Source organism: Skermanella stibiiresistens SB22 (assembly GCF_000576635.1).
In the GTDB taxonomy this organism is placed as follows: Bacteria; Pseudomonadota; Alphaproteobacteria; order Azospirillales; family Azospirillaceae; genus Skermanella; species Skermanella stibiiresistens.
Map to the genome: position 1 here is coordinate 341,419 of NZ_AVFL01000002.1, position 112,837 is coordinate 454,255.

Genomic DNA, 112,837 nt, shown 5'->3' on the forward strand with positions numbered 1-112,837 from the left:
GCCTACCTGTTCTACATGTTCATGCCGCAGCTGCCCGGCATCGTGGCCTCCAAGCTGGGCGGCGTCTACCGGTTCGTCTATCGCAAGTGGATGTTCGACGAGCTGTACGACAAGCTGTTCGTTCAACCGGCCAAGTTCCTGGGCTATGGCCTGTGGAAATCCGGTGACGGCGCGATCATCGACGGCGTGGGTCCCGATGGGATCGCCGCCGCCACCCGCGACGTCGCGTTCCGTGCCGCCCGCCTCCAGTCCGGCTATGTCTATCACTACGCCTTCGCGATGGTGATCGGTGTGGTGCTGCTGGTCGGCTGGTTCTATTTCTTCGGTTGATACGGCGAGGCAAGACTGATCATGGCTGGCTGGCCCATCCTGTCGCTAACGACATTCCTGCCGCTCGTCGGAGCCGCGTTCATCCTTCTGATCCGCGGTGAACCCGACGTGGTGGCGCGCAACGCCCGAAGTGTGGCGTTGTGGACCTCGCTGATCACCTTCGTGCTTTCGGTGTTCATCTGGTTGAACTTCGACAACTCCACGGCCGCGTTCCAGATGGTGGAGCAGGTCGAGTGGATCCCGGCGTTCAACGTCAACTACCACATGGGGGTCGATGGCATCTCGGTGCTATTCGTCCTCCTGTCGACCTTCCTGACCCCGCTGTGCATCCTGGCGAGCTGGGAGTCGGTGAAGGTCCGCGTCAAGGAATACATGATCGCCTTCCTGGTCCTGGAGACCTTGATGGTCGGCATGTTCTGCGCGTTGGACTTCATCCTCTTCTACATGTTCTTCGAGGGCGTGCTGATCCCGATGTTCCTGATCATCGGGGTGTGGGGCGGCGCGCGTCGGGTCTACGCGGCGTTCAAGTTCTTCCTCTACACGCTGCTCGGCTCGGTGCTGATGCTCCTGGCGATCCTGGCCATGTACTTCGTGGCTGGCACGACCGACCTGCCGACGCTGATCCAGACCGACTTCCCGCGCAGCATGCAGATCTGGCTGTGGCTGGCGCTGTTCGCTTCCTTCGCGGTCAAGGTTCCGATGTGGCCGGTCCACACTTGGTTGCCCGACGCGCACGTCGAGGCGCCGACGGCCGGCTCGGTCATCCTGGCGGGCGTTCTGCTGAAGATGGGCGGCTACGGTTTCCTCCGCTTCTCGATCCCGATCCTGCCGGAGGCGACCGAGTACTTCACCCCACTGATCTACACACTGAGCGTCGTCGCGATCATCTACACCTCGCTCGTGGCGCTGGCCCAGGAGGACATGAAGAAGCTGATCGCCTATTCGTCGATCGCGCACATGGGCTTCGTCACGATCGGCATGTTCACCATGACCCGTCAGGGTGTCGAGGGCTCGCTGTTCCAGATGCTGAGCCACGGCATCGTTTCCGGCGCCCTGTTCCTCTGCGTCGGCGTCGTCTACGACCGTCTCCACACCCGCGAGATCGCGCGCTATGGCGGTCTGGTCCAGAACATGCCCAAATACGCGATCGTGTTCATGCTGATGATGCTGGCCTCGGTCGGATTGCCCGGCACCAGCGGCTTCGTCGGCGAGTTCCTGATCCTGATCGGCGCGTTCCAGGACAACACCTGGGTGGCATTCCTGGCGACCATCGGCATCATCCTGGGTGCCGCCTACATGCTGTGGCTCTATCGCCGCGTCGTGTTCGGCAAGATCACCAAGGATGACGTCAAAGGCATGCTCGACCTGAACCCCCGCGAGATCGCGATCTTCGTGCCGCTGGTCGTGCTGGTGCTGTGGATGGGGATCTATCCCGCCACCTTCCTGAACGTCATGTCGGTTTCGGTCGAGGCCATGATCAAGAACTATCAAACCGCTCTGGCTGACGGTGTCAGCGCCGCCGTCGCGGTGCGATAGGGCCGGGAGGAAGAATTCAAATGACCGAATTTCCAGTGCTGACACCGGCCTTGCCGGAGATCTTCATGGCCCTGTCGGCCATCACCCTGCTGATGCTGGGCGTCTTCCGGGGCGATGGCGACACGCGGCTTATCTCGTATCTGACGGTCGGCGTCGAGGTGGTCGCGGCCGTACTGGTGCTGACCGGGTCCGGGGTCCGGGAGGTCACCTTCAGCAACCTCTTCGTCATGGACAGCTTCGGCGCCTTCATGAAGGTGCTGGTGCTGATGGGGTCCGCCCTCTCGGTGCTGGTCTCGATCAACTACATCGAGCGCGAGCAGATGAAGCGGATCGAGTTCCCGGTGCTGATGCTGCTGGCCACCCTCGGCATGATGATGATGGTGTCGGCCAACGACCTCATCTCGCTCTATGTCGGTCTGGAACTGCAGAGTCTGGCCCTCTACGTCCTGGCCGCCTTCCGCCGCGACCACGCGAAATCCAGCGAGGCGGGCCTGAAGTACTTCGTCCTGGGTGCCTTGTCGTCGGGCATGCTGCTGTACGGCGCTTCGCTGGTCTACGGCTTCGCCGGCACCACCAACTTCTCCGTGCTGGCGGATCTGTTCGCCGGCCATGGCCAGCAGGCCGGCCACACCTCGATCGGCTTGATCGCCGGCTTGACCTTCGTCGCGGCGGGTCTCGCCTTCAAGATCTCGGCGGTGCCGTTCCACATGTGGACGCCCGACGTCTACGAGGGCGCTCCGACGCCGGTCACCGCCTTCTTCGCGGTGGCTCCCAAGGTCGCGGCCATCGCCCTGTTCGTCCGTCTCCTGATCGAGCCGTTCGGTTCGATGGTCGACCAGTGGCGCCAGATCATCTACTTCACCGCCTTGGCGTCGATGGTGCTGGGCTCGTTCGCGGCGATCGGACAGACCAACATCAAGCGCCTGATGGCCTATAGCTCGATCGGCCATATCGGCTTCGCGCTGGTTGGCTTGGCGGCCGGCACGGAATTGGGCGTGCGCGGCGTGATGTTCTACATGGCGATCTACATCTTCATGAACATCGGCACCTTCGGCATCATCCTGTGCATGCGCCAGAATGGCCGGATGGTCGAGGAGATCACCGATCTCGCCGGCTTGTCGAAGACGCATCCGATGCTGGCGCTCGCCATGCTGATCTTCATGTTCTCCATGGCCGGCATCCCGCCGGCGGCGGGCTTCTTCGCCAAGCTGTTCGTGTTCCAGGCGGCGATCCAGGCCCACCTGTACTCCCTGGCGATCCTGGGCGTGCTGGCGAGCGTGGTCGGCGCGTTCTACTATCTGCGGATCATCAAGGTCATGTACTTCGATGAGCCGGTGGAACCGCTGGATCGCAACATCAGCGGCGAGATGACCCTGGTCATCGCGGGCACCAGCCTGTTCACGCTGTTGTTCTTCTTCTTCCCGTCGCCGTTGCTCAACGGCGCCGCAGCCGCCGCCGCGTCGCTGTTCGCTGGATGATGGGATCGCCTCCCGCCGACCGGGCGCTCAAGGGCGAGGCGCTCAAGGGGTTGCCGCCGGAATATCGGCTGGTGGCCTACGAGAGCCTGGATAGCACGAATGAGGAAGCCAAGAGATTGGCGCGTGACGAGGGTGCCGGTCACGGCACTCTCGTTTGGGCTTCGCGGCAGACGGCGGGTCGAGGTCGGCGGGGTAGGCCTTGGGCTTCGCCCGAGGGAAATGTCTACGCGAGTTTGATCCTGCGGCCCGGCTGCATGCCGGCCCAGGCGGCCCAGCTATCTTTCGCGACGGCGGGGGCCTTGGCCGACGCGCTCCAGCCATTGCTCCCCGAGGCGGTCTGCCGGTGCAAGTGGCCCAACGACGTGTTGCTGGATGATCGCAAGGTAGCCGGCATCCTGTTGGAGTCGGAGACCGACGCGTCCGGGACCGTCGACTGGCTGGTCGTCGGCGTCGGCATCAACGTCCAGCACTATCCCCCAGACGCCGAGTTCCCAGCCACCTCCCTCCGCGAGGAGTGCGCGCGTCTCGATGAGCCTCGCGCCGTTCTGGTCCGCTTCGCCCAGGCTTTCGCGACATGGTACGAGGTCTGGAAGACCGAGGGTTTCGAGCGGATTCGGGAAGGATGGCTGGAAACGGCGCGGGGTGTCGGTGGCCCGATCACGGTCAGGCTGGCTCACAGTACCCTCGAAGGGGTCTTCGCCGATCTCGACACGGATGGCGCGCTGCTGCTGGAGATGGAGAATGGCGAGCGCCGGCGGATCACCGCCGGCGATGTCTTCTTTCCGGGATTGACCGCCGTTCCGACCGGGAAGGACTGACATGCTGCTCGCGATCGACGCTGGCAACACGAATGTGGTGTTCGCGGTATTCGATGGGGATAGCAAGCAGGGTCAATGGCGGATCTCGACGGATGGGCGCCGCACCGCCGATGAATACGCGGTCTGGCTGACCAGCCTGATGACCATGAAGGGGCTGCGCCGGGAGGACATCGACGCCGCCATCCTCGGCAGCGTCGTGCCCGCCGCGACGTTCAACCTCCAGCGCCTGTGCCGCGATCACTTCGGCGTGGAGCCGATGCGGATCGGCGCACCGGGAGTGCGGCTCGGCATCGAAATCCGGATCGACAATCCGAGGGAGGCCGGCGCCGACCGATTGCTCAACGCGATAGCGGCGGTCGCGACCTATCCGGCGCCGCTGGTCGTGGTCGATATCGGCACGGGGACGACCTTCGACATCGTCGATCGTGATGGTGGCTTCTGCGGCGGCGTGATCGCGCCCGGCCCCAGCCTCGCCCTCGATGCCCTGCACCGTGTGGCGGCGCAGCTGCCCAAGGTCGATATCGTCAGGCCAGCGACCGTCATCGGCAAGGGAACGGTCGGCGCGATGCAGTCGGGCATGTTCTGGGGCTATCTCAGCATGATCGAAGGTCTGCTGACGCGGATAGAGGCCGAATTGTCGCCGACGGGAGACCCGCCCGTGACAGTGATCGTCACCGGGGGACTTGGCGCCCAGTTCGCGGAAGCCACTTCCATGATCGATCACATCGACAACGAACTGACCCTGCGGGGTCTCCTCCTTGTCCATCAACGCAACACGGCTTCATGACATCATCTCCCGATCTCCACCGCCCCGGCTCCGACGAGATCCACTTCCTGCCTCTCGGAGGCTCCGGTGAAATCGGCATGAACCTCAATCTCTATGGTCATGCGGGCAAATGGCTAATGGTGGATCTGGGGATATCGTTCGGCGACGAGACAATGCCGGGCGTCGACGTGATCATGCCTGATCCAACGTTCATCCGCGACCGGCGGGACGATCTGGTCGGGCTGGTGCTGACGCACGCCCATGAGGACCATATCGGTGCCGTGCAATATCTGTGGCCGGAACTTCGCTGCCCCGTCTACGCGACACCGTTCACCGCGTCGGTCCTGCGAGCCAAGCTGGTCGAACGGAACCTCGCCACCAAGGTGGAGATCATCGAGGTACCGCTGTCGGGGCGGTTCCGGGTGGGCCCCTTCGACGTCGAGCTGATCACCGTGACCCATTCCGTCCTGGAGCCGAATGCGCTTGTCCTGCGCACTCCCCTGGGCGCCGTACTGCACACCGGGGATTGGAAGCTCGACCCCGATCCCGTCGTGGGTGCCACCACTGACGAGGCCGCGCTGCGCCGGTTGGGCGACGAAGGCGTGCTGGCGATGGTCTGCGACAGCACCAACGCCATGGTCCCAGGATCCTCGGGTTCGGAGGCGGCCGTCCGGGACAGCTTGGTGAAGCTGTTCGCCACCCTCGAAAACCGCATCGCGATCAGTTGCTTCGCCACCAACGTGGCCCGGCTGGAGAGCATCGCCACCGCCGCGGCGGCGGCTGACCGCAACGTGGCCCTGGTCGGACGCTCCCTCTGGCGGATCAACGAGGCCGCCCGGGCGAACGGCTACCTGAAGGACGTCGCGCCCTTTCTGAGCGAGCGCGACGCCGGGTTCCTGCCGCGCGACAGGACGGTTCTGATCTGCACCGGCAGCCAGGGGGAGCCTCGTTCCGCCTTGTCGAGGATCGCGGCCGACGACCACCCCGAGATCACCCTGGAACGCGGCGACACGGTGATATTCTCGTCACGCGAGATCCCGGGCAACGAGCGGGCGATCGGCAGGGTACAGAACATGCTGATCGGGCAGGGTGTGGAGGTCATCACCGCCGACACGGAGTTCGTCCACGTCTCCGGGCATCCGGCGCGGGACGAACTCACCCGCATGTACCAGTGGGTCCGCCCGAAGCTGGCGGTGCCGATCCATGGCGAGATCCGCCACCAGACCGAGCACGCGCTGCTGGCCCGCAAATGCCAGGTTCCCGACACCATCATTCCGGAGAATGGCTCCATCATCCGGCTGGTTCCCGGTCCGGCCGAGGTGGTAGGGCAGGTCCAGCACGGCCGCCTCGCACTTGACGGCAAGCGGATCGTGCCCTTGGACGCCGGAGTGATGCGGGGCCGGCATCGCATGATGTACAACGGCGCGGCGGTCGCCACCCTGGTGATGAACGCCGCCGGTGAGTTGGTGAGCCCGCCGCAGGTCACCGCCATGGGCGTGGTCGAGGGACCCGAGGCGGCAGATATCCTGGGCGAGGTCGCCCACGCCGTGGGCAAGGCGGTGGAGGAACTGCCCCAACCGACCCGACTGGACGACGAGGCGGTCCGCCAAGCCGCCCGTATCGCGGTTCGCCGCGCCTTCAACGCCAGCCAGGGCAAAAAGCCGCTCACGGAAGTGCATCTGGTTCGGCTATAGGAAGGGCGCTCCGGCCGCGATACGCCGGCTTCGATTACGAAAACAGGGGAACCCGCGCATGATCGGCAAACTCAACCATGTGGCGATCGCCGTGCCTGATCTCGAAAAGGCGACGGCGCTCTACCGCGATACTCTTGGTGCCACCGTCTCGGCTCCGATCGACCAGCCAGCCCATGGGGTCACGGTGGTCTTCGTGGAATTGCCGAACACCAAGATCGAGTTGCTGTATCCGCTGGGCGAGACCAGCCCGATCGCCAAGTTCCTGGCCGGCAACCCGTCGGGCGGCATCCATCACGTCTGCTACGAGGTGCCGGACATCCTTGTGGCTCGCGACAAGATGAAGGCGGACGGCGCCCGCGTATTGGGTGATGGCGAGCCGAAGATCGGCGCCCACGACAAGCCGGTGCTCTTCCTGCATCCCAAGGATTTCCTAGGCACTCTGGTGGAACTGGAACAGGCCTGACACATGGGTTGGATCAGTGGCATCGCCGTCTACTTCGTCGTTTGGTGGACGGTTCTCTTCGCGGTTCTGCCGTGGGGATCCCACGCTCCGGAACGGGCCGAGCCCGGCATGGCGGATGGCGCTCCCGCCAAGCCGCGGATCGGCCTCAAATTCGCCGTGACCACGGCGGTATCGGCCGTGATCTGGCTGCTCATCCATCTGACCGTCACGTCCGGTCTGATCTCCTTCCGGACGTGAGCCCACCAGGGAAAGCATCGTGGCATGGCCATGACCTATTGCGAGGCGGCGCCGGGACATCCTTGGCACGGCCCCTATCACGACACCGAATACGGCTTTCCGTCGGCTGACGAGCGCGTGCTGTTCGAGCGCCTTGTCCTCGAGATCAACCAAGCGGGTCTGTCGTGGCTGACGATCCTGAAGAAACGGGCGGCCTTCGCCGCCGCCTTCGAGAACTACGACGTGGATCGGGTCGCGGAGTATGGCGAGGAGGAGCGCGCCCGATTGCTGGCCGACGCGGGGATCATCCGCAACCGGCTCAAGGTGGACGCGGTGATCGAGAACGCCAAACGCGTCCGCGCCTTGCGGGACAGCCATGGGGGATTCGCAGGTTGGTTGGACGCCCACCACCCGATGGACAAGGCCGGTTGGGTCAAGCTCTTCAAGGGCCAGTTCCGCTTCACCGGGGGGGAGATCGTCAACGAGTTTCTGATGAGCCTCGGTTACCTGCCGGGCGCCCATCATTTGGGCTGCCCAGTCGAAACACAGATCGCAACGCTCGATCCGCCCTGGATTCGAGCCCGACGGGCTGGGTACACCGGTTACGGAGCCTAAAAAACAGGCTTAACCATGGATGAAACTCGCTCAATCGCATACAAAATGGGCAAAAGAGCAAGAAAATGAGCAAAAGAAAAGGCGAGCCCCATTTTGTGGCTTGCCTTGCTCAGTCGCTCATACAATAATTTTTATCGCTGAGAGGGTTTATCCCTCTTACCGACGCCTGGTGGCGATTCCTCCCTAACTTCGGGCCGCGCTGCGGTGACAGCGCGGTCCTTTTTCTTTTTGTGGGCGAGACACTACGCCTTCACTTGGGCAACGTCACCCATTTTTTGCCTAAAATCACGATGTCATGCCGCGTCCCTAACCAAAACTCGGCCAGGATCCCCCGTGGCTTCCGGTTGGTGGCGGCTTGGTCGAGTTGATGCGACGAGCGTTAGGTCCTTCATCGAAATCACCGCTTCCAAGGTCGCTCGCGGGCATTCATTCTGCATCACGGCACGCGCGGCGTTATATCAAACCGGACCGCGCCTAGATCGGCTTTCTCGGAGGGAAAAACAAAAATGCTCAACAGACGTCAGTTCGGACTTTCGGTGGCTGGGACCGCCGCGGCTCTCGGTGTCGGTCCGATGGTGGGACGGGCGATCGCCGCCGATAAGCTGAAAGTCGGATTCGTCTATGTCGGCCCGGTGTCGGACCATGGCTACAGCTATCAGCATGATCTTGGACGGAAGCACGTCGCCGAGCATTTCGGCGACCGGGTCGAGACGACCTATGTCGAGAACGTCGCCGAGGGCCCTGACACCGAGCGCGTCATCAACCAGCTCGCCGCCGGCGGCTGCGGCCTGATCTTCACCACCTCGTTCGGCTTCATGAACCCGACCTTGAAGGTCGCCCAGCGATTCCCCAAGGTCAAGTTCGAGCACGCGACGGGATACAAGCGAGCCGCCAACGTCGCGACCTATTCCGGCCGATTCTACGAGGGACGCACCGTCTGTGGCCTGATCGCGGGCAAGCTGACCAAGTCGAATATCATCGGCTATATCGGCTCCTTCCCGATCCCCGAGGTCGTCAGCGGCATCAACGCCTTCACGCTGGCGCTGCGGAGCGTCAACCCGCAAGCCCAGGTCCGCGTCGTATGGGTCAACAGCTGGTATGATCCGGGCAAGGAGGCGGCCGCCGCCAAGGCGCTGATCGACCAGGGCGCCGACATCCTGTCGCAGCACACCGACAGCCCGGCGCCGATCCAGGAGGCGGAGGCCCGAGGCATTTACGCGTTCGGCCAGTCGTCCGACATGTCGCGCTTCGGACCCAAGGCGCATCTCACCTCCATCGTCGACGACTGGACGCCTTATTACATCCAGCGCGTCCAGGCGGTGCTCGACGGCACCTGGAAATCCGAGGACTACTGGGGCGGCCTCGCCACGGGGACGGTTATCCTGCCGCCGTTCAATCCGTCGATCCCGGAGGACGTCAGGGCGCTTGCCACCAAGGCGGTCGAGGATATCAAGTCCGGCGCCCTGCATCCCTTCACCGGACCGATCAAGGACCAGTCGGGCAAGGTCGTCGTCGCGGAGGGCAAGACCGCGACGGATCCCGAGATCCTGTCGATGGCCTACTACGTCGAGGGGGTCCAGGGCACGCTGCCCAAGTAACCACCTTCCTCGTTCTCCGGCGCCGGGGGTTCGCTGACCACCCCCGGCATGGACTTAACCGCCGCCATTGCCTACAGTCCCCCTCGATCGGACTGGCCATGGGCCGGTCGTCCCCGAGCCCGTGAGTATTCCAATGCGGTTGTCCGCCTACTTCCTGCCCACCCTCAAGGAAAACCCCAACGAGGCGCAGATCGTCTCGCATCGGCTGATGCTGCGCGCCGGCATGGTCCGGCAGACCAGCGCCGGCATCTACGCCTGGTTGCCGTTGGGGTTTCGCGTCCTCAAGAAGATCGAGCAGATCGTCCGCGAGGAGCAGAACGCGGCGGGCGCGCAGGAACTGCTGATGCCGACGATCCAACCGGCCGAGTTGTGGAAGGAGAGCGGGCGCTACGACGATTACGGCAAGGAGATGCTGCGCATTCGCGACCGGCATGAGCGCGAGATGCTGTTCGGCCCGACCAACGAGGAGATGATCACCGACATCTTCCGTTCGGCGGTCAAGAGCTATCGTGATCTGCCGCGCAATCTCTACCACATCCAGTGGAAGTTCCGCGACGAGATCCGCCCCCGATTCGGCGTGATGCGCGGGCGCGAGTTCCTGATGAAGGACGCCTACTCCTTCGATCTGGACGCCGACGGCGCCCGCCGGTCTTATCAGAAGATGTTCCTGGCCTATCTGCGGACTTTCGCCCGCCTGGGCATGAAGGCCATCCCGATGCAGGCGGACACCGGGCCGATCGGCGGCGATCTCAGCCACGAGTTCATCATCCTGGCGGAAACCGGCGAGAGCGGGGTGTTCTGCGACAAGGAGTGGCTGGACTTGGACGTGCTCGCCAGCGCGCCGGGGTTCGACGACGACCTGACGCCCTTCTTCGAGAAATACACCAACATCTACGCGGCGACCGACGAGAAGCACGATCCCGCGACCTCGCCGCTCAAGCCCGAGGAACTGGTCAGCGCGCGCGGAATCGAAGTTGGCCACATCTTCTACTTCGGCACCAAATACTCGGCCCCGCTTGGCGCGGTGGTGGCCGGGCCGAACGGTGAGCAGATCACCGTCGAGATGGGCTCCTACGGCATCGGCGTGTCCCGCTTGGTGGGTGCCATCATCGAGGCCAGCCACGACGACGCTGGCATCATCTGGCCGGACGAGGTGGCGCCCTTCAAAGTCGGCTTGATCAACCTCAAGACGGGCGACGCCGACTGCGACCGAGCTTGCGACGAGCTCTATCGCGACCTCCAGGCCGCCGGGGTCGAGGTGCTGTACGACGACCGCAACGAGCGGGCGGGCGCCAAGTTCGCCGACATGGACCTGATCGGCCTTCCTTGGCAACTGACCGTCGGGCCGCGCGGCCTGAAGAACGGCGTCGTCGAGATGAAGCGGCGGGCCACGGGCGAGCGCGAGGAACTGCCGCGCGACGCGGCGTTCTCCAAGTTGACCGCCGCCTGACCCGGTCCATCACAGCGAACAAACGTCCATAAAGGCCTTCAAGGCATGATCTTCGGCGCTTTCGAACGCATGGTCGCGATGCGCTATCTCCGCGCGCGGCGGCAGGAAGGCTTCATCTCGGTGATCGCGGGCTTCTCGCTGCTGGGCATTGGCCTCGGCGTCGCGACCCTGATCATCGTGATGGCCGTCATGAACGGCTTCCGCTCCGAACTGCTTGGCCGAGTCCTCGGGCTGAACGGCCACATGAACGTCTACGCCTTGCAGGGGCCGCTGCCGGATTACGGCCCGCTGGCCGATCGGCTGCGGCAGGTACCCGGCGTCCGATCGGTGACGCCCACGGTCGAGGCGCAGGCATTGGTGACGGTGCGCGGGGTATCGTCCGGGGCGATCGTTCGCGGCATCAAGCCGGAGGATTTCCGCGTTCGTCCCACCGTGTCCAACCACGTGGTCAGGGGATCGCTCGATAATTTCGAGGGCGAGACCGTGGCGATCGGCATCCGCATGGCCCAGCGGTTGGGGCTCGCCATCGGCGACCAGTTGACGCTGATCAGCCCACAGGGCAACACCAGCGCGTTTGGCACCGTGCCCAGGATGCGCGCCTACACCATCGGCGCCATCTTCGACGTCGGCATGTTCGAGTACGACAACAACTTCATCTTCATGCCGCTTCCGGCGGCTCAGCTGTTCTTCCGGGTGCCGGATGCCGTCACGACGCTGGAACTGATGGTCGACCAGCCGCGGCTGATCTGGCAATACCGGGCTCCGGTCCAGGAGATCCTGGGTGGACGGGCGCGGCTGGTCGACTGGCAGCAGTCCAACGCCAGCTTCTTCAACGCCCTGCAAGTCGAGCGGAACGTCATGTTCCTGATCCTGACGCTGATCATCGTGGTCGCCGCGTTCAACATCATTTCCAGCATGATCATGCTGGTGAAGGACAAGGGCAGGGACATCGCCATCCTCCGCACCATGGGGGCGACGCGTGGCATGATCCTCCGCATCTTCTTCCTGAGCGGCGCCAGCATCGGCGTGATCGGGACCCTGTTCGGCTTGGTCATGGGCGTCGCCTTCGCCGACAATATCGAGGCGATCCGCCAATTCATCCAGAACATCATCGGGACCGAGCTATTCTCCGCCGAGATCTACTTCCTGACGCAGCTTCCGGCGGAGATCGACTGGGGCGAGGTGGCCCGGGTCGTGCTGATGGCGCTTGGGCTGTCCTTCGGTGCGACGATCTACCCGGCCTGGCGGGCGGCCAAGCTCGATCCGGTCGAGGCGTTGCGCTATGAGTGACAAACCCACAAGTGTCTCCACCTCGGCCGCCGAGCCGATGATCCAAATCGATGGGCTGGTCAGGACGTTCAAGCAGGCCGGCGAGACGCTCAACGTGCTGCGCGGCGCCTCGCTGCGGGTCGAGGGAGGCGAGTTGGTGGCGCTGGTCGGGCCCTCGGGCGCCGGCAAGTCGACCTTGCTGCACATCGCGGGCTTGCTGGAAAAGGCTGACGCCGGAGAAATCCGGGTCGGCGGCAAGCTGGCCAACGCCTTGTCCGACGCCGAACGGACGGCATTGCGCCGGCAGTCGATCGGCTTCGTGTACCAGTTCCACCACCTGCTTCCCGAATTCAGCGCGGTCGAGAACATCGTGCTGCCGCAGATGATTTCCGGCATCGCGAAATCGGTCGCGCGAAAGCGGGCCATGGAACTGCTTGAGCTGGTCGGATTGGGCGCCCGCGCGTCGCACCGGCCCGCCCGTTTGTCGGGTGGCGAGCAGCAGCGGGTCGCCATCGCCCGCGCGCTGGCCAATCGGCCCAAGCTGCTGATCGCGGACGAGCCAACCGGAAACCTCGACCACAAGACGGCGGAGGATGTCTTCGCCGTCCTTGCCAACCTTGTCCGTGGCGGCGATTTCGGCGCGCTGGTCGCGACCCACAACCTGGATCTCGCCGCCCGGATGGACCGCATCCTGGAGCTTCGGGACGGTGTGCTGGTCCAGCACTGAGCGATGCGTTACCCTCCTGTTGGGCAGGCTCCCGGACCTCGCCAGGATTTAGGGTGCCGGCCCCAACATGACGGGAGGGAGACGCGGCGATGGACCAGAAAATCATCGAGCTTTATGACGAGTACACCCACGCGCCGCTGGACCGGCGGGTCTTCATCCGCAGGCTGACGACTCTGGCCGGGAGCGCCGCCGCCGCTTCCGCGTTGCTGCCCCTCTTGGAAAACAACTACGCGCAGGCCCAGATCGTACCCGCCGACGACGACCGTCTGGAGACCTCCCGCGTCACGTGGCCGGGCGCGTCCGGTGAGCTGAAGGGCTACCTGGCCAAACCGAAGGGGGCCGACAAGCTGCCGGCGGTCATCGTCATCCACGAGAACCGCGGCTTGAACCCCCATATCGAGGACATCGTCCGCCGCATGGCACTCGAAGGCTTCCTCGTGCTGGGTCCCGATATGCTCAGCCCCCTGGGCGGCACGCCAGCCGACGAGGATCAGGCGCGAACCATGATCGGCCAGCTCAATGGTCGGCAGACCGTGGACAACCTTACCCAGACCATCGCCTATCTGCGCGGCCACGCGGACTCCACCGGGAAGGTCGGCGCTGTCGGCTTCTGCTGGGGTGGCGGCATGGTGAACGCGCTCGCGACGGCATCCCCCGATCTGGCGGCCGGGGTGGTCTACTATGGCCGCACGCCGCCCTTGGAGTCGGTGCCGAATATCCGCGCCAAGCTGCTGCTCAACCACGCGGGGCTGGACACCGGCATCAACGAGAACCTGCCCGCCTATGAGGCGGCCCTGAAGAAGGCGAACGTCGATTACCGGCTTCACGTCTATCCCGATGTCAATCACGCCTTCAATAACGACACCAACGCGGCGCGTTACGACGCCACGGCGGCGCGGCTGGCCTGGGACCGGACGACCGCGTTCTTGAAGCAAAATCTGTCAAGCTGATCGCGCTCAGGGGGCTGGCCGGCTTGCTGGAAACGCGCGTCAAGCGAAACTTGAGCATGACGTGGCCCCCAACGCTTGGCATGCTGCCGCCTTCCAGACCGGAACCATCAGAGATACGACCGCATGCCGATCGCCGATTTCGTCCATCTGCGCGTCCACTCCGCCTATTCCCTCTCGGAGGGGGCGATCAAGATCAAGGAATTGGTCAAGATCTGCCAGAAGAAGGAGATGCCAGCGGTTGCCGTGACCGATACCGGCAACCTGTTCGGCGCGCTGGAGTTCTCGCTGGCGGCGATGGACTCGGGCGTGCAGCCGATCCTGGGCTGTCAGCTCGGCATCCGGCGTGTCGGACCCGCCGCCAATGGCGGTGGCAAGCCTGTCGGCAAGGGCCTGAACCTGCCCGATCAGCTGGTGCTCCTGGTCCAGTCGGAGGTCGGTTACCAGAACCTGATGAAGCTGATCAGCAAGGCGTTCATGGAGAGCGACCCGATGTCGGCTCCCCAGTTGACGCTGGATGATCTGGAGGGCTTCACCGACGGCTTGATCGCCTTGACCGGCGGCCCGTCGGGCTCGATCGGCCGTCTGTTCGGCGAGGGGCACAAGCCCGCCGCGCGCGAGGTCGCCGAAAAGCTCGCCCTGTTGTTCCCCAACCGACTCTATGTCGAACTGATGCGGCATGGCTTGGCGATCGAGGACAGGATCGAGCCGGACTTGGTTGATCTGGCCTACGCCCTGGATTTGCCGCTGGTCGCCACCAACGACTGCTTCTTCTCGACCGAGGATATGTACGAGGCCCACGACGCGCTGCTCTGCATCGCCGAGGGCTCCTACGTGGTCGAGGCCGAGCGGCGCCGGCTGACACCGGAGCACCGCTTCAAGTCGGCCGAGGAGATGCGGGCGCTGTTCGCCGACCTGCCCGAGGCGGTTGACAACACGCTGGTCATCGCGCGCCGCTGCGGCTACCTGCTGAAGCCGATCAAGCCGATCCTGCCAGCGTTCCAAGCCGCGGCCGAGGGCGGGCGGACCGAGCCGGAGGAACTTCGATTGCAGGCCCACGAGGGCCTGACGATGCGGCTGGAGAAGCAGGTCCTCACGGCGGAGATGACCGCGGAGGAACGCGCCGAGGTGGAGAAGACCTATCGCGACCGGCTCGACTTCGAGCTGAACGTGATCGAGAACATGAAGTTTCCCGGCTACTTCCTGATCGTCTCCGACTTCATCAAATGGGCCAAGCGGCACGACATTCCGGTCGGGCCGGGCCGCGGCTCCGGTGCCGGGTCGGTGGTCGCGTGGTCGCTGACCATCACCGATCTGGACCCCCTGCGGTTCGGCCTGCTGTTCGAGCGGTTCCTCAACCCCGAACGCGTGTCGATGCCCGACTTCGACATCGACTTCTGCCAGGACCGCCGGGACGAGGTGATCCGCTACGTGCAGGGCTATTACGGTCACGACCGGGTCGCCCAGATCATCACCTTCGGTAAGCTCCAAGCGCGCGCCGTGCTGCGCGACGTCGGCCGCGTGCTTCAAATGCCCTATGGGCAGGTCGACAAGATCTGCAAGCTGGTGCCCAACAACCCGGCCAACCCCGTGACGCTGGGGCAGGCGATCGACGGCGAGCCAATGCTGCAGCAGGCGCGCGACTCCGACGATTCGGTGCGCCGATTGATCGAGATAGCTCTTCGCCTGGAGGGGCTGTTCCGCCACGCCTCGACCCACGCGGCGGGCGTGGTGATCGGCGACAGGCCGCTCGACCAGCTGGTGTCGCTCTACCGCGATCCGCGGTCGGACATGCCGGTCACCCAGTTCAACATGAAATATGTCGAGCAGGCCGGGCTGGTCAAATTCGACTTCCTCGGCCTGAAGACGCTGACCGTGCTCCAGCGCGCGGTCGAGCTGATCGTCGAGCGCGGCGACGAGATCGACCTGACCAACCTGCCGCTGGATGACGTCAAGACCTACGAGATGATGTCGCGCGGCGAGACGACCGGCGTGTTCCAGCTTGAAAGTTCGGGCATGCGCGACGTCCTGCGCCGCCTCAAGCCGAACCGGTTCGACGACATCATCGCCTTGGTGTCGCTCTATCGTCCCGGTCCCATGGACAACATCCCGACCTACATCGCCGTCAAGAACGGCGAGAAGGAACCGGACTACATGCACCCCTGGCTGGAGCCGATCCTGAAGGACACCTTCGGGATCATGATCTATCAGGAGCAGGTCATGCAGATCGCCCAGGTGCTGTCGGGTTACTCGCTCGGCGGCGCCGACCTGCTGCGCCGCGCCATGGGCAAGAAGAACCAGGCCGAGATGGATGCCCAGCGCAAGCAGTTCATCGACGGTGCGGTCTCCAAGGGAGTCGATGGCGATCAGGCCGGGCTGATCTTCGACCAAGTCAACAAGTTCGCCGGCTACGGCTTCAACAAGTCCCACGCAGCCGCCTATGCCTTGGTCGCCTATCAGACCGCGTTCTTGAAGGCCAATTATCCGGTCGAATTCCTGGCGGCGTCGATGACGCTCGACCTCGGCAACACTGACAAGTTGAACACCTTCCGGCAGGAACTGGTCCGCTTGAAGATCCGGCTGCTGACCCCGGACATCAACAAGTCCAATCCCGTCTTCCGGGTCGAGGTGGCGCCGGACGGCGAACGGGCGATCCGCTACGCCTTGGCGGCGGTCAAGGGCGTCGGCATGCCGGCGATGGAGGCCCTGGTCGCGCAACGCGAGTCCGGCGGCCGGTACACCGACCTGTTCGATCTGGCCCGCCGGCTCGACACCAAGGTGATCAACAAGCGCCAGCTGGAGAACCTGACCTGCGCCGGCGCGTTCGACGCCCTCAACGCCAACCGGCGTCAGGTTCATGGCGGCATCGAGACGCTGATCCGCTACGCCCAGGCGGCGGCCGCCGAGCGGGACAGCGGGCAGTCCAGCCTGTTCGGTGGAGGCGGCGGAGTCGCGCTGACGGTGCCCGACCTTCCCAAGGTGCCTGATTGGGACCAACTCGACCGGCTGTCGCATGAGTTCGCCGCAATCGGCTTCTACCTGTCGGCGCACCCGTTGGACGGGTTCGCCAAGCCGCTGTCGCGGCTGCGTGTCGTCAACTCGGCGGACCTGCTGAAGCGGGCCACGGGCGGTGGCTCGACCCGCTTCCCGATGGCCGGCGTGGTGATCAACCGGCAAGAGCGGGTGGCCAAGAGTGGCAACCGGTTCGCCTTCGTCAGCCTGTCGGATGCCACCGGCGTCTATGAGGTGACCCTGTTCTCCGAACTGCTGGCGACCTCGCGGGAACTGCTCGAGCCCGGCAAGAGTGTCGTCCTGCTGGTCGATGTCCAGGTCTCGGGCGAGGATCTGCGGCTGACCTGCCACGACGTCAAGCCGCTGGAGGACGAGGTCGCGAGGGCGGCCGAGGGACTACAGATCATCCTCAGCCAGCCCGACGCGGCGCCCCACCTGCGGAAGATCCTCGACCAGATCGGCCGGGGGCGCGGCAAGATCTCGATCCTGGTTGATGTCGGCGGCATGCGGGAGGCGGAAATCGCCCTGCCCGGAGCCTACGCCGTGTCGGCGAAAGGCAGGGCGGCGATCAAGGCGATCCAGGGTGTCGCCGACGTGCTCGATCTCTAGGCGGCGACCCTCGCCGCCTGCCACGGCGCACGCGGATATGGTTGCCAAACGCGAGGCGGCGGGCTATCTATCGCGCGTCGCAAAACCTCACGCGGGCTTGCGGTTCACCGACCCATAGGTCGGCGACCCGCTCCGGTGTCCACATTCCGTGGACCACGCCCGCGGCGGAGTAACCGGAAAAGGACTGTTTTCCATGCCGATGCCCTCATTCACCATGCGCCAGCTCCTGGAAGCCGGCGTCCACTTCGGCCACCACACGCGCCGTTGGAACCCGAAGATGCAGCCGTACATCTTCGGCATCCGCAATGGTGTCCACATCATCGACCTCGAGCAGACCGTCCCCATGCTGCACCGCGCCATGACGGCGGTGCGTGACGTGGTGGCCGGTGGCGGTCGCGTCCTGTTCGTCGGCACCAAGCGCCAGGCTCAGGAGAAGGTCGCCGACTCCGCCTCGCGTTGCGGCCAGTACTATGTCAACCATCGTTGGCTCGGCGGCATGCTGACCAACTGGAAGACGATCTCCCAGTCGATCAAGCGCCTGCGCGAGATGGAAGAGCGCCTTCAGGACACCAACATCGGCCTGACCAAGAAGGAAACGCTCCAGCTCACCCGCGAGCGTGACAAGCTCGAGCGCGCGCTCGGCGGCATCAAGGAGATGGGTGGCCTGCCGGACATCCTGTTCATCATCGACACCAACAAGGAGTCGATCGCTGTCCAGGAAGCCAACAAGCTGGGCATTCCGGTCGTCGCGGTGATCGACAGCAACTCGAACCCGGATGGCATCGCGTTCCCGATCCCGGGCAACGACGACGCGCTGCGCGCCATCGATACCTACTGCGAACTCGTCGCCGGCTCCGTGCTCGACGGCCTGCAGGCCGAGATGATCGCGTCCGGCATCGACGTGGGCGAGCAGGAGGAAGGCGTCGAGGAAGACCTGCCGACCGAAGAGGAAGCCGCCGCCGCCCCGGTCGAGGGCGAGGCCGCCGTCTCGGAAGGCGCCCAGGCCTGATCCGCCAGATCGGGCAACCGGGCGCTGGAAGGCGTCCGGTTGCCCTTATTTTTATGCTTAGATTAGACTGATCATTCAGGAAGAGGTCCCAGATGGCCGAAATCACAGCCTCTCTCGTCAAGGAACTGCGCGAGAAGACCGGCGCCGGTATGATGGACTGCAAGAAGGCGCTGACCGAGACGTCGGGCGACCTTGAAGGTGCCGTCGACTGGCTGCGTAAGAAGGGCCTCGCCGCCGCCGCCAAGAAGGCTGGCCGGGTCGCCGCCGAGGGCTTGGTCGCGGTCGCCACCGCCGACACCGTCGGCACCGTGGTCGAGGTGAATTCCGAGACCGACTTCGTCGCCCGCAACGATCGTTTCCAGGCGTTCGCCTCCCAGGTGGCGCAGCTGGCGCTTCAGGGCGACGGCACGATCGAGTCGCTGCAGCAGGCGGCCTTCCCCGGCACCGAGCGGACCGTCGGCGAGGAAGTCACCAACATGGTGGCGACCATCGGTGAGAACATGAATCTGCGCCGCGTCTCCCGGATCGCCGTCGGCGACGGCGTCGTCGCCAGCTACGTCCACAACGCGCTCGCTCCGAATTTGGGCAAGATCGGCGTCCTGATCGGCCTGGAGTCGACTGGTGACCGCGCCCGTCTGCTCGATCTCGGCAAGCAGATCGCCATGCACATCGCCGCCGCCCGCCCCGAGGCGGTCAATATCGAGGATGTCGATTCGACGGCTCTCGATCGCGAGCGGAACGTCCTGGCCGATCAGGCGCGCGCCAGTGGCAAGCCGGAAGAGATCATCGCGAAGATGGTCGAAGGCCGGTTGCGCAAGTACTATGAGGAAGTGGTCCTGCTGGAGCAGGTCTACGTGATCGACGGCGAGAACAAAGTCCGCAAGGTTGTCGACGCAGTCGCCAAGGAGATCGGCGCCCCGATCAAGATCGTGGGCTTCAGCCGCTTCGTCCTCGGCGAAGGCATCGAGAAGGAACAGTCGGACTTCGCCGCCGAAGTCGCCGCGCAGGCGAACGTCGGCCGCTAAGGCCGGCCACTGGGGCCCTCCGCCGCCGGGATTCGACGACCGCTGACTTGGGGAATATTGCTGATGACTGCGATGGAGGGGGCGATGCCCACCAACGCCCGGTATGGTCGCGTCTTGCTGAAGATCTCGGGCGAGGCGCTGATGGGAAATCGGGAATACGGGCTCGACCCCGAGATCGTCGCTCGCGTCGCCGACGAGGTTCACTCGGTCGTCGGCATGGGCGTCGAGGTTTGCCTCGTGATCGGTGGTGGCAATATCTTCCGTGGCGTCTCGGGTGCCGCGACCGGTATGGAGCGGGCGACCGCCGACTACATGGGAATGCTGGCGACGGTGATCAACGCGCTCGCGATGCAGAGCGCGCTTGAGCGCCGCGGCGTCCAGACCCGTGTCCAGTCGGCGATCCCGATGGCCAGCGTCTGCGAGCCCTATATCCGTCGGCGCGCGGTGCGCCACATGGAGAAGGGCAGGGTGGTGATCTTCGGTGCCGGAACCGGTAACCCGTTCTTCACGACCGATACCGCCGCCGCGTTGCGCGCCTCCGAAATGGGCTGCGACGCGCTGCTCAAGGGAACCAAGGTGGATGGCGTCTACTCCGCCGATCCCAACAAGGATCCGTCGGCTCAGCGTTTCGAGACGTTGACCCACCTCGAGGTCCTGGCGAAGGATCTACAGGTGATGGACGCCTCCGCCATTTCGCTGGCGCGCGAGAATAAAATTCCCATCCTTGTGTTCTCGATCCACACGGCCGGGGCCTTCGCCGAAGTCATGGCGGGGCGCGGCAAGTTCACGATCATCACGGAAGAGGGCTGAACCACCGTGGCCGACCCTGATATTGACGATCTAAGCCGCCGCATGGACGGCGCCTTGGACGCGCTGTTCAAGGAATTCGGCGGACTGCGCACCGGACGCGCTTCCGCCAGCCTGCTGGACCCCATCACCGTCGAGGCCTATGGCCAGCGGATGCCACTCAACCAGGTCGGCACCGTCAACGTGCCCGAAGCGCGCCTGATCACGGTCCAGGTTTGGGACCGCGGCATGGTCAAGGCCGTGGAGAAAGCCATCCGCGACGGCGGATTGGGCCTCAACCCCCAGACCGACGGGCAGAACGTCCGTGTGCCGATTCCCGACTTGAACCAGGAACGCCGCACCGAGTTGTCGAAGGTGGCGTCGCGCTACGCGGAACATGCCCGTGTCGCCGTGCGCAACGTGCGCCGCGATGGCATGGACATGCTGAAGCGCCTGGAGAAGAATGGCGACATCAGCCAGGATGAACAGAAAACTTGGGCCGACGAGGTCCAGTCCATGACCGACGCTCACATCAAGAAGATCGACGAAGCGCTTGCGGCCAAGGAAAAAGAGATCATGCAGGTCTGACCTCGATGCAGGGGACTTCGACCACCACGGGCGCTTTACCGCGGCACGTAGCGATCATCATGGACGGTAACGGCCGTTGGGCGAAAGCCCGGGGCCTGCCGCGGACCGCTGGCCATCGCAAGGGCATAGAGGCGGTTCGGCGGACGGTCGAGGCCGCCCGCGAGCTGGGCATCCCCTATCTCACCATGTTCGGCTTCTCGTCGGAGAACTGGCGCCGGCCGGAAGGCGAGATCTTCGACCTGATGCAATTGCTGCGGTTCTATCTGCGCAGCGAGATCGCCGAACTTCACAAGAATGGGGTCCGCCTGCGGGTGATCGGTGATCGCTCGCGCCTGTCCGCCGACATCGTCACGATGATCGAGAAGGCCGAGGAACTGACTTCGGGCAATCAGGCGCTCAATCTGGTGATCGCGCTGAGCTATGGCGCACGGCAGGAGATCGTCGGCGCCGCGCGCCGGATCGCCCGCGATGTGCTGGAGGGGCGGTTGAGCCCCGAGGATATCACCGAGGAAAGTTTCGCCGCCAATCTGCTGACCCGCGACATCCCGGATCCGGACCTGCTGGTCCGCACCAGTGGCGAGCAGCGGATCAGCAATTTCCTTTTGTGGCAATCGGCCTATACCGAGTTGGTCTTCGTCGATACGCTGTGGCCCGACTTCACAAAGCGTGATCTTGAAGATGCAATCCGAGAGTTCAACCAGCGCGACAGGCGCTACGGCGCCGTCGGGACACGTTAAGACGGGAAACCTGCGTACCAGGATCCTGTCGGCGCTGGTTCTCGGGCCGATCGTCCTCGTGGCCGTCTATCTGGGCGGCTGGATATTCGAAGTCCTCATCCTGACCTTCGCCGTGCTGGCGGTGGCCGAATGGACCCGCCTAGTCGAACCGAACCGTTCGGTCCCGATGGCGATCTTGCCGGTCATTGCTGTCGGTGCCGTTCTCTTCGTCGATTTCGTTTACGGCGCGGGACTCTCGCTCCTGCTGGCCGCGGCCCTGACGGCGGCGCTGCTGATTTACGCTTGGGTTTCCCACGCCGCGCACCGCTGGCTGCTGGCTTTCGGCATACCATACATCGCCTTCGGCAGCGTGTCCCTGATCTGGGTCAGGGAGCAGCCGGAGATCGGGTTGGGGCTGCTGATCTACGTGCTGTTCTGCATCTGGGCCACCGATATCGGCGCCTACGCCGCCGGCAAGAGCATCGGCGGTCCCAAGCTGGCGCCTCGCCTCAGCCCCAAGAAAACCTGGGCCGGCCTGATCGGTGGCATGGTCTCCTCGGCCCTGTTCGGCGCGGGCGTGGCGATCGCGTTCGGCGCGGCGATGCCGTGGCTGGCGGCGCTGCTCGGCATGGTTCTCGCGGTCATCGGGCAGATCGGCGACCTGTTCGAGTCGGGCATAAAGAGAAAATACGACGTCAAGGACAGCGGTCACCTCATTCCCGGACATGGCGGCCTGCTCGACCGCGTCGATGGGCTTATCGTCGCAGCGCCGGTCTTCGCGCTGTTCCACGCGACAATTGGGAAAGCTCTCGGATGGTGGTAGCAGGCGCGCGCATGTCCGGCCGGGCCGGAAGTACATCCGACCGGGCGGGAAATACGTCTGGCCCGGAGGGAAGTCCCCGGAGCGTCACGATCCTTGGATCGACGGGATCGGTCGGGCGCAACACGGTCGACCTGATCTCCCGAAACCCCGGGGCCTACACCGTCGAGGCTCTCACGGCGGGTCGCAATGTCGTGCATCTGGTCGAGCAGGCCAAGGCGTTGCGGCCGGCTCTGGCGGTGATCGCGGATCCCGCCGGCTACGAGCCACTGCGGGACGCGCTGGCGGGCAGCGGCATCGAGGTCGCGGCCGGGCCGGAGGCGGTGGTGGAAGCCGCCCAACGGCCCGCCGACTGGGTGATGGCCGCCATCGTCGGCGCCGCCGGCTTGGAGCCCACGCTGGCCGCCGCCCGGCGTGGCGCCATCGTCGCCTTCGCCAACAAGGAGTGCCTGGTCTGCGCCGGTCCGTTGATGATGGATCTCGTGCGGGACTGCGGCGCCACGCTGCTGCCGGTCGACAGCGAGCACAACGCGATCTTCCAAGTCTTCGACTTCGAGCGCCGCTCCTCCGTCCGCCGGCTCCTGCTGACCGCGTCGGGAGGTCCCTTCCGGCGCGCCGACCGCGCCGTGATGGCGGCGGCGACGCCCGAACAGGCTTGCGCGCATCCGACCTGGACGATGGGAGCCAAGATCTCGGTCGACAGCGCCACCATGATGAACAAGGGGCTGGAGATCATCGAGGCGCACTTCCTGTTCGCGCTTCCCGAGGACCGCATCGACGTGGTGGTGCATCCCCAATCCGTCATCCATAGCATGGTCGAATACATCGACGGCTCGGTCCTGGCCCAGCTCGGCACTCCGGACATGCGGACGCCGATCGCTTTCGCCCTGGGGTGGCCGGAACGGATCGAGACTCCGGCGGCCCCGCTTGACCTGATCGGCGCCGGAACCTTGACCTTCGAGGCGCCGGATCCCGAGCGGTTCCCGGCTCTTCGGCTGGCCCGTCACGCCTTGCAAGCTGGGGGCGGCGCTCCTACGATATTGAATGCCGCGAACGAGGTGGCCGTCCAGGCTTTCCTGGAAAAGCGCATCGGTTTCCTGGATATCGAGCGGGTGGTGGAGCGGACGCTGGAGCTGCTGCCACATTCCCGCCTTGATGATCTGGACCATGTGCGCCACATCGACGCGGACGCGCGACGCGAGGCGACCGGGATGTTGACCCGTTTCGCCACTAAAACCTGAGCCGGGGGCGGCGGGAGAACCAAATGGAATTCCTCACTGGTCTGTGGACCTACGTCATCCCTTTCCTGGTCGTCCTGACCGTGCTCGTGTTCGTGCACGAACTCGGCCATTACTGGGTCGCGCGACGCAACGGCGTGCGGATCGAGACCTTCTCGATCGGATTCGGTCCCGAATTGTTCGGGAGAACCGATAAGGCGGGAACCCGCTGGAAGTTCAGCGCCATACCGCTGGGCGGCTACGTCAAGATGTTCGGCGACGCCGACGCCGCGAGCACGCCGAGCGGTGCCGTTCGGACCATGACGGCCGAGGAGAGGGAGGTATCCTTCTTCCATAAGCGCTTGGGCCAGCGCGCGGCGATCGTCGCGGCCGGTCCCATCGCCAATTTCCTGTTCGCGATCATTGGCTTGGCGCTGCTGTTCTCGCTCTACGGCCAGCCCTTCACGCCTGCCGACATCGGCACGGTCCAGGAGAACAGCGCCGCCGCCCGGGCCGGGCTGTTACCGGGCGATGTCATCGTCGAGATCGACGGCCAACCGATCGAACGGTTTGAGGAAGTCCAGCAGATCGTCCGTTTCAATCAAGGCACCGCCCTGGCCGTGGTGATCGAACGGGACGGCGGCCGTCAGCCCATCAGCGTCACACCGGAGATCACCACCGTGACCGACCGGATGGGTAACACCCATTCCATCGGCCTTCTGGGCATCGGCCGCGCCGGCATGGAGTACCGTCGCCACGACCCGCTGACCGCGCTCTGGCAGGCTGGCCGCGAGACGGTCAACCTGACCACAGGGACGCTGGGCGCCGTTGGCCAGATGATCTCGGGCGCGCGGGGCACCGAGGAGCTGGGCGGACCACTCCGTATCGCGCAGATGTCGGGCGAGGTGGCCCAGAGCGGGATCGTCGCGCTGATCTGGTTCATGGCGATCCTGTCGGTCAATCTCGGCCTCATCAACCTGTTCCCCATTCCCATGCTGGACGGCGGCCACTTGTTGTTCTATGCCGTTGAGGCGATCCGTGGTAAGCCGCTCGGCGATAGGGCTCAGGAGTATGGCTTTAGGATTGGATTGGCCTTGGTGCTCACCTTGATGGTCTTCTCGACCTGGAATGATCTGGTGCACCTCCGCGTGGTCGACTTTTTCCGGGGCTTGATTTCCTGAGGGCATTCGGAAGTTATTGGGGGATTCAGTTGGGGCTGAACAGGTTTTTGGCGGCCTGCGTGCTGGCTGCGTGCACGACGACGGCTACGTCGACAATCGCGCTGGCCCAGGGGCAGCCGACCACGGTGGCGCAAGCCAATTTTTCTGGCGGCACCATCTCCGACATCAGGGTCGACGGCACCCAGCGAATCGAGCCGGCCACCGTACGCTCCTATCTGGTGGTGCGCCCGGGGGATCCGTTCAATCCGGCCAGGATCGACGATTCGCTGAAGGCCTTGTTCGCGACCGGCCTGTTCGCGGACGTGACACTGCGCCGCGACGGCAACGTCCTAGTGGTCAACGTGGTCGAAAATCCGATCATCAACCGGATCGCCTTCGAGGGTAACCGACGGATCGAGGACGCCGACCTGGAGCGCGAGGTCCAGCTTCGGCCGCGTGTCGTCTATACCAGGACCCGCGTGCAGAACGACGTCCAGCGCCTGCTCGAGATCTATCGGCGCAGCGGCCGCTTCGCCGCGACGGTCGAGCCGAAGGTCATCCAGCTCGACCAGAACCGCGTCGACCTGGTGTTCGAGATCGACGAGGGGGCCCGTACCGGTGTCCAGCGGATCAACTTCATCGGCAACGAGATGTTCAGCGACAGCCGGCTGCGCGAGGAGATCCAGACCCGCGAGTCGCGCTGGTACCGCTTCCTGACGACCGATGACACCTACGATCCCGACCGTCTCACCTTCGACCGCGATCGCTTGCGGCGCTATTACCTGTCGCGCGGCTACGCCGATTTCCGCGTCGTGTCGGCGGTGGCGGAGCTGACACCCGACAAGGACGGCTTCTTCATCACCTTCACGGTGGAGGAGGGAGAGCGTTACAAGTTCGGCAAGGTCGGCTTGGAGACCGAACTGCGCGACCTCAACGTCGAGGGACTGCGCTCGCAGCTGACCACGACCGAAGGGGACTGGTACAACGCCGATCAGGTCGAGAGCTCGATCACCAACCTGACCAACGCGGTCGGCGACCTGCAATACGCCTTCGTCGACATCCAGCCGCGCATCGTCCGCAACCGCGAGGAGCGCACGATCGACGTCGTCTACGAGATCGCCGAGGGACCCCGCGTCTTCGTCGACAAGATCGACATCACCGGCAACGTCCGCACGCTGGACCGGGTGATCCGGCGCGAGATGCTGCTGGTCGAGGGTGACCCGTTCAACACGTCCAAGCTGCGCCGGTCTGAGCGGCGCATCCGCGATCTTGGATTCTTCGAACGCGTCAACGTGACGACGGCGGAAGGATCGCAACCGGACCAATCGGTGATCCAAGTCAATGTACAGGAGCAGTCGACCGGCGAGATCGAGATTGGGGCCGGCTTCTCGACCATCGATGGCCCCTTGGCGAACTTCGGCATCCGGGAACGCAACCTGCTCGGCCGCGGCCAGGATCTGCGGTTCTCCGCGACGGTGTCCGGCCGGACCCAGGAATTCGACCTCAGCTTCACCGAGCCCTATTTCCTGGAGCGTGATCTCGCGGCGGGCGTCGACCTGTTCCGCATCACCCGTGACAACCAGGATGAAAGCTCGTACGACGAGGCCAACACCGGTATCGGCTTCCGGCTCGGCTATCCGCTGACCGAGCGGTTGCGCCAGAAGCTGAACTACACCTTGCAGCAGACCGAGATCGAGAACATCGCGTCCGACGCCTCACGGTTCATCCGTGAGCAGGCGGGGACACGGATCGTTTCGCTGGTCGGCCAGGAACTGCTGTACGACGCGCGTGACAGCCGGATCAATCCAACCGAAGGCTATTTCATCCGCCTCAACAACGAGGTCGCCGGTCTTGGTGGCGACGCTCAGTTCTCGCGCAACCGCCTGGGTGCGGGCGTTTACTTCCCAGTCACCGAAAACACCGTCCTGAGCTTCCTGGGCGAGATTGGCTTCATCGTCGGTATTGGCGAGGATGTCGCGATCTCGGACCGCTTCTTCATCGGCGGCGACAGCCTGCGCGGCTTCGCGCCGGCCGGCATCGGTCCGCGTGAGTTGAACAGCGACGACAGCCTGGGCGGCAATCGCTTCGCCCGCGGCAGCGTCGAACTGGCGTTCCCGATCGGTCTGCCCGATGAGTTCGGTGTCACGGGGCACACCTTCTCCGACTTTGGCACACTGGGCGATGTCGACGCCACGCCGGTCGGCAGCGAGCGGCTGGTCGATGACGACTCGCTCCGGCTATCGGTGGGTGCCGGCATCTCCTGGCGGTCGCCTCTCGGACCAATCCGCGTCGACTTGGCCTTCCCGATCCTCAAGGAAGACTACGACAAGAAGGAGCAATTCCGCTTCAGCTTTGGTACCAGGTTCTAGGCATGGTGTTCGAACTCCGGACAATCCGGCGCTCTCTGATTGGCTCCGTCACCGCCCTGGCACTCACCCTGGCGGTGGCGCCGACGCGCGTTGCCACGGCGCAGCAACTCCCCACCGCGATGGTGGCTGTGGTCGATGTCCAATTGATCATGCAGGAGTCGGTGGCCGCGAAGAGCATCCATAAGCAACTCGACGCCCAGCGGCAGACCTATCAAAAGGAGATCGCGAAGCAGGAGGACAAGCTTCGCGGGGCGGAGCAGGAACTGGGCCGGCAACGCGCCGATCTGCCGCCGGACGCCTTCGAACAGAAACGGCGCGAGTTCGAGCAACAGGTCGCCGAGGTGCAACGTTCAGTCCAAACACGGAAGCGCGTGTTGGATCAGGCCTTCAACGAGTCCATGAAGAAGCTGCATGACGGCATGCTTCAGGTCGTCGCGGAGGTCGCGGGCGAACAAAAGGCCAGTCTGGTCTTGGCCAAGCAGCAAGTGGTCCTGGCGGAGAAATCGCTGGACCTGACCAACCCGGTGCTCGAGCGCCTCAATAAGAAGATGCCCACCGTGGCAGTGACCGTACCCAAGAGTTGACTTGACCCAACGGCCAGATTTGGGAACAAGCATCCGACCAGAACCGCACGAAGAACGGAGCCATGCCGGACCCTCGCTTTTTCACCGTCGCAGGCCCCTTTACGTTGGAGAGATTGGCCAGCATCGCTGGCGCTGAACTGGGACCAGGAGCCAGCCCCCACGCCGAATTTTCGGATGTGGCGCCTTTGGACGCGGCCGGGCCGAACCACGTCAGCTTCCTCGACAACAAGAAGTATGTCGGTGCTTTCGAGGCGAGCCGCGCCGGTGCCTGCCTCGTCCACCCCGACCTTGTCTCCAAGGCGCCGGCGGGCATGGCCTTGCTGGTGACGCGCAAGCCTTACATGGGGTATGCGCTGGTCGCCCAGGCCTTTTATCCGGTTCCGCCACCACGCGCGGGCGTGGCGCCGACCGCCTTCATCGACCCGACAGCGGAGATCGGACAAGGTACCGAGGTTGGGCCGGGCGCCGTGATCGGCGCCGGTGTCCGGATCGGAGCCCGCTGCCTGATAGCACCGAACGCGGTGATCGGAGATCGGGTGGAGGTTGGCGACGACTGCATCGTCGGTGCTTGCGCCTCGCTCAGCCACTGCCTGATCGGCAACCGGGTCAACATATACCCGGGTGCCCGGCTCGGAACCGACGGTTTCGGTTTCTCGATGGATCCGTCAGGGTATGTCCGGGTGCCGCAGCTCGGCCGCGTCATCGTCGAGGATGACGTCGAGATCGGCACCAACACGACCATCGACCGCGGCGCCGGTCCCGACACGGTGATCGGGCGCGGCACGATGATTGATAATCTGGTTCAGATCGGGCACAACGTCACCATCGGACCCGGGTGTGTGATCATCGCTCAGGTCGGTATCTCGGGCAGCACCAAGCTCGACCACCATGTGGTGCTCGCCGCCCAGTCCGGTTTGGCTGGGCATCTCAAGATCGGGGTCGGGGCGCGTATCGCCGCGAAGGCTGGCGTGATGCGTGACGTTCCCGCCGGTGCCGAGGTGGGAGGATACCCAGCGGTTCCCGTCAAGCAGTGGCTGCGTCAGGTCGCGGTTTTGGCGAATCTGACTCGCGGGAAGCGTACCCGCCTCAAGGAAGAATGACATGGAAGTCACCTCTGATAACCAAACTGGCGAGACTCAGCCGGGCATCGACATCGATATCCTCCGCGTGATGGAGATGATTCCCCACCGTTACCCGATGCTGATGATCGATCGGGTGACGAACGTGGTGGCCAATGTCAGCGCCGTCGGCGTCAAGAACGTCACGATCAACGAGCATTTCTTTCAGGGTCATTTTCCGCAGCGGCCGGTGATGCCTGGCGTTCTGATCGTCGAGGCCATGGCCCAGACGGCGGGCGTCCTGGTGGTGCATACCCTCGGCTCCGACGCGGAGGGCAAGCTGGTCTACTTCATGTCGATCGACGACGCCCGGTTCCGGCGTCCGGTCACCCCGGGCGACACCGTCCACATCCATGTCACCAAGTTGCAGCACCGGCGCAATGTGTGGAAGTTCAAGGGGGAGGCCAAGGTCAACGGCGTGCTGTGCGCGGAGGCGACTTTCGCCGCGATGATCCTGACCGAGTGAGCACCGCAACAGCCATGACCCAATCCATCCATCCCACCGCGATCATCGATCCGGCCGCCACACTCGGTTCCGCCGTCGTGATCGGCCCCTTCTGTGTCGTCGGCGCCGACGTGGTGCTGGCGGATGGGGTCCGGCTGCACTCCCATGTGGTGGTCGAGGGGCGGACGCGGATCGGCGCGGGAACGCAGATATTCCCGTTCGCCTCGATCGGCCACGCTCCCCAGGACCTGAAATTCCACGGCGAGCCGTCCGAACTGATAATCGGCGCCAACAATCGCATCCGCGAACACGTCACGATGAATCCGGGCACCGAGGGCGGTGGCATGGTGACGAGGGTCGGCGACAACTGCCTCTTCATGATGGCATCGCACGTGGCGCATGACTGCGTCATCGGAAACAACGTGATCCTGGCGAACAACGCCACGCTGGGTGGCCACGTCCATGTCGGCGACCACGCGATCCTGGGCGGCCTGTCGGCGGTCCACCAGTTCGTCCGGATCGGTGCCCACGCCATGATCGGCGGCATGTCGGGAGTGGAGCAGGACGTCATCCCCTTTGGTCTGGTGATGGGCGAGCGGGCGCGTCTCAACGGCCTGAACCTGATCGGCCTGCAGCGCCGCGGCTTTGGCAAGGAGGATATCCGGGCCTTGCGTGCCGCGTACAAGGCCCTGTTCTCAGCCGATAAGACATTGGCTGAACGGGTCGAGCAGGTCGGTTCCGAGTTCGGCGAGCAGCCTGTCGTCGGCGATATCCTGTCCTTCATCCGCGCCGACGCGTCCCGTCCGCTCTGCCAGCCGCGCGCGGAGCATGCTTCCTAAGCTTGGCATCATCGCGGGCGGAGGGGATCTGCCGACCCGTCTGGTCGAGGCGTGCCGCGCCGCCGGGCGCGAGATCTTCGTCTTGGGATTGGAAGGCCACGCCGAGCGAGACAATCCGGCGCTGCCGGTCGACCTTTGGTCACGCCTGGGGGCGGGAGGCGCCATGCTCGACGCGTTGCGCCGTGCGGAGGTGCGCGACATCGTGCTGGCCGGACGGGTGCGCCGCCCCAGCCTATTGGAACTCAAGCCCGACTGGTACGCCACCAGGCTGTTCGCCCGCATCGGCGCCCGCGCGCTGGGAGACGATGGGCTGCTCCGCGCGGTCACCACCGAGTTGGAGAAGGAGGGTTTCCGCGTCGTGGCTTCCCAGGATGTGTTGCGCGATCTGCTGACCCCGACGGGCCATCTCGGCGCCCATGGCCCCGACGAACAGGCCGAGGTCGATATCGCCCGCGGAATCGACGTGATCCGGGCGCTCGGCGGGCTGGACGTCGGCCAAGCCGTGATCGTCCAGCAAGGTCTCGTCCTGGGAGTCGAGGCGGTGGAGGGGACCGACGCGCTGATCGATCGCTGCGCCACCTTGCGCCGGGATGGTCCGGGTGGCGTGCTGGTCAAGATCAGCAAGCCCGGACAGGATACCCGGTTCGATCTGCCGACCATCGGAAAGGCCACGATCGAGCGGTGCGCCGCCGCCGGTCTGCGCGGCATAGCGCTGGAATCCGGCAAGAGCATCACGCTGGATCGCGAGGCCGTGATCGCCACCGCCGACGCCCGGGGCATGTTCGTTGTCGGCCTGGACGTGTCCTCGTGAGGGAGCGCGGCCCACTGATCTTCCTGGTCGCCGGCGAGCCTTCGGGCGACCTGCTGGGCGCCCGGCTGATGGCCGCCTTGAAACGTCAATCGGATGGCCTGATCCGGTTCGCCGGTGTCGGTGGCGAGCGCATGATCGCCGAAGGTCTCGATACGCTGTTCCCACTCTCCGATCTCTCGCTGATGGGTATCGCCGAACTGGTGCCCCGCTTGCCGAACTTGATCCGGCGGCTGTCCCAGACGACCGAGGAAATACGGCGGCTTCGGCCCGACGTGGTGGTGACGATCGACGCCCCCGATTTCTGTTTCCGGGTCGCCAAGCGGCTGAAGGGGCAGGGCATCCCGTTCGTCCACTACGTCGCCCCCAGCGTCTGGGCTTGGCGGCCTGGACGCGCCCGAAAGATCGCCCGGATCCTGGACCACCTCCTGGCGCTGCTGCCGTTCGAGCCGCCTTACTTCGAGAAGGAGGGTCTGCCCTGCACCTTCGTCGGCCATCCGATCGTGGAAGGTGGCGCCGCGTCCGGGGACGGCGCCCGCTTCCGCGAGAAGCACGGCTTGGCACCGGCTGATCGGGTTCTCACCGTTTTGCCCGGCAGCCGGCGTGGCGAGATCAGCCGCTTGTTGCCGGACTTCGGCGCGACGGTGGCGAGGCTGGCGCCACGCTATCCCGGCTTGGTCGTCGCCGTGCCCACGGTGCCCCACGTGCGCGACACGGTCGCGGCGGCGGTGGCGGGATGGCCCGTGCGTACCGTCTTGGTGGAGGGGGATGCCGACAAGTACGATGCCTTCGCCGCGTCGGAGGCCGCCCTGGCCGCTTCTGGCACCGTAGCACTGGAACTGGCGCTCGCCCGCCTGCCGGCCGTGATCGCCTATCGCATGCACCCGGTCACGCTCGGGCTCTATCGGCGCTTCATCTATGCCAAATACGCCAATCTGGTCAACATCATGCTGGATCGGATGCTGGTTCCGGAACTGCTTCAGGAAGACTGCACCCCGGAAAAGCTCGACGCCGCCATCACGCGGCTGCTTGACGATCACTCCGCGCGGGTGGAACAACAGACGGGAGTCGCCGAGGTCGCCAAGTGGCTGGGCGTCGGCGGGGTTCCGCCCAGCGATCGCGCCGCCGAGGTGGTGCTTGGCATCGTGAAAGGCACGACGCGACGCGGCCAATAACCTCCCCGGCGCGTTATTCGGTAATCATAATAATGGAGGGACAGTCATGGCCAATTTCCGCATGCTCCATACCATGCTGCGGGTCTACGACCTGGACAAATCAAGCGACTTCTACACCCGTCTGCTCGGCATGAAACTGCTGCGCCGCACCGATTTCGAAGGCGGACGCTTCACCCTCGCCTTCGTCGGCTATGGTGAGGAGTCCGACCATACCGTCCTCGAACTGACCCACAACTGGGATCAGAAGGAGCCGTATGATCTCGGTAACGCCTATGGCCACATCGCCCTTGGCGTTCCCGACATCTACGCGACCTGCAAGGACCTCGAGTCGGAAGGCGTCAAGATCCCCCGCCCACCGGGTCCGATGAAGCACGGCACCACGGTGATCGCCTTCATCGAGGACCCCGATGGCTACAAGGTCGAGTTGATCGAGCGGAGCTGAGCGGCTTCGTCCGGGAAGAATGACAACGGCCGCGCCTCCCGGGAGGCGCGGCCGTTGTCATGTCAGCCTCAGGCGTGACGGGGACCGTCACGGACGAAGCAGATACCAGAGCATTCCGGCGGTGGCCGCCAGCAGCGCCACGAGCTTGACGACGCGTATCAGGCGCAACCGCATCGGCGCCTTGTTGTCATTGGCCGCCGTGGGAAGAGCCTTGGCTCTCCGTCTGGTCGCGATCGTCACAGGCGGTTGGCGGGCGGATCCATCGGACCCACCCGACCCAAATCGAGGCGTGGCGCGCCGGTCAGCCACGCTCGTTCTGCGGGACGAACTTCCGCTGCGTGGCGCCCGTGTAGAGCTGACGCGGCCGGCCGATCTTCTGTCCCGGATCCTCGATCATCTCCTTCCACTGGGCGATCCAGCCGACGGTGCGGGCGACGGCGAACAGCACGGTGAACATGCTGGTCGGGAAGCCCATGGCCTTCAGGATGATGCCGGAATAGAAGTCGACGTTCGGGTAAAGTTTCTTCTCGATGAAGTAATCGTCCTCGAGGGCGATCCGCTCAAGTTCCATCGCGATGTCGAGCAGCGGGTCGTTGGTGATGCCGAGTTCGCCGAGAACCTCGTGACAGGTCTTGCGCATGACCTGGGCGCGCGGATCGAAGTTCTTGTACACCCGGTGGCCGAAGCCCATCAGGCGGAAGCTGTCGTTCTTGTCCTTGGCGCGCTTGATGAACTCGGGGATGCGGTCCTTGCTGCCGATCTCCTGGAGCATCTTCAACACGGCTTCGTTGGCGCCGCCATGCGCCGGACCCCACAACGAGGCGATGCCCGCCGCGATGCAGGCGAAAGGATTGGCGCCCGAGGAACCAGCCAAGCGAACCGTGGAGGTCGAGGCGTTCTGCTCGTGGTCGGCGTGCAGGATGAAGATGCGGTCCATCGCGCGCGACAGGATCGGGTTGACCTTGAAGGGCTCGCAGGGCACGCCGAAGGTCATGTATAGGAAGTTCTCGGCGTAGCTCAGGTCATTGCGCGGATACATGAACGGCTGGCCGACCGAATACTTGTAGGCCATGGCCGCCATGGTCGGCAGCTTGGCGATCAGCCGGTGGGAGGCGATCATCCGCTGGTGCGGATCCTCGATGTCGGTGCTGTCGTGGTAGAAGGAGGAGAGGGCGCCGGTCACGCCGCACAGGATCGCCATCGGGTGGGCGTCGCGGCGGAAGCCACGCAGGAAGTAATTGATCTGCTCATGGACCATCGTGTGATAGGTGATGGTCTTGTCGAAGGTCGAGAGTTGTTCGGGGGAGGGTAGTTCACCGTGGAGCAGAAGGTAGCAGACTTCCAGGAAATTGCAGTTCTCGGCCAAATCCTCGATGGCGTAACCGCGGTGCAGCAGAATTCCCTCGTCGCCGTCGATGTAGGTGATCTTGGATTCGCAGCTGCCGGTTGAAGTAAAGCCCGGATCGTACGTGAAGTATCCGGTTTCGGCGTAAAGCTTGCGAATATCGATCACTTCCGGACCGGTCGTGCCTTCGAGCACCGGGAATTCAAATGATTTTCCGGTGCTGTTATCAGTCAGCGTAACCGTTTTCTGGCTCATCTCGGCACTTCCTTGTGATTGCGGCCTCGGATTTCCCCGGACCGTCTCATATCAGGAGAGAATAATGCTGCAAAGCGGTCTTGGCAACGCAGCGCTTGGGCCTTAGCGCGGTTGCGCAATATCCGCAATGCGCGCGAGCGTTTCTGTTTTACCTAATAACTCCGCAACCTCGAAAATCGGTGGTGAAACCGTCGATCCCGCCAGCGCCGCCCTGAGCGGCTGGGCGACCTTGCCCAATTTCAAACCCTTGTTTTCAGCGAATTGCCTCGTTTTCGCCTCGATTTCCCCTGCATTCCAAGCGTCGAATGGCCGCAGTTCCTCCGCCAATTCCGTCAGCAACGCGACACCCTCAACCCCTAACAGATCAACGGCCTTACCCGTCACCGGCAGGGGACGGGGAGCAACATAAAATTGTGCGGACTCCGCCAACTCGACCAAGGTCTTGGCCCGCTGCTTCAGTCCCGGCATCGCCCGCGTCAGTAGGTCGCGCCCGGCGTCGCCGATCCCGGCGCCGAGCTTGGCCTCTATCAGTGGTGTGATCAGGTCGGTCAGCCGCCCGTCATCGGCCAGCCGCATGTAATGACCGTTCAAATTGTCCAGCTTGGCGAAGTCGAAGCGCGAAGGGGAACGGCCGATGCCACCTAGGTCGAACACCTCGATCGCCCGCTCGGTCGGGATGATCTCCTCATCCCCATGTCCCCAGCCAAGGCGCAGCAGGTAGTTCCGCAAGGCTTCCGGCAAGTAGCCCATGTCGCGGTAGGCCTCGACGCCCAGCGCGCCGTGCCGCTTCGACAGCTTGGCGCCATCGGCGCCGTGGATCAGTGGAATATGCGCGAACTCGGGAAGATCCCAGCCCATCGAGCGGTAGATCTGGACTTGGCGGAAGGTGTTGGTCAGATGGTCGTCGCCGCGGACCACATGGGTCACGTTCATGTCGTGGTCATCGACCACGACCGACAGCATGTAGGTCGGCGTGCCGTCGGCCCGCAGCAGCACCATGTCGTCCAGCTGCGAGTTCTGGACCCGGACCTCGCCTTGCACGTGGTCATTGACGATGGTCTCACCGTCGCGGGGCGCCTTGAGCCGCACGACCGGAGCCACCCCGGCGGGCGCCTCCGACGGATCGCGGTCGCGCCAGCGTCCGTCATAGCGCATCGGCTGACCGGCGGCCTTCTGTTCCGCCCGCATCGCCTCCAACTCCTCCGGGCTGGCGTAGCAAGGATAGGCGTGCCCCGACGCCACCATCTGGTGGGCGACCTCGGCGTGGCGGCCACGGCGCTCGAACTGGGACACGGCGTCGCCATCCCAGTCGAGCCCCAGCCACTTCAGCCCGTCCAGGATCGCCTCGACCGCCGCGTCGGTGGAACGGGCGCGATCGGTATCCTCGATGCGCAACAGGAAGGTGCCGCCATGGTGGCGGGCGAACAGCCAATTGAAGAGGGCCGTACGAGCCCCGCCGATATGGAGAAATCCGGTGGGCGAGGGCGCAAAACGCGTGACGACGGACATCGTTACCGCAATTCCGATCTGCACTGATAAAATGGTAACCGGTGACATAGCACATGGGGATCGTTCGCGCACCCCAACCGGCTGGAAGCCAACCGGCAAAATGATGGCCACCCTCTCGATTTCAGCATATCTGGCCCGGGCGCTCGCCGACCGCCTCATGGCGGAGCGGGAGCGTTGGATACTCTGGCTGCCGGTCGGCATCGGACTGGGAGTGGCGTGGTACTTCGCGCTGTACACCGAGCCGCCGGCATGGGCCGGCGCCGCCGCGACCACTTTGTTCGTCACCGCGTCGCTTCTGGCGCGTCATCGTGCGATCGCACCCTTGGTTTGTCTGGCGGCGTTGAGCGTGGCGCTGGGCTTCACCGCCGCGCAATTCCGCACCGCGCGAGTAGCGGCGCCCATCCTGGCGCGGGAGATCGGACCGGTTCCAGTGACGGGCAGGGTGCTCGGCGTCGACCGCCTGGAGAAGGGTGTCCGCGTCCTGCTGACCGAGCTCTCGATCCCCCGGTTGGCCGCCGACGCGACGCCCGGGATGGTCCGGATCCGGCTGCGCGACGCCGCCCAAGCGGCATCTCCGGGAGAAAGGATCCGCGTCAAGGCCGTGCTCGCCCCGCCGGGCGCTCCGGTGGCTCCGGGTGCCCATGACTTCGCCCGCACCGCGTTCTTCGCCGGGATCGGCGGCAATGGCTACGCGGTCGGTCAGGTCGAGCGGGTAGAGCCGGTGCCGGTCGGAGAGTGGGCTGACGCCATGGCGGCGGTGGAACGGTTTCGGTTGCGCATGAGCGACCGGATCAACTCCCTGATCGGCGGCTCCGAAGGCAGGGTGATCGACGCGCTGATGACAGGCGAGCAAACCGGCATTCCAGAACATGTCATGAACGATTTCCGCGTTTCCGGCTTGGCCCACCTGCTGTCGATCTCCGGCCTTCATGTCAGTCTCGTCGCCGGCCTGATCTTCGTTCCGGTGCGGGCGTTGCTGGCCCTGATCGAACCGGTGGCGCTGAACTGGGCGATCAAGAAGATCGCGGCGGTCGCCGCCATGGCGGGAACCGTCTGCTACATGCTGCTGGTGGGGTCCCCGGTGCCCACGGAACGTTCCGTGCTCATGACCGGATTGGCACTGGGCGCCATCCTGATGGACCGAAATCCATTCAGCATGAGGCTGATCGCCTTCGCCGCGACGGTGCTGCTGTTGAAGGAACCGGAGAGCCTGCTGGGAGCCAGTTTCCAGATGTCGTTCGGCGCCGTCACCGCGCTGATCGCTGCCTATGAGGTGATCAGTCCGGCGTGGCGGAGACTACGGCTGAACAGGGGACCTTTCGGGCGTGCCATGCTCCAGATCGCCGGTATCGTGGTGACATCGGTGGTCGCCAGCCTCGCGACCACGCCGTTCTCCATGTTCCACTTCCAGCAGATCCAATACTACGGCGTGCTCTCCAACATGATCGCGGTTCCGGTGACCTCGTTCTGGGTGATGCCGCTTTGCCTGATCTCCTATCTCGCGATGCCGTTCGGACTCGATCAGCCGTTCCTGGTGCTGGTGGGATGGGGTGCCACCGCGATCCTGGAGACCGCGCGCCTGACCGCCGCCTTGCCGGGAGCATCCCAGCTGATCGAGGCCATGCCGGCGCTCGCCTTGCCGCTGGTGGCCCTGGGAGGCTGTTGGCTCACGCTCTGGCGGAGGCGATGGCGGCTGCTGGGAGTGCCCATCATCCTCGGTGCCTTGCTGACCGCCGCGTTCCACGACCCGCCGGACATCCTGGTCGATGAAGAGGGAAAGCTGATGGCGGTTCGGGATGCCGACGGTGGGTTGTCCCTATCGTCTCGGATCGCCGGACGCTTCGACGCCTCGATATGGCTGCGCCGTGACGGGCGGCTGGAGGGGGGCGTCTGGCCGAGGGAGGGAAAGGGCGCCGGCGGATTGCTCGACTGCGACCGCTCCGGCTGCCTGTACCGCGCCAAGGGGCGCACCGTCGCGCTGGCGCGGGTCCGGCAGGCGTTGACCGAGGATTGCGGCGTGGCGGATGTCGTGATCTCCGCCGATCCGGCGCCGCGTGCCTGTTCGGCCAAACTGGTGGTGGATCTTTGGCGCTTGCGCCGCGAGGGAGCCCATCAGATCTGGCTTTCTCCCGGCGCCATGCGCGTCGCGACGGTGGCCGCCGAACGCGGTGACCGGCCTTGGACCAAGCCTTCACACGACAAGGGACTGGCGAGGCAACCTGACTGACCTTCTTTGCCGACACCTCGCCACTACCTCTTTCGAGCGATGGCTTGAATGGGCGCTTCGGGTGTTTATCCGGGTGACGTCCAATTCAGAGGTGCATTATGCGTAAGCTCGTCCTGTCGATTTTCCTGTCGGGGTCACTTTTGGCCACGGCCGGATGCGCCGACGGTATTGGAACCAAGCAAGGCGTGGGCACGCTGGGTGGCGCCGCGGCTGGTGGCCTCGCGGGTGCCCAGTTCGGCAAAGGCAAGGGACAGTTGGCGATGACGGCGGGCGGCGTGCTGCTCGGCGCGCTGCTGGGTGGCGAAGTCGGCAAGTCGCTCGACAGAGCGGATCAGTCCTATGCGACCCAGGCGGCGGACCGCGCCTACACCGCCCCGATCGGCGAGCCGATCAGCTGGTCGAATCCCGAAAGCGGCAACTCCGGCATCGTCACCCCGATCCGCGAGGGCCGCAACAATCAGACAGGCCAGTACTGCCGCGAGTTCAACCAGACGATCTATGTCGGTGGACGGGCGGAACAGGCGACCGGTCGTGCGTGCCAGCAGCAGGACGGAACCTGGCAGATCGTCCAGTAAAATCCTGACGTCGGCGCGATAGCCGAAAACAACCAGCCCGAGGAGGATGTCATGAGAAGAACGATCGCGGCGATCGCCGTCCTGGCACTCGTCTCTGGCTGCGCCCCTTACGCCAATGTTGGCTACGGCACCGGATTCGGGGGCTTCAACGTCGGGACCGGCGTCAACCTGTATCCGGGAGGAGGTGGCTATCACGGCCCCTCCGCCCTTGGGTTCGGATCCGGCGCCAAACAGACGGTGGGCACCTTGGGTGGCGCCGCCCTCGGTGGCCTCGCCGGATCAAGGATCGGCGGCGGAACCGGCAGGCTCGCGGCTGTCGGCGCCGGGACCTTGCTCGGGGCGTTCGTCGGCTCGGGTATTGGCGGGTCGCTCGACCGGGCGGACGAGGTTTACGCCCGGCAGGCGGCGGCACGGGCCTACGCGGCACCGGTCGGGGTGCCGATCCAGTGGAGTAATCCCCACACGGGAAATCTCGGCGCCGTTCAGACGACGCGGGACGGCTGGACGACTTCGGGCGCCTATTGCAGGGAATTCCAGCAACAGGTGGTCGTGGCCGGTAGGGTCCAATCCGCTTTCGGCCAAGCCTGCCAACAGCCGGATGGGACTTGGCGGATCGTTGGCTGACCCGTGTGGGACGAACCCGCCTTGGGGTGATGTGACCATAGCCGTATGCCTGCGTTGTGGCGGCCGCGATAAGGCCCGATAATCGGTCTCCGGGAGCGAAACGCGAGAGAGCCGAAATGCCGGCGTACCGAATATTGATAGCCGACGATCACCCCTTGATGCGGGCCGCGCTTCGGCAAGCGGTCGCCCAGACCCTGCCCGACGCGGAGTTGATCGAGGCTGGAGGCTTCAGCCAAGTCATGGAAACGACGGCGGCCCGGCACGACGGCATCGATCTCATCCTGCTCGACCTTCACATGCCCGGGATGAACGGCTTCATCGGGCTGTTCCTGCTGCGGGGCGAACATCCCGCTATACCGATCATCGTGGTGTCGGCGCTCGAGGATACGGTGACGATCCAGCGTTCGCTGGAATACGGCGCGTCGGGCTTCGTTCCAAAATCGGCACCGATAGAGACCATCGCCAAGGCGCTCCACACCGTCCTGGACGGCGGCGACTGGTTCCCAGAGATGGAGGGCGCGTCACCCCCCGTCGCCAACCCGCCGGAACCTGGCTTCGCCGATCGAATCGCGTCGCTGACGCCGCAGCAACTCCGCGTCCTCGCAGGCATCACTTCCGGCAAGCTGAACAAGCAGATCGCCTATGAGATGTCGGTGTCGGAAGCCACGGTGAAGGCCCACGTCACCGTCATCCTGCGGAAACTGGGCCTGCATAGCAGGACCCAAGTGATCATCGCCGCTGGCCGCCTGGTGGTCGAGGCGCCAGGCGACGAGGCGCCGGGGCCCTCGGCCCGAAGGGTTTCCTGACACGGTATCATTCGGCGGCTTGCCGCCTCCGGGCGATCAACTGGCTCACCAAGGCCCGTAACGCTCCGGGTCGAAGCGGCTTGCGGGCGAGGGCGTAGCCGCGCGAGGTAGCCGCCTCCAGGATCTCGGCACCGTGGTCGGCCGTGATCAGGGCGGCGGGTATGGAGACTCCCAAGCGCGATTCCAACCCCGCCAGCGCCTCCAGACCATTCGATCCGTAGTCCAGATGGTAATCGGTCAGGATGGCGTCCGGCGTCCGTCCCGCCAGCGCCGTCAACGCGGCCTCCGCGCTCGCCGCCGTGACGACATCGCAACCCCAGCCCTCCAGGAGGACCGCCATGCCACGCGCCACCGTCGGGTCGTTGTCGACACATAGCACCAGGGCGCCGGCGAAATCACGCCGGGGCCGCCGCGCGCGGGGATGCCGTTCGGCGACGGCGTCACCGGTGCGCGGAACCTCGATCGCGAAGCAGCTGCCCCGGCCCGGTGTCGAGCGGACCGTGACCGGATGCCCCAGGATCGCCGCCAACCGCTCGACGATGCTGAGACCGAGCCCCAGGCCCTTGCCACGGTCGGCCGAGACCTCCTCCAACTGGCGGAACTCCGTGAAGATGTCGCGCAGCTTGTCGTCGGCAATGCCGATCCCGGTGTCCCACACTTCGATCCTCAGGTTCCCGCCTCGCCTTCGGCACCCCAGCAGGATCCCGCCCGACACCGTGTAGCGGACGGCGTTGCCAAGGAGGTTCTGGAGGACACGGCGGAGCAGGGCGGGATCGCTGTTCACGGCGGCGCTCGACCGCACCATCCGAAACTTCAAGCCGTGCCTCGCCGCCAGGACGGTGAACTCGTCGCACAGCGGCGCCATCACGTCATCGACGCGGAACGCCGCCATCTTGGCGGTCACCACGCCGGAATCCAATTTCGAGACGTCAAGCAATTCGCCCAGCAACTCCTCGACCGACCGTAGCGACGCGTCCACCTGTCCAATCAGCGGATCCCCGTCGCCGGCCCGATCCGCGAGGGCCGACAGGAAAAGGCGGGCGGCATGCAGCGGCTGCATGAGATCATGCCCCGCCGCCGCCAGGAAACGCGTCTTCCCCAGGTTGGCCCGGTCGGCTTCGGCCTTCGCGGCCGCCAAGTCGCGGGTGCGTTCCTCGATCCGCCGTTCCAGACCCTCGTTCGCCTCGCGCAACGCCGCGGCCGTCCGGTGCCGCTCGGTCACGTCGGTGCAGGTCATCACGAAGCCGCCGCTGGGCATGGGGTTCGCGGCCATCTCCAGGACGATGCCATCGGAACGCCGCCACTCGCGGACACCAGAGCGCGTCGGATCGCGGCCCAACAGATCAGCCAAGTTCAAGTCTGCCTTCAACGCCCCATCGGGCAGGCCGTTCAGGCTGGTGAAGCGCTGGTTCCACGTCACCACGCGGCCCTCGCGGCCGACCACGCAGATGCCTTGGTCGATGCTCTCCAGGGTGGCGCGCAGCAGGTCGTGCTTGGCCAGGATCGCCTGGGACGCCTCATCCAGCATCGACCGGGCGGCGACCGGCGACATCCTGCCGCCCTTCAGCATGCCGGCGACCACGACGCGGGCCGACGCCGAACCCAGGGCTCCCGCCAGCAGGGTCTCGGTCAGCCGGACGGTCTCGGCGTCCGCCTTGTCGAGCCAGCCTTCCCGCCCAGCGAAGGCGGCGTCCGCCCTCTCGACTCCGACATAACGCGCGGCCATGGCGTGGAGGTCGGCCACCCGCGTCATGCCCCAAATGGCGCCGGAGGTGCCGTCGGACCGCATGGCGACGAACCGCTCCGCTTGGTGGCGCTCAACCCCGCTCTGGCGCGTGGTCACGGACAGCAGCAGGTAGCAGGCCAGATTGAGGCCGAGACTCCAGAGCACCGAGTGGGTCAGCGGATCGGGGCCGGGCAGACCGAGCAACGCGCGGGGATTGAGCCAACCGACGCCGAACGGCCCCTCTAACAGCAAGGCGCCATCCATCCAGCCCGCGTCAGCCACGGAGGGAAGCAAAGCCGTGTAGCTCCAGACGGCGAACCCGACCGCGATGCCGGCGATGGCGCCCGTCCGGTTGCCGCGGCGCCAGACCATGCCCCCGAACAGGGCCGGTGCGAACTGCGCCACGGCGGCGAAGGAGACCAGCCCGATGGTGGTCAGGGGGTAGGCGGCTCCGATCACCCTGTGGAAGCCATAGGCCATCGCGAGGATGGCGATAACCGCCGAGCGCCTGACCAGGAGTAGCATGCGCGCCGGATCGTCGCGCCACGCGGCGGTGGCGGGCCGCAGCCGCAGCCGCAGCAGCAGCGGGACCACCACATCGTTCGAAACCATCGTGCTGAGGGTGACGGCCGCGACGATGATCATGCTCGTGCTCGCGGACAGGCCACCAACGAAGGCCACCAGCCCCACCAGCGGCCAACCCTCGGCCATCGGGATGGACACCATGAAGGTATCTGCGCTGATGTCGCCCTCGGGGAACAGCAGCACCCCGGCCAAGGCCACCGGCATCACGAACAGGTTGATGACGATCAGGTAGAGGGGGAAGAGTCGGGCGGCCATCTTGACGTCGTCGACATGGACGTTCTCGACCACGGCCACGTGGAACTGACGCGGCAGGCAGAGGATCGCGAAGGCTGACAACAGCGTCATGGTCCACCAACTCCAGTTCCCCAGGTCGGGAACCAGCAGGTCGGGCAGCCGGGGGTGCGCCATTACCCGCTCCAGCAGCGTCGCCGGACCGCCCATGATCGCGAAGGTGACGACGGCACCGACGATCAGGAACGCCGCGAGCTTGACGACGGACTCGAAAGCGACCGCCAGGACGAGCCCGCGGTGATGCTCGTTGGCGTGGATGTGGCGGACTCCGAACAGGATGGAGAAGGCCGCCATGGCGGCGGTCACCAGCATCACGGTGTCGGTCGATACCAAGCGGTCGCCGCCCCCCGCTCCGGTCAGCGCCTCGAAGCTGATGGTGATCGCCTTCAGCTGCAAGGCCAGATAGGGCATCACCCCAATGACCGCCGTCACGGTGACCAACGCCGCCACGGCTTGGCTCTTGCCATAGCGGGCGGCCAGGAAGTCGGAGATCGACACCACGTTCTCCGCCTTGGCGATCCGAACCATGCGGGCCAGGACGCGGGAGCCGAGCCCCAGCATCAGGATCGGTCCAAGATATATGGGCAGGAAGTCGAAGCCACTGACGCTGGCGCGGCCGACCGAGCCATAGAAGGTCCAGGACGTGCAGTAGACGGCGAGGCTCAGCGTGTACAGGATCGGCGCGCGGGCGGCGCTCCGCCCGGCCGCCGCCCAGCGGTCCCCTTGCCACGCGACCGCGAACAGCGTCGACAGGGTGCCAAGGGACACCAAGGCTACGATCCAGGTCTCCATCGAATTCCAGCCACTCCAGAAAAGGCGCACCCTAGACCAAGGTCGGGGCTCCCAAGCACGGGATGTATCATTAAAGCTAATTTCCGATGAGGGCGGAGACGAAAAAACAGCCTTCCGAGGAGACCCCAGATGCAACAAGAACTGACTCGAAAGATCAGGAACAATCCAAAATTCGCCGAGTTAACGCAAAAGCGAACTAAATTCGGCTGGCAATTGTCCATCCTGATGCTCCTGCTCTACTACGGCTTCATTCTTATCGTCGCCTTCGTGCCTTCCCTTCTCGGCGTCCCGGTGTATGGCGTCATCACGCTGGGTATCCCATTCGGTCTCGTGATCATCGTCTCGGCCTTCCTGCTGACCGGTATCTATGTCCGACGGGCGAACACGGAATTCGACGAGTTGAACCGTCAGATCATCGAGGAGAGCAGGCGATGAGGCGCATCCCGCACGCATTGGCGGCACTCACCGCGGCACCGGTCCTGACGCTGTCGGGCGGCGTGTTCGCCGCCGACGCGATCAGCGGCGCGGTCCAGCAGCAGGCGACCAATTGGACCGCCATCGTCATGTTCCTGATCTTCGTGGCGGGCACGCTCGGGATCACCTACTGGGCGGCGTCCAAGACCAAGTCGGCCAAGGATTTCTACGCGGCCGGCGGCGGCATCACCGGCTTCCAGAACGGCTTGGCGATCGCCGGCGACTACATGTCGGCGGCCTCGTTCCTGGGCATCTCGGCGCTGGTCTACACCTCGGGCTTCGACGGGTTGATCTACTCGATCGGCTTCCTGGTCGGCTGGCCGATCATCCTGTTCCTGATCGCGGAGCAGCTGCGCAACCTCGGCAAGTACACCTTCGCCGACGTGGCGTCCTACCGCCTCCAGCAGACCCCCATCCGCACCTTGGCGGCCTCGGGCTCGCTGGTCGTCGTGGCGCTCTACCTGATCGCCCAGATGGTCGGCGCCGGCAAGCTGATCCAGCTGCTGTTCGGCCTGCAATACATCTACGCCGTGGTGCTGGTGGGCGTGCTGATGATCCTCTACGTCACCTTCGGCGGCATGCTGGCCACCACCTGGGTGCAGATCATCAAGGCGATCCTGCTGCTGTCCGGCGCCTCGTTCATGGCGCTGATGGTGCTGGTCAACTACAACTTCAACATCGGGGCCCTGTTCCAGGCCGCGGTCGACATGCATCCGAAGCACGTCGCCATCATGCAGCCGGGAACGCTGGTCGCCGATCCCATATCCGCGATCTCGCTGGGCATCGCGCTGATGTTCGGCACCGCCGGCCTGCCGCACATCCTGATGCGCTTCTTCACCGTCGCCGACGCCAAGGAGGCCCGCAAGTCGGTCTTCTACGCCACCGGCTTCATCGGCTACTTCTACATCCTGACCTTCATCATCGGCTTCGGCGCCATCGTCCTGCTGATGAACAATCCGGAGTTCTTCCGCCCCGGGCCGGACGGCACGATCAACCCGATCACCAACATGCTGGGCGGCACCAACATGGCCGCCATCCACTTGGCCCGCGCGGTCGGCGGCGACCTTTTCCTGGGCTTCATCTCGGCCGTCGCCTTCGCCACGATCCTGGCCGTGGTGTCGGGCCTGACGCTGGCGGGAGCGTCCGCCGTGTCACACGATCTCTACGCCTCGGTGTTCCGCCGCGGCCGGGTGAACGAGCAGCAGGAGATCCGGGTTTCCAAGATCGCGACCGTGTGCCTCGGCATCCTGGCCATCGTGCTGGGCATTGCGTTCGAGCAACAGAACATCGCCTTCATGGTCGGCTTAGCCTTCGCCATCGCCGCCTCGGCCAACTTTCCGATCATTTTCCTGTCGATGTTCTGGAAGAAGCTGACGACGCGCGGCGCCTTGATCGGCGGCTTCATGGGCTTGATCAGCGCCACCGTGATGGTCATTCTCGGCCCGACGGTATGGGAAAGCGTGCTCGCCCACCCCAAGGGCAGCGCTCCGTTCCCCTACGACAACCCGGCGATCTTCTCGGTCCCGCTCGCCTTCATCGCGACGTGGCTGTTCTCGGTCACCGACAAGAGCCGGAACGCGGCCAGCGAGGAGGCGGCCTTCGAGGCCCAGTATATCCGCTCGCAGACGGGAATCGGAGCGGAGGGAGCTTCCGCCCACTGATACCGACGGCCCTGATAACGTTGGAAACTCCCTGACTTAAGACATAGACGCCCCCGGAAGAATACTTCCGGGGGCGTCTTGTCGCTGGCTTTGAACGCGGTGGTGATCCGTTCTCGCGTTACTTAGCGCTATAAACGTCGATTTCGCTTTCCTGGAACATCGTGAGGTGGCATGTGTTTTCGGCCGAAACACCATACGCTAGAACCACTTGCCGAGGAGGTCGTCATGTCGCCGGAACAGGAAGAGCGGATCAAGAATCGCGCCTATGAGATCTGGGAGCGCGAAGGTCGGCCGGACGGCCGCGGCGACGACCACTGGCGGATGGCGGTTCAGGAAATCCGGGCCGAGGATGGCTGGGTCGATGACGCGGCGGATCCCGCCGGACCGACCAGCTCCCCCGTCGCCGCGGAGCAACCAGCCGAAGCGCCAAAACCCGCGAAGCCCCGGGCGCGCAAGGCGGCCGCTCCCAAGAAGGAAGTGGCTCCCAAGGCCGCCGCGCCTGAAGTGACAACCGAGGAGCCCGCGGCGGAGGCGTCGAAGGCGAAGCCCCGCAAGGCCGCTTCGAAGGTGAAGGAGCCCGCGGTCATCGAGGAGCCGGCGGTCGCGGAACCGAAGACCAAGTCCCGCAAAGCGGCCGCACCCAAGGTGGCCGCCGAGAAGCCGAAGAAGTCAGCGAAGTCCTGAACCGCCAAGTCCCGAACGGATAGTCGCGATGAACCCGGAGACCGCCACGACCTTTGGTGGTCTCAACCCTTCTCCGGGTTCATCACCTGATCGAGGCTGGTCGCTTCCATGGCGCGGCATACCCAGGTGGAGATCCGGTCCGAGTCCGACCGTGAGATTCTTGCCCTGACGTCGTTCGGCACCGGGCCGAAGCGGTATTCGAGGATGTCGAGCAGCAGTTCGGCTTTGCCCTTGGCCTCGCCTTCGGCCAAGCCCTCGGCCACACCCTGCGCCCGCCCCTCCGCCTTGCCATCGGCTTTGCCGTCGGCATAAAGCCTTTCAGCCAAAGTGGTCACTTCACCACGCTCCTCTTCCGTCAAGGGTGCCGACAGAAGTTCGACGGTCGCCCTGTCCAAGTCATTATATACGTTGATCATGTAGATCAAAAGCTGGACCATCCGGTCGTCGCGATAGACCTCGGTGGTCGCCAAGGCGAGCAGGCGCCGCCGGAAGTCGGATGGTCCTCGCGCCAGCTTCATGACGGCGAACCCGAATCGCAGGAATGGATCGCGCGATAGGTCACGGTCCTCGACAGTCCGCATGTCGAACAGGACATAGGAGAACGTCGGCACGAAGGGGCGGAGTTCCGGGCCGACGTCGTAGAGCCCGGCATAGTTGGGTGGCTCCGACCATGGCTTGGTTCCGTGACAGATCACCAGCGGAATCCCCGGAGGCAAAGGCGTTCCGCCGCCTCTGGCGAGATGGCTATGAAGAAACAAACTAACGGAATAGTAGCCGTAGGTCGGGTAGAGCGCGGCGGCACCCGACACCAACTCGCCTGCTTGTCGGGTGCCGCCGCGCTCTACCCGACCTACGGTTAATCCCGGTTCGACGAAACAAACGTTGGAACTGTCTCATCCGAGGCTGGTCAAATTTCGGCACCGGTGGCCACTTTGACCCGACAGCGCAATGAATCGTTCTGGACCGCATGCCTCCGTAGGCGCAAGGGGCCACGGCCGCGCCAAACCGTCGCTGATGATGACCCCCCCCTGGCGCCCGCTACTGCTGCTGGTTCAACAGCTTACGCTCCACCGTCTGTAGGTGTTGCCGCATCATCCGGGCCGCCCGGTCCATGTCCCGATCCGCGATGGCGGCGACGACCTCCTCGTGTTCGGCGTAGCTGTGGTGTCCGGGATCGGGCTTGGTCCGGTTCACCCGCAGCCTGCCCCAAACCACCGCGCGCCGGACGGCGTTCAGCGTGTCGAACATGGCGAGCAACAGCGTGTTGCGGGTCGACTCAGCGATCAGGCGGTGCAGCCTGTTGTCCCAGCTCTCGTATTGCCGCCAAGTCGCTGCGGAGCGCGAGCGCGCCATGCAGGTCCTCATCTCCGCGATGTCGGCGGCGGTGGCGTTCAGAGCGGCGACGCGGGCGATCTCCGGTTCGATCAGCAGCCGGGTCTGCATGACCTCCGCCGGATTGGTTCGGCTGGTGGTTACCGACAGGTCCGCCAAGCTCTCGGTCGGGCGGCTGCCGATGAAGGTGCCCTTGCCGACATGGCGCCATAATTGACCTTCCGCCTCCAGGGTCGCCAAGGCCTTCCGCAGTTCACCCCGGCTGACGCCGAGTTGCTGGCAGAGGTCCCGCTCCGGTGGCAAGCGGCTGTCGACCGACAGCGGCGCCTGCGCCAGCAAGGCTCGGAGTTGGGTCAGCGTGCCCTGTGGATCGACACCATTCATGATCAGTGACCTCAACCAATAAAGGGATTGGTTTCGATCATCCTCATACATGTGGCTGGAATCAAGCCAAATCCGTTGACTCTCCCTCGGACCAATGCGTACCATTAATTAATTGGTGAATAATGGTTGGGATCAACCCGACCGGCGGGCTCGGCCCGCACTAAACCAATGACTGGCTCATCTATAGGGAGGAAGCCAAGACCATGTTCAACAGCAACCCCTTGTCCCATGCGGCTCGCGCCGCGGCGGCTTTGGCCTTGACGCTCGGCTTGTCCCTGGCGCCGATGGAAGCGGACGCGGCCGGCAAGATCCGGATCGCCTTCGGCGATATCGCGTCGGTCGAAGCCCTGGGCTTCCTGACGGCGATAGAGCGCGCCAAGGAGCGCGGCGTCGATATCGACATCTCGTACCTGAAGTCGGAGGACATCGCGGCCCAGGCCGTGGTCGGCGGGCAGGCCGACATCGGGGTCGGAACACCCTACGCGTTGCTTCAGAAGGTGCGGGCGCCCATCCGGATCTTCTACCAGATGAGCACGCTGCGCTTCTATCCAGTGGTCAACACGGAATTCTACCAGGACTGGAAGGACTTGAACGGACAGGAGATCGCGGTCCACTCCCGCGGGTCGGGCACCGAGGCGATCATGACCCTGCTGGCGCGCAAGAACGGCATCAAGTACGGCCAAGTCAGCTACGTTCCAGGGTCGGAAGTCCGCACTGGCGCGCTGCTCCAAGGCAATGTCAAGGCGACCATCGTGGACTCGGCCGGCTGGCGCTTGCTCCAGGCGAAGGCTCCCGGCAAGTTCAAGGTCCTGCCGGTCGAAGGCATCGACGCCAGCGACGAGGCGCTCTATGCCAACACCAACTTCCTCGATAAGGAAAAGGAGTCGGTCGCGATCCTGACCGAGGAACTGCTCAACACCTTCCGCGAGATCAACGCGAAGCCGGAGGTGGTCACCGAGTTCCGCCAGAAATACAACCTCGCCCCTGATCTGCCGTCCGAAGTGGTCGAAGATATCGGCCCCTACTACAAGGACGCCGCCGATGTCGGACTGTTCCCGGCCAATGGCGGAGGTGAGGACGCGGCCAAGGACGATTTCGAGTTCTACACCGTCGCCGGGCAGTTGCAGGGCGAACCGGCCAGCCTGAAGGTGGCCGATTTCTGGACCCTGGAGCCACTGACCCAGGCGCTCCAGAAGGTCGGCCAGCGCTAGCGGTGCCGCACGGACGGATAGGAACACTCCACGATGTCCCAGCTTCTCGCCCGTGGTACGGGGATGCCGGTGGGGCCAACCCCCTCCTTCATCCGCTGGATCGCCACCCGCGACCACACCTTGTTCTGGCGGTTGCTCTCCCTGGCGCTGTTCTGCGGCGCCTGGGAGGTGGCGGGCCAGATCCCGGTCAATTACGCCCTGCCGCCGTTCTCGCAAACCTTCATGGCTTTCGTCGGCATGCTGGCGGATGGCAGCCTGCTCTCCGCCTACGCCACGACGCTCCAGCCGCTGGTGATCGGCATCGTCATCTCAGCCGTCATCGGCGTGGCCGTCGGCGTCCTGATGGGGCTCCGACCCCTGGCCGAGTGGCTGGCCGCACCCGTGTTCATCGTGATGCAGGCTGCGCCGATGGCGGCGCTGATACCGCTCATCACCTTCGTCTACGGCATCGGCATGACGTCGAAGGTGCTGGCGGTGACGGTGCTGGCGCTGCCGGTGATCGTGCTCAACTGCTACAAGGCGGTTCGCAACGTCAACCCGTCGCTGGTCGCCATGTGCCGCTCGTTCCAGGGAACGCGGTGGCAGCAGGTGGCGAAGATCGTCATCCCCGACGCCAGCCCGCTGATCTTCGCCGGTCTCCGGCTCGGCATCTCCGCCGGGTTCATTGGCATCGTCCTTGCCGAGTTGCTGATCACGCCGACCGGCATCGGCGACCTGATCACCTATCACCGCTCGGTCGCCAACTACGCCGAGATGTACGCGACCATCGCGTCCATCATCGTCTTTTCCGCGGTCACGGTCGGGGGCTTGCAGCGCCTCGAAGTGTCCCTGTTCCGCCCTGAGAAAAGGGAGATCGCCTGATGCAGGCCGTCCTGCCCCGAGCGTGGGAAACCCCCGTTCCAGCGAAGCCCGACAACATCGTCGAGGTTCGCGGCCTGTCCAAGTTCTACGGAAGCTTCGAGGCCCTCAAGGAGATCGATCTCGATTTCCCGCGCGGCGAGTTGATCTCGCTGCTGGGTCCCAGCGGCTGCGGCAAGACCACCTTGCTGAAGATGATCGCGGGTCTGCTCCAGCCGACCGCCGGCCAAGTGCTGGTCAAGGGCAAGCCGGTCACCGGTCCTGGTCCCGAACGCGCCTTCGTGTTCCAGGACTTCGCCCTCATGCCGTGGGCGACCGTCATCCGCAACGTCGCCTTCGGACTGGAACTACGGGGGATGCCCAAGGCCCAGCGCCACGAGATCGCGCGGCGCTACATCGCCGAGGTCGGCCTCGCCGGTTTCGAGGAGCGCTATCCCCACGAGCTGTCGGGCGGCATGCGCCAGCGCGTCGGCCTGGCGCGGGCGCTCGCGGTCGACGCCGACGTCCTGCTGATGGACGAGCCATTCTCGGCCGTGGACGAGCAGACCCGCCGCAAGTTCCAGGAGGACCTGCTCAGCCTGCGCCGGGTCCAGCGCAAGACCTTCATCTTCGTGACCCACAGCATCGAAGAGGCGGTCTACGTCTCGGATCGGATCGTGTTGCTGTCGCGCCGGCCCGGCCGCGTCTCCCGCATCATCGAGCCCGATATCCCGCGTGACGGTACCCCCGACGAGATCCGCCGCGACCGCCGTTACCTCGACACGATCGAGGATATCTGGGACGGTCTCAAGCGGTTCGTCGATTGAACGGGGTGGGGGAGCACACGCCATGACGCTGTTTGGCCACCGCGTTCCGATGATGTCCTCGCTGCTTGTCTGGTGCCTGCTGTGGGAGTTGATTGGCCGCCTCGACCTGATGTTCCTGGTGCCGCCGTTCACCGCCGTGCTGGCGGCGATGGTGGAACTGGTGCAGTCCCGCCAGTTCCTGGCCGCGACCGCCATCACGCTCCGCAGCTTCGCCGTGGGCATGGCGCTGGCGATCGTGGTCGGCGTGGCGCTGGGCGTGCTGATGGGCAGGTTCCGCGCCGCCGACCGCCTGCTCGGCATGTGGGTGAACCTGTTCGTCAGCGCTCCGCTCTCGGCGCTGGTGCCGATCCTGATGATCCTGTTCGGCTTGGGCGACACCACCATCATCGCGACGGTCTTCATGTTCGCGGTCTGGATCATCGTCCTGGACACCCAGGCCGGGGTGAAGCACATCTCCGGTTCCCTGGTCGAGATGAGCAAGTCGTTCGGCGCCAAGCCGCGCGACGTCTACCTGAAAATCCTGCTGTGGGCGGCCCTGCCGGAAATCCTGGCCGGTATCCGCCTCGGCATGATCCGCGGGGTGAAGGGAGTGGTGATCGGGCAGTTGCTCGTCTCGGTCATCGGCTATGGTGAGTTGTTCGAACTGTACTCCCGCAATTTCCTGATGGAGCGGTTCTGGGCCCTGACCATCCTCGTCTTCGCTTTCGCCATCCTGGTGTCCGAATTGGTCGGCGCCATCGAGAAACGCATCGAATATTACGCTGGAGTCCGTCAATGAGTGTCAACAACACCGGCCGCTGGGCCTTCGAACCCGCCGCCATCCCCAGTCTGCCGATCCGCGGCTCCGACGCGCTGTTCCCGGTCCATCGCATCTACTGCATCGGCCGCAACTTCGCCGCCCACGCCATCGAAATGGGCCACGATCCCAACCGCGAGCCGCCGTTCTTCTTCCAGAAGAACCCGGACAATCTGGTGACCGACGGCAAGTTCCCGTATCCGGACAAGTCAGACGACGTGCATTTCGAGATCGAGCTGGTGGTGGCGCTGGCCAAGGGCGGCAAGAACATCCCGATCGCCCAGGCGCTCGAGCATGTCTATGGCTATGGCGTCGGTCTCGACATGACCCGGCGCGACCTCCAGGGCGAGGCCAAGAAGCTGGGCCGCCCGTGGGAGATCGGCAAGGCGTTCGACGCGTCGGCTCCCTGCACGGCGATCATCCCGGCGTCCGAGATCGGCCATCCCGCCAACGGCCGCGTCTGGATGCGGTGCGATGACGAGCAGCGGCAGGAAGGCGACCTGAACCAGATGATCTGGAAGGTGCCGGAGATGATCAGCTACCTGTCGGACTACTTCACGCTGGCCGCTGGCGACTTGATCTTCACCGGAACGCCGGCGGGTGTCGGTGCCGTCAAGCGCGGCAACGTGCTGGTCGGCGGTGTCGACGGCGTCACGGAGTTGACCGTCACCGTGGTCTGATCGCTGGCGGTTCGAACCTTGGGAGAGGGAGCATCGTTCGTTAACGATGCTCCCTGGATTTCACCTGTGTGACGCTGTATCAGGGTATGACCGGCCGCTTCGAAGTCCCGCGCCTGGAGTACCCTGGTGACACGCGTCAACCCACTTCTCCTCGACACATCCAGCCCGCCGATCCCCCTGGCGCAAGGCTGGGCCAGGCGCTACGCCGGCACCCGCGGCCCGTTGATCGACTTGGCGCAGGCGGTGCCCGGGTATCCTCCGCATCCCGAGATCCTGGAAGCCCTTGCCGCTGCGGCCTCGTCGCCACTGATGGCGGGTTACGGTGCGATCCTAGGCGACCAGGACCTGCGGGACCGCTACGCCGCCCATGTCGGCCAGACCTTCGACACCGCCATCCGGCCCGGTGAGGTCGCGATCACATCCGGCTGCAATCAGGCGTTCTTCGTCGCGGTGCTGGCGCTGGCGAAAGCGGGCGAGGCGATCATCCTGCCGACGCCGTGGTACTTCAATCACAAGATGACGCTGGACATGCTCGGCATCGAGGCGCGGGCGGTGCCGGCCTCGGCGGAGGACGGCTTCGTCCCCGACCCCGACCGGATCGCCGCCGCGATCGACGAGCGGGTCCGCGCCGTCGTCCTGATCAGCCCGAACAATCCGACCGGCGCCGTCTATCCGCCTGAGACGCTGGCGGCGATCTTCCGGGTCTGCCGGGAACGGGGCGTGGCGCTGGTGCTGGACGAGACCTACCGGGACTTCCTGGCCGACGCGGGGACGAAGCCCCACGGGTTGTTCGACGATCCGGATTGGCGCGACACATTGGTCGAACTCTACAGCTTCTCCAAGTCCTTCTGCATTCCCGGTCACCGTCTTGGCGCCGTCATCGCGGGCGAGGAGTTCCTGGCCGAGTTCGCCAAGGTGATGGACTGCGTCCAAATCTGCGCGCCGCGCGCCGGACAGCACGCGCTGGCGGCGACGCTGGAGCCCATGACGGCGTGGCGCGAGGAGAACCGCCGCGAGATCATCGGCCGGGCCGCCGCGTTCAGGCAGGCGGCAGGCCGGCTCGATGGCTGGCGGCTCGACGCCATCGGCGCGTACTTCGCCTTCCTCCGCCATCCGTTCGACGCCAAGGCAGCCGATGTGGCGGAGCGTCTGGCGGTGGACCGCGGCGTGCTGTGCCTGCCCGGCAGCTATTTTGGCCCTGGCAACGAGCACCATCTCCGCATTGCCTTCGCCAATGCCGACAGGGCCGCGATCGAGAGCCTGCCCGACCGCTTCCTGAACCTGACCACAGGCTGGAACCAATAGGAAGTTTGCTTGATGAACCAGGACGAATTGGAGCGCCTGCGCGCGAAATACGGCTCCCTCGACGGCGGCGGGGTCTTCGATCCAACCTTCCGCAAGGTGGCCGACACGATCTTCTCCAAGTCCGGCACCCGCGTGGCTCCCTATGCCGGGATGCCGACTCTCCTGGCGGCTCCGCACCGCGCGATCGACCCGGAGGCGCCCGACTTCGGCGACCTCCAAGTGGCGATGTTGGGCGTGCCGATGGACCTGGGCGTCACCAACCGGACCGGCTCCCGGTTCGGCCCGCGGGCGCTTCGGGGCATCGAGCGGATCGGGCCCTACAATCATGTGCTCCAAGCCGCACCGCTGGCGGAGTTGCGCGTGGCCGACATCGGCGACGTGCCGTTCCGCAGCCGCTTCAGCCTGGACCTGTCGCACGAGGACATCGAAGCCCACCTGGGCAAGATCGTCGGGGCCGGCGTCGCTCCCCTGTCGGTCGGCGGCGATCACTCGATCTCGCTGCCGATCCTGAAGGCGCTGGGCAAGGATCGTCCCGTTGGCATGATCCACATCGACGCCCATTGCGACACCAGCGGTGGCTTCGACCAGACCAAGTTCCACCACGGCGGCCCCTTCCGGCAGGCCGTGCTCGAAGGCGTGCTGGATCCCAAGCGGACCATCCAGATCGGCATCCGGGGCTCGTCCGAGTTCCTATGGGAATTCTCCTACGATAGCGGCATGACGGTCATCCACGCCGAGGAGTTGGGCGGCCTGGGCATGGCGGCGGTGATCGAGCGCGCGCGTTCGGTGGTCGGCGACGGCCCGACCTATGTCTCGTTCGACATCGACAGCCTCGATCCCGCCTTCGCGCCAGGGACCGGAACACCCGAGATCGGCGGCTTGACCACGCGCGAGGCGCAGGAACTGCTGCGGGGCTTGAAGGGCCTGGACATCGTAGGCGGCGATGTCGTCGAGGTGGCGCCCCAGTACGACTCCACCACCAACACGGCGCAGGCCGGCGCTCAGATGCTGTTCGAGATACTCAGCCTGATGGTCTTCAGCCCCTCGATCGGCTCCCGGCGATAATAAAGACCCTAAGAAAAATCGAGGACAGGAAGGTGAACCGATGACCGAGACGACAAAGACCGGGATCACCCGGCGTACCGTTCTGGCGGGAGCCGCCGCTGGCGCCGCGCTGCTCGCCATGCCGTCGATCCTGAGGGCGGCGGACCGCTCGCTGAAGATCGGCGTCTACGGCGGCTACTTCCAGGAATCCTTCGACGAGCACATCTTCCCGGACTTCACCAGCGCCACCGGGATCGAGGTCCAGTCGATCTCGGAACCGACGGGAGAGGCGTGGCTGGTCCAGCTGTCGCAGGCGGCCAGGGCGGGACAGGCGCCGGCCGACGTGTCGATGATGTCCCAGGTCGCGATGCTGAAGGGGCAGGCGATCGATCTTTGGTCGCCGCTCGATCAGGCCAAGCTGCCGAACCTGAAGAACCTGCTGCCGCAATTCGTTAACAAGTACCCGGACGGCCGGATCGCGGGTGTCGGGGCGGTCGCGTGGTACATCACGCTGGTGACCAACACCGATGTCTTCCCCGAGGCGCCGACCTCCTGGGCCGCGTTGTGGGACCCGGCGAACAAGGATCGCCTGGGCCTGCTGGCGCTGGTTTCCAACTCGTTCCTGCTGGAGGTGACGGCCAGGACCTTCTTTGGCGGCCCCGCCAAGCTCGACACCGAGGATGGCATCCTGGAGGTCATGAACAAGTTGGCCGAACTCAAGCCCAACGTCCGGCTATGGTACCGCGACGAGGCGCAGTTCGAGCAGGCGCTGAAATCGGGCGAGATCCCAATGGGGCAGTATTATCATGACGTGACCGGCTTGGCCGCCGCCGACGGCAACCCCGTCCGCTCCACATTCCCCACGGAAGGCGGCATCCTCGACAGCGGCTGCTGGGCGGTCTCCGCCGCGTCCAAGAAGTCCGCCGAGGCCCACGAGTTCATCAACTACATGAGCGATCCCGCCATCCAGGCGAAGCTGACGCGGAACGTCGGCACCGCGCCAACCGTGGCGCGCAGCCTGACCGACCTGACCGACAAGGAGTTTGGCGCCGCGTCCTCCGAGATCGCGCCGATCATTCCACGCTACGACCTGTACCAGACCAAGTCCGACTGGCTGAACCAGAAGTGGACGGAACTGATCGTCGCCGGCTGATCCATTAGAAACGGAGCAATCCATGTCCGGCTTGGTTCTGGAGGGCATCTCCAAGAGCTTCAACGGCGTGAGCGCCGTCGATCACGTCGATCTCGCCGTTCCCAACGGAACCTTCGTCTGCATGCTCGGGCCGTCCGGCTGTGGTAAGACGACCTTGCTGCGCACGATCGCCGGGCTGGAGGAACCGACCTCCGGCCGCATCCTGATCGACGGTGCCGACATCACCGCGGTGCCGGCCCATAAGCGGAACTTCGGCATGGTGTTCCAGTCGCTGGCCCTGTTCCCGCACTTGAACGTCGGCGAGAACATCGCGTATCCGCTGAGGATCCGAAGCGTCGGCCGGGCGGAGCGGGTGAAACGCGCCGAGGAGTTGCTGGCGCTGGTCGATCTGCGTGGCTACGCCGACCGGCCCGTCGCTCGGCTGTCGGGTGGACAGCGCCAGCGTGTCGCCATAGCCCGCGCGCTCGCCCTGTCGCCCAAGCTGTTCCTGCTCGACGAGCCGTTGTCCGCCTTGGACGCCAAGTTGAGGGAGGCGATGCAGGTCGAGCTGCGGAAACTCCAGCAGCGCCTCGGCATCACCACGATCGTGGTGACCCACGACCAGCGTGAGGCCATGACCATGGCCGATCTGGTGGTCGTGATGGGCCAGGGCCGGATCCAGCAGGCTGCGTCGCCGGTCGAGATCTACCGCAAGCCGGTCAACGCCTTCGTGGCGGACTTCATCGGTTCGACCAACCTGATCGCCGTTCAGGGGAGCGGGCAGGGGGTGACGGCTCCCGGCGGCACCATTCCGGGCGTCGTCCTGGCGCCGGGGCAAACCAGCGCCACCCTGTCTGTCCGGCCGGAGGATATCCATTTGGTCCCCGTTGGCGAGGCTCCCCTGACCGGAACGATCAGCTTCATCCGCGACCTTGGCGCCAGCATCGAAACCTTCGTCGATGCAGGCGGCACCCAGATCGTGGCGGTGGCGTCGCCGCGCGACCGGGCGGAATTCCGGGTGGGCGACACCGTCGGGCTTCGGCTCGCCCCCGAGTCCTGCCGGGTACTGGCGTCGTGAGGCTGGAGCCACCCCGCCGGGCTTTGGACTACGCGCCGCTGGTCTTTCCCGCCGTCATGCTGACCGTGTTCTTCGTGGTGCCGTTCGGCATCATGGTGATGGTCAGCTTCTTCCAGCGGCAGCCGGCCGGCTTCTACACGCCCGCCTTCGTTTTCGCCAGCTACGAGCGGTTCCTGACCGCCTTCTTCGGGGGCGTGCTGGGATTCTCCCTGGGTCTGGCGGCGCTGGTGGCGCTGATCTGCGTTGTCATCGGTTTTCCGTTCACCTACGAGCTGGCGCGGGCGCGCCGGTCGGTCCAGGTCGTTTGGCTGGTGGCACTGCTCTCCATCCTGTCGCTGTCGGAGGTCGTCATCGGCTTCGCCTGGTCGACCTTGCTATCGCGCACCGCCGGGATCTCCAACCTGCTGGTCTGGCTCGGTCTGATGGAGAAGCCGACGGCCTTGACACCGAACTTCGGCGCCGTGCTGACCGGCATGGTCTATCAGGCGCTGCCTTATACCGTCCTCGTGCTCTACCCGGCCATGGCGCGGCTGGACCCGACCCTGATGGAGGCGTCGCGCACGCTCGGCGCACCGCCGCTGAAGGCGTTCCTGACGGTCGTGGTGCCGGCGCTGCGCAACACGATCCTGGCGACCTTCATCATGGTTTTCGTCTTCGCGCTTGGCTCCTACCTGCTGCCCCAACTGCTGGGCCGGCCGCAGCATTGGACGCTGTCGGTGCTGATCACCGATCAGGCGATCTACCAGTCCAACATGCCGTTCGCCGCGGCCATGGCGGTCTTCCTGGTGCTGGTCACGCTGGCCTTGGTCGGCCTGTCGCTGCTGGTCGGACGGAAGGAGATCGCGGCATGAGCGCCACCCTCTTCCGCCGCTGCCTGTTCACCCTGGTGGCGGTGTTCCTGGCGGCTCCCCTGATCGTGATCGCCGGGGTCTCGGTCAACGGGCAGCGGACGCTGGTCTTCCCGCCGGTGGGATTCTCCACCCGCTGGTATGGCGACATCTTCGCCGACGCCGCATGGCGGAGCGCCCTGACCGCGTCGGTGACGGTCGCGACGCTTGCGGCCGCCTTGGCGGTCGCGGTGGCCTTTCCGCTCTCGTGGTTCCTGTGGCGGCGCCACGCGCCGTGGGCGAGGGTGTTCCAGATCCTCGGCACGGCGCCTTTCGTCCTGCCGCCCGTCATCACCGCGCTGGGCTTCCTGACCTTCTGGACCTCGGTCGGAGCCTATGGCCAGCCGTGGACCGTCGTAATCGCCCACGGGATCTTCTTCGTCACCCTTCCCCTTGTGACGTTGTCCCTGGGTTTCGCGTCGATCGACCGGGCCCTGGTCGAGGCGGCCTCCACCATGGGCGCCGACGACCGCACGATCCTGCGGACGATCGTGCTGCCACTGATCCGGCCCTACCTGATTTCCGGCTTCGCCTTCGCGTTCGTGCTGTCGCTGAACGAGTACATCGTCGCCTACATGGCGGTCGGCTTCACGCTGGAAACCCTGCCGATCAAGATCTTCAACTCGCTGCGCTATGGCTACACGCCGACAATGGCGGCGGTCAGCATCCTGTTCGTGGCGGTCGCGGCCTTGATCTTCGGCCTGATCGCCCGCTTCGGCGATCTGCCCAAGCTGCTGGGCGCCTGGAGTTCACGGAATTGACCAAGTCACCCCTGCGACTGGCACTTCTCCAAATGGAGGCGACCGTCGGTGACGTCGCCGCCAATCTGGAGCGTGTCGCCAAGGCCGCGGCGGAGGCCGCCGAACGGGGCGCAGCCTGCCTATTGGCTCCCGAACTGGCGCTGACCGGCTACGGGGCCGGTGCCGCGATCACGGCCCTGGCCGAGCCCGCCGATGGGGGACAGGTGGCGAGTCTCGCCGCCATCGCGGCCCGGACCGGCGTCGCGGTCGTCTGCGGTTTCGCCGAGGCCGCCGACGGTGTGGTCTATAATAGCGCCGCAGCGGTGTCGCCGGATGGCACCCGCCGGACTTACCGCAAACTTCACCTCTACGGTGACTACGAGAGGGCGCTGTTCCGCCCGGGCTCGACCCCGCCGGAACCCTTTCAACTAGGGGGTCTGCGGGCCGGGCTGCTGATCTGCTACGATGTCGAGTTCCCCGAGATGGTTCGCCACTTGGCGGTCGCCGGGGCCGATTTGATCCTGGTGCCGACCGCCTTGCCGGCTGCCCAGCACGCGGCGTTCACCGCCCGCTCCGTGGTGCCGGTGCGCGCTTTCGAGAACCAAATCTTCGTGGCCTACGCCAATCACGCGGGCGGCGATGGCGCCTTCACTTATGCCGGAATGTCCGGGATCACGGCACCTGACGGCACCGACCTGGCCCGCGCGGATGCCACCGGGGAAACCATGCTGATCGCCGACCTCGATCCCCATGGTTTCGACTCTTCACGGGACGCGAACCCGTACCTGATCGACCGCCGAATGCGTTTCACCAGCGGACCCTACGAAGCCTGAAGAGGAACGCTCCCATGACCGCGACCCCCCTGTCGGAACCCACCGTTCCACCGCTGCCGGAGCCCTACCAAACTCCGTCGGCGCTGAATTTCTCCACCGTCGTCGGCTGGCCCGACGGAGCGAAGCCGACGGCGCCCGAAGGCTTCGAGGTGACGCTCTACGCCGATGGTCTCGACTATCCGCGCTGGTTCCACCTGTTGCCCAACGGCGATCTCCTGGTGTCGGAAGCCCGCAGCCAGCTGAAGCCGAGCCATGACCGGGATTCGCCGGCGATCCAGGGTGACCAGCGGTCCCGCGCGCTGGGTGAAAGCGCGAACCGGATCACCCTGCTGCGCGACGCCGACGGCGATGGTTTCCCGGAGATCCGCGAGACCTTCCTGGAAGGCATGAACCAACCCTTCGGCATGGCATTGCTGGGCGACACGCTCTACGTCGCCAACACAGACGGCGTCTTGGCCTTCCCCTACGTCACGGGACAGACCCGGATGGAGGCCAAGGGCGTCAAGATCCTCGACCTTCCCGCCGGAGGCTACAACAATCACTGGACCCGCAACATCCGCGTCGGCCCGGATGGGACCAAGCTCTATGTCACGGTCGGGTCGGCCAGCAACGTGGCGGAGCATGGCATCGAGGAGGAACACCGGCGCGCGGCGATCCTGGAGATCAACCCTGACGGCTCCGGCGAGCGCCTGTTCGCCAGCGGTCTCCGCAACCCCGTGGGGCTGGACTGGGAGCCGGAGACCGGCGTCATGTGGACGGCGGTCAACGAGCGCGACGAACTCGGTGACGAGTTGGTCCCCGACTACATGACCAGCGTGCGCGACGGCGGATTCTATGGCTGGCCCTATGCCTATTTCGGCAAGATCGAGGACCCGCGCCTGCGCGGACAGCGACCGGACTTGGTCGCCCAGTCGATCGTACCGGACATGGCGCTCGGCTCCCACACCGCGTCGCTCGGACTGACCTTCTACAGAGGAACGGCCTTCCCCGAGCGCTATCGCGGCGGAGCCTTCATCGGCCAGCATGGCTCGTGGAACCGGTCGGAGTTGTCGGGCTACAAGGTGCTGTTCGTGCCCTTCGCCAACGGGCGGCCCAGCGGTCCCGGCGAGGATTTCCTCGGCGGATTCGTCGCCGAACGCTCGAGGAGCGAGGTCTACGGCCGGCCCTGCGGTGTCGCCGAATTGCCCGACGGTTCCCTGCTGGTCGCCGACGATGCGGGAGACAGGATCTGGCGCGTCGCCGCAAAATCGTGAGTCAAGCGGTGCCAGACGCCGGCGTCATGCCGGCTTCCACCGCGAAGTCCAGTTGCAGGCTGACGAGATCGATGCCGCGTTGGTCCGGCTCGATCTCCGCCAGCAGGAAGGGACCATAATCCGCCTGCTCGGTGCGGGCGATCAGGACCACGCCGGCGGGGAGCACGATGACCTGCCACAACACGTCCTCGTGTTCCCGGCTGGCCGTGACCGGATCGATGCCGCTGGCGCCATGCGCCGCCATCCGGGAAAACGAAACCATGCCGGCGGCGTCGCGCATGGCTGGCCGGTATGACGGGTGGCGCGACAGCGCCGTGTCGCCCATCAGCGGCGGCAGGTCCAGCGTGGCGATGATCCTGGGACCGAAAGGCGTGTCGCGCAGGCTGCCGTCGATCACCACGGCCGGAGCGCCCAGATCACGCATGATAGAGCGGCAATGCGCCAGCAGGGGGCGCCAAAGCGGCGGCGGATTGGATACGACGACGGGTATGCATCGAGCCATTCCCCAAAGGTAGGCACCCAGGGACGGAAAATCGAGAGCGGTTGACCAGGAGGCGGTCGGCCTCCGATGATCATCCGCGGAATTTCCTGTCCCGAACCTCAGTCGAACACGTTGTCATGGCACTCATCCAGATCGCGGCCCGCATCAATTTCGACGTTGTCGTCCGTCTAGACGGCGTCGTCTCCAGCGGTGCCCAACTCAAAGCCCGATTCGATCCAGGTCGGCTGGGCGGCGGGGGAGCGAACACCGGCGTGGCGCTGGCCTATGCCGGCCATGAGGTGGCGTTGTTCGCGGAGGTCGGCGACGACGCCAGCGGAGCGTCGATGCTGGATGAACTCGTGGCGACCGGCATCGACGTGTCGCGGGTCCGCAGGCTCCGCGGCCCAACGCCTCCGGTTCTGGTGCTGCTCGATCCCGAGGGGGAGCGCACCATCATCCGGGGCTCTCCCAGGGAGGCGGGGGCGACTGTGCTACCGGCGGTGAACGAACGCGCCGACGCCCTCTACGTCAAGACCCATGGGGCGGATGTGGTGGAGTTGCTGCGCGAGCGCATCGCCTCCTGCCTCGTGGTGAGCCACGCACCTCCCGCCGAAACAACCGACTGGCCCGCGCATGTGATCGTGGATTCGGCGGCCCACATGGGGGCGTCGGCCCTGGCCGACCCCTATGCCGCTGGCCACGCCTGGGCGGGGGATGCCTTGCGCTGGATGGTCGTCACCGATGGCTCCAGGGGAGCGACTGCGTTCGGACCCGCTGGTGCCGTTCATGTTCGGGCCACGCCAGCCGAAGTGGTGGATAGCACCGGCGCCGGTGACGTCTTCACCGCGGGGCTGATCCACGGATTGCTAACCGGGATGCCGATCGAGGACGCCTTGCGGATCGGCACGCGCTGGGCGGCGCTGGCCGTCACGTCGCCCACCTCTGTGCCGCCGCCATCGCTCCGCGAACTGGTCCAGCAAAGCTGAACCACCGAGGACGGATCAAGCCGCGCCGAACTCGGTGTTCGGCACGCCCAGGATCTTGGCCAATTGCTTCATCCGCATCTGGACGGCGTCACTGTCGGGTACATCCTCGCTGCCCGCCGCGATCTCCAGCCGCACCGTGTCGGTGGTGATCCGCAGGCTCGCGGTATCCAGAATCTCCGGAACGCTGCCGGAAAACCGATGGCCGAGTTGGAGCGTGCGTCCCAGGATCTGGGCTCGGCGGTGGACGCTGGGCGTCACCAATGACACCGCTGGCTGCAAACACGGATCATCCTGCTTGCCGCCGTGGCGGGCGTGCAGCGTGGCGGCCAGGAAAACGCGCTCGGCGTGCGTCAGCCCGATCAGCGGGAAGTGGACGATCCGCTGGAAGCACTGCTGCGCCTTGACGTCGGCGTGATCGGCCCAAGCGATGTCCGACAGGGCGCAAGCTGCCAGCCGGAGCCGCCGCTCATCCGCCGTCTCATCAGGAAACAGCGTGTTGGTCCACCGGACCAGAGCCGGGGCGAAGGCGGGCACGCGGGCGACCGGAAGGCCGAAGGCTTGCGCGCCGTCGATCAGCGGATCACGCCGCTGGAGTTCAGGCTTGAGTTGCGAGTAGAGCCATCCCTCCCGAACGCCCAGCGCGGAGAAGACCACCCGTTCGGGCTTGAGCGCCTTCAGCACTCGGTCCATCACCAGCGCGGCCGCCGGCAGATTGCGCGCGCGTCGCCCCGAGACCCCTGGCAGGGCAGAGATCTTATCGGGAGCCATGCGCCATATCGTCTTCGCGAAACTCCGCAACTCGCCGGCGTCGACATCGTAGCCGTGGGCGACCTTCAGCGGGGCGCCGACCGACTCCATGTGGGCGCGCGCCAAGGCGCGCCAGCCACCGCCTACCGCGAAGAACACCGGCTTGGTCAGCAGTGGCGGCAACTGGCCCTTCATGATCTCGTCGATCCGCCGCTTGGCGCCGTCGCCAAGTTCGGCGAGCAACGCCTCGACCGGAAGCGCTCCCAGTGGCAGGCTGACCGACCGCTCACCGACCTTGTCCTCCAGCGCCTCAGCCACCTCCAGGCTGCCGCCGCCCATGTCGCCGACGAGGCCCTTGGGCCTGTGGAAGCCCGACACGACACCCAGCGTCGCGAAATGAGCTTCCTCGGTTCCGCTCAGAAGCCTGATCCCGCGTCCGGAACGCTCCTTGATCGCCTGGATCAGGCTATCGCCATTGGTGGCGCGGCGGACCGCTTCGGTCGCGATGATGTCGATCCTGTTCGCTCCCATCGCCTCGGCGATGACGCAGAAGCGATGGACCGCCTGAACCGCGCAGGCCATGGCGTCTTCCGCCAACTTCCCGGTCTTGTCGAGACCGGCTCCCAGCCCGCAGAGCGATTTCTCGTTGAAGCGGGGCAGGGGGGCTCGCCCCAGGTCATTGTAGACGACCAAGCGGACCGAATTCGATCCGATGTCGATCACCGCGTAGTGGGTGTGATCGGCTGACAGGAACTCGCTGGGATCCAGCTCCTGCGTGGCGTTCGCCAGATCGGCGCGAGGATTGTTGGCGTCGAGCATCTGTCTCTCCGGTGGCTGGCTGGAGCCATCATCCTTCAACTCCGGTCCGACGGCTTTGATCCAAACCGCCGGAGAGACAATCGAAAAAATATCGGCCGAAAAGAATTCAGCGGCGTCTTGTCTCGGAGGATCAAACCTTCAGGAGCGTCAGATCGCGGAGAACGGCAACCTCGCTCGCCTGCTCGTCCAGTCGGGCCTTGACCGCGTCACCGATCGACACCACGCCCAGCAACTCGCCGGCGGCGTCACACACCGGGACATGGCGATGGCGGCGCAGCGTCATCATCTTCATGAGATCCTTGACCGACTCGGTCGGCAAGCAAGTCCTGACCTCCTTGGTCATCCGATCCTCGACGCGTTCGGCCAGGGCGGCGGTTCCCCGATCGGCGAGGGCGCGGACAATGTCACGCTCTGACAGGATGCCGGCCAGCTTGCCCCGGCGATCGCGCACGACGACGGCGCCGATGCGCTTCTCGGTCAACAGCTTGGCCGCCGATTCCAGCGTCTCGGACGGCAGGATGGATACGATGGTGCGGCCCTTGTGGTTCAGGAGATCGGAAACGCTGGTCATGTCTTCCCCAGTGGGCCGCAGCGCGGGTGAACGGACCGCCGCCCTTCATGATGGTTGAAACACCACGGGCTTCGGCGCATCGCCCGCATTCAAGCGAAATGCGGGAAATCACCTTGGACGAGCCGGAGCCGGATGGATCGCGGATGCCGATGATCGGCGGCACGTGGTAACCCATTGGGATATTTTAACATCGTGCATCATTCATCGGCAATTACCTTCTTTTGAGTCGGCGCTCTTGCGCAAGGATATTTCCCGCCATGCGGAACCCTGTTCCGTGATCCGCAGAGGCGCGCCACCGGCTCAAGGCGTCGTGATACACACCCGCGTGGTCGTGCGAGTGGGCCATCATGAACCTATAAGAAGAAGATGGATGGATTGGTGCTTCTCATGGTAATGACGCGTGACCACCGTGGAGACCGATCATGCTCAAGAATCCATTCATCACCGATCCTACTCAGGATCTGATGATTTCAACGCTCGCGGAATTCGAGAGGATCTTGGGCAAGGGAGTGGCGGGCGAACCGATCAAGGTCGGCGATACGACGCTGATACCGATCTACGTGACGACCTTTGGCATCGGCGTTGGCGGCGGATCGGTTTTCGGTGAGACGGTCGGCGGTGGCGGTGGCGGCGGAGGCGGTACCGTTCCTTGCGCGATCGTCATCGTCGAACGGGACGGTGTGCGGATCCAGCATTTCGACTCGGGGTTCGTCTCATCGGCCACCAAGTCGCATACCGACATGGCGTCGGATGTCAGCAACCGTCATTCCCAGGCGAAACCGCGGACCTCGGCGGTCCCTGAGCCCGCGCCGATGACGGCGTCGATCGCCCCGCCGGTGTCAACCACGCCGGCCACCACCACGACGGCGACCCTCGCGGAGGGCACCGGCGCGACGGTGGCCGAACCCGCCTGAACCCGGCTTGAGGTGCCTTACTTCGCGCCGCCGGGCAAGTTGGCCGCGGTCTGGCCGAACATGATCTTCTTGGCTTCCTCGCTCATGGTCGGCTGGGTGTTGATCTCCTTGGCGCGATCATAGGCCCGGACGACGGCGGGCCGCTCCCGGATAGCCTCGAACCAGCGCTTGAGGTTCGGGAAATCGTCCAGGTTCTGCTGCTGGCGCTCATACGGGACGATCCACGGATAGGCCGCCATGTCGGCGATCGAGTAGTCGCCCGCGACGAACTCGCGGTCGGCCAGACGCCGGTCGAGCACGCCATAGAGCCGGTTGGTCTCCTTGACGTAGCGTTCCATGGCATAAGGAATGCGCTCCGGAGCGTATTGGACGAAATGGTGGTTCTGGCCAGCCATGGGGCCCAGGCCGCCCATCTGCCACATCAGCCATTGCAGAACCTCGGCCCGCCCGCGTGGGTCGGTCGGCAGGAAACGCCCGGATTTCTCCGCCAGATAGATCAGGATCGCGCCGGACTCGAAGACGGAGATCGGCTCGCCGCCGCCGGTGGGGTCCCGGTCTAGGATCGCCGGGATCCTGTTGTTCGGGGCGATCTTCAGGAATTCGGGTTTGAACTGGTCGCCCGTGCTGATGTTGACCGGGAAGATGGTGTAGGGAAGCCCGGCTTCCTCCAGGAAAATCGTGACCTTGTGACCGTTGGGAGTCGTCCAGTAATGCAGGTCGATCATTGCGATTGCCTTCCGAACATGAGAAGCGTCTAGGATTATGGACTGATCATTCCATAACATGGTCAGCCATACCCGGCAACCACTCACCCGCGTGTCTGTTCCAGCTCCCGCGGCTGGGTCAGGCCGCCAGCTTCTCGATGAACAGCCGATCCACCCGGGCTCGCGTATCGGTGTCGAAGCGGAACTGGACGCGGAGGACATCCTCCTGCTCCTCCACGATGCGGGCCGGGATCTCGTGCCCTTCGATGATCAGCACGACCGGAGTGCCGATCGCCCAGCTGCCCCGCATCCGCAGCGCGCTGCCGCCGCTTGAGATATCGATCATCCGGCCCGATGCCGTCTGGTGCCCCACCCTCAAGGTGATCGCCGCGTCGTGGGGGCGGCGCTCGAAGGTGCGCCGCTCGCCGGCATTGCTCATGCTGTCGAGGAACTGATCGACCTCGGCGCGCAAGGTCTCCGCCTGGGTCGAAAGTTCCGACGCGGCGCCCAGCAGCTCCGTGGCGGCGACCTTGGTGAAGTCGGTCGTGTCCTTGACCATGCCGATGCTGTCGGAGGCGAGGTTGCTCTTGTCGGCCGCCTCCTTGACGTTGCGGCTGATCTCGGAGGTGGAAGCGCTCTGTTCGGTGACCGCCGCGGCGATCATGCCGGAGCTTTCGTCGATGGCGCCGATCGTCTTCGTAATTTCCCCGATCAGCATGGCAACGTCGTTCGCGGAATGGACGACGGCGTTCACCTTGGCGGTGACCTCCTCGGTCGCGCGGGACGTCTGCGTTGCGAGGCTCTTGACCTCACCCGCGACAACCGCGAAACCCTTGCCCGCTTCTCCCGCCCGCGCCGCCTCGATCGTGGCGTTCAGGGCCAGCAGGTTGGTTCGCGCTGCGATGTCCTGGATGAATTGGACGATCTGGGTGACACCGGCGGCGACCTCGGTCAGTTCCCGCGTCACGGCGTCGGCCCGGCCGGCCTGCTCGACGGCGTCCCGCGTCGTCATGGTCGTCCGTTCCACCTGCATGCCGATCTCGCTGCTGGCGCTCGCGAGTTCGCCAGCGGCAGACGACACCAGATCGGCGTTGCGCGATGCGGCATCGGCGCAATCGGCCGCCTGGACCGCTTGATCCGATGCCCGCTCGGCCTCTGAGTTGAGCGAGCCGGCCGTCGCCTGGAGCTGGGTCGCGGCGGCGGCCACCGCCCGCAGTTGTCCCGAGATCGCGGCCTGGAAATCGTGAGTCAAGGCTTCCAGCGCGTTGTGGCGGCGCGACCGGTTGGCCTGCTCCTTGGCTTGCTCCGCTTCCAAGTCGCGGTTCCGATGCGCCGCATCGCGGAACACCGCGGTGGCGGCGGCCATGGCGCCGACCTCGTCATGCCGGTCGAGACCGGGAATGGCGCAATCCAGATCTCCCTCGGCCAGCTTCTTCATGGCCTGGGTCAGTCCCAGCAGCGGCGTCAGCACGCCCCGCCGGACCACCAGGAGAACGGCGAACGCCGCTCCGCCGAACAGTGCCGCGGTGATCAGCAAAGTCCAGAGCTGGGACGATCGGAAGCCGGCGATCCGCGTGTCGAGCAACCGCTCCAGATCGGTCGAGGACGCCTGATAGAAGCCGTCCCATTTGGTGACCAGCTCATCGACCTTGGATGCGTCGGGAGCGCCATGCTCGATGCTGGACAACAAGGCGGTCATCTCACTCAACAAGGCGCGGGCGGGTTGATCAAGGTTGGCCTTGACCGAGCCGTCGGCGCTGCCGCTGTAGGCCGAGGCGAGCGACGCCTCGATGCCATCGGTGACGGCCTTCAGCCCGCCCAACTCCACATAGAAGGAGACTTTCTCCTCCGTGTCGAGCAGGCCGTCGGCGAAGGTCTTCCGGGCCAGGCCGACCATGGACACGATCCGGTCGAGCGCCTCCGGCAGCTTAACCAGCATGATGTCCATGACGTAGAACGAGTCCAAGTCGGGATCCAGGATCAGGTTGCTCTTATCCCCGACGCGGGAGGACAGCGCGCGCAACGCGGCCCTGGCTTCGTCGTGACCGCTAGCACCCGTGGAGACGGATCGCACCGCCAAGGCGGCGGCGCGTGTCAGCTCGGCGCTCTCCATCCCGGCGCCGAACGTTGACTCGGCGTCATCGAGCGCTTTCGCCTCGCTGGCGGCCGGCTTCGTTCCGGTCAGGCCCGCGACGGCGACGTTCCGGTGAACGGCGGCGATCCGCCTGAGCTGGAAGGTTCCCGTCCGCTCCTTGTCGCTGAACTGGATCGTCGTGTTCTGATTGCCGATCAGCGCCGCCAGCACGAATCCCACCGGCGCCAGGAACAGCAACGCCGCGATCGCCAGCTTGTGGGCGATCCCCAGGGCTCGAAACATCTCCATCTCCAACGTCGACAGCCATCCATACGAAAGGCGTAACACGAAAAACGTGCATGACGAAGGTCGTGGGGAGTGACATTTCGTCAGTGATCCGCTCAGTCTTCTAATCTTTTTGAACGGCACCGTGGTCACTTCAGCCGTTTTGGGCAACCATGGGTGACCCGCCGGGTAGGCTTCCGCAGCAGTGCGTCCGCCGGGCGCGGAGCCATTTTCGACCACTTGGAAGAGGGGCCAGCATGCCGATGACATCGATTTCCCTCACCTCCCGAATGGTGCCGACCCTGGGGCAGGGCACTTGGGGCATGGGCGAGGATCGCCGCGGGCGGGACCGCGAGGTGCGGTCGCTTCAACTTGGTCTCGACCTGGGGTTGACCTTGATCGACACCGCGGAGATGTATGGCGAGGGGGGAGCCGAGGAGGTCGTCGGAGCCGCCATCTCCGGACGGCGCGACGAGTGCTTCCTGGTCAGCAAGGTCTATCCTCAGAATGCCGGACGGCGCGGCGCGCCCGAGGCCTGCGAGCGCAGCTTGAGGCGGCTCGGCGTCGACCGGATCGACCTGTACCTTCTCCACTGGCGCGGCGGCGTTCCCTTGGCGGAAACGGTCGAGGTCATGGAGCGGTTGAGGGATCAGGGCAAGATCGGCGCTTGGGGTGTCAGCAACCTGGACACCGACGACATGGTCGAACTCACCGGCGTGCCCCATGGCTCAAACTGCGCCACCAACCAGGTGCTGTACAACCTGACCCGGCGCGGCGTCGAATGGGACCTGCTGCCCTGGTGCCGTGACCACGCGATGCCGGTCATGGCCTACAGTCCGATCGAGCAGGGCAGGATGCCGGCGAAGAGCGCCCTGAAGTCCATCGCCGGCAAACTCGGTGCGACGGTTTTCCAAGTGGCCTTGGCCTGGGTGCTCCACCAGGACGGTGTCATCGCGATCCCGAAGGCGACGGACCCCGAGCATGTCAAGGCGAACCGGGCCGCCGCCGATCTCGTCCTGGACGCCGAGGATCTGGCTGCACTCGACCAAGCCTTCCCACCGCCGAAGGGGCCGAAGCCGCTGGAGATGCTGTGAGTGCACCCGTGTTAGCCCAGCCGAACGGGTCGGGGTAGGCGGAAGGCGCATGCCCCCAAGGGATCACTGGACGAGCCGCCGTTTAGTGGCTTTTATGTCAATCGCGGGGTTTAAGGTCTTGCCATTGGCGGAGGGATCATGGGTGGGCGTTGGGTCGGGATGATTTTTGGATCGCTGTTGGCGCTGACGGTGCCGGGCCATGCCGAGGACGTAGCGCAACGGGGCGAATATCTGGCGGCGATCATGGATTGCGGTGGCTGTCACACCGACGGCGCGCTGGCCGGACAGCCCAACCCCTCGCGCCGTCTGGCGGGCTCCAGCATCGGTTTCGAAATCCCCGGTCTGGGCGTCTTCTATCCACCCAACCTGACCTCCGACCGGCAGACCGGGATGGGCGACTGGAGCGCCGCCGACATCGCCAAGGCGCTTCGCACCGGCGTCCGGCCGGACGGACGGGAGCTGGCGCCCGCCATGCCCTGGCGCGCCTACGCCAACCTCAACGACGATGATCTCGCCGCCTTGGCGGCGTACCTGAAGGGCCTTGAGCCGGTGGTCAACAAGGTGCCTCCGATCGTCGCCTCGGGTGACGTCGCGTCCGCCCCCTATCTCACGGTCGCGATGCCGAAGAAGTAGAGGCTGAAGTCTTCGAGGTCATGTCCTGTACCGGTAATGGTAGCGGTAGACCTCCCGGAAGCCGGCACTCTCGTAAAGCCCCAGCGCCCGCTCGTTCGTGGCGGTCACCTGGAGGTAAGCCCGTTCCGCGTGGTGCGCCCGTCCCCAATCGAGCAGGCTGGAGACCAGCAGGCGGCCGGCCCCCCGCCGGCGGGCCTCCGGAACCGTGACGATGTCGAACAGCCCAACCATGCCACGCTCCGCCACAGCCAGCCCATAGGCCAAGGGGCGGCCGCCCTCGAAGACCGTGGCGAAGGCTGCCGGCATCAGGATGGAGCCGAGCATGCGGTCGTGGACGTTCCGCATGGTTGGCGTGATGCCATTGGCGGCGGCGAATCCCTCGCTCCAGGCGGGGGTCGGCGCCGCGGTGATGGTGACGGCGGGGTCCCTCCTGGCGTCGCCGGGCACGGGCGCCGTCATGACCATGGTCTCATCCAGCCGCCGGTATCCGATCCGGTGAAGGACGTCATCGGGTTCGTCGCCGGCCAGCGGTGACAGGCGGAAGATCACGGGGGTCCGCTGCCGCGCGTAGAGATCCTCGGCGAGCGCCAGCGTATCGCGGAACATGCCGGTCGGCCTAACGGCGTTGACCGAGTTCGCCCGCTTGGTCAGTCCTTCGGAGAATCGCATCAGCCAGCCATCGGACAGCACCGATCTCAGCGCCGGCCACGCGTTGAAGGCGCGCTCCTCGAGTCCGAGCACCGTCTCTTCCGTATCCATCATCGGCAAGCCCATCAGCAAAAGTCCAGAGACAAAACCTCGGTTCCAACCGTTATCGTGGAAACAGCCACACCGCCAATCCATACGGCGCCCGCACGATCGAAAGAAAGCAGGACGCATCATGTCAGACCGCCCAGCGACCACCATCCCGTCCCGCCTGAGTGGCCGTCACGCGTTGATCACCGGAGCCTCGCGCGGCATCGGCAGCGCCGTCGCCGTCCGCTACGCCACCGAAGGAGCCGTGGTGGCGATCAATTACTCGGGGTCCGAGGGAGCGGCCAAGGAGACGCTCGATCGGGCGCGCGATGCCTCCGGGAAGGCCGGCTTCACCGAAGCCGCCAGCCGCCACAGGATCATCCAGGCCGATGTCGGCGACGAGCGCGCGGCGCTCGCCATGGTCGATGACGTGCTGACGGATTGGGGGCGGCTGGACATCCTGGTCAACAACGCCGGGATCCAGTCGGAGGCCGAGAGCCACGCCTACACCATCGCGGAGTTCCGCCGCATCCTGAACGTCAACCTGACGGGCGCCCTGGTGTGCTCCCAAGCCGCGATTCGCCACTTCCTGTCGCGACCGGGCGGCGGCACCATCGTCAACTGCTCCAGCGTCCACCAGATGATCCCCAAGCCGGGGTTCATCGCCTACTCGATCTCCAAGGGCGGCCTGGGCAACATGACGCGCACCCTGGCGCTGGAATACGCCGACAAGGGCATCCGGGTGAACGCGGTGGCGCCGGGAGCCATCCTGACCGACATCAACAACGCGTGGCGGAACGACGACGACGCCCGCGAGGGCGTCGAGTCGCACATCCCCATGGGGCGCGCCGGCGACCCTGCGGAGATCGCGTCGGTCTTCGCCTTCCTGGCCTCCGACGACGCGTCCTACATCACCGGCCAGACCATCTACGCCTGTGGTGGCCTGACCCTGTTCGGTGATTTCAAGTCGAACTGGGCTTCCTGACAGCTTTCACGATACGCGAGCGGTCTCGCGCGCGGCCAGCGCCAGGCCGCTCGCGACCGATGTCAGCTCGCCGCCGGTCCGCAGTTTTCCCTCGCCGAAGCGATCGGCGAAGATCTTTCGGATCACGGGGATGAAGGATGACCCGCCGGTCAGGAACACCCGGTCGACCTCGGCGGCGGCGATCCCGGTGCGAGCCATCAGGTCGTCGACGCAGGACGCGATCGCGGTCGTCTCCGGCGTGACCCAGTCCTCGAAATCCTCGCGGCGGATCGGCGTCTCGATCACCGTGCCGGGAAGGGCGAAGCGGAATTGGGTGACGGGGCTGGCGGAGAGAGCCACCTTGGCCTGTTCGACGGCCCGGTGGAGATGGAAGCCCAGCCCATCCTCGATCACCGTGATCAGGGCGGATATGCGGTCCGGCTCCTCGGCGGTGCGCAGGATGTCAGCGAGCATCCGCCGCGTCTGTTGGGTGTTGAGGAACGACAGCAGGTGCCAGCGGCGCATGTATTCGAACGGCCAGACCGGCATCGGCAGCATCTGGCCGTCCATCGACCTGTACCGCGTGCCCTTGCCGAGGTGGGGTGTCACGCAATGTTCCACGATCCGGCTGTCGAAGCTGTCGCCGGCGATGCCGACGCCGCCGACACCAAGGATGTCGTTGGCCCTGCTTGCCCCGGCCGCCGACCGGGCGCGGGCCTTGGGACCGACCCGAAGCAGGCAGAAGTCGCTGGTGCCGCCGCCGAAGTCGGCGATCAGGACCAATTCGTCGCGCTCCAGCCCGCTCTCGTAGTGATACGCCGCCGCGACCGGCTCCAGTTCGAACCGGATGTCGGTGAGGCCGGCGCGGCCGAAGGCGTCGCGCAGCCGATCCAAGGCCATCGCCTCGGCATCCTCGCCACCGTCACCGACGAAATGGGCCGGGCGGCCGACAACCACCGTGCCCGGCAACGGCCCGGCCGACGCTTCGGCCTTCGCCTTGAGGTCCTTGAGGATCAGTGCCACCAGCGGCTCGATGGCGAACTGCTTGCCCAGGATGTTGGTGCCCGTGAAGTCGCGGGCGGCCAGATAGGACTTGACCGACTGGACGAACCGCCCCTCGCCCTCGCCGTCGAGGTAGGCCTCGATCGCCTCGGGTCCGGCCCAGTGGACCAGCTTCGAGCCAAGCCGGTCCTCCTGGCGTTCGAAGAACAGGACGGAGCGGAAGGTGTCGAAACTCCGCCCCGCCGCCTGGAGCGGCACCAGCCGGGACGGACCCGTGTCGTCCGCCACGGCGACCGCGCTGTTGGTGGTGCCGAAATCGATGCCGACGTGATTCAACGCTTCAACCCTGCGGTGGCGGTAGGGAATGGGATCGAATGCCAGCGGTTAGAAATAGCCCGCGAGATTGGCGCGGATCCGTTCCAAGACGGGCTTGGGCTCATCCGGGATCGGGAAGCTATCACCGGTGATCCGTTCGAAGACGTCGATATAGAGGGCGGCGGCCTCCAGCACAACATCCCCCGGTATCTCGGGGATCTCGTCCTTGTACGGATCGCACCGCGCGGTCACCCAGGTGCGGACGAAGTCCTTGTCGAAGCTCTCCGGCCGCTGGCCGGCTTCCACGCGGCTCTGGTAGCTGCCGGCGAACCAGTACCGGCTACTGTCCGGCGTGTGGATCTCGTCCGCCAGGATGATGCGGCCCTCGGAGTCGAAGCCGAACTCGTACTTGGTGTCGACCAGGATCAGCCCTTGCCGGGCCGCGATCTCGCGCCCCCGGTCGAACAGGGCGAGCGCCAGGGCGGAAACCTCGTCCCACCGCGCCTGGGTCAGCAGGCCGCGCCCGGTGATCTCCGCCGGGGTCAAGGGTTCGTCGTGGCCACCGTCGAACGCCTTGGTCGTCGGGGTGATGATCGTCTCCGGCAGCTTCTGGTGCTCGCGCATGCCATCCGGCATTTGGACGCCGTACATGTCGCGCTGGCCGGACTTGTACATCGACCAGACCGACGTGCTGGTCGTGCCGGTCAGATAGTCACGGACGACGATTTCGACCGGCATGATGTCCAGCCGCCGGCACACCACCACGTTGGGATCGGGATAGTCGATCACATGGTTCGGGCAAACGTCGGCCGTCTGTTCGAACCAGTAGCGGGCGATCTGGGTCAGCGCCTCGCCCTTGAACGGCACGGCGGTCAGGATGCGGTCGAAGGCGCTGAGCCTGTCGGTCGCGATGATCACGCGCCGCCCATCGGGCAGGTCGTAGTTGTCCCGCACCTTGCCGCGATAGTGGTTGGGCAGTTCGGGAATGGTCGCGTCGAGGAGCACGTTGCCCAGATGCGCTTTGGAAATCGTCTTGGCCACCAGAGGACCCCAATCGGAAATGGAAGCAACGATCATAGCCCGGCGATGACGGAACGCATACCGCGCCGTTTGCAGACCTGTTGCCCGTGGCGTCTGCCGGCGGGTTCGGCTAGATCAGGCTCCCGAAGATCGCGATCACGAAGCCAACGTACCGGGAGACCGCCCCCATGAGCGACTGTTACTGCAAGTCCGGCCGAGCGTTCGAAGAATGCTGCGGCCCCTTCCTCGCCGGGACCGCGACGCCGCCCACGCCCGAGGCCGTCATGCGCTCGCGCTATTCCGCCTTCGCGACCGCCAACGTCGATTATCTGGAGTCGTCGCTGCTGCCGGAGACGCGCGGCGATTTCAGTCGGCCCGACACCGAGCAATGGGCCAGGAGCAGCGAGTGGACCGGGCTCGAGGTGCGGTCGACGTCCAAGGGTGGGGAGGGGGACGACGAGGGATTCGTCGAGTTCGTCGCCCACTTCACCATGGACGGCAAGCCGCATGTCCATCACGAGACGGGCCGCTTCGCCCGCCAGGATGGCAGGTGGTTCTATGTCGACGGCATCATGGGGCCGCGGCCGCGAGTCGCGACCAAGATAGGTCGCAACGATCCTTGCCCCTGCGGCAGCGGCAAAAAATACAAGAAGTGCCACGGCGCGGCGGCCTAGATGTTCCGGCGCTACAAGGTCCACTTCTCGAAGCCGTCCCCGGCGCAGGCGCGGGGACGGCAGGAACGCGACGTCAATGTGGAAATTCTTAAGAGGTTTCTGTCAGCCAATGGTCTTAATGGAGAACTAGACCGAGTTCTCCCCTCTTCGGCCTTTGGTATTATCGAAGTCAGCTGTACCCCGCACCTCGCGGAGCGGCTCAGCGACATGATGGAGGTCGAGGTCGTTTTGGAAGCTTGACCAAAGGAGCCTCGCGTGACCAACAACACCGCCGTACAAGTCCCCGGCAGCCGGGATCCGGCCGCTCAATCACGCCCGCCTTTGCCGATGTTCTATCAGCGGCCATCGCCGCTGGACCGTTCCCGCCATCAGACAGCGCGGCTTCGAGCGCCCTCCGATGTGGATTTCGCGGCCCTGGCGAACAGCCTGCCGGTGATGGTCGAGGAATTCACGTTGGCCGCCCGCGATTTTCCGATCCTGTTCACGGACGGTCCCGTCTGCATGGCGATAGCGCTGCTCGGGCTGCGCCAGAACCAGAACCTGTTCCTCGCCGAGCGGGACGGCAAGCTGGCTTGGCGCACCGAATGCTATATTCCCGCCTATGTCCGCCGCTATCCGCTGGTCCTGATGGAAACCGACAAGCCGGGCGAATTCACCGTCTGCATCGACGAGGCCGCCGAGTTTCCGGAGGGCCCGGCGATCTTTGAATCGGGCGAGATGTCGAAAGCTGGCCAGGAGGCGCTGGAATTTTGCCGCGCCTACCAGAACCAGATCGTCAACACCCAGGCTTTCGGGGCCGCCCTTCAAGACAATGGGTTGCTCGACCGCTACAACGCCGAGATCAAACTGGAATCGGGCGAAACGTTCAATCTCACCGGGTTCCTGGCCGTCAATCCGGCGAAGTTCGACGCACTGTCGGATGAGGTCTACCTGGAGTTCCGCCGCAAGGGCTGGATCGGTTTGATCCACGCCCATATCGCGTCGGCGCTGAACTGGCAGCGGCTGATGGCCCTGACGACGCTGGCCTAGGGCTTACGCTTCCGATCCGCGGCTCCCCCGACCAAATAGGGCGGGAGGAGCCGCAGGTCGGGGAGGGATCAGCGCTGGGCGAACGCCTTCTCGATGACGAAGGTGCCGGGCTTGTTGTTGGCACCCATCTCGAAGCCGAGTTCTTGCATGTACTGGGTCAGCTCGCTCGTCATGTGGGGATTGCCGCAGATCATGACGCGGTCGTTCGCCGGGTCGAGTGCGGTCAAGCCGAGATCCTGATAGACCTTGCCGGACCGGAGCAGATCGGTGATGCGGCCCTCGTTGCGGAAGGCCTCGCGGGTCACGGTCGGGTAGTAGAGCAATTGCTCCGCCGCCAGTTCGCCGATGTACTCGTTGGCCTTCAAAGCCTCCAACGCCGCCTCGCCGCACTCCAGCTCCGCCTTCTGACGGACGGTGTGGGTCACGACGATGCGTTCAAACCGGTCATAGACGGCCGGGTCCTTGGCGATCGACAGGAAAGGCGCCAAGCCGGTGCCGGTCGACAACAGCCACAGGGTCTTCCCCGGCACCAGATTGTGAAGCAGGAGCGTCCCGGTCGCCTTGCGGTTGATCAGGATGGTGTCGCCCGGCTTGACGTGCTGGAGACGGCTGGTCAGGGGACCATTGGGCACCTTGATCGACAGGAACTCCAACTGCTCGTCATAGGGGGAGCTGACGACGCTATAGGCGCGCAGCAGAGGGCGTCCGTCGACCTCCAACCCCATCATGGCGAACTCGCCGCTATCGAAGCGGAAGCCGGGATCGCGCGTGGTTTTCAGGCTGAACAGGCTGTCGGTCCAGTGATGGACCTCGAGAACCGTCTCTCTCAGAATGTTGGACATCACGTCTTATCTGGCTGTCACCGGGAGTCGGGACCTTATATGTACAAAGGTGGCGCACCGCACAACATGTATTTCCGCGACCCGCTGTCGCGGATACCTCATATATGACATGGCTGCCATGTAATTACGTGGCCGATACGGGATTCGAGTTGCTTGAAGGTCCGATCCGACCAGGATAACCGAGCTTCCGCCAGCGTGTCACACCCGACATCGGGTGTAAATCCAATGGCCGCCTCCATGCGGCGTAAACTCTTGTTATACAAGGCGGAAATTCCAGATTTCCGGTGCGCGACGGAGCCTTCGACTCCATGGAATACGAGTTCGAATTCTCACCAGTCGGGCGGGTGCCTGACTTGGCTGCGCTGTGGAGGGACTTGGAGGGAAGGGCGGCGGGCTCGTTCTTCCTGTCATGGCTGTGGATCGGCTGCTGGCTCGACAATCTGCCCGCAACCACACGCCCCCATCTGCTGATCGCCCGCCGCCGCGGCCACGTCGTGGGGCTCGCGATCCTATGCCGGCGGGTGGTCTGGCGCCGGCGCGTGATCCGCACGCCGACCTGGTTGCTGCACGAGACGGGCGATGCCGCCATCGACAACCTGACCATCGAGTACAACGGCATCCTCGCGGATCGGACCGACGCCGACGGCGTCGCGGTCGCCTGCCTGACGTGGCTGGCACGGAATCCAACCGCGCTCGGGGATCTGGCCTTCGGTGGACTGGCGCCTCGGGATGAGACCCTCGTCCGAGCCGTGGCCGCGGATCTGGGGTTTCGCTGTCGCGTGGTACGATCCGACACGGCCCACCACGTCGACTTGGACAAGCTTCGCGGACAGGGCGGCGATTACAGGGCCGGCTTGGGCCGGAGTACCCGCGCTGGCGTCAACCGCGCGCTGCGGCTCTACCAGGAGCGGGGCGGCATCGATTTCCAGGTGGCTGGGAATGTGGATCAAGCCCTTCGCTTCTTTGACGGGCTGGAGATCCTCCATCGGCGCACCTGGGCGGCGAGGGGACAAAGCGGGGCCTTCGCCTGTCCGGTATTCGGTTCCTTCCATCGGACCTTGATCCGCCAAGGCATGGCATCGGGAGCCGTCCGCCTGTGCCGCGTCTCCGCCGGTGGTGAACCCTTCGGGTATCTCTACAACTTCGTCTGGCGTGGGGCTGTCCTCAACTATCAGAGCGGGTTCGCCTATGAGGACGACAACAGGATGAAGCCCGGATTGGTCAGCCATGTCCTCGCGATCGAGGATTCCCTAGCGCGCGGTGAGGCGGTTTACGACTTCATGGCCGGCGCCGCTGGGCACAAGGAGCATCTATCGAATGCCAGCGCTCCGATGAGTTGGCTCGTGATCAGCCCGCGCTCGCTGAGGGCGTCCGCCTTGGAATGGCTTGGGTCTTTTTACTGATTGGCGGCGACTATGAAGACGAGCAGCGTCGAGATCGCGTTGAAGCACCCGTGCAGCAGGATGCAGGGTATCAGCGAGCCGCTGCGTTCGTAGACCCAAGCCAAGGCCAATCCCACCAAGAACGTGCCCGGCAATAACACGAGGCTGCCGTGAAGGGCGGCGAACGCGGCGGCGCTGATCAAGCCGGCGAGGATCGGCCCGACATGGCGGCGGAGCCAGCCGTACAGCACCGCCCTCAGCGTGAGTTCCTCCGCGATGGGGGCGAGGACGGCCGTCGCGACCAGGATGCCGACCATGGCCGCCCAGTCGCCGGGATCCGGCATGATGAGCGCGATTTGAGGATTGTCGAACGGCTGGCCCAAACCGAGGGAGATCAGGACGTTGGTCACGATCACCACGAACTGAAGGAGCAGGGCCAGGGGGATGATCCGGCGGTACCAGGAGCGCGTCGCCGTCACCAAACCGAGCGATCTCCACGAGGCGCGGCGCCAGACCACGGCGATCAGCCAGACGATTCCGACCAGCGCGACGTTTTGGCCAAACAGGAAGCCGACCACCAAACCGCTGCTGATCTCCCGCGGGTGCAGGATCCAGCGCAGGACGAGCACGGCGCCCACGGCCAAGGCGACCATCACGATCAGGTCGAAGAGGCGTAGGGGAAGCTTGGACCACGGTGGAAGTGCCGATGCCTCGCCATCGGCGGCGCCATCGGGATCTGTTGGGGCGATGTCTGTCATGATTCCTTCTGGTCCGCCCGGCGGAGGGGAACGGACGTCGCGTCAGCCGCTTGGCCTGGCTATCACTTCCGCCAAAGTCTGGCGAGCCATGGCCGTCTCGCCTCGTCCAACTCGGTCCGCAGGCGCCTGACCGTATCCTCGAGATGGTCGATCTCGACCTGCCGGCGCTCGGCGTCCGCCACACGCTGGTCGTTGGCATCCTCCAACCGCTGGGTCAGCGTGCCCACCTCTTGGCGCAACCGGTCGATCTCGGAACGCAGCCGGTCGCGCTCGATGGTCTCCCCGGTGACCTGGGCGATCGATTTGGCGGAACCGCCCGCGTTGGCCTTGCGAATAGCCATGGTCGCCTCCCCTACCTGCGGATGCTGAAACATCTCATCGCCGCGATGGGTTCAACCTATCCCGCGGTTTTGTCCATCATCAAGCTTATGCTGTCGCCGATGCCCCTCCGCCGGCCGCGACAGGGCGGATCCGTCAGCCATGCGGAAAGCGCGCGGCGGATGATGAAAGGGAGCAAAGCTCACCTTCTTGATGCTTATCGCAGTGCAGCATAAGTCTGTTCACGGGAACACCAACCTGAATTTGTTCCCCTGAAACGAGGCAAGTGATGACCACCTACGATTTTCTGATGCCCGCAGGGCGCACCAGCCTTCTCGACATGCTGCGCGGCCTGTTCACGCGGGCGCCGCATGACGATGGCTCGGAAGCCAGTGGCTACGACAAGGCCGAGCGGGAGTTGAACGCGATGACCGATCGCGAGTTGCGGGATCTCGGCCTCAGCCGCGGCGATATCCACCACGCCGTCCGCTTCGGACGCTAGCTCACGAAACGGGACCGTTGAAACCACCACGGTTTCGTTTTATCTTTCGAGGGTGGACGGCGGGGCGGCTACCCCGGCGCCGGCTCCTGGTTAGAAGCTCGGGACGATGAGGGCTTAAAGCCCAAACGTCGTGAACCCAACCCGGAGAGAGAACCGATGTTTCGGCATCGTTCCACTCCCTCTGTCGCGAAGGCGGCCGGGCCAGCCTCGGCCGCTTTTCGCGAGCGGGACTGTCACAGACCAAATGAATTAATACAATCGAATGGGACAGTTGGTCCCGGATGACGGAGCGACAGCCGTTCCTTCTGGTCACTTGCCCGTGTCGGCATGGCGATGCTTAGCGGTTTTCTTGGCGACATCGGTCGGTTGATCCGAGAATTGCTTTCCCTTCCGCGTATCGCTTCGCTTCTTGGCGGTGGTGCGCCGATACTCCTCCGGGCTGAGGGCTTCACGGGCCTCTTTGGGCAGATACCGTTCGCCGGTGTCGCCGCTCTTCTTTCCCGACTTGGTTCCCCAATCCTCTTCGGTCCACTTGTTTAGGCTGTTGTCCTTCTTCTTTCCGCCTTCGTACCCGCCGCCTTGGCGTTTGTACTCCTGTACGGCGAATTGGGCCTTGCGGGCCGACCACTGACCCGCATGGCCGCCCTTTTCGCCCTCGGTCACCTCCCGCTTGACCCGCTCCCATAGCTCCGGGTCGGTTCGACGTGCCGTGTTCGCCATGCCCGCATCTCCGCTGTTCACGCCTCCTTGACGTCGCAATCAAGTCTAAGGCTGCCGGCGGTGTTGGCCACCGCCGAGAGGCAGATTTCCATACGCGCGGGCGGGATGTTGACGGCGAAGCGGGTGACGTAGCGGTCGCCACCGGCCTCCTGGATCGTCTGGGCCTCCAGGCGGACGATGTTGGCGCCGTATTCGCGGAAGACCTCGGCCATGCGGGCGATCAAGCCCAACTGATCGCCGCCGCTGAGTTCGATCGTGTGGGTGACGCGACCCTCGGGACCTGGGGTGGCCTCGAACTCATAGCCGGTCACTTCGACCCGCGCGTCCTCCAGTTCGGGCAGCGAGGCGAGGTCGCGTTCCAATTCGTCGAGCCCCAGATCGTCCGGCAACTCGCACACAGCGCTGAAATCGGCGCCTTGCCCCATCGCCGCGAATGTCGTGTCGCGCAGGTTGATGCCATGATCATAGAGGCGGCCGGCGATCGCCGATACCAAGCCTACGCGGTCAGCCGCCAGGATCGATACCAAGGCCAGGATGGGCTTGTTGGAGGACATTCTAATCTCCCGTGATTCGGTTCGCCGTTCTAGGGCTTGTGGCTTGTCGACACCTGAACCTATATGCCGTCCGCCGGTTCCGTCAAATGGACGCGGAAAGTTCCCCCACGCGGGTGATTCCAAGGGCTGAATGTTGCACCGCAGCGTCATCTTGAAACTGGTTAACGCACCGTTATCATTGACAAAATGGTCACACCACCCCAATCAATGCTGCTATGCAGCATAAACGCTGGCAAGCGTCATGGGTGAAACCTACCTTACTAAGCATCAGGCCGATCAAGAGCCATGCCCAGCCGGGGGGAAAGGCGCGCCACACAAGGATGCGACCATTGTCAACCCCAGCTTTGGCGAGGAGATCGACCTCGCCGGCGCCACTCACGTCGGAGATCGAGTCATGAACTTCATTAAGCAGTTGGGTCGGATCTGGAGCCAGTACCGCGAGTTTCGTTCGACGTATTCGGAACTGTCGCAGCTCTCCGACACCGACCTGAAGGACATGGGCCTGTATCGTGGCGACATCGTCCGCATCGCCTATGGCGAAGCCGAGAACAGCGTGAAATTGGGAAAGCCCGCCAATACCCAGCGCGGCCCCAAGTCCACCGGAACCTTCGGCGCCCTACGCGAAAGCCACTGATACGACCCCACCACCACACCCTGGTGTCATGGGTGTTCGTCATGAAGAACAGCAAAGTATCGATTCTCTGGGAGCGAGGCGCCGTCCATACCTGATAAGGAACGGCACTATGCTTAACATGAACGTGACCCAACCCTCTTTCGCCGGCTTTTTCCATTCGGTGAGCCAGCACTGCGCCGAGGGTTTCGCCAACTGGCGCCACCGCGCCGCGGCTCGTCGCGAGGAACGCCGCGCGCGGGCCGAGTTCGACGCGCTGTCGCCACGCGACCTTCAGGAAATCGATGTCACCCGTGGCAATCTCGCCTGGAGTTCCGAGGCGCTTGAAGGCCGTAACGGTATCAGCGTCGGCGCTGGCGGGCTGAACAGCCTGGGTGCCTTGCGCGGCAACTTCGGCAACTGAGTTTCCAAGTCCCGGAGCCATCATGGCTTCGGCGACGGTGTCCGCGAGATGAGCGCCAAAGAACAACACTGGGAGAGAAGCGCTGCCATCACCGTTTTGGGAGCGACCGAATGACCGCCTATCCAAACTCTTATGAGATGATCCAGCCGACGATTTCCGGGTTCTCGGGAGTCCGTGCCAAGTCCGCCCGGACGTCCTTCGCCGGGACCATCGTCGCCAAGGTTTCCATGTTCCTGAACCAGTATTGGGGCGCCTATCAGACGAAGGCGCAGCTGGGTCGGTTGAGCGATCGGTCCTTGAGCGACATCGGGATCGAGCGCGACAAGATCGACGCCGTCGCGAACCGCCGGTATTCCGGCGATCTGGTTCGCCACTCGGACCTCGGCACCTTGCTCGCGATGAGCGACGAGGATCTGGCCGATATCGGCGTCAGCCGGGGCGACCTCGAGGAATTCAAGGCGGGCCGCGTCAAGTTCGTCCGCCGTCGTCTCGCGGCCTGAGGGTCGCGCCGATGACCAACTCCGCCCTCGAGACCGAGATCCTGCTCCGGGCGATCATCTGCCTGGTCATGCTCAATGTCGGTTTCCTGTTCGCCTGAGCGAGCAGGAACACCGCCGAACCCAAAAGGGGGAGCGCCGCTGACGCCGGCGCTCCCCCTATTCGCGTTCGGCCACTCCTCCGTGCCGGCCCGCCGATCAGGCCTTGGCCGCCCGCTTGCGGCGCCACTCGACCCAGCGGCGCTCGATGCGGATCATCGCCCTGCTGGTTGGGCGCTTGAGGAAGGGAATGTCCTGCGCCAGCAGCAGCAGGCCCAGCGGCAGCATCCAGATGCCGAGGATCGGCAGGAAACTGAAGATGCCGCCGATCACCAAGAGAATGCCAACGGGGATTCGGACCCACGTAGCCCGCGGATCGCGCAGCCAGCGTAGGACACGGGCCGCCTTCGCAGGCAACTGGCGCTCGAGGCGCTCAAAACGGCGATCCAGCCTGCGGTCGTCAATATGTGTCATGCTGCCAATCTAAGATGCTGCCGACCGTTTTCAAAGGAGCCTTGTGGAGGCGCGCAGCCGCCATCGGAATTTTCCGGATTTTTCACGGCTCGGGAATAAATCGTCGCGTCGCGCGAATATGTGCGGAACGAGATGATGACCATGCACCCGCTGCTCAAAGACCACATGCTGCCGCTCCGCCGTTACGCCCTGGCGCTGACCGGCAAATCAGACCAGTCCGACGACTTGGTCCAGGAAACGCTCGCCCGCGCGATCGAGGGCGCTGCCTCGTGGGACCCGCGCCGGGACCTGCGGAAATGGCTGTTCGGCATCATGCGCAACACCCACGCGTCGCTCTCGCGCCGCCGAGCCTTGGAAGGCGAGGTCGCGGGGGAACTGGCGTCGCTGTCCGACGGCAGCGCGCCGGCTTCCCAGTTCTCCCGCGTCCACTTCAGCGAGACCATCGCGTCGCTGATGCGGCTCCCGGACGAGCAGCGCGAGGTCATGGTCCTGATCGCCGTCGAAAGCTTCAGCTACAAGGACGCCGCCGAACTGCTGGGCGTGCCGGTCGGCACTGTGATGTCACGGGTGGCCAGGGCGCGCGAGGCCCTGAGATCCGCGTCCACGCCGCCCGCGGCCGATGACAAACCAGTCCTGCGTCTGGTGAGGTGAACCATGACCGAACCAATCTGCGAATTCGACCTGATGGCCTATGTCGACGATCAACTCGACGCCCAGCGCCGCATCGAGGTCGAGGAGCACCTGTCGCGCAATCCCCAACTCGCGGCGCAGGTCATGGACGACCTATGCCGGCGCGACGAGCTTCGGCTGGTCTTGACCGAGGTCGCCGCCGAGGCTCCCCTGGACCGGGTGATCCTTCCGGTCGAACGGCTCGGTAGGCGTCTCAGCCTGAGGATGGCGCTCCATCGAAGCCGACGGGCCATCGCCGCGTCGGTCCTGATAGGAGCCGGCTGGCTGGCCCACGCGACCTTCGGCGGTCTGGGAGCCGATCCGGCCTCCGCGGCGCACATTCCGCCGGCTTTCGCCGGCGAGGCCGTGGAAGCTCATCGGCTGGCGCTGGTGGAGGATGCCGATCCTTCGATCAAGTCCGGGCCCAAGACGGCCGATATCGCAAACAGCGTCTCGATACCGATGCCACATCTGCCGGACAGGTTCGCGCCGGTGACCTCGCACGTGGTGCCCTTGACCAAAGGCAGCGCCGTCCAGGTGCTGTTCCACGCGAAAGGCGGCGAGCCCCTGACGCTGTTCGCCGCCGAGACGGATAGCTTCATCATCGCGCCGCCCAGCGCCGACGAGGTCAACGGCGTCACCGTCGTCTACTGGCAGTCCGGTTGGTACGCCTATGTCCTGGGAGGTTCCCGTGACCGCGAAGACCTCCTGACGCTGGCCGGCCAGATCATCCGCTAACCCATCCATACCCAACTTCCCAAGACAATCGAGCTCAGGGAGCCACCATGTTCAACCAGTATCCCAACCAGCAGGGCGCCTTCGGCCGCGCGGTCGACGGCGCCGCGTTCGACGAGGGCCTGCGCAAGCACATGCTGCGGGTCTACAACTTCATGATGGCCGGCCTCGCCATCACCGGCTTCATCGCCTTCTTCGTGGCGAGCACCCCGGCGCTCTACGTGCCGATCTTCACCACGCCGCTCAAGTGGGTGGTGATGCTGGCGCCGCTGGCCTTCATCTTCGTGCTGTCCTGGCGCTTCGACCGGATGTCGTCGTCGGCGCTCCAGATGACCTTCTGGGCCTTCTGCGCCGTCATGGGCGTCTCGATGGCCTCGATCTTCCTGGTCTTCACCGGTGCCAGCGTCGCCCGGGTCTTCTTCATCACCTCGGCGATGTTCGCGGCCACCAGCCTGTGGGGTTACACGACCAAGACCGACCTGACGAAGATGGGCTCGTTCTTGATCATGGGCCTGATCGGCATCGTCATCGCCGGCATCGTCAACATCTTCATCGGGTCGAGCGCGCTCCAGTTCGCGATCTCGGTGATCGGCGTCGTCGTCTTCACGGGCCTGACCGCCTATGACACGCAGAACATCAAGCAGAGCTACGCCGAGCACTATGGTCACGAGGCCAACTCCAAGATGGCCGTGATGGGCGCCCTCAGCCTCTACCTGAACTTCATCAACCTGTTCCAGATGCTGCTGCAGCTCACCGGGCAGCGCGAGGAATAAGGCCGACCGCACCAGTCACCCTGACATCACTCCAAACGGGATCATCATGGACCAGAACGAACGCCAGATCATCGATGAGCTTTTTGGCAAGCTCCGTCAGGCTGAGACACAGTCCGGCCCCCGCGACGCGCAGGCCGAGTCGTTTATCCGCGAGCAGGTCGCCCGCCAGCCGGCGGCGCCCTACCTGATGGCCCAAGCGATCGTCATCCAGGAACAGGCCCTGGCGGCTTCCCAGGCGCGCATCCAGCAACTGGAACAGGAGGCGCAAGAGCGTCCGGCCGCCGCCGCCGGTGGCGGCGGGCTGTTCGGCAGCCTGTTCGGTGGTGGCGCGCAGCGCCAACCGGCCGCCGCCCCACGCGGCAACTCGCCCTGGGGTCAAGCCGCCCAAACGCCTCCCGGCGATCCGCGCGTCGCGGCCTATGCCGATCCCCGCAACCAGCAGCGCCAGGGTGGAGGCTTCATGGCCGGCGCCATGCAGACCGCCATGGGCGTCGCCGGCGGCATGCTGATCGGCAACGCGCTCGGCAGCATGTTCTCGGGCGGCGAGGCGATGGCGGAAGACGCCGTCGGCGCCGTCGAGGAGCAGATCCCCGAGGAGATCGCTCCCGACGACGGTGGCGACTTCTTCGGCGGTGACGAGGAATTCTGACGGTTCCATAACCGTCCGAGCTGAGGCACTCTCCGTCCGGGGGCGTGGACATCCTGTCCGCGCCCCCGGATCGTTTCAGCCCTCGAGGATCACGGGTTTGTCGTTCAAGCTCCGTTTCGTGGCTCTGTTCTCGTCGTTGCTGGTCCTGTCGCTGCTGGCGGCGGGCGGCGCCATGGTCGCGAATGCCCGTTCGGCGGTCGAGACCGAGGTGGCGGCCGGGATGGAACTGGCGACGGCGCTGGTGATCCAGACCCTGGCGGGAGCGTCGGGCCAGAAATCGGCGGCAGACGCGATCAGCTCGGCGGTCGCGATGGTGCCCTTGCGCCATGTCAGGATCGCCGTGGCGGCCGACGGTGCCGCCGCCTCCATGCCGGCCCTGGTCGCGACCCGCGTGCCCGGCTGGTTCCTGGACCTGCTGGCTCCCGAACACAAGCAGCAGGAGATCAGGATGCGGCTGGCCGACGGAGCGCCCGCCCGGGTCCTTGTGGTCGCCGCCCCCGAGGACGAGGTTGCCGAGGTCTGGTCCGACCTTTCCGATCTGGCGATGGTCCTGGCCGTGGTCTCGGTGCTCGCGGTCGCCCTGTCCTGGGTCGCGATCGACCGGGCGCTACGGCCCCTGACGCGTCTGTCGGGTGCCTTGGAGCGGCTGGGACGCCGGGATTACCAAGTCAGCCTGGAGCCCATCCGCATCCGCGAGCTGAGGAACATCGGCGATACCGTCAACGCCTTGGCGGCCGGCCTTCGGCTGGCCGAGGAGAGGAACGGCGAACTGGGCCGAAAGCTGATCGCGGTACAAGAGGCCGAGAGGCGGCGGGTCGCCGGTGAGATCCATGACGAGCTTGGGCCCTGCCTGTTCGGACTGAGGGTCGAGATCCGCTCCCTCGACAAGCTCGCGCGGGACCTTCCCGCCGCGACAGCCACCACCGTCGAGGAGCGGTGCGAGACGATGCTGGAACTGACCGACGCGGTCCAGCGCATGAGCCGGCGCTTGCTCGACCAGCTCCGCCCCATGGCGCTCGAACACCTGCCGCTCTCCGCGGTGCTGGCCGACATGATGGTCAGGTGGCGCCGCACCGTGCCGGGCATCGACTGGCGGCTCTCGTTGCCGGACGAGGCCGCCAGGGCGATCGACGACTTGGACGACACCGCGTCGGTGACCCTCTATCGTGTCGTGCAGGAAAGCATGATGAACGTGGCGCGACACGCCGGCGCCACCCGCGCCGAGGTGGAGATCCGATCCGTGGTAGACACGGCCTCAGGGTCATCCATCGACTTCGGCATACGCGACGACGGGCGTGGCTTGGCGTCCGGTGGTCCGGCCGGGATGGGAATCCACGCCATGTCCGACCAGATCGCGGCGCTCGGTGGCTCGATCGCCATCCTGTCCCCGCCGGAGGGTGGCGTCGTCGTCCGGGGAATGATCCCGTTCGTCCGGTCCGATGTCTCCCCCGACGCGGTGGGCCAGCGATCCACGGAGCTTTTTGAGGAGCGGAAACATGGTGGATGAAGCCGGCGCCGGCGGGGCTCGAAAGATTCTTCTGGTCGATGATCATCCCGTTGTCCGGACTGGGTGCAGGCGGTTGCTGGCGTCCGCCGGGGGCCACGTGATCCTGGAGGCGGAGAACGGCGCCCGGGCGCTCGAGCTCCATGGGTCGGAAAAGCCGGACTGCGTCGTGCTGGACCTTGGACTGCCGGACATGAGCGGGCTGGATTTGCTGGCGAGTATCCGCGCGCTTGACCCGGACGCGCGAGTGCTGGTTTTCAGCATGCATGAGGATCCCGTCTTCGCGGCACGCGCCCTGGATGCCGGGGCTCGTGGTTACGTCACCAAGAATGACGCTCCGGAGGAGTTGGTCGCGGCGGTCGAGAGCGTGCTGGCCGGTGACGTCTACCTCAGCCGCGACATGGCGCGCGATGTCGCCTTGATGAACCACGGGCCCAACCGCGATCCCTTGCGCGACCTGACACCCCGCGAACTGCGCGTCCTGGCCGAACTGGGGCGCGGCGGGGCCATCGGTGACATCGCGGAACGCCTGGGCGTCAGTTACAAGACGATCGCGAACACCTGCACGATCATGAAGACGAAGCTGCGCGCCGGCAGCATTCGCGATTTGATTCGCATCGCCGTCGAGCGTCGGCTCGACCCATGACAACGCCCGAGGGGCTCGTCGGGAAAATTCGGCAAGGCAAGCCGGGAGTAAATGGAATGGTCAAGGTGAAGACTGCCTGATCTTCGCAGAATAGCACTGTTACTAATTAAAAGTTCTTGCCTCAACGCGACGGTGACGGGAAGCTCCTCTCCAACAAAGAATCGTACGCGGGAGGGATCGTCACATGGTGGGATTGAAGCCGTTGCTGCTTGGCGGCGTAATGGCCGCGATATTCACTTTCCCGGCTGCGGCCGACACGATTTATATCTCCAACGAGAAGGACAACACCATCTCGGTGGTGGATGGTGAGAAGTTGGTCGTCACCGACACCATCCGCGTCGGACGTCGGCCTCGTGGCATCACGTTCAATCTCGAGATGACGCATCTCTACGTCTGCATCGGCGACGAGAACCGGATCGACGTGATCGACTTGGCGACCAACAAGGTGGTCGGTCGTCTGCCGTCCGGTCCCGATCCGGAACTGTTCGTCCATCATCCGACCGATGCCATGCTGTACGTCGCCAACGAGGACGACAACATGGTCTCGGTCATCGATACAAAGGCCCGCAAGGTCGTGGCGGAGATCCAGGTCGGCGTCGAGCCGGAGGGGATGGGCATCAGCCCGGATGGGAAGCTGCTGGTCAACACCTCCGAGACCACCAACATGGCCCACTTCATCGACACCGCGACCAAGGAGATCGTCGCGAACGTGCTGGTGGACAGCCGCCCACGCGTCGCCGAGTTCACCTCCGACGGCAAGCACGTCTGGGTATCGGCCGAGATCGGCGGCACCGTCAGCGTGATCGACAGCGCCACGCGCCAGCCGGTCAAGAAGATCGAATTCGCCGTGACCGGCGTCTCCAAGGAGGCGATCCAGCCGGTCGGCATCCAGATCACCAAGGACATGAAACGGGCCTTCGTGGCGCTCGGACCCAGCAACAGGGTGGCCGAGGTCGACCCGGCCACGTTCGAGGTCCGCAAGTATCATCTCGTCGGCCAGCGCGTCTGGAACCTGGCACTCTCCCCCGACGAGAAGCGGCTTTACTCGACCAACGGCGTCAGCAGCGACATCAGCGTGATCGACGTCGAGAACAGTAAGGTCATCAAATCCATCCCGGTTGGCGGCGCGCCATGGGGTGTGGTCGTGAGACCGTAGCGAGCGCCGTGTCTTTGAGCGTAACCGAGTTCGTCACTTTCACCCCGGATCGTCGCGAGACGGTCCGGGTTTTTTCTTCGAGGCGGCGTTACACTTTGTTACACGAGAGGCACTGGTAGACACACTCTAGTCATCAATATTGGGTTCAATGGCGATGCCGTCGACGCGGAGCGTTGGCGGTCGTAATTTGGCGTGCTCCGATCCAGCCCGCCTGCTACTGGGCGATTGATGACAAAGGTTGACCCCTCGATGAAATTGGCCGGTCTCCTGGTGGCCGTGATCGCCATCGTCACGGCGGTGCTCGGTACGACCTATTGGCGTTCCGACGTGGCGCACGCGCAAGGACAGCAGCAGGGCAGGCGGCAGGCACCACCCCCCGCCGTCGAAGCGGCCCCCGTCAAGGTCGACCGCATAACGTCGGTCATCGACGCGGTCGGCACCCTGGAGCCGGCGGAGGCGATGTCCCTGGCACCCGAGATCGAGGGGACGCTGGCGGAGATCCTGTTTCGCGAGGGCACCCCCGTCCAAGCGGGGCAGATCCTGGTCCGGCTGGACGACTCGATCCTCAAGGCGGAATTGGCCAAGGCGCGCGCCGAACTGGGCTTGGCCGAAGCCAATTTCGAGCGCGCCGATACTCTGCTGAGGCAGCGATCCGGAACCCAGCGGACCCGGGACGAGACGTTCTCCGCCCTGCAATCGGCCCGCGCCTCCGTCCAGCTGGCACAGACCCAATTGGACAAGACGGTCCTGCGGGCACCGTTCGATGGCGTGCTGGGATTGCGCTCGGTCAGCAAGGGTGAATTCGTCAGCCGCGGTGACACGCTGGTCACCCTCCAATCGATCGACCCGCTCAAGGTCGATTTCCGGGTGCCCGAAACCCAACTCGCCAACATCCGGGTCGGTCAGAAGATCACGCTTAGCACCGACGCGCTCGCTGGCCGGACCTTCGAGGGGGAGATCTACGCGATCGATCCCCAACTCGACGTCAACGGCCGCGCGCTCAAGCTGCGGGCATTGGTGCGGAACCAGGATCAGGTTCTGCGGCCCGGCCTGTTCGCCCGCGTCGGCATCTCGGCCGCCAGCCGCGACAACGCCATCATGATCCCGGAATCGGCGGTCGTGCCCGAGGGCAATAGCCGCTACGTCTTCCGCATCCAGGAGGGTAAGGCCCAGCGGGTCGACGTCAAGCTTGGCCAGCGCCGCGCCGGCGAGGTCGAGGTGGTCGAGGGATTGTCTCCCGGCGACGTGGTCGTGACCGGAGGCCAGCAGCGGGTGAGGGCCGGCGGCCCGGTCGAGATCGTCAACGGCCAGCCCGGCGTCTGAGGCATGACCCTTTCCGACATCTGCGTCCGGCGTCCCGTCTTCGCGACGGTGATGAGCCTGATCCTGATCCTGCTCGGCGTGGTCAGCTACGATCGCCTGACCGTCCGGGAATATCCCAACATCGACGAGCCGGTCGTCTCGGTCAACACGACCTATATCGGAGCCTCCGCCGAGATCATCGAGAGCCAGGTCACGCAGGTGCTGGAAGGCTCGATCGCCGGCATCGAGGGGATCGACGTGCTGTCCTCGGTCAGCCGGCCGGAAAGCAGCCGGATCACGGTCCGCTTCCGCCAGAACATCAATCCCGACGTGGCGGCGAGCGACGTGCGCGATCGGGTGGGCCGCGTGCGCGGCCGTCTGCCGGACGAGATCGACGAGCCGATCATCGCCAAGGTCGAGGCGGACGCGCAGCCGATCATCACCATGCCGTTCACCAGCGACCGCCTGTCAGGGCTGGAGATCACCGACTATATCGACCGCTACGTCGTCGACCGTTTCAAGAACCTGCCCGGTGTCGCCGACGTCCAGATCCTGGGCGAGCGCCGCTACGCCATGCGGATCTGGATCGACCGCGCGCGGCTGGCTGGCTACAACCTCACGGTCCAGGATGTCGAGTCGGCGCTGCGTGGCCAGAACATCGAGGTGCCGGCCGGCCGGGTCGAAAGCTCCGACCGCGAGTTCACGGTGCTGTCCCGCACGGGACTGGTGGAGCCGGAACAATTCGGCAATATCGTGGTCAAGGTGGCGGATGGTTTCCCGGTCCGAGTCCGCGACATCGCGACGGTCCAGCTCGGCGCGGCCGACGAGCGCCGGGTCAGCCGCTCCAACGGCCAGAACTCGATCGCGATCGGCATCATCAAGCAGGCGACCGCCAATCCGCTCGATGTGTCGGAGGCGGTCAGGCGGACCCTGCCGAGACTGCTGGAGGACCTGCCCGAGGGCATGCGGGCCGAGATCGTCAACGACAGCGCCGTGTTCATCGACCGCTCGATCCAGGCGGTGTTCCACACGATCCTGGAGGCCGTCATCCTGGTCGTGCTGGTCATCCTGTTCTTCCTGCGGACGGTCCGCGCGACCATCATCCCGGTGGTGACGATCCCGGTGTCGCTGATCACCACCTTCGCCCTGATGTACGCGGCGGGTTTCACCATCAACACGCTGACGCTGCTGGCCATGGTGCTCGCGATCGGGCTGGTGGTGGACGACGCCATCGTGGTGCTGGAGAACGTCTATCGGCACATCGAGATGGGCAAGCGGCCGGTCCACGCGGCGCTGGTCGGCACGCGGGAGATCGGTTTCGCCGTCATCGCCATGACGCTGACCCTGGCCGCCGTCTACGCGCCGGTCGCCTTCGCGCCGGGGCGCACCGGCCGCCTGTTCCTGGAGTTCGCGCTGACGCTCGCGGGCGCCGTCCTGGTCTCCGGTTTCGTGGCGCTGACCCTGACGCCGATGATGTGCTCCAAGCTGCTCAAGGGGCACGAGAGCCACGGACGATTCTATAACTCCCTCGAACGCTTCTTCGTCGCCATGGGAAATGGCTATGACCGGGTGTTGCGCGCCAGCCTGCGCGCCCGCCCGCTGATCGTGCTGCTCGCGGTGGGCGTGGCCGGGGCCAGCGTCGTGTTGTTCCTGTCACTGAAGTCGGAGACGGCGCCGGTCGAGGACCGGGGCCTGATCCAGGCGATCGGCGTGGCGCCGGAAGGCTCGACCATCGATTTCACCGCGCGTTATGGCCGGGAGCTGGAACGGGTCTTCGCGAGCGTGCCCGAGATCCAGAGCTACATCGTGATCTCCGGCGTGCCGGAAGTGACCAGGACGCTGGCCTTCGCCCGCCTCCGGGATTGGGACGACCGCGACCGCAAGCAGCAGGACATCGTCGCGCAGCTTCAGTCCAAGCTGTCCAAGATCGCGGGCATCAGCGTGTTCGCGCTCAATCCACCCTCCCTGGGTCAGCGCGGCGGTAGCAAGCCGGTCGAGTTCGTCATCCAAACCTCCGGCACCTACAAGGAGTTGGAGGATTATGTTAATCGGATGCTTGAGCGGATTTCCCAGAACACCGGCCTGATCAACGTCGACAGCGACCTCAAATTGAACAAACCCCAGCTCGACGTGGTGGTCAACCGGGACAAGATCGCCGACGCCGGCATCCAGGTCGACGTGGTCTCCCGCACGCTGGAAAGCCTGCTGGGTGGCCGGCAGGTCACGCGGTTCGAGCGCAACGGCGAGCAATACGACGTCTATGTCCAGTTGGGGGAAACCGACCGGTCCACGCCACGCGACCTCAGCCAGATCTATGTCCGGGGTGGCGATGGCGCCATGATCCAGCTTTCCAACCTAGTCGAGGTCCGAGAGGTCGTGGCGCCCAAGGAACTCAATCGATTCAACCAGCTTCGCGCCGCCACGATCAGCGCCACCCCGGCCCCCGGCGTCTCCCTGGGCGAGGCCATCGCCTTCATGGAGCAGGCTGCGGACGAGGTGCTGCCGCAGGGTGTCCAGGTCGACTATGCCGGGCAGAGCCGGGAATTCCGCGACGCCGGGTCCAGCCTGATCTTCGTCTTCGTGCTGGCCCTGGGGTTCATCTATCTGGTGCTGGCCGCGCAGTTCGAGAGCTTCGTCAATCCCTTCGTGATCATGCTGACGGTGCCGCTCTCGATGACCGGCGCCTTGCTGGCCCTCTATCTCACCGGAGGCACCCTCAACGTTTACAGCCAGATCGGGCTGGTGACGCTGGTCGGCTTGATCACCAAGCACGGCATCCTGATCGTCGAATTCGCCAACCAGCTTCAGGACGAGGGCAGGGCCAAGCTGGATGCCGTGATCGAGGCCGCCGTGCTGCGCCTGCGGCCGATCCTGATGACCACTGGCGCCATGGTGCTGGGGGCGCTGCCGCTGGCCCTGGCGACGGGGGCGGGCGCCGAGAGCCGGCAGCAGATCGGTTGGGTGATCGTCGGCGGCATGTCGCTTGGTACGCTGCTGACGCTGTTCGTCGTGCCGACCATGTATACCCTGATGACCCGGCAAAGGTCGGTGGCGCGCCTTGAGGATTTCGAGGCGCCACACGCCGCCCCGGCGGAATAGGCTCGCTGGAACGGCCATTGGCCGGTGGCGCGGCGGATCGTTGCTCCCGCGCATTCGCCCTTGCCAGGACGTCCCTGGGTGCGACATGTCTGGCAGGGAATGAGCCGTCGGCGGATCGGCGCCGCGGCAAGGCAAGAGGAGCGACGGTATGTTCATCGCGATGAACCGGTTCAAGGTGTTGCCCGGAGCGGAAAGCGATTTCGAGGCGGTCTGGCTGAACCGCGAGAGCCATCTCCACAAGGTCCCCGGCTTCGTCGAGTTCCACATGCTGCGGGGGCCGCAGCGCGACGACCATCGGCTCTACAGCTCCCACACCATTTGGAAGTCCGAGGAGCATTTCCTCGGCTGGACCCGGTCCGAGGCCTTCCGTGACGCCCACAAGGGGGCCGGCGGCAACAAGCCGATGTATCTGGGTCATCCGGAATTCGAGGGCTTCGAGGTCATCCAGACCGTGACCAATCCCAACGCCGACTGAATGACGAGGAACTTGTAGACTTGGCCGACGCCCAGCTTTCCGACTTTTTCAATCGTTTTCCGATGCGTCCGATCGCCAGCGCCGAGCTTGACGCGGCGCTGGCTGAGGAGGCCACGCAGCCTCTGACGATCCTGTTCCTATGGGGGCGGAACTGTCCCAACTGCGACATCGCCAAACGGGCGATGATGGTGGCGCCGGAGCGTTTCCAGTTGGCCGACATCCGCTGGTTCCATGACAACGTCTATGATGACTTCGACATGGCGACCCGCTTCGGCGTCCATGGCATCCCGGTCTTCTTCCTGTTCCATGGACGCCGGCAGTTGGGCAAGATCACGAGTTGGCCGGGACCCGACGCCTTCCTGGACGTGATCGCCCAGCAACTGCGCCGGATATCGGCGACCTGAGACTCGGCAGCGCGGGCCTCAGCCGTGCTTCATCGGACAGGTGCGGAGGCCCAGCAGGACATAGGCCGGGCAGAAGCCGACGAAGGCTGTCAGCAGCGGTACGACGCCGATCCAACCCCAAGGTGTCTGCGGGCCGACGAAGACCAGGGAGATCAGGACGAGGCCGGCGACGATCCGCAGCGCGCGGTCTATCGTTCCGAGATTCTTTGGCAGGGACATGGCGGTTTTCCTCTCGTTTCAGGGGCCGTGTCGAGAGGATCGCCCGTCGCCGTCACCCGCTCAGTGACTAAGTCACCATGAGGTTCAGCCAGACGCGGCCGCGGCGAGATCACGCAGGCCGGCGGTATCCAGCACCTCCAGCCGGCCCCGGCCAAGCCCGACCAGCCCGAGGCGCTCGAACTCCTTCAACTGCCGGCTGACGACCTCCCGCGCCGTCCCAAGCTCGGTGGCGAGCACCTGATGCGTCAGGGGCACCGTGCCCCCCACCGGGGCGTGCCGGATCAAGGCTTCGGCCAACCGGCACTCGATCCGGCCGAACGCGACCTCGCTGACCAAACGCATCAGATCGGTCAGCCGAGTCCCGAAGCCATGGAACACGAAATCCCGAAAAACCGGAGACGCCGCGACCAGCGCGTCGAACGCCGGTTTCGCCAAGGCCACCGCGGACACGGCGGTTTCGGTCACCCCCTCCGCGCTGTAGTCCTCCCGGCCGATCAGGCAGGAGGTGGTCAGGATGCAGGTCGAGCCGGCGGTGACCCGGTACAGCACGATCTCGCGCCCCAGTTCTGACAGCAGATGCACCCGGACGGATCCCGCCAGCACGATCAGGAAGTTGGCGCAGACATCGCCGGGCCGGAACAGCACGGTGCCGGGCTTCAACTCGACCCGGGCCGCCTCGCGGGAGAGGAGGGCACGGGCCGGCTCGTCGAGCGGCCGAAGGTCCGGCAGCGCCTCGAGCCAGCCTGTCTCGGTCATGTCAGGCGCCACGAGCCTTGGCATCGCGGAACTCGTCATAGGCCTCCAGGGCCTGGGCGGCGTACATGACGCTCGGACCGGCGCCCATGTAGACCGCCATACCCATCGTCTCCAGAACCTCCTGGCGGGTGGCGCCCTGCTTGACGGCCGCCTCGGCGTGGAAGGCGACGCAGCCATCGCAGCGCGTGGCGACGGCGATCGCCAAGGCAATGAGTTCCTTCGTCTTGGTGTCGAGCGCGTCCGCCTTCAGCGCGGCCTGCGCCATCGCGGAGAAGCCCTTCATGACCTCAGGCGCTCCGCCCCGCAGTTCCTTGATGGCGGCGGACAGTTCCACGGTGGTGTTGGTCCAGCTTTCGGACATGACGGATCTCCTTGGTTCGACTGCGACGATGAAAGGATCGCGCTTGTCACGCTAACGTTTTATGATATATGATGCAAGTATCAATTATGATCGGGTAATGCATCATGGATGGATTCACGCCGGCATCTTCGGCGATGGGCGGCGCGTTGATAGGTGCCGCCGCCGTGGCGCTCTGGTTGGGCGTCGGGAGGATCATGGGTATCAGCGGCATCGTGGGGGGCATTCTCGCCAGTATGGCGGGAGGGGAAAAACATGATCTGGGTTGGCGCGCGGCCTTTCTGGTGGGATTGCTTGCCGCTCCGATCCTCGTCGATACGGTGGGCGGAATCGTTGAACCCGCACCTTCCGACGCACCGGCCCTGGTGCTGATCGCAGCTGGCTTGCTGGTGGGTTTCGGCACACGTCTCGGCGCTGGCTGCACCAGTGGGCATGGCGTTTGCGGACTGGCCCGAGCCTCCAAGCGATCCGTGGTCGCGACCAGCCTGTTCATGACGACCGCCGTGGCGGTCGTCTTCATCACGCGCCACGTGTTGGGAGCTTGATTATCATGGCTTCGCTATTCGTTGGATTGGCGGCCGGGTTGCTGTTCGGTGCCGGACTGGTGATCTCCGGAATGATTGGACCGGCCAAGGTCCTGGCGTTCCTGGATATCGCCGGTGATTGGGACCCGAGCCTGGCTTTCGTCATGGCGGCGGCGATCCCGGTCACCGCCCTCGGTTTCAAGCTGGCGCGCCGGCGCGATGGCCCCCTCCGCGGCGACCGCTTCTCGGCGCCGACTCGGACGGCGGTCGACGGCAAGCTGATCCTGGGAGCCCTACTGTTCGGAGCGGGCTGGGGGTTGGTCGGCTATTGTCCGGGTCCAGCGCTGGCGGCCTTGGTTTACGGTCAGTCCGCCACCTGGATCTTCGTCGTCGCCATGGCGGTCGGTATGGTGGCCCACGATTTTTCGTCCTGGAGGCGGAACGGTTGATTGGGCTCGTGACGCGGCGGAGTGTCGCGCGTTAGGGTCGGAGAGGGATTTGGTATCACGGGAACTGGATTTGGCGATGGAGACTGAAGCGGACGCCTCCCTGGTCGACGCGGCCTTGCTCGAGGCCAACGCCGCCGAGGCGGAGGTCTTCCTCCGCTCGATCGCGAGCCGTCACCGGTTGATGATCCTCTGCCGTCTGCTCGACGGCGAGGCCGCCGTCGGCGACCTGCTGCGGACGCTCGGCCTGACCCAATCGAACCTGTCCCGGCATCTGGCGCTGCTTCGTGAGGAGGGCTTGGTCGCGACCCGGCGCGAGGGCACCGTCATCCATTACCGCATCACCTCGGAGAAGGTGCGGCCGATCCTGGCCGAACTACAACGCCAGTTCTGTCCGCCTCCCGTTTCCTGAACGACGGCCTAGAACAACATGGTCGTGTGCTGGGCCACTTCCTGGCTGCCGCGGTAGATCATCTCGGCCGCGACATAGGTGATGATCGCGAGGCCGAACCAGCCGATCCAGCGGTGGCGATGCAGGATTTGGGCGATCAGGTTGGCGGCGGCTCCCATCAATGCCACCGACAGCAGCAATCCGATCACCAAGACCACCGGGTGCTCCTTGGCGGCGCCGGCGACCGCCAGCACGTTGTCGAGCGACATGGAGACATCGGCGACCACGATCTGCCAGATGGCGGCGCCGATGGTCTTCGTCTTGCCGGACGCCGAAGCGTTCCGTTCCAGCGCACCGTCGGGGGATGTTTCATCCTTCCCACGCTCCCGCAACTCGCGGAACATCTTCCAGCACACCCATAGCAACAGGATACCACCGGCCAAGGTCAGGCCGATGATCGCCAGAAGCTGTGTCGTCACCAGGGCGAAGAAGATGCGCAGGATGATGGCGGCGCCGATGCCCCAGAAGATCACCTTGCGGCGTTGATCCGCCGGCACCCCGGCGGCCGCCATGCCGACGACGATGGCGTTGTCGCCGGCCAGCACCAGATCGATCGCGATCACCTGGCCCAAGGCGATCAGCTGCGGCCACAGCCCAAAATCTTCCACTTCCCGGTTTTCCTTGTTTGAGGCGTGGCCGCCGATATCAAAGCTCGGCTTACAGTTCAACCGGGGAAATCAGGGGACTGGTTTGTCTTTGGTTGGAGGCTCGCTTGAAGGGTGAAATACGTCGGCGGCCTCGCGCAAGCCGCGTTCGATCGCCGAGGGTGGCGTCCGGAGCCCGGATCCTGGTCCGGGAATGTCATCGCCAGGGGGTGGCTCGGGAGTCGTGGTCGGAACGTCCTTGGGGGCCTCGTCGCCGTTCATGTCGTTTCCTCCGCGCTGTCACCTGTCGGGCCGAGGGATTGTCGGCCCGATAGGTTAAACAACCGAGCGGGATGAAAGCTCCCTGGTCAGGGAACGCTCGACGTCCCGGTTTCCGGCGCGGCGGGTCCGGCGGTTTCCGCCGCGTTCCGCCGCAGACGGTGCTCGCCGAGATAGAGCAGGATCGGCGCCGCGATGAAGATCGACGACGAGGTCGCCAGCACCACGCCGAACAGCAGAACGATGGCGAATTCCTGGAGCGCCTCGCCGCCGAACAGGGCCAGCGGCAGGGTCGCCAGAAAGATCGCGACCGAGGTGCCGATCGTCCGGCCCAGGGTTTCGTTGATGCTGCGGTCGATCAACTCGCCCAGGGGCATCTTACGGTAGAGCCTCAAGTTCTCGCGGACACGGTCGTAGACGACGACCTTGTCGTTGATCGAGTAGCCCATGATCGTCAGGATCGCCGCGATGGCGGTCAGGTTGAACTGCATGCCGGTCAGCGCGAAGAACCCGATCGTCTTTGTCACGTCGAGCAGCATGGTGATGACCGCGCCGACGCCGAACTGCCATTCGAAGCGGAACCAGATGTAGATCAGCATCGCGATGGCGGCGAGGCCGAGCGCCAGCATGCCCTGGTGGAACAGCTCGCCACTGACCGAGGCTCCGACCGATTCGACCCGCCGGATCGTCGTGCCGGGGAACTCGGACGTCAGCTTGTCCTGAACGGCCTTGACCGCCTGCTGCTGGGCCGCCTCGTTGCCGGGCTGACGCTCGAACCGGATCAGCACGTCGGTCGGCTGGCCGAACTGCTGGAGCTGGACGGGTCCCAGGTTGAGCTGGGCCAAGCTCTCGCGGAGCTCGGGGAAATCGGCGGGCTGTTCGGTGCGGATCTCGATCACGATGCCGCCGGCGAAATCGACGCCGTAATTGAGCCCCGGCTTGAAGAACAGGCCGATCGACGCGAGGCTGAGCAGGACAGAAACGATCAGGCCGATCCGCTTGCCGCGCATGAAGTGGATCTTGGTGTCATCCGGGGCCAGCCGGAAGCCGGTGGTGACCGACAGCACCTTCGGCCGGACCCGCTTCAGCCATGTCACCATCTGAAGACGCGCCACGACCGTCGCCGTGAACATCGAGGTGATGATGCCCAGGCTGATGGTGACCGCGAAGCCGCGGATGGTGCCGGTGCCGACGGCGTAGAGCAGCACCATCTTGATCAGCGTCGTCAGATTGCTGTCGACGATGGTGGCGAAGGCGCGGGTGAAGCCGGTTTCCATGGCGGCGAAGGCCGACCGGCCCCGGCGAGACTCCTCGCGTATGCGTTCGTTGATCAGGATGTTGGCGTCGACCGACATGCCGAGCGTCAACAGGATGCCGGCGATGCCCGGTAGCGTCAGGGTCGCCTGGAGCACGGACAGGCAGGCGACCGTCAGGAACAGGTTGAAGATCAGCGCCACGTTGGCGAAGACGCCGAACAGCCCGTAGGACATGATCATGTAGCTGACCACCAGCACGAAGCCGACGATACAGGCGATGATGCCGGCCCGGATCGAATCGGCGCCGAGATCCGGCCCGATCGTCCGTTCCTCGATGATCGTCAGCGGCGCGGGGAGTGCTCCGGCGCGTAGCAGGACGGCGAGGTCGTTGGCCGACTGGGTGGTGAAGTTACCGCTGATCTGGCCTCGGCCGCCGGTGATCGGCTCGCGGATGACCGGGGCGCTGATCACCTTGCCGTCGAGCACGATGGCGAAGGGCCGGCCGACGTTCTGCCGCGTGATTTCGCCGAAGCGCCGGGCGCCCGGCCCGTCGAACTCGAAGTTGACCACCCAGGTGCCGCTGCGCTGGTCCTGTCCGGGGCGGGCGTCGAGCAGACTGGCACCATCGACCTCGATCTTGCGGCGAACCAGATATTGCTGTCCGCGCGATGCCGGATCGACCGACGGCAGCCATTGGGTGCCCGGAGGGGCGGCGCTGCCGGGGGCCACCGTCTCGTCGCCCAGCAGGTGGAAGGTCATCTTGGCGGTCTGGCCAAGCAGGCGCTTGACTCGGTCGGGATCGCTCACGCCCGGCAGCTGGACCAGGATGCGGTTGCTGCCCTGACGCGCGATCACCGGTTCGTTGACGCCGGTCTCGTCGATCCGTCGGCGGACGATCTCGATCGACTGCTCGACCGCGCGCGACGCCCGGTCGCTGACGGCGGCGTCGGTGAAGTCCAGCCGGACCCGGCCATTGTCGGACGAGAAGGCGAAATCCCGCTGCGTCTGGCTGACGCCGGTGCCGAGCAGATCGCCCAGCGCCGCGCGCGCGGCCTCCGACTGTCCGGGATCCGGCAGCGTGAAGGTGACCGCCCGGTCGCGGACCGCCAGGTCGGTGTAGCGGATGTTCGCCGTCCGCAGGCCCGTCCGCACGTTGTCGAGAGCGCTTTCCAGCCGCTCGCGGACGACGCTGTCCATGTCGACCTCGAGCAGCAGGTAGGAGCCGCCCTGGAGGTCGAGGCCGAGATTGACGCGATGCTGACCCAACCAGTTGGGCAGCACTCCCTGCGGGATGAAGTTCGGCAGCGTGAACAGGACGCCCAGCGCGCAGACCGCCGCGATCATCCAGATCTTCGCCTTGGAGAAATGAAGCATGGTGGGGTTTTCCTCAGACCAGCTTGATCATCGCGACGCCGGCGACGACGAGGACCAGGAACAGCAGGCTGACCAGCTTCAGCCTGCCCTCGATGAATTCCTGGATCGGCGCGCCGTAACGATGGAGCAGGCCCGCCACGATGAAGAAGCGGCCCGCGCGCGATATGATCGAGGCGATGATGAAGACCGGAAAGCCCAGCTTCACCACGCCAGCGGTGATGGTCAGCAGTTTGTAGGGGATCGGGGTCAGTCCCTTGGCCAGCAGGATCCAGGCGCCGTATTCACGGAAACCGTCCTGGAAGGCGTTGAACTCCCGTTCCAGATGATAGAAGCCGACGATCGATTGCCCGATCGCCTCGTACAGGAAATACCCGATGCCATAGCCGACGATCCCGCCGACGACGGAAGACAGGGTGCAGAGCAGGGCCAGCCGGAACCATTGGTCCCGCCGGGCCAGCACCATCGGCACCAGCAACACATCGGGCGGCAGCGGAAAGAACGAGCTTTCCGCGAAGGAGATCATGCAAAGCCAGAGGGTGCCGGCCGGACTTCCGGCCTTCGCCAACGCCCATTGGTAGGTTCGTTCGAGCAAGATGTTTCCACGGGCGAAAGGCGCGGGGATCGGGGATCCAGCGCGATGAGGCGATAGGATGGTCATCGGGAGCGCCGCCAGCCCTTGGAGCGGCAAGGCATCGCGCGCTCGACGGCCCCTGGGGACCGTCAGGAAAGGGCTGGAGGCCCGGTGGGAATCCGGGGAGTCGACCGGCCGACACCGTGCGTGGGAGCGGGAGCGGGATCGCCAGCCGAGGATGCCAGCCGCGCCCACGCGATCACCTGGGCCGCCGGGGCCGCGATGTCGAAGACCCGTTCCGGCAAGGGCGGGTCGCGCGGAGTCGATCTGGATGCCTCGACGAAGAGTTGGCGGGGCAGGGTGAACTTGCCGTCCGCCACCGCGTCGCCGCCACCAGCGCCCGCGGCGCCGCCGGAAGTCTGGCGCGGCGGCGTCGCCGCTTCGTCGGCGGCAGATCCGACCTTGGCCGATGACCAGCAGAATGCCGACAACAGGCAAGCGATCAAGGCCAGAGCGACGGCTCTGACACTCGTGCCTGTCTGGGCGCGGCATTCCTGTAAGTCCGGCATCACACTCACGGCTGGAGGAGGTTGGGCGCAAACTACACGCGCGCCCAACCCCAAACCAGACTTATCTGGCCAACCTCGGCATGGGCTACCTGGCTCACTCCGGTTCGTCGGCGTCACCGAACAGGTAATCGATGTCGCCTGTCGCCAGGGTGCTGAACAGGGCGGTCCCCTCGATCGTCGCGGCGGCCAGATTGTCCTTGCGCCGCTGCAACTCCAGGATCCGCTCCTCCACCGTGTCGGCGGCGATCAGCTTGTACACGAAGACCGGCTTGTCCTGCCCGATCCGGTGCGCGCGGTCGGTCGCCTGATTCTCGGCCGCTGGGTTCCACCACGGGTCGTAGTGGATCACGGTGTCGGCGGCGGTGAGGTTGAGGCCTCGGCCACCCGCTTTCAGGCTGATCAGGAAGACCGGGACCTCGCCGCGCTGGAAACGCTCGACCGGGTCGTTGCGGTCGCGGGTCGCTCCCGTCAACTCCACGAAGGGGATCTCGGCCTTGCGCAACTCGGGCTTGATCAGGTCCAGCATCGACGTGAACTGCGAGAAGATCAGGATGCGGCGGCCTTCCGGCACCATCTCCCTCACCATCTCGATCAGGCTTTCCAGCTTGGCGCTCTCCCGGACGGCGGCGGCCGCCGGGATCTTGACCAGCCGGGGATCGCAGCAGACCTGACGAAGCTTCAGCAGGGCGTCGATCACCGTGATGGCGTTGCCCGACAAGCCGCTGTTGGCGATGGCGGCCCGTACCTTCTCGTGGACCGACAGGCGGATCGTCTCGTAGAGATCGCGCTGCTCCTGGTCCAGCTCGATATGCCGGATGACCTCGGTCTTGGGCGGCAGTTCCTTGGCCACCTCAGACTTCGTTCGCCGCAGCAGGAAGGGGCGGGTCCGCCGAACCAGCAGGCTGGCCCGCGTCGCGTCGCCGCGCTTCTCGATCGGCGTTCGGAACCGCTTCTGGAAGTCCTTGCGGTCGCCCAACAGGCCCGGCATCAGGAAGGCGAACTGCGCCCACAGCTCCCCGAGGTTGTTTTCGACCGGGGTGCCCGATAGGCACAGGCGGTGATTGGCGCGCAGCGCGCAGACGGCGCGGGTGGACCTGGAATCGGGGTTCTTGATCGCCTGCGCCTCGTCCAGGACGACCAGATGCCAGTCGCAATCCCGCATCAGGTCGACGTCGCGGGCGACGACACCGTAGGTCGTGATCACGATCTGGGCCGACGCCACCTCGGAACGCCGCTCGTGACGGTCCAGGCCATGGAGCACCAGGGCCCGCAGGTGGGGGGTGAAGCGCTTCGCCTCGTTGACCCAGTTGGGCACCAGACTGGTCGGCACCACCACCAGACACGGGTTGGTCAGCCGGCCAAGCTCGTGCTCCAGCGCGATATGGGCCAGCGTCTGCGCGGTCTTGCCCAGGCCCATGTCGTCGGCGAGGATGCCGGCGACGTTGTTCGCGGCCAGATGCTGCAGCCAGGCGAGGCCGGTCCGCTGATAGTCGCGGAGGTCGCCCTTGAACGCCGCCGGGACGGCGACCTCCGGCAAGGTCTCGTCGTCGCGCAGTTTGCGCAGGAAGGCCTCGATCTGGGTGGTCTCGTCGGCGCGGCGTGATACCAGGTCGTCGATGTCCAGCAGCAGGTCGGCCTCACCGATCGGCACCTGGAGCTTCTCGTCGAACCGGCGGCCGGTCTCCAGCATCGCTTCCAGCACGCTGAACAGCCGCTTGATCCTGTCGGCGGGGACGGCGAGCACGCTGCCGTCGTCCAGCATGACATGGGCCATGCCGTCGATCACCCGCATCGCGGACATGCCGCCACGGTCGATCAGGCGCGCCAGGATCGGCAGCAGCGACCGGCGCTGACCCTCGATCTCGACGCCGACCTCCATGTCGAACCAGCCTTCGCCGGCATCGCGGACCACGATGCCGACCTCACCCGCCGACTCGACCATGCGCGTGCCGAAATCGGCGCCGATGTGGATGGTCCAGCCCTCTGCTTCCAGCGCCGGGACGTGGGTGGTGAAGAAGGTCCGCCAGGCGGCGTCGGTGTCCTTGCCGGTCATCCGGTGGACGCGGGTGCCGCGATCGTTGAGTGATCCCTTAGGCGGGTCGATCCGAAGCTGGGCGAAACCAAGCTTGGCCAGCCTCAGCATGGCCTCCTGTTCGGCCAGCTTGTCACGGCGGGCGAACACGGGCGCCCCTTCCGGCATTTCGATGCGGGCGAATTGCCGCTGGTCGTCGGTATCGATCTCCGCCGGCTGGTCCGGCTCGCCATAGTCGAACGACAGCCGGAGGATGTCGATCATCCCCTCACCGAGCGAGACCACGCGGCCAAGCCTGGCGATGATGCCGGGGCTGCGCTCGACGATGACGGCGGGGTCGGAGCGGACCGGCCGGGGCGGCGGATCGGGCGCCACCAGCTTCGGCGCCGGCGTGCGCAGGGCCTTGCGGGCCATGAGCTTGGACTTGGCCGTCGGCTTGACCGGAGCCGGTTTGGTCGGCAACGGCGTCGCGTTTTTGGGCATGGTCACGATCTGCAGGTCGACCGGGCAGACATGCCCGACGGTGGGATCGACGCACCAGTGCCCCAGACCTTTGAGCAGCACGCCGCCCTCCGGCAAACCGGTCGGGCGCAGGGTGCCCGTTCCGGGATCCCGGAAGGCGCGGACCACGCGCTTGGGGCCGCCGGTCAGCGCCACGCCGGTATGCCAGCGGGCGCGGCCCGTCGCCAGCACGCAGCGCAGCAGCTTGTCGACGGCATCGGCCCTGCCTTTGGCGATCGGCGTGCGGACGAGCGCTCCGGCGCCGAGCAGACGGGCCACCGTGCGGTCAGGTCCGGCTTGGTCGATCCCGGCTACCTGGTCGATGACTTCGCGTGGTGTCGAAGGCCGTTCGGCGGCGCCGTCGGCGATCAGGCTGGTCGTCACGTACAGGGCGTTGTCACCCTGTCCCGGTTCCAGCGTCCAATAGGCTTGCGGAACCCCGGAGGGCGGCGCGGGAACGGCTGGCGATGTGGCGGGTGGAGCCGACGGGGCTGCCGCCGGCTTCTTAGGCACGACATCCAGCAACGACGGCTGGACCGGCCGTCGCCATTCAGGGCGGCTGTCCAGCGCGAGCAGGGCGGTCGCCGCCATATGGGCGCAGGCCGGACGCCCGCAGGTGCAGCTCCGCTCCAGCGTGACGCGCTGATTGCGGTTGACCGGCACGATCAGCACCGTGTGATTTCGGCCAAGATCGTTCACGGTGGCGCCGATATGGTCGCGAGCCGCCGTCAGGACCGCTCCGCCCGCCAGCAGCAAGCTACGGGCACGCTGAAGCGTCTTCTGATCGAAGAGGCGGGAGACGTCCTCTTCGGCAAACGGAACCGGGGCGCCGGCAGGCGATGAGGCCCGCGCAGTGTGGTTGACCAGTGACATGAATCTTTTGGCTGAGTGTTACGAAGCGATGGATGTCCGAAAACGGCGAAGGGATCAGGATACCCACTTTTGCCGCCAAGTGCCACACACCTGTGTCTCGGCTAATCAGCGGAGACCGCGCGCGACAGCTTAAGCGGAACGGTATAGCTTCTTTTTCCAATCATTCCGGGCGGTTGCCCTCACGGAGAATAGATCCCATGGCCGCCGTTTCTGGCAAAGGTCAGCGTCAGGCGGGTCAGATCGCCTCGAAATTCACGACCGGATCGCCACTGCGGCATGTCGTCGTCATGACATTCACCGGCTCCGTCGGGCTGATGGCGGTGTTCGCGGTCGACTTGGCCAACCTGTTCTACATCTCGATGCTCGGCGTCAAGGAACTGGCCGCCGCCGTTGGCTTCGCCGGGTCGATCCTGTTCTTCCAAATATCGCTGTGCATCGGCCTCACCATCGGGACGGGCGCCATCGTCGCGCGCGCGATCGGCGCCGGGGAGCGCGAGGAGGCTCGCCGCCTCGCCGGCTCCAGCCTGATCGTGATGGCGGTCCTATCGCTGGTGATCGGCGTGGCGACGGTGCCGTTCCTGGATACGATCCTGTCCGCCCTCGGCGCCCAGGGGGAAACCAAGCGTTTCGCCGAGCTCTACCTGACGATCGTCTCGCCGACCATGCCCCTCCTCGGCATCGGCATGTGCTGCTCGGCCCTGCTGCGGGCGGTGGGCGACGCCCGCCGGTCGATGAACGTCACCCTGTTCGCCGGGCTCGCCACCGCCGTTCTCGATCCGATCCTGATCTTCGGCTTCGACCTGGATCTGATGGGTGCCGCGATCGCGGCCTTGCTGTCCCGCTGCGTGCTGGTCGCGATCGGCTGGCGGGGAGCCTCCGGCATCCACGACCTCGTCGGGCGACCGTCGCTGAAGGCGCTGGGCGCCGACGCCAGGGCGCTGTTCAAGGTCGCCGGACCGGCGACGCTGACCAACATCGCCACTCCGGTCGCCTCGGCCTATGTCACGTACTCCATGGCGAAGTTCGGCGACGCCGCCGTGGCGGGACTGGCGATCGTCGATCGCATCGTCCCCGTGGCGTTCGGTGTGATCTTCGCGCTCAGCGGCGCGGTCGGGCCGATCTTCGCCCAAAACCTGGGTGCCCGGCGTTATGACCGGATCCGGGAAACACTGCGGGCCAGCCTGATCGTGATGCTTGTCTATGTGGCGACACTCTGGCTGGTGCTGTTCCTGGGCCAGGATCTGGTGGTGCGTGTCTTCTCGGTCCAGGGCATCGCCGCCGAGATCGTCCGGCTGTTCTGCACCATGACGGCGGGTGGTTTCCTGTTCATCGGCTGCCTGTTCGTCGGCAACGCCGCGTTCAACAACCTGGGTTTTCCGCTGCTTTCCACGGGGTTCAACTGGGGCCGCGCCACGCTCGGCACGATTCCATTCGTCACCCTGGGAGCGTCGGTCGCCGGAGCACAGGGTATCATCTATGGCCAAGCGGCCGGCTCGCTGATCTTCGGTCTGGCGGCGGTCGTCATGGCCTTCCGCGTGGTGGGCCGCCTCCGCGACGACCGCCCCGAGGTGTTGGCGTCGGATGAGGACTGGCGTGCCCCCGCCGCCCTGCCGGCATCCTCGGGCAAGGCGGCGCTCGCCACGCTCGCGGTCAGGCCGGCCGAGGCTGAGGATTGACCATGCGGATCATGGTCGCCTGCATCATCGCGATATGAACCTCGCCCTCCTCCGTCTCGGCGTGAACGTCGGCTCGGACGATCACCAGCAGCTTTCCGGGCTTCTCGACCTTGCCGCGCGCGATCAGGCGATCGCCCCGCGCCGGTGCCAGCAGGTTGGTCTTGAACTCGACCGACAGCACATCGCTTCCGGCCGGCATCAGGGTCAGGGCGGCCAAGCCGGCGGCATTGTCGGCGATGGCGTTGGTGACGCCGGCGTGGACGAATCCGTTGTGCTGCCACAAATCCGGCCGGATCGTCAGCGCGATCTCGCAGGTTCCGGCTCCGAGCGCCGCCAGTTCGGCGCCGATCAACCGCATGAACGGCTGGCCGTCGAAGGTGGCGCGGACCTTGCTCTGGTAGTCCGGATCCATGGGTGTGAAGTTCATGCCGCGCGCCATCCCGTCGCTTGATCGCCGTGTCACGCGATCAAGCGGGATTGGGCGGGACTGTCAAGGGCGAAGCCGCCGGGGTGCGACCGAGGCTGGACGCCAAGCGAACAAGCCGCACCTCCAGCGCCGCGCGGCGGCCCCGCACCGGGACGAATTGCAGCGGATGATCCCCAAGATCCACCCCGGCGCGCGCCTCGACCTCGCGGCTGACCACCAGTTCGACGTCGTTGTCCTTGGCGATCTGCTCCAGCCGGGACGTGGTGTTGACTGGATCGCCGATCGCGGTGAACGAGCGGGCGCGGCCATAGCCCATCTCGCCCAGAATCACCGTCCCGGAATGAACGCCGATGGCGACGCGGAGCGGGTAGGGCAGGTCGTGTTCCAGGTCGCGGTTGAGTTGGGTGATGCTGTCGGCGATGGCGCGCGCCGCCGCCAAGGCGTCGCCGGCCGCGCGCGCCGGATCGCCGTCGATGCCGAACAGCGCCATCATGCCGTCACCGATGAACTTGTCGATATGACCGTTGTGGGTCTCGACGGCTTGGCCGACCACCTCGAAGTAACGGTTCAGGACGAAAACCACGTCATAAGGCAATCGGGCTTCGGACAAGGTGGTGAAGCCGCGCAGGTCGGCGAATAGGATGACGATCTCTTGCTCCTGGCCCTCCAGATGGGATGATGGCCGGAGCGAGATCTCCGGAGTCGAGGCCGGCGGCATCAGCGGGCGGATACTGACGCTGTGCCTGGGTCTGACTTGGCAGGCGAGCCGGACATCCCTGCCGGCGCCGATCCTGGTCAGCACCCGCTGCTCGGCGGAGGACGGTGGCGGCAACAATTCGCGGCCATGCCCAACGCTGACCCTGCAGGTCGAGCAACGGCCGCGGCCGCCGCAGACCGAGGCGTGGGGGATGCCATAGGCGCGGCTCATCTCCAGGATGCTGGCACCCGGCAGCATCGTCACGGTTGGTCCGTCGACATAGGTCAGGGTTACCGTGCCGAACCTCGATGACAGGAGGCCGCGCACGCCGCGTGCCAGCAAAGTGACGGCGATCAGCGCCGCGAAGGCGTATCGGAAGATCAGGCTGGTGTCATTGACGAAGACGGAGGTGGTCGGCCCCGGCACGCGCGCCGCTTCGAGGATTCTCGCCACGGCCTCGCCGTCCGCCGTCTCCATCAGCAGGATCCGGCCGGAAACCAGGAATCCCAGCAAGGCCAGCGTCGGTATCAGCACGGCCAGGGTGAAGAGACCCGGCGCCACCGCGCGATACCCCGACCTCAACCTGAGCCAGAAGTGCAGGCCCATGCAGCCATGGACCCAGGAGATCACCATGACGATGCTTTGCAGGATGCCGAGATGGGGAGCCAGCCGCCAATAGGTCAGCTGGACCGACGTGTAGCTGGGATTGACGCCATACAGCTCCGCGACCGCCCGGGTGCCCAGGACATGCTCGATCAACAGGAACGGGATCGACAGGCCCAGCAGCAGCTGCATGAACTGCCACGCCGGCATCCGCATCACCCTGCGATCGTACAGCGACCAAAGGGCGTGGCCGATATGGACAAGGGCCGCCACCAGCAGGACGATCCAGGCGCCGCCGAACTGCCACGACAGGATGCCGCGCCAACGATCCATCGCCTCGAGCGATACCAGTCCCAGCGAGTGGTTCAACATGTGCGAGAGCACATAGGCGAACAGCACCAGTCCCGATATCGTCCGGAGTTGCTGGAAGCGCCGGCTTCCGTCGAGTGATGCCATACAGGGACTTCAAAGCTGATCGTTACCGCGGCGCGGAAGTGTACCTAAGGTGGTGCCGGATGCCACCCTGACCAGAGGCGTCATCCGGAACATTGGTATCAAAGCTTTGCTGTCCCGCCTAGCATCTCATCCCATCACGGCCCGCGTGGCGATGAAGAGCACCGAAGGGGCCATCAGGCAGCCGAGGCCGGTGTAGAAGGTCGCGGTCATGGCGCCGTAGGGAACCAGCTTTGGATCGGTGGCGGCCAAGCCGCCGGCGACGCCGCTGGTGGTGCCCATCAATCCGCCGAACACCATGGCCGAGCGCGGATTGTCCAAGCCGATGCTTTTGGCGACGAAAGGCGTTCCAATCATGACCAGGATCGACTTGATCAACCCGGCCGCGATGCTCAACGCCATCACGTCCGAACTCGCCCCCAAGGCGGCGCCGGTCACCGGACCAACGATGTAGGTCACGGCTCCAGCTCCGATCGTCGTCATGCTGACCGCGTCGGAATAGCCGAACGCCAGGGCCACCACGGCGCCGACCACGAAGGAGACGACGATCCCGGCGAACAGCGCGATCACGCCACTGATACCGGCTTTCCTGATCTCGCCGAAGCTGACGCCGAACGCGGTGGCGATGATCGCGAAGTCGCGCAGCATGGCACCTCCCATCAAGCCGATGCCGGCCAGCAGCGGAACGTCGGCGATGCCCTTGGTGCCGCCGGTCATGACGCCACCGGCATAGGCGACGATCAGCCCGATGATGATGGCGATCGCCGATCCGTGCAGGCGTCCACGCGTCAGCTTGGCTGACAGCCAATAGGAGATCCAGATCGTGACACCGACCACCGCGAAGGCGGTGACCAGCCCATTCTTGACGAGGATGTCGCCCAGGGTTTCAAGCATCCCGGTTCACTCCCCGCTCTTGACGGCGAGAGTGCCGTCGTCCGACACCATCTCCCCGCGCGGTTGGCCGATCCGGGTGATCACCGGCACCAGCGCGAAGCTGGCGATAACCGCAAGCGTGCCCGCCAGCACCGCCGCCGGCCCACCCTTCAACGCCGCGACGACGTTCTGCTGGGCCGCCATCGCGACGACGATCGGGATGTAGATGGCGCTCCAGAAGCCGATGCCCTGCTGGGACCACTCGTCCAGCCGGAAATCCTTCTTGAGGCGGTCGCTGGCGAGGATCAGCAACAGCATCGCGATGCCGACGCCGCCGACATTGGCCTTGACCCCAATCGCCATTCCAAGCAGTTCGCCGATTACCATGCCAGCGAGCATGCAGATCGACAGGAGTGCCACTCCGTAGATGACCATTTGAACGTTTCCTCGGTTTTATATTGTTTTGTCGCCACCGTGGTGGCGGTGTTTGAACGCCGCCTTGGTGGCGGTGTCAGCCCGCCTTGGCGCGGGCGTACAGATCCTTGTTCGCATCCCGCAGCAGGTTCTTCTGGACCTTGCCCATCGTGTTGCGGGGCAGTTCCTCGACGAACAGCACGCGTTTCGGCTGCTTGTACTTGGCCAGCCTGCCATCGAGCGCCTTGAGGATCGCCGGTTCGTCGATGGTGGCGTTTGGCTGCCGGACCACCAGGGCCGTGACCCCCTCGCCGAAATCCGCGTGGGGAACGCCGATCACGGCGCTTTCGATCACGCCGGGTAAGGCGTCGATCTCGACCTCGACCTCTTTGGGATAGACGTTGTAGCCGCCGGTGATCACCAGGTCCTTGCCGCGTCCCACGATGTGAACGTAGCCGCGTGGGTCGATCTTGCCCAAGTCGCCGCTGATGAAGAAGCCATCGCCGCGGAACTCGGCCGCCGTCTTTTCCGGCATCCGCCAATATCCCTTGAAGACATTCGGTCCGGAGACTTCGATCATGCCGATCTCGCCGTCGGGCAACGGCTCGCCACTGTCCGGATCTGTGACGCGGATGGTGACCCCGGGCAGCGGCTGACCGACCGTGCCGGCGATGCGGTCTCCGTCATACGGGTTCGACGTGTTCATGTTGGTTTCGGTCATGCCGTACCGCTCCAGGATGCGGTGACCGGTCCGTTCCGCCCAGGCGTCATGGGTCTCGGCCAACAGGGGGGCCGAGCCGGAGACGAAAAGCCGCATGTGGGCCACCGCGGCGCTTGTCAGCCCCTCATGCTGGAGCAGGCGCACGTAGAAGGTGGGTACGCCCATCATCACCGTGGCCCGAGGCATCAGGCGCAGCATCTCGCCAGCGTCGAACCGCGACACGAAGATCAGCGAGGAACCGGCCATCAGCGTCACGTTGGTCGCGACGAACAGGCCATGGGTGTGGAAGATCGGCAGGGCGTGGAGCAGCGCGTCCTCTGCCGTGAAACCCCAGACCTCGGCCAACGTCACCGCGTTGGAGGCGAGGTTGGCGTGGCTGAGCATCGCGCCCTTCGACCGCCCCGTTGTCCCCGAGGTGTAGAGGATCGCCGCCAAGTCATCCGGTCCGCGCTCGACATCCGAGAACTCGGACGGGCAGGCGGTGGCGCCGTCCATCAGCGACCCGGTGCCGTCGGTGCCCAGCGTCTCGATCGCCGCGACACCTTTCGACCGCGCCAGCGGCTCCAGTTCCGCCTTGGCCCCGGGCGAGCAGACGACGACGCGCGGTTCGGCGTCGCCCAGGAAATAGTCCAGCTCGGCCAGGGTATAGGCGGTGTTGAGCGGCAGATACACGGCACCGGCGCGGACACACGCCAGATAGAGCACGATCGCCTCGGCGCTTTTCTCCAACTGCACCGCCACCCGGTCGCCAGGCTGTACGCCGCGCTCGACCAGCAGGTTCGCCATGCGTGACGACAGCGTGAGCGCGTCGCCATAGGTCAGTGTCCTGGAGACACCGCCGCCGACGGCGGGCGTCTCGATGAAGGTCCGGTCGTTGGCCGGCATGCGGTCGCGCATCAGCGCGAACAGATGGTTTGGCATCGGTTTAAACCTTGGTTGACTGATCTTTGGTCTTTATGGCGGCCTTGGAGACCGCCTTTGGGCTGGGAGCGTCGGCGCGAAGCGACTTGCGGACGGCTGATGACGCCACGACCTCGCCCTGGGCGGCGAACCGCTCGTGGTTGGTCTCGATCTCATCGAGCTTGTAGAGGTAATTGACCATCAGCCCATGAGCTTGGCTGAGCCCCCGAGCCGACAGATCGCCCAGGAAATCCAGCCGTTCCAGCCGCGCGCCATTGCCCAGATGGAACTTGGCGACGGGATCGATCGGCTTGCCCGAAGTCGACTTCGCCTTGAGAAGATACGCCGCGGCGGCCGGTATCAACGCCGCCTTGACCTTGTCGCGGGATGCCGGGTCCTCGTGCCAGCCCGGCTTGTCCAGCCCCATCAGCGCTAGCTTGTCCTCCGGTGTCAGGTGGATGGACGCATCATCCGCCCGCTCGCGCGCCAGCCATCCGGCGAAGCCCGGCACGGGCGACAGGGTGACGAAAGTGGAAAGACCGGGTAGCTCGCGCTTCAGGTCCTCGACCACCTGCTTGATCAGGAAATTGCCGAACGAGACCCCGCGCAGTCCTTCCTGGCAATTGGAGATCGAATAGAATACCGCGGTCGTCGCCTCATCCGCCGCGATCGGCTGCCGATCCTCCGCCAACAGGGTGCCGATGGCGGAGGGAATCTCCTTGGACAGGGCGACCTGGACGAAGATCAGCGGCTCGTCCACCAGTTGGGGATGGAAGAAGGCGAAGCAGCGCCGGTCGGTCGGCTCCAGCCGGCGGCGCAGATCGTTCCAATCGCGGATGGTATGGACCGCCTCGTACCGGATGATCTTCTCCAGGATATTCGCCGGCGTCGTCCAGTCGATGCGGCGCAGAACCAGGAAGCCCCGGTTGAACCAGGACGAGAACAGGTGGACGAAGTCGGACTCCAGCGCCGCCATGTCCGGATGGCTCTTGAGATTGCGCGTCAGTTCCTCGCGGATCCTGACCAGCGCCTCAGTCCCACGCGGTGCCAGATTGAGCCGCCGGATGACCTCTTGGCGCCGGGGTTCCGCCGCCTTGTGCAGGTCCAGGATCGTCCGGGCGTCGCCTTTGGCGCGATAGGCCTCTATGGCGCGATCCAGCTTGGCGGTGTCGGGGCCGA

The 112,837-nt window shown here is 65.3% G+C and carries 113 protein-coding genes (2 of these 113 running past the window's edge); 79 read left to right on the top strand and 34 right to left on the bottom strand.

Annotated elements, in window-relative coordinates:
• From nuoL to gloA, 31 genes are all read left to right on the top strand, one after another.
• On the top strand, nt 1-330 hold the 3' portion of the coding sequence (gene nuoL, locus N825_RS04205; protein WP_037447832.1) for an NADH-quinone oxidoreductase subunit L. It extends 1,596 nt beyond the left edge of the window; the window shows 330 of its 1,926 coding nt (coding positions 1,597-1,926); its start codon lies off the left edge, out of view; it ends in the stop codon at nt 328-330.
• A 21-nt stretch (nt 331-351) separates the two neighbouring features.
• Nucleotides 352-1,866 (top strand): NADH-quinone oxidoreductase subunit M, encoded by a 1,515-nt coding sequence (locus tag N825_RS04210; protein WP_037447278.1) that lies wholly within the window; start codon nt 352-354, stop codon nt 1,864-1,866.
• A gap of 20 nt (nt 1,867-1,886) precedes the next feature.
• Nucleotides 1,887-3,344, top strand: a complete 1,458-nt coding sequence (gene nuoN, locus N825_RS04215) for an NADH-quinone oxidoreductase subunit NuoN (protein ID WP_037447281.1) — start codon at nt 1,887-1,889, stop codon at nt 3,342-3,344.
• Nucleotides 3,341-4,162, top strand: a complete 822-nt coding sequence (locus N825_RS04220; RefSeq protein ID WP_245613003.1) for a biotin--[acetyl-CoA-carboxylase] ligase — start codon at nt 3,341-3,343, stop codon at nt 4,160-4,162. Before nuoN ends, N825_RS04220 begins: the two co-directional genes overlap by 4 nt.
• A gap of 1 nt (nt 4,163) precedes the next feature.
• Nucleotides 4,164-4,949 carry a type III pantothenate kinase gene (locus tag N825_RS04225; RefSeq protein WP_037447283.1) on the top strand — a complete coding sequence of 262 codons (786 nt, stop codon included), beginning with the start codon at nt 4,164-4,166 and terminating at the stop codon, nt 4,947-4,949.
• Entirely contained in the window at nt 4,946-6,622 is a 1,677-nt protein-coding gene (locus tag N825_RS04230) for a ribonuclease J (RefSeq protein WP_051511519.1), read from the top strand. The genes N825_RS04225 and N825_RS04230 overlap by 4 nt, the downstream gene beginning before the upstream one ends.
• A 58-nt stretch (nt 6,623-6,680) precedes the next feature.
• A complete protein-coding gene (mce, locus tag N825_RS04235; RefSeq protein WP_037447286.1) occupies nt 6,681-7,085 on the top strand; it encodes a methylmalonyl-CoA epimerase in 405 nt (134 codons plus the stop codon).
• A gap of 3 nt (nt 7,086-7,088) precedes the next feature.
• Nucleotides 7,089-7,322: a DUF1467 family protein gene (locus tag N825_RS04240; RefSeq protein ID WP_037447287.1), complete on the top strand. Its 234-nt coding sequence runs from the start codon at nt 7,089-7,091 to the stop codon at nt 7,320-7,322.
• A gap of 24 nt (nt 7,323-7,346) precedes the next feature.
• Entirely contained in the window at nt 7,347-7,916 is a 570-nt protein-coding gene (locus tag N825_RS04245; protein ID WP_037447288.1) for a DNA-3-methyladenine glycosylase I, read from the top strand.
• Nucleotides 7,917-8,422: 506 nt separating this feature from the next.
• Nucleotides 8,423-9,514 carry a BMP family ABC transporter substrate-binding protein gene (locus tag N825_RS04250; RefSeq protein WP_037447290.1) on the top strand — a complete coding sequence of 364 codons (1,092 nt, stop codon included), beginning with the start codon at nt 8,423-8,425 and terminating at the stop codon, nt 9,512-9,514.
• Between the two features lie 133 nt (nt 9,515-9,647).
• Nucleotides 9,648-10,964: a proline--tRNA ligase gene (proS, locus tag N825_RS04255; RefSeq protein WP_037447292.1), complete on the top strand. Its 1,317-nt coding sequence runs from the start codon at nt 9,648-9,650 to the stop codon at nt 10,962-10,964.
• A gap of 45 nt (nt 10,965-11,009) precedes the next feature.
• Complete coding sequence (locus tag N825_RS04260; RefSeq protein WP_037447295.1) at nt 11,010-12,254, top strand: lipoprotein-releasing ABC transporter permease subunit; 1,245 nt, start codon at nt 11,010-11,012, stop codon at nt 12,252-12,254.
• A complete protein-coding gene (locus N825_RS04265) occupies nt 12,247-12,960 on the top strand; it encodes an ABC transporter ATP-binding protein (protein WP_051511520.1) in 714 nt (237 codons plus the stop codon). The genes N825_RS04260 and N825_RS04265 overlap by 8 nt, the downstream gene beginning before the upstream one ends.
• A gap of 89 nt (nt 12,961-13,049) precedes the next feature.
• Nucleotides 13,050-13,910, top strand: coding sequence for a dienelactone hydrolase family protein (locus N825_RS04270; RefSeq protein ID WP_037447298.1), 861 nt, complete (start codon nt 13,050-13,052; stop codon nt 13,908-13,910).
• 123 nt (nt 13,911-14,033) lie between these two features.
• Nucleotides 14,034-17,528 carry a DNA polymerase III subunit alpha gene (gene dnaE / locus N825_RS04275; RefSeq protein WP_037447300.1) on the top strand — a complete coding sequence of 1,165 codons (3,495 nt, stop codon included), beginning with the start codon at nt 14,034-14,036 and terminating at the stop codon, nt 17,526-17,528.
• A gap of 193 nt (nt 17,529-17,721) precedes the next feature.
• Nucleotides 17,722-18,537: a 30S ribosomal protein S2 gene (gene rpsB, locus N825_RS04280; protein WP_037447305.1), complete on the top strand. Its 816-nt coding sequence runs from the start codon at nt 17,722-17,724 to the stop codon at nt 18,535-18,537.
• Between the two features lie 92 nt (nt 18,538-18,629).
• Nucleotides 18,630-19,562 carry a translation elongation factor Ts gene (gene tsf, locus N825_RS04285; RefSeq protein WP_037447308.1) on the top strand — a complete coding sequence of 311 codons (933 nt, stop codon included), beginning with the start codon at nt 18,630-18,632 and terminating at the stop codon, nt 19,560-19,562.
• Nucleotides 19,563-19,634: 72 nt separating this feature from the next.
• Nucleotides 19,635-20,372, top strand: a complete 738-nt coding sequence (pyrH, locus tag N825_RS04290; protein ID WP_037447842.1) for a UMP kinase — start codon at nt 19,635-19,637, stop codon at nt 20,370-20,372.
• A gap of 6 nt (nt 20,373-20,378) precedes the next feature.
• Nucleotides 20,379-20,936 (top strand): ribosome recycling factor, encoded by a 558-nt coding sequence (gene frr / locus N825_RS04295; RefSeq protein ID WP_037447311.1) that lies wholly within the window; start codon nt 20,379-20,381, stop codon nt 20,934-20,936.
• 59 nt (nt 20,937-20,995) lie between these two features.
• Entirely contained in the window at nt 20,996-21,673 is a 678-nt protein-coding gene (locus N825_RS04300) for an isoprenyl transferase (RefSeq protein ID WP_245613004.1), read from the top strand.
• Nucleotides 21,615-22,475, top strand: a complete 861-nt coding sequence (locus tag N825_RS04305) for a phosphatidate cytidylyltransferase (protein ID WP_051511522.1) — start codon at nt 21,615-21,617, stop codon at nt 22,473-22,475. The genes N825_RS04300 and N825_RS04305 overlap by 59 nt, the downstream gene beginning before the upstream one ends.
• 11 nt (nt 22,476-22,486) lie before the next feature.
• Entirely contained in the window at nt 22,487-23,713 is a 1,227-nt protein-coding gene (locus N825_RS04310) for a 1-deoxy-D-xylulose-5-phosphate reductoisomerase (protein WP_037447315.1), read from the top strand.
• Nucleotides 23,714-23,736: 23 nt separating this feature from the next.
• Nucleotides 23,737-24,870, top strand: a complete 1,134-nt coding sequence (gene rseP / locus N825_RS04315; RefSeq protein WP_037447317.1) for an RIP metalloprotease RseP — start codon at nt 23,737-23,739, stop codon at nt 24,868-24,870.
• A gap of 59 nt (nt 24,871-24,929) precedes the next feature.
• Entirely contained in the window at nt 24,930-27,218 is a 2,289-nt protein-coding gene (gene bamA / locus N825_RS04320; protein WP_245613006.1) for an outer membrane protein assembly factor BamA, read from the top strand.
• 2 nt (nt 27,219-27,220) lie between these two features.
• A complete protein-coding gene (locus N825_RS04325) occupies nt 27,221-27,802 on the top strand; it encodes an OmpH/Skp family outer membrane protein (RefSeq protein WP_157618969.1) in 582 nt (193 codons plus the stop codon).
• 62 nt (nt 27,803-27,864) lie between these two features.
• Nucleotides 27,865-28,902: a UDP-3-O-(3-hydroxymyristoyl)glucosamine N-acyltransferase gene (gene lpxD, locus N825_RS04330; RefSeq protein WP_037447323.1), complete on the top strand. Its 1,038-nt coding sequence runs from the start codon at nt 27,865-27,867 to the stop codon at nt 28,900-28,902.
• Nucleotide 28,903: 1 nt separating this feature from the next.
• Entirely contained in the window at nt 28,904-29,386 is a 483-nt protein-coding gene (fabZ, locus tag N825_RS04335; RefSeq protein WP_037447326.1) for a 3-hydroxyacyl-ACP dehydratase FabZ, read from the top strand.
• Between the two features lie 14 nt (nt 29,387-29,400).
• Nucleotides 29,401-30,204, top strand: coding sequence for an acyl-ACP--UDP-N-acetylglucosamine O-acyltransferase (gene lpxA / locus N825_RS04340; protein WP_037447329.1), 804 nt, complete (start codon nt 29,401-29,403; stop codon nt 30,202-30,204).
• Nucleotides 30,194-31,015 carry an LpxI family protein gene (locus tag N825_RS04345; protein ID WP_037447331.1) on the top strand — a complete coding sequence of 274 codons (822 nt, stop codon included), beginning with the start codon at nt 30,194-30,196 and terminating at the stop codon, nt 31,013-31,015. Before lpxA ends, N825_RS04345 begins: the two co-directional genes overlap by 11 nt.
• Entirely contained in the window at nt 31,012-32,187 is a 1,176-nt protein-coding gene (lpxB, locus tag N825_RS04350; RefSeq protein ID WP_037447336.1) for a lipid-A-disaccharide synthase, read from the top strand. Before N825_RS04345 ends, lpxB begins: the two co-directional genes overlap by 4 nt.
• 46 nt (nt 32,188-32,233) lie before the next feature.
• Nucleotides 32,234-32,629 carry a lactoylglutathione lyase gene (gene gloA, locus N825_RS04355; protein WP_037447339.1) on the top strand — a complete coding sequence of 132 codons (396 nt, stop codon included), beginning with the start codon at nt 32,234-32,236 and terminating at the stop codon, nt 32,627-32,629.
• Between the two features lie 87 nt (nt 32,630-32,716).
• Here the strand turns inward: gloA and N825_RS38680 are convergent, their stop codons facing one another.
• The 3 genes from N825_RS38680 to gltX form a co-directional block, all read right to left on the bottom strand.
• Complete coding sequence (locus N825_RS38680; protein WP_157618970.1) at nt 32,717-32,869, bottom strand: hypothetical protein; 153 nt, start codon at nt 32,867-32,869, stop codon at nt 32,717-32,719.
• A 61-nt stretch (nt 32,870-32,930) separates the two neighbouring features.
• Complete coding sequence (gene gltA / locus N825_RS04360; RefSeq protein WP_051511523.1) at nt 32,931-34,229, bottom strand: citrate synthase; 1,299 nt, start codon at nt 34,227-34,229, stop codon at nt 32,931-32,933.
• A 102-nt stretch (nt 34,230-34,331) separates the two neighbouring features.
• Entirely contained in the window at nt 34,332-35,738 is a 1,407-nt protein-coding gene (gltX, locus tag N825_RS04365) for a glutamate--tRNA ligase (protein WP_037447342.1), read from the bottom strand.
• Nucleotides 35,739-35,838: 100 nt separating this feature from the next.
• Here gltX and N825_RS04370 point away from each other — a divergent pair, with 100 nt between their 5' ends.
• From N825_RS04370 to N825_RS04385, 4 genes are all read left to right on the top strand, one after another.
• Nucleotides 35,839-37,965, top strand: a complete 2,127-nt coding sequence (locus N825_RS04370; protein ID WP_051511524.1) for a ComEC/Rec2 family competence protein — start codon at nt 35,839-35,841, stop codon at nt 37,963-37,965.
• 98 nt (nt 37,966-38,063) lie between these two features.
• On the top strand, nt 38,064-38,540 hold the full coding sequence (locus tag N825_RS04375; RefSeq protein WP_037447344.1) for an RT0821/Lpp0805 family surface protein: 477 nt from the start codon (nt 38,064-38,066) through the stop codon (nt 38,538-38,540).
• Nucleotides 38,541-38,591: 51 nt separating this feature from the next.
• Nucleotides 38,592-39,164, top strand: a complete 573-nt coding sequence (locus N825_RS04380; protein ID WP_037447347.1) for an RT0821/Lpp0805 family surface protein — start codon at nt 38,592-38,594, stop codon at nt 39,162-39,164.
• Between the two features lie 116 nt (nt 39,165-39,280).
• Complete coding sequence (locus N825_RS04385) at nt 39,281-39,970, top strand: response regulator (protein ID WP_037447349.1); 690 nt, start codon at nt 39,281-39,283, stop codon at nt 39,968-39,970.
• A gap of 7 nt (nt 39,971-39,977) precedes the next feature.
• Here N825_RS04385 and N825_RS04390 read toward each other — a convergent pair whose 3' ends face one another.
• The gene (locus N825_RS04390) at nt 39,978-43,364 is read right to left on the bottom strand and encodes a PAS domain-containing hybrid sensor histidine kinase/response regulator (protein WP_037447351.1); all 3,387 of its coding nucleotides are present in this window, start codon (nt 43,362-43,364) and stop codon (nt 39,978-39,980) included.
• A gap of 129 nt (nt 43,365-43,493) precedes the next feature.
• Between N825_RS04390 and N825_RS04395 the strand changes: the two genes are divergently transcribed.
• From N825_RS04395 to N825_RS38685, 3 genes are all read left to right on the top strand, one after another.
• Nucleotides 43,494-43,799: a DUF485 domain-containing protein gene (locus N825_RS04395; RefSeq protein ID WP_037447353.1), complete on the top strand. Its 306-nt coding sequence runs from the start codon at nt 43,494-43,496 to the stop codon at nt 43,797-43,799.
• Nucleotides 43,796-45,499: a cation acetate symporter gene (locus N825_RS04400; protein ID WP_051511525.1), complete on the top strand. Its 1,704-nt coding sequence runs from the start codon at nt 43,796-43,798 to the stop codon at nt 45,497-45,499. The genes N825_RS04395 and N825_RS04400 overlap by 4 nt, the downstream gene beginning before the upstream one ends.
• Before the next feature lie 225 nt (nt 45,500-45,724).
• Nucleotides 45,725-46,183 (top strand): DUF2934 domain-containing protein, encoded by a 459-nt coding sequence (locus N825_RS38685; protein ID WP_037447355.1) that lies wholly within the window; start codon nt 45,725-45,727, stop codon nt 46,181-46,183.
• A 62-nt stretch (nt 46,184-46,245) separates the two neighbouring features.
• On the opposite strand, the gene N825_RS04410 is transcribed toward N825_RS38685, so the two are convergent.
• Both N825_RS04410 and N825_RS04415 read right to left on the bottom strand, forming a co-directional pair.
• The gene (locus tag N825_RS04410) at nt 46,246-46,992 is read right to left on the bottom strand and encodes an Rpn family recombination-promoting nuclease/putative transposase (protein ID WP_198038174.1); all 747 of its coding nucleotides are present in this window, start codon (nt 46,990-46,992) and stop codon (nt 46,246-46,248) included.
• Nucleotides 46,993-47,221: 229 nt separating this feature from the next.
• Nucleotides 47,222-47,899 (bottom strand): FadR/GntR family transcriptional regulator, encoded by a 678-nt coding sequence (locus tag N825_RS04415; RefSeq protein ID WP_037447361.1) that lies wholly within the window; start codon nt 47,897-47,899, stop codon nt 47,222-47,224.
• Nucleotides 47,900-48,102: 203 nt separating this feature from the next.
• Between N825_RS04415 and N825_RS04420 the strand changes: the two genes are divergently transcribed.
• From N825_RS04420 to N825_RS04480, 13 genes are all read left to right on the top strand, one after another.
• A complete protein-coding gene (locus N825_RS04420) occupies nt 48,103-49,110 on the top strand; it encodes an ABC transporter substrate-binding protein (RefSeq protein WP_051511526.1) in 1,008 nt (335 codons plus the stop codon).
• A 33-nt stretch (nt 49,111-49,143) separates the two neighbouring features.
• On the top strand, nt 49,144-49,971 hold the full coding sequence (locus tag N825_RS04425; RefSeq protein ID WP_037447364.1) for an ABC transporter permease: 828 nt from the start codon (nt 49,144-49,146) through the stop codon (nt 49,969-49,971).
• Nucleotides 49,971-50,774: an ABC transporter ATP-binding protein gene (locus N825_RS04430; RefSeq protein WP_051511527.1), complete on the top strand. Its 804-nt coding sequence runs from the start codon at nt 49,971-49,973 to the stop codon at nt 50,772-50,774. The genes N825_RS04425 and N825_RS04430 overlap by 1 nt, the downstream gene beginning before the upstream one ends.
• A 22-nt stretch (nt 50,775-50,796) precedes the next feature.
• The gene (locus tag N825_RS04435; RefSeq protein ID WP_037447367.1) at nt 50,797-51,552 is read left to right on the top strand and encodes an ABC transporter permease; all 756 of its coding nucleotides are present in this window, start codon (nt 50,797-50,799) and stop codon (nt 51,550-51,552) included.
• Nucleotides 51,549-52,250 carry a fumarylacetoacetate hydrolase family protein gene (locus N825_RS04440; RefSeq protein ID WP_037447369.1) on the top strand — a complete coding sequence of 234 codons (702 nt, stop codon included), beginning with the start codon at nt 51,549-51,551 and terminating at the stop codon, nt 52,248-52,250. The genes N825_RS04435 and N825_RS04440 overlap by 4 nt, the downstream gene beginning before the upstream one ends.
• Nucleotides 52,251-52,376: 126 nt before the next feature.
• Complete coding sequence (locus N825_RS04445; protein ID WP_157618972.1) at nt 52,377-53,555, top strand: aminotransferase; 1,179 nt, start codon at nt 52,377-52,379, stop codon at nt 53,553-53,555.
• Nucleotides 53,556-53,567: 12 nt separating this feature from the next.
• Complete coding sequence (gene speB / locus N825_RS04450; RefSeq protein WP_037447373.1) at nt 53,568-54,620, top strand: agmatinase; 1,053 nt, start codon at nt 53,568-53,570, stop codon at nt 54,618-54,620.
• Between the two features lie 40 nt (nt 54,621-54,660).
• Nucleotides 54,661-55,752 carry an ABC transporter substrate-binding protein gene (locus N825_RS04455; protein WP_037447375.1) on the top strand — a complete coding sequence of 364 codons (1,092 nt, stop codon included), beginning with the start codon at nt 54,661-54,663 and terminating at the stop codon, nt 55,750-55,752.
• A 22-nt stretch (nt 55,753-55,774) separates the two neighbouring features.
• Nucleotides 55,775-56,809 carry an ABC transporter ATP-binding protein gene (locus tag N825_RS04460; RefSeq protein WP_037447377.1) on the top strand — a complete coding sequence of 345 codons (1,035 nt, stop codon included), beginning with the start codon at nt 55,775-55,777 and terminating at the stop codon, nt 56,807-56,809.
• The gene (locus N825_RS04465) at nt 56,806-57,660 is read left to right on the top strand and encodes an ABC transporter permease (RefSeq protein ID WP_037447379.1); all 855 of its coding nucleotides are present in this window, start codon (nt 56,806-56,808) and stop codon (nt 57,658-57,660) included. Before N825_RS04460 ends, N825_RS04465 begins: the two co-directional genes overlap by 4 nt.
• Complete coding sequence (locus N825_RS04470; RefSeq protein ID WP_037447381.1) at nt 57,657-58,457, top strand: ABC transporter permease; 801 nt, start codon at nt 57,657-57,659, stop codon at nt 58,455-58,457. The genes N825_RS04465 and N825_RS04470 overlap by 4 nt, the downstream gene beginning before the upstream one ends.
• Nucleotides 58,454-59,269, top strand: a complete 816-nt coding sequence (locus N825_RS04475; protein WP_211098375.1) for a carbon-nitrogen hydrolase family protein — start codon at nt 58,454-58,456, stop codon at nt 59,267-59,269. The genes N825_RS04470 and N825_RS04475 overlap by 4 nt, the downstream gene beginning before the upstream one ends.
• A 14-nt stretch (nt 59,270-59,283) precedes the next feature.
• The gene (locus N825_RS04480) at nt 59,284-60,522 is read left to right on the top strand and encodes a PQQ-dependent sugar dehydrogenase (protein WP_051511528.1); all 1,239 of its coding nucleotides are present in this window, start codon (nt 59,284-59,286) and stop codon (nt 60,520-60,522) included.
• Nucleotide 60,523: 1 nt separating this feature from the next.
• Here the strand turns inward: N825_RS04480 and N825_RS04485 are convergent, their stop codons facing one another.
• Nucleotides 60,524-60,946 (bottom strand): hypothetical protein, encoded by a 423-nt coding sequence (locus N825_RS04485; protein WP_037447386.1) that lies wholly within the window; start codon nt 60,944-60,946, stop codon nt 60,524-60,526.
• 194 nt (nt 60,947-61,140) lie between these two features.
• On the opposite strand from N825_RS04485, the gene N825_RS04490 reads away from it, so the two are divergent.
• A complete protein-coding gene (locus N825_RS04490; protein WP_037447388.1) occupies nt 61,141-61,989 on the top strand; it encodes a carbohydrate kinase family protein in 849 nt (282 codons plus the stop codon).
• A gap of 15 nt (nt 61,990-62,004) precedes the next feature.
• Here N825_RS04490 and N825_RS04495 read toward each other — a convergent pair whose 3' ends face one another.
• Together N825_RS04495 and N825_RS04500 are read right to left on the bottom strand one after the other, a co-directional pair.
• Nucleotides 62,005-63,555, bottom strand: a complete 1,551-nt coding sequence (locus N825_RS04495) for a Ppx/GppA phosphatase family protein (RefSeq protein WP_051511529.1) — start codon at nt 63,553-63,555, stop codon at nt 62,005-62,007.
• Nucleotides 63,556-63,685: 130 nt separating this feature from the next.
• Nucleotides 63,686-64,126 carry a CBS domain-containing protein gene (locus N825_RS04500; protein ID WP_037447390.1) on the bottom strand — a complete coding sequence of 147 codons (441 nt, stop codon included), beginning with the start codon at nt 64,124-64,126 and terminating at the stop codon, nt 63,686-63,688.
• A 422-nt stretch (nt 64,127-64,548) separates the two neighbouring features.
• Between N825_RS04500 and N825_RS36200 the strand changes: the two genes are divergently transcribed.
• Nucleotides 64,549-65,040, top strand: coding sequence for a GerW family sporulation protein (locus tag N825_RS36200; RefSeq protein WP_051511530.1), 492 nt, complete (start codon nt 64,549-64,551; stop codon nt 65,038-65,040).
• Nucleotides 65,041-65,057: 17 nt separating this feature from the next.
• Here the strand turns inward: N825_RS36200 and N825_RS04510 are convergent, their stop codons facing one another.
• Nucleotides 65,058-65,765 carry a glutathione binding-like protein gene (locus tag N825_RS04510; protein ID WP_037447393.1) on the bottom strand — a complete coding sequence of 236 codons (708 nt, stop codon included), beginning with the start codon at nt 65,763-65,765 and terminating at the stop codon, nt 65,058-65,060.
• Between the two features lie 118 nt (nt 65,766-65,883).
• The gene (locus tag N825_RS36205; RefSeq protein ID WP_198038175.1) at nt 65,884-68,121 is read right to left on the bottom strand and encodes a methyl-accepting chemotaxis protein; all 2,238 of its coding nucleotides are present in this window, start codon (nt 68,119-68,121) and stop codon (nt 65,884-65,886) included.
• 239 nt (nt 68,122-68,360) lie between these two features.
• Here N825_RS36205 and N825_RS04520 point away from each other — a divergent pair, with 239 nt between their 5' ends.
• Nucleotides 68,361-69,197 carry an aldo/keto reductase gene (locus tag N825_RS04520; RefSeq protein WP_245613008.1) on the top strand — a complete coding sequence of 279 codons (837 nt, stop codon included), beginning with the start codon at nt 68,361-68,363 and terminating at the stop codon, nt 69,195-69,197.
• A 138-nt stretch (nt 69,198-69,335) separates the two neighbouring features.
• Nucleotides 69,336-69,830: a c-type cytochrome gene (locus tag N825_RS04525; protein WP_084164324.1), complete on the top strand. Its 495-nt coding sequence runs from the start codon at nt 69,336-69,338 to the stop codon at nt 69,828-69,830.
• Nucleotides 69,831-69,848: 18 nt separating this feature from the next.
• On the opposite strand, the gene N825_RS04530 is transcribed toward N825_RS04525, so the two are convergent.
• Nucleotides 69,849-70,592: a GNAT family N-acetyltransferase gene (locus tag N825_RS04530; RefSeq protein ID WP_037447877.1), complete on the bottom strand. Its 744-nt coding sequence runs from the start codon at nt 70,590-70,592 to the stop codon at nt 69,849-69,851.
• A 118-nt stretch (nt 70,593-70,710) separates the two neighbouring features.
• On the opposite strand from N825_RS04530, the gene N825_RS04535 reads away from it, so the two are divergent.
• The gene (locus tag N825_RS04535; RefSeq protein ID WP_037447395.1) at nt 70,711-71,550 is read left to right on the top strand and encodes a glucose 1-dehydrogenase; all 840 of its coding nucleotides are present in this window, start codon (nt 70,711-70,713) and stop codon (nt 71,548-71,550) included.
• Nucleotides 71,551-71,556: 6 nt separating this feature from the next.
• On the opposite strand, the gene N825_RS04540 is transcribed toward N825_RS04535, so the two are convergent.
• Together N825_RS04540 and N825_RS04545 are read right to left on the bottom strand one after the other, a co-directional pair.
• Nucleotides 71,557-72,867 carry an Hsp70 family protein gene (locus N825_RS04540; RefSeq protein WP_037447397.1) on the bottom strand — a complete coding sequence of 437 codons (1,311 nt, stop codon included), beginning with the start codon at nt 72,865-72,867 and terminating at the stop codon, nt 71,557-71,559.
• A 48-nt stretch (nt 72,868-72,915) separates the two neighbouring features.
• Complete coding sequence (locus tag N825_RS04545) at nt 72,916-73,887, bottom strand: phosphoribosylaminoimidazolesuccinocarboxamide synthase (protein WP_051511566.1); 972 nt, start codon at nt 73,885-73,887, stop codon at nt 72,916-72,918.
• A 167-nt stretch (nt 73,888-74,054) separates the two neighbouring features.
• Here N825_RS04545 and N825_RS04550 point away from each other — a divergent pair, with 167 nt between their 5' ends.
• The 3 genes from N825_RS04550 to N825_RS04560 are packed head-to-tail and all read left to right on the top strand — an operon-like array spanning nt 74,055 to nt 75,569.
• Entirely contained in the window at nt 74,055-74,540 is a 486-nt protein-coding gene (locus N825_RS04550; RefSeq protein WP_037447399.1) for a YchJ family protein, read from the top strand.
• Nucleotides 74,541-74,780, top strand: coding sequence for a hypothetical protein (locus N825_RS04555; protein WP_037447401.1), 240 nt, complete (start codon nt 74,541-74,543; stop codon nt 74,778-74,780).
• A gap of 15 nt (nt 74,781-74,795) precedes the next feature.
• A complete protein-coding gene (locus N825_RS04560; RefSeq protein WP_157618973.1) occupies nt 74,796-75,569 on the top strand; it encodes a SapC family protein in 774 nt (257 codons plus the stop codon).
• 68 nt (nt 75,570-75,637) lie between these two features.
• Here the strand turns inward: N825_RS04560 and N825_RS04565 are convergent, their stop codons facing one another.
• Nucleotides 75,638-76,411 carry a ferredoxin--NADP reductase gene (locus N825_RS04565; protein ID WP_037447405.1) on the bottom strand — a complete coding sequence of 258 codons (774 nt, stop codon included), beginning with the start codon at nt 76,409-76,411 and terminating at the stop codon, nt 75,638-75,640.
• Between the two features lie 308 nt (nt 76,412-76,719).
• On the opposite strand from N825_RS04565, the gene N825_RS04570 reads away from it, so the two are divergent.
• Nucleotides 76,720-77,814, top strand: coding sequence for a GNAT family N-acetyltransferase (locus N825_RS04570; RefSeq protein ID WP_157618974.1), 1,095 nt, complete (start codon nt 76,720-76,722; stop codon nt 77,812-77,814).
• Here N825_RS04570 and N825_RS04575 read toward each other — a convergent pair.
• Nucleotides 77,808-78,551 (bottom strand): CPBP family intramembrane glutamic endopeptidase, encoded by a 744-nt coding sequence (locus N825_RS04575; protein ID WP_037447407.1) that lies wholly within the window; start codon nt 78,549-78,551, stop codon nt 77,808-77,810. The genes N825_RS04570 and N825_RS04575 overlap by 7 nt on opposite strands.
• Nucleotides 78,552-78,613: 62 nt before the next feature.
• Nucleotides 78,614-78,892, bottom strand: a complete 279-nt coding sequence (locus tag N825_RS04580; RefSeq protein ID WP_037447410.1) for a hypothetical protein — start codon at nt 78,890-78,892, stop codon at nt 78,614-78,616.
• Nucleotides 78,893-79,158: 266 nt separating this feature from the next.
• Between N825_RS04580 and N825_RS04585 the strand changes: the two genes are divergently transcribed.
• A complete protein-coding gene (locus N825_RS04585; protein ID WP_037447412.1) occupies nt 79,159-79,371 on the top strand; it encodes a DUF1127 domain-containing protein in 213 nt (70 codons plus the stop codon).
• Nucleotides 79,372-79,680: 309 nt separating this feature from the next.
• Here N825_RS04585 and N825_RS04590 read toward each other — a convergent pair whose 3' ends face one another.
• Nucleotides 79,681-80,091: a DUF5872 domain-containing protein gene (locus N825_RS04590; RefSeq protein WP_198038176.1), complete on the bottom strand. Its 411-nt coding sequence runs from the start codon at nt 80,089-80,091 to the stop codon at nt 79,681-79,683.
• Between the two features lie 17 nt (nt 80,092-80,108).
• Complete coding sequence (locus tag N825_RS04595; RefSeq protein WP_037447414.1) at nt 80,109-80,645, bottom strand: glycine cleavage system transcriptional repressor; 537 nt, start codon at nt 80,643-80,645, stop codon at nt 80,109-80,111.
• A gap of 241 nt (nt 80,646-80,886) precedes the next feature.
• Here N825_RS04595 and N825_RS04600 point away from each other — a divergent pair, with 241 nt between their 5' ends.
• The 3 genes from N825_RS04600 to N825_RS04610 all read left to right on the top strand — a co-directional run bounded on the left by N825_RS04600 (nt 80,887) and on the right by N825_RS04610 (nt 82,179).
• Nucleotides 80,887-81,279: a DUF1127 domain-containing protein gene (locus tag N825_RS04600; protein ID WP_037447416.1), complete on the top strand. Its 393-nt coding sequence runs from the start codon at nt 80,887-80,889 to the stop codon at nt 81,277-81,279.
• Nucleotides 81,280-81,388: 109 nt separating this feature from the next.
• Nucleotides 81,389-81,679: a hypothetical protein gene (locus N825_RS04605; protein WP_157618975.1), complete on the top strand. Its 291-nt coding sequence runs from the start codon at nt 81,389-81,391 to the stop codon at nt 81,677-81,679.
• Nucleotides 81,680-81,789: 110 nt separating this feature from the next.
• Complete coding sequence (locus tag N825_RS04610; RefSeq protein WP_037447420.1) at nt 81,790-82,179, top strand: YjiS-like domain-containing protein; 390 nt, start codon at nt 81,790-81,792, stop codon at nt 82,177-82,179.
• Nucleotides 82,180-82,374: 195 nt separating this feature from the next.
• Here the strand turns inward: N825_RS04610 and N825_RS04615 are convergent, their stop codons facing one another.
• Nucleotides 82,375-82,689, bottom strand: coding sequence for a hypothetical protein (locus N825_RS04615; protein ID WP_037447423.1), 315 nt, complete (start codon nt 82,687-82,689; stop codon nt 82,375-82,377).
• Between the two features lie 135 nt (nt 82,690-82,824).
• Here N825_RS04615 and N825_RS04620 point away from each other — a divergent pair, with 135 nt between their 5' ends.
• The 11 genes from N825_RS04620 (at nt 82,825) to N825_RS04670 (ending at nt 94,101) form a co-directional block, all read left to right on the top strand.
• Entirely contained in the window at nt 82,825-83,340 is a 516-nt protein-coding gene (locus N825_RS04620) for a sigma-70 family RNA polymerase sigma factor (protein ID WP_037447890.1), read from the top strand.
• Nucleotides 83,341-83,343: 3 nt separating this feature from the next.
• Entirely contained in the window at nt 83,344-84,096 is a 753-nt protein-coding gene (locus N825_RS04625; protein ID WP_051511536.1) for an anti-sigma factor family protein, read from the top strand.
• Nucleotides 84,097-84,143: 47 nt separating this feature from the next.
• Entirely contained in the window at nt 84,144-84,866 is a 723-nt protein-coding gene (locus N825_RS04630) for a Bax inhibitor-1/YccA family protein (protein ID WP_037447426.1), read from the top strand.
• 46 nt (nt 84,867-84,912) lie between these two features.
• Nucleotides 84,913-85,515: a DUF2076 domain-containing protein gene (locus tag N825_RS04635; protein ID WP_037447429.1), complete on the top strand. Its 603-nt coding sequence runs from the start codon at nt 84,913-84,915 to the stop codon at nt 85,513-85,515.
• Between the two features lie 97 nt (nt 85,516-85,612).
• Complete coding sequence (locus N825_RS04640; RefSeq protein ID WP_037447431.1) at nt 85,613-87,022, top strand: histidine kinase; 1,410 nt, start codon at nt 85,613-85,615, stop codon at nt 87,020-87,022.
• Nucleotides 87,012-87,665 carry a response regulator transcription factor gene (locus N825_RS04645; RefSeq protein ID WP_051511537.1) on the top strand — a complete coding sequence of 218 codons (654 nt, stop codon included), beginning with the start codon at nt 87,012-87,014 and terminating at the stop codon, nt 87,663-87,665. The genes N825_RS04640 and N825_RS04645 overlap by 11 nt, the downstream gene beginning before the upstream one ends.
• A gap of 184 nt (nt 87,666-87,849) precedes the next feature.
• Entirely contained in the window at nt 87,850-88,821 is a 972-nt protein-coding gene (locus tag N825_RS04650; protein WP_051511538.1) for a PQQ-dependent catabolism-associated beta-propeller protein, read from the top strand.
• A gap of 228 nt (nt 88,822-89,049) precedes the next feature.
• Nucleotides 89,050-90,144 carry an efflux RND transporter periplasmic adaptor subunit gene (locus tag N825_RS04655; RefSeq protein WP_084164329.1) on the top strand — a complete coding sequence of 365 codons (1,095 nt, stop codon included), beginning with the start codon at nt 89,050-89,052 and terminating at the stop codon, nt 90,142-90,144.
• Between the two features lie 3 nt (nt 90,145-90,147).
• On the top strand, nt 90,148-93,222 hold the full coding sequence (locus N825_RS04660; RefSeq protein ID WP_037447437.1) for an efflux RND transporter permease subunit: 3,075 nt from the start codon (nt 90,148-90,150) through the stop codon (nt 93,220-93,222).
• 148 nt (nt 93,223-93,370) lie between these two features.
• The gene (gene hmuQ / locus N825_RS04665; protein ID WP_037447439.1) at nt 93,371-93,697 is read left to right on the top strand and encodes a heme-degrading protein HmuQ; all 327 of its coding nucleotides are present in this window, start codon (nt 93,371-93,373) and stop codon (nt 93,695-93,697) included.
• Nucleotides 93,698-93,717: 20 nt separating this feature from the next.
• The gene (locus tag N825_RS04670) at nt 93,718-94,101 is read left to right on the top strand and encodes a YbbN family protein (RefSeq protein ID WP_037447442.1); all 384 of its coding nucleotides are present in this window, start codon (nt 93,718-93,720) and stop codon (nt 94,099-94,101) included.
• 18 nt (nt 94,102-94,119) lie between these two features.
• Here the strand turns inward: N825_RS04670 and N825_RS04675 are convergent, their stop codons facing one another.
• From N825_RS04675 to N825_RS04685, 3 genes are all read right to left on the bottom strand, one after another.
• Nucleotides 94,120-94,320, bottom strand: coding sequence for a YgaP family membrane protein (locus N825_RS04675; protein WP_037447445.1), 201 nt, complete (start codon nt 94,318-94,320; stop codon nt 94,120-94,122).
• An 84-nt stretch (nt 94,321-94,404) separates the two neighbouring features.
• Nucleotides 94,405-95,076, bottom strand: a complete 672-nt coding sequence (locus N825_RS04680; RefSeq protein ID WP_037447448.1) for a Crp/Fnr family transcriptional regulator — start codon at nt 95,074-95,076, stop codon at nt 94,405-94,407.
• A 1-nt stretch (nt 95,077) separates the two neighbouring features.
• Complete coding sequence (locus N825_RS04685) at nt 95,078-95,437, bottom strand: carboxymuconolactone decarboxylase family protein (protein ID WP_037447451.1); 360 nt, start codon at nt 95,435-95,437, stop codon at nt 95,078-95,080.
• 104 nt (nt 95,438-95,541) lie between these two features.
• On the opposite strand from N825_RS04685, the gene N825_RS04690 reads away from it, so the two are divergent.
• The 3 genes from N825_RS04690 (at nt 95,542) to N825_RS04700 (ending at nt 96,816) form a co-directional block, all read left to right on the top strand.
• Nucleotides 95,542-95,979: a YeeE/YedE family protein gene (locus N825_RS04690; protein WP_037447453.1), complete on the top strand. Its 438-nt coding sequence runs from the start codon at nt 95,542-95,544 to the stop codon at nt 95,977-95,979.
• Nucleotides 95,980-95,984: 5 nt separating this feature from the next.
• Nucleotides 95,985-96,407: a YeeE/YedE family protein gene (locus N825_RS04695; RefSeq protein WP_037447456.1), complete on the top strand. Its 423-nt coding sequence runs from the start codon at nt 95,985-95,987 to the stop codon at nt 96,405-96,407.
• A gap of 76 nt (nt 96,408-96,483) precedes the next feature.
• Nucleotides 96,484-96,816: an ArsR/SmtB family transcription factor gene (locus N825_RS04700; protein WP_037447458.1), complete on the top strand. Its 333-nt coding sequence runs from the start codon at nt 96,484-96,486 to the stop codon at nt 96,814-96,816.
• Nucleotides 96,817-96,824: 8 nt separating this feature from the next.
• Here the strand turns inward: N825_RS04700 and N825_RS04705 are convergent, their stop codons facing one another.
• From N825_RS04705 to N825_RS04725, 5 genes are all read right to left on the bottom strand, one after another.
• On the bottom strand, nt 96,825-97,463 hold the full coding sequence (locus N825_RS04705) for a TerC family protein (protein ID WP_037447462.1): 639 nt from the start codon (nt 97,461-97,463) through the stop codon (nt 96,825-96,827).
• Nucleotides 97,464-97,807: 344 nt separating this feature from the next.
• Nucleotides 97,808-100,348, bottom strand: coding sequence for a protein translocase subunit SecD (gene secD, locus N825_RS04710; RefSeq protein ID WP_037447465.1), 2,541 nt, complete (start codon nt 100,346-100,348; stop codon nt 97,808-97,810).
• A gap of 13 nt (nt 100,349-100,361) precedes the next feature.
• Nucleotides 100,362-100,940 (bottom strand): YqaA family protein, encoded by a 579-nt coding sequence (locus N825_RS04715; RefSeq protein ID WP_037447904.1) that lies wholly within the window; start codon nt 100,938-100,940, stop codon nt 100,362-100,364.
• A 128-nt stretch (nt 100,941-101,068) separates the two neighbouring features.
• Nucleotides 101,069-101,488 carry a hypothetical protein gene (locus tag N825_RS04720; RefSeq protein ID WP_157618978.1) on the bottom strand — a complete coding sequence of 140 codons (420 nt, stop codon included), beginning with the start codon at nt 101,486-101,488 and terminating at the stop codon, nt 101,069-101,071.
• A gap of 94 nt (nt 101,489-101,582) precedes the next feature.
• On the bottom strand, nt 101,583-104,894 hold the full coding sequence (locus N825_RS04725) for a DEAD/DEAH box helicase (RefSeq protein ID WP_037447471.1): 3,312 nt from the start codon (nt 104,892-104,894) through the stop codon (nt 101,583-101,585).
• Nucleotides 104,895-105,091: 197 nt separating this feature from the next.
• On the opposite strand from N825_RS04725, the gene N825_RS04730 reads away from it, so the two are divergent.
• A complete protein-coding gene (locus N825_RS04730) occupies nt 105,092-106,570 on the top strand; it encodes an MATE family efflux transporter (RefSeq protein WP_051511539.1) in 1,479 nt (492 codons plus the stop codon).
• Here N825_RS04730 and N825_RS04735 read toward each other — a convergent pair.
• The 6 genes from N825_RS04735 to N825_RS04760 form a co-directional block, all read right to left on the bottom strand.
• Nucleotides 106,545-106,997, bottom strand: a complete 453-nt coding sequence (locus N825_RS04735) for a PaaI family thioesterase (protein ID WP_037447910.1) — start codon at nt 106,995-106,997, stop codon at nt 106,545-106,547. The two genes, N825_RS04730 and N825_RS04735, sit on opposite strands and share 26 nt — an antisense overlap.
• Before the next feature lie 40 nt (nt 106,998-107,037).
• Nucleotides 107,038-108,753, bottom strand: coding sequence for an adenylate/guanylate cyclase domain-containing protein (locus N825_RS04740; protein WP_037447474.1), 1,716 nt, complete (start codon nt 108,751-108,753; stop codon nt 107,038-107,040).
• Between the two features lie 126 nt (nt 108,754-108,879).
• On the bottom strand, nt 108,880-109,644 hold the full coding sequence (madM, locus tag N825_RS04745; RefSeq protein ID WP_037447477.1) for a malonate transporter subunit MadM: 765 nt from the start codon (nt 109,642-109,644) through the stop codon (nt 108,880-108,882).
• 6 nt (nt 109,645-109,650) lie between these two features.
• Nucleotides 109,651-110,058 carry a malonate transporter subunit MadL gene (gene madL, locus N825_RS04750; RefSeq protein WP_037447479.1) on the bottom strand — a complete coding sequence of 136 codons (408 nt, stop codon included), beginning with the start codon at nt 110,056-110,058 and terminating at the stop codon, nt 109,651-109,653.
• Nucleotides 110,059-110,134: 76 nt separating this feature from the next.
• Nucleotides 110,135-111,679, bottom strand: a complete 1,545-nt coding sequence (locus N825_RS04755; RefSeq protein WP_037447482.1) for a malonate--CoA ligase — start codon at nt 111,677-111,679, stop codon at nt 110,135-110,137.
• A 4-nt stretch (nt 111,680-111,683) separates the two neighbouring features.
• On the bottom strand, nt 111,684-112,837 hold the 3' portion of the coding sequence (locus N825_RS04760; protein WP_037447484.1) for a malonyl-CoA decarboxylase. Its footprint extends 247 nt past the window's final position; 1,154 of the gene's 1,401 nt are visible here — the last part of the coding sequence; its start codon lies beyond the right edge, outside the window — the gene reads right to left on this strand; the stop codon is at nt 111,684-111,686.

What these genes read in the sequence shown, in the direction of transcription:
- N825_RS04210 (WP_037447278.1), top strand. Translation starts at nt 352, where the DNA reads ATGGCTGGCTGGCCCATCCTGTCGCTAACGACATTCCTGCCGCTCGTC.
- nuoN (WP_037447281.1), top strand. Translation starts at nt 1,887, where the DNA reads ATGACCGAATTTCCAGTGCTGACACCGGCCTTGCCGGAGATCTTCATG.
- N825_RS04220 (WP_245613003.1), top strand. Translation starts at nt 3,341, where the DNA reads ATGATGGGATCGCCTCCCGCCGACCGGGCGCTCAAGGGCGAGGCGCTC.
- N825_RS04225 (WP_037447283.1), top strand. Translation starts at nt 4,164, where the DNA reads ATGCTGCTCGCGATCGACGCTGGCAACACGAATGTGGTGTTCGCGGTA.
- N825_RS04230 (WP_051511519.1), top strand. Translation starts at nt 4,946, where the DNA reads ATGACATCATCTCCCGATCTCCACCGCCCCGGCTCCGACGAGATCCAC.
- mce (WP_037447286.1), top strand. Translation starts at nt 6,681, where the DNA reads ATGATCGGCAAACTCAACCATGTGGCGATCGCCGTGCCTGATCTCGAA.
- N825_RS04240 (WP_037447287.1), top strand. Translation starts at nt 7,089, where the DNA reads ATGGGTTGGATCAGTGGCATCGCCGTCTACTTCGTCGTTTGGTGGACG.
- N825_RS04245 (WP_037447288.1), top strand. Translation starts at nt 7,347, where the DNA reads ATGGCCATGACCTATTGCGAGGCGGCGCCGGGACATCCTTGGCACGGC.
- N825_RS04250 (WP_037447290.1), top strand. Translation starts at nt 8,423, where the DNA reads ATGCTCAACAGACGTCAGTTCGGACTTTCGGTGGCTGGGACCGCCGCG.
- proS (WP_037447292.1), top strand. Translation starts at nt 9,648, where the DNA reads ATGCGGTTGTCCGCCTACTTCCTGCCCACCCTCAAGGAAAACCCCAAC.
- N825_RS04260 (WP_037447295.1), top strand. Translation starts at nt 11,010, where the DNA reads ATGATCTTCGGCGCTTTCGAACGCATGGTCGCGATGCGCTATCTCCGC.
- N825_RS04265 (WP_051511520.1), top strand. Translation starts at nt 12,247, where the DNA reads ATGAGTGACAAACCCACAAGTGTCTCCACCTCGGCCGCCGAGCCGATG.
- N825_RS04270 (WP_037447298.1), top strand. Translation starts at nt 13,050, where the DNA reads ATGGACCAGAAAATCATCGAGCTTTATGACGAGTACACCCACGCGCCG.
- dnaE (WP_037447300.1), top strand. Translation starts at nt 14,034, where the DNA reads ATGCCGATCGCCGATTTCGTCCATCTGCGCGTCCACTCCGCCTATTCC.
- rpsB (WP_037447305.1), top strand. Translation starts at nt 17,722, where the DNA reads ATGCCGATGCCCTCATTCACCATGCGCCAGCTCCTGGAAGCCGGCGTC.
- tsf (WP_037447308.1), top strand. Translation starts at nt 18,630, where the DNA reads ATGGCCGAAATCACAGCCTCTCTCGTCAAGGAACTGCGCGAGAAGACC.
- pyrH (WP_037447842.1), top strand. Translation starts at nt 19,635, where the DNA reads ATGGAGGGGGCGATGCCCACCAACGCCCGGTATGGTCGCGTCTTGCTG.
- N825_RS04300 (WP_245613004.1), top strand. Translation starts at nt 20,996, where the DNA reads ATGGACGGTAACGGCCGTTGGGCGAAAGCCCGGGGCCTGCCGCGGACC.
- N825_RS04305 (WP_051511522.1), top strand. Translation starts at nt 21,615, where the DNA reads ATGCAATCCGAGAGTTCAACCAGCGCGACAGGCGCTACGGCGCCGTCG.
- N825_RS04310 (WP_037447315.1), top strand. Translation starts at nt 22,487, where the DNA reads ATGTCCGGCCGGGCCGGAAGTACATCCGACCGGGCGGGAAATACGTCT.
- rseP (WP_037447317.1), top strand. Translation starts at nt 23,737, where the DNA reads ATGGAATTCCTCACTGGTCTGTGGACCTACGTCATCCCTTTCCTGGTC.
- N825_RS04325 (WP_157618969.1), top strand. Translation starts at nt 27,221, where the DNA reads ATGGTGTTCGAACTCCGGACAATCCGGCGCTCTCTGATTGGCTCCGTC.
- lpxD (WP_037447323.1), top strand. Translation starts at nt 27,865, where the DNA reads ATGCCGGACCCTCGCTTTTTCACCGTCGCAGGCCCCTTTACGTTGGAG.
- fabZ (WP_037447326.1), top strand. Translation starts at nt 28,904, where the DNA reads ATGGAAGTCACCTCTGATAACCAAACTGGCGAGACTCAGCCGGGCATC.
- lpxA (WP_037447329.1), top strand. Translation starts at nt 29,401, where the DNA reads ATGACCCAATCCATCCATCCCACCGCGATCATCGATCCGGCCGCCACA.
- N825_RS04345 (WP_037447331.1), top strand. Translation starts at nt 30,194, where the DNA reads ATGCTTCCTAAGCTTGGCATCATCGCGGGCGGAGGGGATCTGCCGACC.
- gloA (WP_037447339.1), top strand. Translation starts at nt 32,234, where the DNA reads ATGGCCAATTTCCGCATGCTCCATACCATGCTGCGGGTCTACGACCTG.
- gltA (WP_051511523.1), bottom strand. Translation starts at nt 34,229, where the DNA reads ATGAGCCAGAAAACGGTTACGCTGACTGATAACAGCACCGGAAAATCA.
- gltX (WP_037447342.1), bottom strand. Translation starts at nt 35,738, where the DNA reads ATGTCCGTCGTCACGCGTTTTGCGCCCTCGCCCACCGGATTTCTCCAT.
- N825_RS04370 (WP_051511524.1), top strand. Translation starts at nt 35,839, where the DNA reads ATGATGGCCACCCTCTCGATTTCAGCATATCTGGCCCGGGCGCTCGCC.
- N825_RS04375 (WP_037447344.1), top strand. Translation starts at nt 38,064, where the DNA reads ATGCGTAAGCTCGTCCTGTCGATTTTCCTGTCGGGGTCACTTTTGGCC.
- N825_RS04380 (WP_037447347.1), top strand. Translation starts at nt 38,592, where the DNA reads ATGAGAAGAACGATCGCGGCGATCGCCGTCCTGGCACTCGTCTCTGGC.
- N825_RS04385 (WP_037447349.1), top strand. Translation starts at nt 39,281, where the DNA reads ATGCCGGCGTACCGAATATTGATAGCCGACGATCACCCCTTGATGCGG.
- N825_RS04390 (WP_037447351.1), bottom strand. Translation starts at nt 43,364, where the DNA reads ATGGAGACCTGGATCGTAGCCTTGGTGTCCCTTGGCACCCTGTCGACG.
- N825_RS04395 (WP_037447353.1), top strand. Translation starts at nt 43,494, where the DNA reads ATGCAACAAGAACTGACTCGAAAGATCAGGAACAATCCAAAATTCGCC.
- N825_RS04400 (WP_051511525.1), top strand. Translation starts at nt 43,796, where the DNA reads ATGAGGCGCATCCCGCACGCATTGGCGGCACTCACCGCGGCACCGGTC.
- N825_RS38685 (WP_037447355.1), top strand. Translation starts at nt 45,725, where the DNA reads ATGTCGCCGGAACAGGAAGAGCGGATCAAGAATCGCGCCTATGAGATC.
- N825_RS04415 (WP_037447361.1), bottom strand. Translation starts at nt 47,899, where the DNA reads ATGAATGGTGTCGATCCACAGGGCACGCTGACCCAACTCCGAGCCTTG.
- N825_RS04420 (WP_051511526.1), top strand. Translation starts at nt 48,103, where the DNA reads ATGTTCAACAGCAACCCCTTGTCCCATGCGGCTCGCGCCGCGGCGGCT.
- N825_RS04425 (WP_037447364.1), top strand. Translation starts at nt 49,144, where the DNA reads ATGTCCCAGCTTCTCGCCCGTGGTACGGGGATGCCGGTGGGGCCAACC.
- N825_RS04430 (WP_051511527.1), top strand. Translation starts at nt 49,971, where the DNA reads ATGCAGGCCGTCCTGCCCCGAGCGTGGGAAACCCCCGTTCCAGCGAAG.
- N825_RS04435 (WP_037447367.1), top strand. Translation starts at nt 50,797, where the DNA reads ATGACGCTGTTTGGCCACCGCGTTCCGATGATGTCCTCGCTGCTTGTC.
- N825_RS04440 (WP_037447369.1), top strand. Translation starts at nt 51,549, where the DNA reads ATGAGTGTCAACAACACCGGCCGCTGGGCCTTCGAACCCGCCGCCATC.
- speB (WP_037447373.1), top strand. Translation starts at nt 53,568, where the DNA reads ATGAACCAGGACGAATTGGAGCGCCTGCGCGCGAAATACGGCTCCCTC.
- N825_RS04455 (WP_037447375.1), top strand. Translation starts at nt 54,661, where the DNA reads ATGACCGAGACGACAAAGACCGGGATCACCCGGCGTACCGTTCTGGCG.
- N825_RS04460 (WP_037447377.1), top strand. Translation starts at nt 55,775, where the DNA reads ATGTCCGGCTTGGTTCTGGAGGGCATCTCCAAGAGCTTCAACGGCGTG.
- N825_RS04470 (WP_037447381.1), top strand. Translation starts at nt 57,657, where the DNA reads ATGAGCGCCACCCTCTTCCGCCGCTGCCTGTTCACCCTGGTGGCGGTG.
- N825_RS04480 (WP_051511528.1), top strand. Translation starts at nt 59,284, where the DNA reads ATGACCGCGACCCCCCTGTCGGAACCCACCGTTCCACCGCTGCCGGAG.
- N825_RS04485 (WP_037447386.1), bottom strand. Translation starts at nt 60,946, where the DNA reads ATGCGTGATCTGGGCGCTCCGGCCGTGGTGATCGACGGCAGCCTGCGC.
- N825_RS04490 (WP_037447388.1), top strand. Translation starts at nt 61,141, where the DNA reads ATGGCACTCATCCAGATCGCGGCCCGCATCAATTTCGACGTTGTCGTC.
- N825_RS04495 (WP_051511529.1), bottom strand. Translation starts at nt 63,555, where the DNA reads ATGCTCGACGCCAACAATCCTCGCGCCGATCTGGCGAACGCCACGCAG.
- N825_RS04500 (WP_037447390.1), bottom strand. Translation starts at nt 64,126, where the DNA reads ATGACCAGCGTTTCCGATCTCCTGAACCACAAGGGCCGCACCATCGTA.
- N825_RS36200 (WP_051511530.1), top strand. Translation starts at nt 64,549, where the DNA reads ATGCTCAAGAATCCATTCATCACCGATCCTACTCAGGATCTGATGATT.
- N825_RS04510 (WP_037447393.1), bottom strand. Translation starts at nt 65,765, where the DNA reads ATGATCGACCTGCATTACTGGACGACTCCCAACGGTCACAAGGTCACG.
- N825_RS36205 (WP_198038175.1), bottom strand. Translation starts at nt 68,121, where the DNA reads ATGTTTCGAGCCCTGGGGATCGCCCACAAGCTGGCGATCGCGGCGTTG.
- N825_RS04520 (WP_245613008.1), top strand. Translation starts at nt 68,361, where the DNA reads ATGCCGATGACATCGATTTCCCTCACCTCCCGAATGGTGCCGACCCTG.
- N825_RS04525 (WP_084164324.1), top strand. Translation starts at nt 69,336, where the DNA reads ATGGGTGGGCGTTGGGTCGGGATGATTTTTGGATCGCTGTTGGCGCTG.
- N825_RS04530 (WP_037447877.1), bottom strand. Translation starts at nt 70,592, where the DNA reads ATGATGGATACGGAAGAGACGGTGCTCGGACTCGAGGAGCGCGCCTTC.
- N825_RS04535 (WP_037447395.1), top strand. Translation starts at nt 70,711, where the DNA reads ATGTCAGACCGCCCAGCGACCACCATCCCGTCCCGCCTGAGTGGCCGT.
- N825_RS04550 (WP_037447399.1), top strand. Translation starts at nt 74,055, where the DNA reads ATGAGCGACTGTTACTGCAAGTCCGGCCGAGCGTTCGAAGAATGCTGC.
- N825_RS04555 (WP_037447401.1), top strand. Translation starts at nt 74,541, where the DNA reads ATGTTCCGGCGCTACAAGGTCCACTTCTCGAAGCCGTCCCCGGCGCAG.
- N825_RS04565 (WP_037447405.1), bottom strand. Translation starts at nt 76,411, where the DNA reads ATGTCCAACATTCTGAGAGAGACGGTTCTCGAGGTCCATCACTGGACC.
- N825_RS04570 (WP_157618974.1), top strand. Translation starts at nt 76,720, where the DNA reads ATGGAATACGAGTTCGAATTCTCACCAGTCGGGCGGGTGCCTGACTTG.
- N825_RS04575 (WP_037447407.1), bottom strand. Translation starts at nt 78,551, where the DNA reads ATGACAGACATCGCCCCAACAGATCCCGATGGCGCCGCCGATGGCGAG.
- N825_RS04580 (WP_037447410.1), bottom strand. Translation starts at nt 78,892, where the DNA reads ATGGCTATTCGCAAGGCCAACGCGGGCGGTTCCGCCAAATCGATCGCC.
- N825_RS04585 (WP_037447412.1), top strand. Translation starts at nt 79,159, where the DNA reads ATGACCACCTACGATTTTCTGATGCCCGCAGGGCGCACCAGCCTTCTC.
- N825_RS04590 (WP_198038176.1), bottom strand. Translation starts at nt 80,091, where the DNA reads ATGGCGAACACGGCACGTCGAACCGACCCGGAGCTATGGGAGCGGGTC.
- N825_RS04595 (WP_037447414.1), bottom strand. Translation starts at nt 80,645, where the DNA reads ATGTCCTCCAACAAGCCCATCCTGGCCTTGGTATCGATCCTGGCGGCT.
- N825_RS04600 (WP_037447416.1), top strand. Translation starts at nt 80,887, where the DNA reads ATGGGTGAAACCTACCTTACTAAGCATCAGGCCGATCAAGAGCCATGC.
- N825_RS04605 (WP_157618975.1), top strand. Translation starts at nt 81,389, where the DNA reads ATGCTTAACATGAACGTGACCCAACCCTCTTTCGCCGGCTTTTTCCAT.
- N825_RS04610 (WP_037447420.1), top strand. Translation starts at nt 81,790, where the DNA reads ATGACCGCCTATCCAAACTCTTATGAGATGATCCAGCCGACGATTTCC.
- N825_RS04615 (WP_037447423.1), bottom strand. Translation starts at nt 82,689, where the DNA reads ATGACACATATTGACGACCGCAGGCTGGATCGCCGTTTTGAGCGCCTC.
- N825_RS04620 (WP_037447890.1), top strand. Translation starts at nt 82,825, where the DNA reads ATGACCATGCACCCGCTGCTCAAAGACCACATGCTGCCGCTCCGCCGT.
- N825_RS04625 (WP_051511536.1), top strand. Translation starts at nt 83,344, where the DNA reads ATGACCGAACCAATCTGCGAATTCGACCTGATGGCCTATGTCGACGAT.
- N825_RS04630 (WP_037447426.1), top strand. Translation starts at nt 84,144, where the DNA reads ATGTTCAACCAGTATCCCAACCAGCAGGGCGCCTTCGGCCGCGCGGTC.
- N825_RS04635 (WP_037447429.1), top strand. Translation starts at nt 84,913, where the DNA reads ATGGACCAGAACGAACGCCAGATCATCGATGAGCTTTTTGGCAAGCTC.
- N825_RS04645 (WP_051511537.1), top strand. Translation starts at nt 87,012, where the DNA reads ATGGTGGATGAAGCCGGCGCCGGCGGGGCTCGAAAGATTCTTCTGGTC.
- N825_RS04650 (WP_051511538.1), top strand. Translation starts at nt 87,850, where the DNA reads ATGGTGGGATTGAAGCCGTTGCTGCTTGGCGGCGTAATGGCCGCGATA.
- N825_RS04655 (WP_084164329.1), top strand. Translation starts at nt 89,050, where the DNA reads ATGACAAAGGTTGACCCCTCGATGAAATTGGCCGGTCTCCTGGTGGCC.
- N825_RS04660 (WP_037447437.1), top strand. Translation starts at nt 90,148, where the DNA reads ATGACCCTTTCCGACATCTGCGTCCGGCGTCCCGTCTTCGCGACGGTG.
- hmuQ (WP_037447439.1), top strand. Translation starts at nt 93,371, where the DNA reads ATGTTCATCGCGATGAACCGGTTCAAGGTGTTGCCCGGAGCGGAAAGC.
- N825_RS04675 (WP_037447445.1), bottom strand. Translation starts at nt 94,320, where the DNA reads ATGTCCCTGCCAAAGAATCTCGGAACGATAGACCGCGCGCTGCGGATC.
- N825_RS04680 (WP_037447448.1), bottom strand. Translation starts at nt 95,076, where the DNA reads ATGACCGAGACAGGCTGGCTCGAGGCGCTGCCGGACCTTCGGCCGCTC.
- N825_RS04685 (WP_037447451.1), bottom strand. Translation starts at nt 95,437, where the DNA reads ATGTCCGAAAGCTGGACCAACACCACCGTGGAACTGTCCGCCGCCATC.
- N825_RS04690 (WP_037447453.1), top strand. Translation starts at nt 95,542, where the DNA reads ATGGATGGATTCACGCCGGCATCTTCGGCGATGGGCGGCGCGTTGATA.
- N825_RS04695 (WP_037447456.1), top strand. Translation starts at nt 95,985, where the DNA reads ATGGCTTCGCTATTCGTTGGATTGGCGGCCGGGTTGCTGTTCGGTGCC.
- N825_RS04700 (WP_037447458.1), top strand. Translation starts at nt 96,484, where the DNA reads ATGGAGACTGAAGCGGACGCCTCCCTGGTCGACGCGGCCTTGCTCGAG.
- secD (WP_037447465.1), bottom strand. Translation starts at nt 100,348, where the DNA reads ATGCTTCATTTCTCCAAGGCGAAGATCTGGATGATCGCGGCGGTCTGC.
- N825_RS04720 (WP_157618978.1), bottom strand. Translation starts at nt 101,488, where the DNA reads ATGCCGGACTTACAGGAATGCCGCGCCCAGACAGGCACGAGTGTCAGA.
- N825_RS04725 (WP_037447471.1), bottom strand. Translation starts at nt 104,894, where the DNA reads ATGTCACTGGTCAACCACACTGCGCGGGCCTCATCGCCTGCCGGCGCC.
- N825_RS04730 (WP_051511539.1), top strand. Translation starts at nt 105,092, where the DNA reads ATGGCCGCCGTTTCTGGCAAAGGTCAGCGTCAGGCGGGTCAGATCGCC.
- N825_RS04735 (WP_037447910.1), bottom strand. Translation starts at nt 106,997, where the DNA reads ATGAACTTCACACCCATGGATCCGGACTACCAGAGCAAGGTCCGCGCC.
- N825_RS04740 (WP_037447474.1), bottom strand. Translation starts at nt 108,753, where the DNA reads ATGGCATCACTCGACGGAAGCCGGCGCTTCCAGCAACTCCGGACGATA.
- madM (WP_037447477.1), bottom strand. Translation starts at nt 109,644, where the DNA reads ATGCTTGAAACCCTGGGCGACATCCTCGTCAAGAATGGGCTGGTCACC.
- madL (WP_037447479.1), bottom strand. Translation starts at nt 110,058, where the DNA reads ATGGTCATCTACGGAGTGGCACTCCTGTCGATCTGCATGCTCGCTGGC.
- N825_RS04755 (WP_037447482.1), bottom strand. Translation starts at nt 111,679, where the DNA reads ATGCCAAACCATCTGTTCGCGCTGATGCGCGACCGCATGCCGGCCAAC.